This window comes from Marinobacter sp. S6332, assembly GCF_023016045.1.
Classification (GTDB): Bacteria; Pseudomonadota; Gammaproteobacteria; order Pseudomonadales; family Oleiphilaceae; genus Marinobacter.
Genome location: NZ_JALKAP010000001.1, coordinates 473,502 through 588,844, shown reverse-complemented (window position 1 = coordinate 588,844; position 115,343 = coordinate 473,502). Strand labels below are relative to the sequence as shown.

The window sequence follows — 115,343 nt, the reverse complement described above, 5'->3', positions numbered from 1 at the left end:
GTCTTCTGGGTTAGCGGGCCAAAATAGTATAGGGCGACAAGCCTGTATCTTCCTTGATATTTCTGCGCCGGTTAATGGTATAAAGATACAGGATAGCCTTATTCTTTAGTACTGCCAGCTTCGCACCACTCAGCGCGCTCTAAACAGACTCTGAGTGGAAAACAGCCCTGAACCTCCGGTGTTCTTTGAGTACAGCGTCACTCCCTCTTGCAATCAGCCTTACAGGCTCTCTCGGTAAACACTGAGCTAACCGTGAAGCAGACAGCGGCGACAGAGCGCCTAACCGGGGGTAACCGCCAATGGTCTGGCGATCATTCAGCAAGACAATCGGCTGACCATCCGGTGGCACCTGAATGCTGCCGAGACTAATGCCTTCTGAAATAAGCGTGTTGATCTTGCAATTCAGCCGCGGACCTATAAGGCGCACACCCATTCGGTCAGCACGGTCATCCACTTGCCACCAAGTATTAAATGCGTCGAACAGGCTGCGACCAGTGAAAGATGCAATCTGGGCACCCGGCAGAAGATCCAGCACCGCTGGCTGGCTGAAATCTGGCAAAACATTCTTCGGAGCTTCAGTTGGCGCGTTTGCCAGTTGTTGGCCGGAACCTGAACGATTAACCGAAAGCTCATCGCCTGTTGCCAACTTTGCGCCATTGCCTTCAAAACCACCCAACTCTTCACGGGTTACGCAAGCCACGCTGCCCAACACGGGCTCTGCCGCAAAGCCACCACACACAGCAAGATAAGCCCTTAGCCCACTTACAGGCGCAGCGAATGTCAGTGTGTCGCCAGCTTTCCAGCGTGTTCGCTGCCACAGGGCGACGGGTTTGTGCTCAATAGTTGCGCCCAAGTCTGCACCGGTAATCGCGATTTCCAGATCTCTTACCGCGATGAGCTTTAGACCGCCGAAGGTGACCTCCAGATTCGCCGTTCCCCAAGGATTGCCAGTGAGATGGTTGGCCCAGGCCCAAGAGTAAATATCTGCTGGCCCGCCCTGAGTAACACCTAAATGCCGCACCCCAAACCGCCCGCTATCTTGCAGCAAAGCGAGAGGCCCGGCGCGCAACACTCGGATATCCGCCTCAGGCGAGTTATGTTGCGTCACGTTATTGGCTCCAATGGCGTGGTGTTTCCGCCCTCGCGCTCAAATACCTCGCGGCTCACAGGGACAAAACGTACCCGATCACCAACCCTTAGAAGGCTAAACCCCTCACGCTCACGGTCGAATAGACGGGCACTGGTGCGCCCCAACAGATTCCAACCGCCCGGGGTTTCAGTTGGGTATGCCGCTGTTTGGAGCCCCGCAAGAGCAACACTTCCGGCTGGTACCCGCTTACGGGGCGTATCCAGACGCGCGCACTCAAGGCGTGGGTCGACTAACCCCATAAAGGCAAAGCCCGGAGCAAATCCCAAGGCAAAAACCTTATAGGTACGCTGGCTGTGGGCTTCAACCACTTCACTAACCGCCATACCCGCGCCTTCAGCCACCCTTTGTAGTTCTGGGCCTACGCTAATGTCGTACCAGGTGGGCAATTCGTGCACCTCACCTTCATGGGCAGTCTCTTCCGGCTCTAGACCAGCCAACGTCTCGCAAATAATTGCCCGCGCCTGCGAGGGCGAGACATTAAGCGGGTCAAACACAACCAGAAGCGTTGTATAGGAAGGTACGAGATCAACCAACGCATCGCCAAAGGCCTCCTCACACCGGCGCGCCAGCGCAGACAACCAAGACACATTGCGCTCGTCAATCGACGCAAACATCCTGACAATCCAGGCATCCAACCCGGCAGATTCGAGCACCGGCTTCCAACTCACGGTGAGATTGCCTCTTCCACAGCCTGCGCGACGCCAAGCACACTGCGATCGGAGCCATGTCGGCCAACTAACATCAGGGCGCTGGGCAAGTCACCACTTGGATGGTTTGGGAGCGTAATAGCGCAGAGATCAAGAAGGTTCGCGACCGTTGGGTTGCGTAATACAAGTAAGTTCAGGCGCAAGTAATCCGCGTCGCTCTCCAGCTCTGTGAGCAGAGGTGGTGCAATAGCAACCGTGGGTGCAAGAAGTCCGTCGTAGGCACTAAGCCAATGGTCTGCCTGCTTTTTTAGCGCCGCCCGTAGCTGCAGTAGGTCGAGGTAATCTGCAGCGCTGATACCCGCGCCCCGCTCCATGCGCTCCCGCACCCGTGGGTCGTATTCGTTTCCATGTTGCTGCAGCCAATGGCGATGGACATGATAGCTCTCAGCGGCTGCAAGCCCTCCACTCTTCATAAGCTCCGGTAACCTATCCAACACAGGAACCTGTGTTTCCACGATATGGGCCCCACAATCGCGCAGTTTGCGCAGACTGCTGGCGAACGCTTCAGCGACCCCGGAAGACAAGTCATCCAGCATGTAGTTGGTGGGTACCACAAAGCGGCGGCCGCGCAGATCTGCCTGACGGTTCTTCTGCCAAGACTCCCCTGCCATCACGGCATCCAAACGCGCACAGCAATCAACGCTATGAGCGATAGGGCCAATGGAATCGAGGCTGTGAGATAAGGGGAACACACCATCACGTGGTATGCGTTTTTGGGTAGGTTTGAAACCCACCAAACCGCAGAAAGCTGCAGGTATGCGCACCGATCCGCCAGTGTCACTTCCAATGGCTGCTACAGCCATTCCACAAGCGACAGCGGCTGCAGCTCCGGATGATGAGCCTCCGGATATACGGCCTGGTGCTAGCGGGTTGGCAGGCGTGCCGTAGTGCGGGTTAAGCCCAAGGCCTGAGTATGCAAATTCGGTCATGTTGGTATGGCCGGTGATAACCGCTCCAGCCCGGCGCAGGCGCGAAACAATCAGCGCATCGCTTTGTGCTTTCTGGCTCCACCATTTGGAGCCGGAATGGGTCACTTCACCGGCAACATCAAACAGCACTTTTAGTGCAATGGGCAGCCCGGCAAGCTCTCCCATTGGCACACTACTCTGTTGCAGCGTATCAATAGCGGCGGCCTCAGCTCTGGCTGTGCGATCAAAGCGGGCGGTGTAAACCTGATTGGCAGGGTCATCGTAGTGATCGATATTGCTGAGGCAGCTTTCAAGAAGCTGACTGGCAGACAATTTGTTCTGCTGCAGCCTCACCAACAGCGACGATAAGGTTGCCTCATTCAGCGTTAAAGGTGGCTGGCCAGATTGTCGTTTCATATTCCCACTGCGGTCTCATGGTAGATGTTGCTCAAAGTAATTTCTGGCTCCCAGTCTAGTGGATACCTTTGTTAACGCACAGAACGATTGGCAACTGATGAGTTTTCAGATTTTACTGAGGCCCTATCGAGCTTCTTTTACAACTCCTCCGGGCTTCCGAACCCTTGTGACCTACTTTTCTGCCAAGCGCTCAATGCTGGAACAAAGGCCACCAACAAGGCCGCCAGCGGCACAGAAGCCAGCAGAACCCACTCATCCAGGTTCAGGGGGCGCAATTGAATTTGAATGCCGTAATTTGTCAGTAACCAAGGGCCAAGTATTGAGATTGCGAGCGAGCTCAATACAAGCGCGGTCAAACAAGCCACCACTGCAAGCCCCAAGCATTCGATCACATAGAGGCTGGCGATCAGCCCGGGAGATGCCCCGGTCGCGCGCAGGATCGCAATCTCATGTGCGCGCTGGGCTTGCAGTGTGAGCAGTACCGCAATTAAACCGATCAAACTGGTCACCACAACAAAGCCGGTTATGCCAAGCAACGCCCGTTCAAACTGGCTCATCAAGCGCCATAGCTCACTCAAAGCGACACCTGGCAAAATGGCAGAAAGCGGCTCCTCGGCGTACTGATTAATATCGCGCTGCACACGGAACGTCAGAATTTTACGATCCAGGCCGGCAAATACGGCGGTAATCGCGCTAGGCGTGAGATCTCGGGCCTGCGCCCGCTCGGGCGTGAGGGTGCGCCCTGGAATAGCGACTCCCGACTCCCAACCTACGTGTATCGCCTCCATTCCTTGAAGGCTGATATAAACTGCCTGGTCCACCGGTGTGCCCGTGGCCTCAAGAATGCCGGTTACCTTGAAGGGCGTGTCTTTGTGATTGGAGAAGCTGGTACGCCCACCCCCATGGGACAATATGACGTCATCATTGAGATGATGGTTCAGGGTTCTTGCAACGCCTGCGCCCAATACCACATCAAAAATCCCATCAAACCACTGACCACCTGCTAGCTTTAAAGGTTGACCTTGGCCGTACCGGAAGTACTCCTTAAACGCTTTGTCGGTGGCTACAACTCGGAACCCCTTGTAGCTGTCACCCAGTGAAATAGGAATCAGCCAGTCGATACGCGCATCTTTTTCGAGCGCCTGAAAAGTCGACCAGCGGATATTGTTTGTGGCATCTCCCATATGAAACACCGTGTACAGCAATAGGTTAAGCTGGCCACTGCGGGCGCCGATAATCAGATCGGTATCGCTGATGGTGCTGGTAAACGATTGCTTCACCTCAGTACGCAAGTATTGAACGCCAAGTAGCAGGGTGACGCTAAGAGTAAGGGTGAGGCACACCAGCGCCAACACCTTGCGCCTGTACCAAAGGCTTGCTGTTGCAAGAGACAATGCGAGACGAAACTTCATGCTGACACCTGTCCGAGCTCAATCTGATGATGAAAGCACCGGGCAAGCGACCTGTCGTGGCTAACAAACACCACGGATGTGTTGCGCTCGCCTGCCAGTCCTAAGAGCAGGTTGATGAAGCGGTCACGGTTATCGCTATCCAATGCGGATGTAGGCTCGTCAGCCAAAATAATCTCCGGAGCCCCAATGAGCGCCCGTGCAGCGGCAATGCGTTGCTGCTGACCAATGCTGAGCTGGGTGACCTTGCGTTGCCAATGGCTCTGTGGAATCGCCAAGGCGGACAATAGCCGTTGTGCGGCCACTGTTGGGCTTTCCCCTGTAGCGGACTGGCGCCGGGATGAAAGTTTACAAGGTAAAGTTACATTGGCTTCGGCGGTGAGGTAAGGCACAAGGTTGAATTGCTGGAAGATCACACCGATATGATCCGCTCGGAAACGGTCGCGCTTGCCTGCACCTGACGTGTGGAATTCGGTGCCTAACAATTTGACCACGCCACTGGCTGGCGAAAGCATTCCAGCCAAGAGGCTTAGGAGCGTACTTTTACCGGTCCCGCTTGGGCCGTATAAAAAAAGGTGCTCGCCTCGAGGCAGGTTAAGATCAGGGAATCTTAACGTCGGCTGAAGACGATCCCAGCAAAAAGTAAGGTTTGAGGTTTCAAGTGCGGCAGGCTTATCGATAGAGCCATCTGCGCTGGATAATAACTGGCTGTTCATGTTGATCGGTAACGGCTCCGTGTATTATTCCAATATCTTATTCGCAGCCGCTTAAACGGCTGCAAGTTTTTCGGGGAAGTTTGCAGTGCTCCACTCTTTTAATGGCCCTGCAAGGGCGTCCGTATCGGTTTTTCTGTTTTTTCTACTGAGCATGTCGGTGGTGCCCGCACACTCACAGCCACGGGAAATTGATTGGCTTGAACTCATGCCCGCCAAGGATCTGGCATTGCTCGAAAGCATGCCGGAACTGGAGCATGACGGTGATGGGCCTGCACTCTTGCCGGACGAAATTATGACCGGCCGGGTTGTTCCGGAAATGAGCAATATTGAAAGCAGAATCCCCGGTTTTGTCGTGCCTCTGAAAACAACCAAAGACATGCGCATATTAGAGTTTTTTCTGGTTCCCTATTATGGCGCCTGCATACACGTTCCGCCTCCGCCGCCCAACCAAATTATCCACATCAAGTACAAACAGGGGTTTAAGCTTGAAGCTTTGTACGACCCCGTTTGGGTTGAAGGTACTCTGGTGATTGACCGCACCGAAACCGACATTGGCACCTCATCCTACTCCATGGTTGCCGAAGCCGTTGAACCCTATGAAGAGTAACCTCAGCGCCCAAGCTTAAAAGCCTGATTCCCGGGCTCCAATCGGGTTGCGCCCTGCCCATCTGGGCCAACCCATTCGATAGTGAGATGTTCCACGCCCGAAAAGCGAGTGGAAATAGGCGTTACCAAAGACACTGCTTGTTTTAGACCGGAACACACCAGAACCTGAGTAACTTCAATGTCAGCGTGATGCTCCTCCTCGCCATGGGTGTGGGCATGAGCTTGCCCATCATCATGCCCTAGGTGCTGAACGTTAGCAGCCTCCACCGTGCATGTTGATTCGGAAGTATTGATGAGCGGTGTTGCCTTTAGCCAACTAGTGACGCTATCTAACGTTTGTTGTTGTTCCGTTGTACGCGGTTCATGCTCGAACCCCAGCAAGTTACCAGCAGGAGATTCGAACAATAAATCAACCCGATTATCGTTGAAAGCAAGTTGCAGGTTGGCCTGCCCGTGCAGATGTGAAGCGGGGTTGTCTGCGGCCATTAGGGGCGAACCGATGAGTGCTGAGGCGATGGTGATAACCACTCGTTTTCTGGAAAGCATTTCTTTACCTTATTGCAGTTAATACTAGGGAAAGTGTCTATATTCCCCACCCGTTAAACTTCAGATGGGCGGCTGAATATAGACGGTCACAATTTGCTCTTAGTGGGTTCAGCTAAGGCAGCACGAAGCTGCTGATCCAGCTGCTCAGGCTCCAATTTTTGGCTGATAATCTCGAGCCGGGACTCATCGGTCGGCTCCGCGTCTAGCAGCGTTAGAACACCCTCCACGGCATTAAACATCCACCAACCTTCGGTCGTGCGTGCCACCCCTTTGAAGCGCTCAAACTCCGCGTTGGAGGCCAGGCTTTGCAACGCAATCGGATCAAACATCAGGTCTTCATGAACCCGCCAGCCCATGCTGTTATAACCTTCGCCCTGATTGAAGTAAGACTGCCAAGGCTCATCCGCCAGCGAAGGCTTCTCAGCCGAGGTTTTACGGTGGTGATGGTGGTGACTGTCGGGATAATGTGGAGGCAAGTTGCCCGAACTACCTGCTAGCCAATCTAGCGGAAGCTCACCGCCACTGATCTGCCCAATGCGCTGCTTTGCGGGTTGCCAAGTATTTGCCCAGTTATCAAATTGATCTAACTGATGAGCCGTACAAAGATCTGATTTGCTCGCCACCAACACATCGGCCACAGCCACTTGGTCATGAAATTGTCGGCTAGCAAGCACACGTTTGTCTTCCAACCTGCGCGGATCAACCAAGCAAACGGATGTGCAAAGACTCACTACATCTTTGTAAAACTCGCCCGTTAAGGTTTCGATTACCTGTGCCGGGTGGCCCAACCCTGTTGGTTCGATAAACAGCCGGTCCGGACGGGCAAAACTGATTAAGCTGTTAAGCCCAATCTGCATAGGCAGCCCGGAAACACAGCACATACAACCACCAGGCACCTCTTTAACCGCCACACCCTGATTCGACAAAAAGGCTCCGTCAATACCAACCTCGCCGAATTCATTAACCAACACCGCCCACCGCTCCCCTTCCGGCTTCTGCTTCAACAGGTTGAGAATTGCCGTGGTTTTTCCAGCACCGAGAAAACCAAGCACTAAGTGAGTGGGGATGCGTGTCGGATTGCCTGCCATTTGCTGACCCTTCGTTGTCGGATAAACTCTGCTTTACACCGAATATGTTATAACATAACATTTTAAAGCGTTCAGAAACACTCCATTTTGTGACCAAATCCCTCTAAGACGGTCTACGCCCAACAGGATAACACTCCATGTCTTGAATCAGGATTGGCTCGCTTCAATGTCAGAAATGCAATGTTATAACATCTAAAAGGAAGCTTTATGATCTACCACTCTCACCCCCTCCCCTCTATGTTGCGCCTCTTGGCACTGACCACCGCAACGCTCCTAACCGCCTGTGGCGGAAGCAGTTCAGATGAGGCGCACAACAACACAGACATCGATACCGGCGGGCGTCTGGCCCTGTTTGATATGGATGCGTCGGCCCTGAAGTTTTTGAACTTGGACGATGAACAGGTACTTACGTCCATGGCTATGGACGGTGAACCCCCATACCTCTATGCATCACCCGATCATCGGTATGCTGTTGCTATCCAACGTGAAGGCGATCGAGTGTCATTCTTTGATGGCGGGCTCTATACAGAGGATCACGGCGATCATCTACACGACTATGCCGAAGCCCCGGCCATGCTGCCCTTGACGCTGAATGACCACAAGCCCACTCACTACACTTTGGACGAGCCTTACGGTGTCGTCTTCTTTGACGGTGGTTCTGCTGCCCGTTCAAAAGTGACAGTTTTTTCTGACGCGACCTTGGGGAACAGCTCCACTCTCGCCAGTCTCGATCTTGAAAACAACATGCACGGTGTTGCCAAACTGATTGGCGAGCACCTATTCGTGACCTATCGTGATAGTGGCATTACAGATACCACACTCCCAGCGGCAGTCGAGCGTTATCATTTTGACGGCTCCAGCTTCAACTTCGAGACTCGGTACGACGAGGCCTGCCCGAAGCTCCACGGTGCCGTCGCGAACGCGCACAGTCTCGGGTTTGGGTGCGATGACGGCGTGCTGGTGATCGACCTCCACGAAGCTGGCTATCCAGCTACCAAATTGGCTAACCCTGACAGCCTTGAAACAGGCGCACGCATTGGAACCCTTGTCGCCAATCATGACGTTGAAGAGCTGGTAGGTATTGCAGGAGACCAGCTCTTTATCATCGATCCAGAGTCAGAATCGACTATTTACCAAGAGCTGGACCTTGGCCCAGACGTAGCCCCACTCACCCAAGGATTTACGACTCACGGTGAGGTGTTCTATGTACTTGGTAACGACGGCAGCCTACGGCTATTCAACCCCGCCGATAACTGGGCATTGTTCAAAACCGTTCAACTGATGGACGCGCCCAGCGAGGAAGATACCTTGGCGGTTACTGTATCGGCGGCTCAAGAACACGTGTTCGTACTGCACAATCAAACCGTGATCGAGGTGGATATGGCTGATGGTGATGTTGTCCGCAGCATCGACCTAGGCTTTAACGCGTCTTCCGTTGTCTGGCTGGGCCTGACAAATGGGGAGCACAACGAAGAACACTCGCACTAACCCATTCTGAACCTCACAAGGCAGGCCGGTGCTCACTGGTTTGCCTTGTTGCCTTGCCGTTGGAGTATCCATGTTAAATCGCATTGTACCTTTTACCGCCCTATCGCTGGCACTGCTCACAAGCGGTGCCGAGGCAAGCGAACTCAACCCAGACGTAAGCCTTACTCTGGATGGACACTACAAACAAAATGACACCGCACTGTCTCACCGAGAACAAGGATTTGGCCTAGGGCATACAGAACTCTCACTCTCATCTCCCATAGACGATCTATTTTCGGGGCAGTTAACCACCGTTTTCGAAGAACATGATGGCGAGAGCGAGGTTCTGATTGAAGAAGCTTATTTACAAACCAACGGCTTACCTCTTGGGCTGAACGTACGAGCAGGCCGCTTCCTCTCTCAAGTAGGTTACCTCAATGGCCGACATATGCATGAAGATGATTTCGTGGAGCGACCAGCCGCTTACCGGGCGCTGCTGGGAAGCCACTATTACGATACCGGCCTGCGCATAAATGCTCTCCTACACACACCGTTTTACTGGCAAATAGGCGCCGAGGCATTCAATGGCAATCAACTTTCGGAAGGGGCCGAAGATATCGGTGTCTATACCCTCAATACCCGAGTAGGTGGCGATTTTTCTGCCGCCCAGAGCTGGCAGGCAGGGCTGTCCTATCTGCATAACCGTCAGATCAGCACAGACGAAGAAAACCACGACCATGCCCTCGATCATGAACATGGGCACGACCACAGTCATGGCGCATCCTACACCGGTAAAAACCTCTACATTGCCGATGCCATTTGGAAATGGTCCCCAAACGGCAACACCCGCGAACAACAGTTCACACTCAGCGCGGAATACCTCTATGCCGATGACCTAAACACATTCGCGACGTCCGATGACTATCACGAGGGTTGGTACGTATCTGGCGTTCACCAATTCGCCCCACAGTGGTCGGCGGGTATCCGGTATGGCGAAGTGGACTTGCGTGAAGCACATGGTGATCACTTCCACAGCCAACGCCTGAAAGAAACAGATGTCATGCTGGCCTGGTCGCGTTCACATTTTTCGACACTCAGGCTCCAATACACTCATCAGTCGGCAACCGGGTTCAGCAACGCGGATAATACCGTGGCGCTGCAATATGTAGTGTCGCTCGGCGCACACGGGGCTCATGGGTACTGATATGCGCTACTCAATCTGGCTCATCCTCGCTGTATTGACCGGGCTGATTTCTCTGCCCGCCCGAGCAGACTTTCATGTGTTTGCCTGTGAGCCCGAATGGACGGCTCTAGCCCGAGTATTCATACCAGACGCTCACTTCACAACAGCCACAAGCTATCTGCAGGACCCTCACTACATAGAAGCAAGGCCCAGCCTAATCGCAGCCATGAGTCGGGCCGACATTGCTGTGTGTACGGGAGCTTCACTGGAAGCGGGCTGGTTGCCGGCACTGCTTCAGAGAGCCGGCAACCCAGACATTCAGACGGGGCAACCCGGGCTGTTCTTTGCTTCAGATCACGCTCAATTGTTTGCTCCCCATGATCACGTAGATCGCAGCATGGGAGATGTACATCCCGAGGGAAATCCCCATGTGCATCTCTCGCCGGACCAACTACCGAACATCGCCAAGGCGCTGGCTGAGCGCCTTGGCGCAATGAGGCCAGACAACTCGGCAGATATCTTTGCGCGTTATATAAAATGGCGCGTTAACTGGAACTTCCATCGTGCGAATTGGCAAGAAAGAGCAAAAGCCTTGCAGGGGCGCTCCCTTGTCATCCAGCACACCGGGTTCAGCTATCTATTAAGATGGCTTGGCATAGGCGCAACCATGGATCTAGAACCGAAACCCGGTCTGCCGCCAAGCGCCAGCCACCTGAATCAGCTATTAGCAGATCCGAGGTTAGAAGATGCGGCAGCGATTTTGATTGCCAGTCACCAGAACCAAAAGCCTGCGCAATGGCTGTCGGCTCAAATACGAAAACCCATTCTGGTACTACCGGGAACCGTTACTGACGACTCAAAAACGGACACGTTGGCTGAGCTGATTTCTGAAATTATCAACCGCCTTGAAAGTGCCATGCCAGAGGTTGCTAATGGGAGCCTTTGAGTGGATGCTCCTACCGGCGCTCGGTAGCGCGCTTCTCTGCCTGCTACTCGTGCCACTGGGGTATCAGGTGATTGCCCGAGGAGTCATTTTTGCGGATCTTGCGATTGCCCAATGGGCGGCGCTGGGAACTCTGGCGGGATTGTATTTCCTGCCAGACCATACACTTGCAGGGGCGTCGATAAGCAGTTTGCTGTTCGCCCTACTCGCGGCCATAGCCGTACAACTGATTTTCAGGTTTCTCGGCACGGGCAAAGAGGCGTGGATTGGCATTCTCTATGTACTGGGAGCCAGTCTGGCGGTATTGATGGTTAGTGGTGACCCTCACGGCGCTCAAGCACTGCAGAGGGCGGCTGCGGGTGATCTACTATGGGCAAGTTGGGAGCTCATCATAGCAACGGGGATAATGACAGCGTTTGTATGGCTACTCAGCTGGAAGCTACCAGCTTGGTTTTCCGGTGCTGCCTTCATGCCCGTTTTCGCCATTTCAGTCACTTACTCGGTGTCGCTCGCCGGTATTTACGTCGTGTTCGCGACCCTAATCATCACACCGTTGATCGTGGGTTCTGTTCACGATAAACCACCAATTGTCGCAGCGATTTGTGCAATCACCGGCCATTTTGTCGCGATCGCCTATTCCGTGGTTTCCGATGTGCCCGTGGGGCCAGCTATCGTCGTCGCAACACTGCTTACAGCCATGCTTTGGATTGCCGGATATTACTTCAGATTAGAGAGCAAACAGGCCCCAGATACTAATGAGTAAGTAAGGGACGCCCATCAAAAAAAGTAATATGCATAGAGCAGCATGTAGCTTACACATTATGATAGTCGACAACCCCACCGGAAGCGGTTCGTTGAATCCTTTAAAGCGTTTCTTCTTGGCAAAAGTTGGCAATGCAATCAAATAGACCTAATTCAGTGAGCGGAAAAGGCTCAACGGGAAAACCCGGTAATTCAGTAATTCCGAAGATTTAAAAAAAGGCCTTTGAAACAAAATAGGGTCCAGTTTTGACGGCAGGATGTGATGGAGTGCAGCCCAGAGGGGGATTAGTACAAGCATCACCAGTAAGCCAACACCCATGATGCCGAAGTAAATGTAAAAGAGTAAATCAATAACACTCACAGCAATGCTCTCCGGCTCAAAGTATGGACAACGAGGAGTCGGAAAGTAAGGATTTTCGCCCATGTTTTTGTGCAACAGAGCAGAGAGTTCCGACGCCTACTTTCGAAACAATATCGACCTTCGCACCACTGAGATTATAGAGTGCTACACCCGTTCTACCTCCAGCATATCCCGCTGCAACACCGCCAAAACCGATAACCAGACCGCCAACCCAGCCAACAGGAGTAGTCATAGCAAGTAGAACAAGCGACGCACCGAGCGAGAAAACAAGCCCTCCAAATACTCCACCTGCGGTTTCCACCAAGATATCGTTTTTATCCCGCTGTGTTCGGGCGTTGGCAATTTGGTTGCAGGCCAAACCTAGACTTACCCCAGTCAGTAAGATGCCGCCTGTTTTGGCGTGCGACGCCGCGCCTTGCATCTTCTTGATCGACGCTTTGATGTTTATTGTGGGTGTGACACCCTTGCTTCTGGATATACGAAGCACCTCTGTAGGCCTTTGGCTTTCTCACCGGCCTTGTAGTTTTCATGGTTGGTTACCATTTCCCGCATAAGTGGTGCATTGGTAGAGAACGTGGTGTCTATCATCGACATTTTTGCACTTCCCAGACCAATCAAGGCTGGTAGCAGAGTAGACATTAAATCACGTTCTTCGCGGGTACTCCGGTTTCAGGTGCGCTCCAGCTCAGCCACCCAATATTGATTGTCTGTACGCACGGTCAGCAAGTGGTGGTTGGGCCTAGGGGCAGCGCAGTACTGCTGGGGAATTTTCAGGCGGATTAATTGGTCGGGTTTTATCAGGTCAGGATTGATAATCGAAGGATTGTCGGCCTGCACTTGCTGAATCAGTAGTGAAAGCTGGTCGCAAAAGCTGCTGTGCTCATAACAAATCCCTTTTAAAATTCCGTTTTAAATCCCGCCTTTCATCCAAGTTCCGTGGCAGGTCTGTTTTCCATTCAAATGGTAATCATCCTCTGTGGTGATGACAAGTTAAAAGCTGGCCATCCAAAAGACACCAAAACTAATCATGTGTAGCGCTTAAAAAAACTGTCATCAGACGTTAACTAAGCCTAGGCAATATTAGCGCCTGTACAGCCTTAGATTAGCCAATCACCCCATTCTCGCCGACTAACGCGATGCTGGAAAAACCAATATATCCAACAAAAGGCCCGTTATGAAAATCTTGTTTATATTGCCTCTGATCATCGGCGCTCTCGCTATGTTATCCGGCTGCAACGACAGCGATAACAACGCCAGCGCGCCCGAAGCGACCCCCTCTGATGACAGCTCATCGCTGGTTCAGCTTGGTCCCAGACCTTACTTTCTGGTTAACGATATGGATGAGGGTGAACTGAAGAGTACGCTGCAAGCGTGTGAATCTATGACCCCGACCGCAAGCGCTTTCTCTATTGCCCACCGTGGCGCGCCGTTGCAGTTTCCTGAACATACCCGCGAATCCTATGTGGCAGCTGCCAAAATGGGGGCTGGGATTATTGAGTGCGACGTTGCCTTTACCAAGGACCGCCAATTAGTCTGCCGCCACGCTCAGAACGACCTGCACACCACGACCAACATTGTGGCCGTGCCAGAGCTGAACGCCAAATGCACACAGCCATTCGTGCCCGCCAACCCGAGCGCAGGCACTAAGGCTGAGGCTGAATGCCGCACCAGTGACATTACACTAGCTGAGTTTAAGACGCTCCGGGGAAAAATGGATGCGTTTAATGAAGATGCCACTACCCCTCAAGAGTATCTTGGCGGCACCGCCGATTGGCGCACGAATCTGTATGCCACTGAAGGCACCCTGTTAAGCCATCGCGAAAGCATCCAACTGATTAAAGAGCTAGGCCTTAAGTTCACCCCCGAGCTGAAAACACCGGTGGTCGAGATGCCTTTTGAAGGTGACTACACACAAGAAGATTATGCCCGACAGATGATCAACGAATACATCTCTGCTGGCGTGAGCCCCGAGGATGTATGGCCGCAGTCATTCCTATTGGATGATGTCGTATTCTGGGTTAATCAAATGCCTGAGTTTGGACGCCAAGCCGTATTTCTGGATGAGAAAAGTAACGACCCAGAGAACACATCTATGGCGTACATGGAAAGCCTTACCCAGCAAGGGGTTCCTATTCTGGCACCCGCACTTTGGAAAATGCTAACTCTAGACGCTCACCAAAAGATTATTCCGTCTGACTATGCACTCAACGCTAAGGCTGCAGGCCTTGATTTGATTGGCTGGTCATTGGAGCGCAGTGGGCCCTTGAATGAAGGTGGTGGCTGGTATTACCAAAGTATCAGCGATGCCATTAACAACGACGGCGACATTTATGCCGTGATTGATGTGCTGGCTCGGGAGATAGGTGTAATAGGAATCTTTTCAGACTGGCCTGCGACCACCACTCACTACGCCAATTGTATGGGGCTTTAAAAGTCTCATTCAGCCCCATTCACCTGATCAGCCGATCCCTCTAGGTTAAACGAGATTGCGTGATACAGACTTTTGGGTTCAATCCCTTGTCGGTGTCACGTAACCATAACATTACCTGATTAGTATCTGGCTGATGATGGTTTCATTACCCAAGGACACACCTATGAATAAGTTGATGACACTAACATGCGCAGCCCTAATGACCCCAATGCTCGCACAGGGCGCATTCAAACTGGACTCCCGATACAGTGATCAGGACGGTGATCTGATTGCAGACATTCCTGCCAAGTCTGAGCAGGTCGACCCTTCTACGCTGATTTTTGCATACACGCCGGTGGAAGACCCTTCTGTTTACGCTGAAGCCTGGTCCGACTTTTTAGACCATCTGTCTGAGAAAACGGGTAAGAAAATCCAGTTTTTCCCCGTGCAATCCAACGCTGCACAAATCGAAGCCATGCGCGCCGGACGCCTCCATATTGCCGGTTTCAATACTGGCTCCAACCCGATAGCCGTTGCATGCGGTGGTTTCCGCCCTTTCACCATCATGGCTTCTGCTGATGGGTCATTTGGCTACGAAATGGAAATCATCACCCATCCGGATTCCGGCATTACCGATGTAGAAGGACTAAGAGACCGCGAGCTGGCCTTTACCTCCGAAACCTCAAACTCAGGTTTCAAGGCGCCGTCTGCGATTCTGAAAGCCGATTATGACCTTGTACCAAACAGAGATTTCACTCCGGTGTTTTCTGGCAAGCACGACAACTCCATTCTTGGGGTTGCCAATAAAGACTACGACGCTGCAGCCGTTGCCAACTCTGTTATGTCGCGAATGCTGAACCGGGACGTCATCAAAGAAGAGCAGATTGTATCTTTGTATAAGTCCCAGACCTTTCCCACCACTGGATACGGCGTCGCACATAACCTGACACCAGAACTTCAAGACAAGATTCAGCAGGCGTTTTTCTCCTTCAACTGGGAAGGCACCTCTCTGGAAGAGGAATTCTCTAAGTCAGGTGAGGCCCAGTTCATCCCGATTACCTTTCAGGAGCACTGGGAAGTTATTCGTAAGATCGATGATGCCAACGGCGTAGTTTACAACTGCCGCTAAGGGCTCAGACCACAACCTGTCGTCAGTGGGTTGGCCACGTTGCGAGATGTGGCCCACCCACCGTCTTTTATTATCAGCAATGGCAACAAATTGTGCTTGAACTAAAAGCCTTATCAAAAACCTACAAAACCGGCGACCGAGCGCTGAGCGATATCAGTTTCTCCGTACCTGCGGGGCAGGTCGTAGGACTGATTGGTCCCTCTGGCGCCGGCAAATCAAGCCTGATTCGGTGCATCAACCGCTTGGTTGAGCCAACCGCCGGCAGCGTTTGCCTCGGTGAAACCGAGCTGACCACCCTCAACGGCCGGGCTTTGCGTCAGGCTCGCCGACGTATCGGTATGATTTTTCAGGAGTACGCTCTGGTAGAGCGTCTTACGGTGATGGAGAACGTATTGTCTGGACGATTGAGTTATGTCTCCAGTTGGCGATCTTTCCTACGCCGATTCCCTCAGGCTGACATTGATCAGGCCTTCAGTTTACTGAACCGCGTAGGGCTGGGTGATCACTGCAACAAACGGGCTGATGAACTCTCGGGGGGGCAACGGCAACGTGTAGGTATTGCCAGAGCATTGGAGCAGAATCCGGAACTTTTGCTGGCAGACGAACCTACCGCATCACTGGATCCTAAAACCTCCCGCCAAATCATGCGGCTAATTCAGAGCGTTTGTCGGGAAATGAACCTGCCCGCCATCATCAATATTCACGATGTTGTGTTGGCTCAGAATTTTACAGACAGAATCATCGGCTTACGGGCTGGCAAGGTGGTGTTTGACGGCTTGCCATCAACCTTATCTCACGAGGCCCTCACTCGTATCTACGGCGCCGAGGATTGGGGCCAGATGCAGCAGGCCAATGAGCCACAAGACGACGATGTCCTCCTAGATAACACTCTAAATAGCTCTCTAAATAGCTCTCTAGATAGCTCGCCAATGCTGGTGAGCTCGTGAGCAGTATTATCAGCTCTTCGCGAACTTGGAAGCGGCCGCCGGTATTGCTCAAAAGCCAACGCTGGCGCTGGATTATCATGTCAGGCAGCGTGGTCTATCTGATTCTGGCGATCAACTCGGTGGAGGTCGACTGGTTTCGGGTTTATGAAGGGTTAGAACGAGGATGGCGCTTCATTCAGGGGTTTCTAACACCGGATTTCAGCTCTCGCTGGCAGGATATCCAGATTGGACTGATCGAAAGCTTGACCATGACTCTAACCTCTACCGTAGCCGGCGTATTAGTCTCAGTACCAATCGGCATCGGTGCCGCCCGTAATCTAGCCCCAGCGCCGGTGTATATGTTCTGCCGGAGCATCATTACGCTTTCACGCTCATTTCAGGAAATCATTATCGCAATTCTGCTCGTCTCCATGTTCGGGTTCGGACCTTTTGCCGGATTTCTTACGCTGACGTTTGCCTCTATTGGGTTTTTATCCAAGCTGTTGGCGGAAGACATCGAAGATTGTGACAGCGCCCAAATCGACGCCATTCGCGCTAGTGGCGCTCGTTGGTGGCAAGTCGTTAACTATGCCGTTCAGCCTCAGGTGATGCCGCGGCTAATAGGCCTTTCTCTGTATCGTCTGGACATCAATTTCCGGGAGTCATCGGTTATCGGCATCGTCGGCGCTGGCGGTGTAGGAGCCACTCTGAATACAGCCATCGATCGCTACGAATACGATTCGGCTGGCGCCATTTTAATCATCATCATCGCAATAGTGTTGGTGGTGGAATACTCCTCATCCTATATCCGACGGTGGGTTCAATGATATCCGGAGCAGACACGCAGATCTGGCAGTTCCGCACCCCAAAACAACACATTCTGCGATGGCTCGGTTGGTTCTGGTTAGTAGCGTTGACCGTATTTTGTTGGAACCTGATGACCGAAGACACCATCTGGGCTTTTGTAGCAGACGCTCCCCGTCAGGCCTCGGATATTGGTGGTCGCATGCTTCCGCCACGCTGGGGCTACCTCAATCAACTTTGGCAGCCGCTCTGGGATACCCTGAACATTGCGACCCTTGGCACGTTGATTGGTGTGATCATCGCAATACCTGTAGCATTTTTGGCCGCAGGCAACACCACACCGAGCCGCTATTTCGTGCGCCCAGTGGCGTTGCTGATCATCGTAACCTCTCGTTCAATCAACTCCCTTATCTGGGCGTTGCTGCTAGTAGCCATCATAGGCCCGGGGCTTTTGGCGGGAATTATCGCCATCGGTCTTCGCTCCATTGGTTTCGTTGCAAAGCTCTTGTATGAGGCTATCGAAGAGATTGATGAGAAGCAGGTAGAAGCCATACGGGCAACAGGCGCTTCCGGTGCCCAGATTATTGATTACGCGATTATCCCGCAGATCCTCCCGGCATTCTGGGGTATTTCAGTCTTCCGGTGGGACATCAACATTCGCGAGTCAACTATTCTCGGGCTGGTTGGTGCAGGTGGCTTGGGCCTACAACTCCAGTCATCATTGAGCACATTGGCCTGGAACCAAGTAACCGTAATATTTCTCGTTATTCTGGCAACGGTTATTGTTTCAGAATGGGTGTCTGCAAAGGTCCGGCAGGCGGTACTTTAAAGTCGTTCAAAAACTGGCCTTCTGTATAGTGGCAGCGCTCGCGTATCACGCGAGCAGACCGCTCGAACTCCTGCAGGGTACCGAGAGTTTCTTCGTGATACGCTCTAACCTACTCAACCGTAACGCTTTTCGCTAGATTTCTCGGCTGGTCCACATCCGTGCCTTTGAGCACGGCAACGTGGTAAGAAAGCAATTGCAACGGAACGGTATAGACAATTGGAGCGGTTATTTCATGTACTTGCGGTAGCTGCACCACATGGATGTTTTCTTCTGGCTTTATATTCGCTGAGCTATCGGCAAACACAAACAGCTCGCCGCCCCGAGCACGCACTTCTTCCAGATTCGATTTCAGCTTTTCGGCCATGCTGTTGTTGGGTGCCACCGTGATCACCGGCATTTCGCTGTCTACGAGCGCCAGCGGTCCGTGCTTGAGTTCACCTGCAGGGTAGGCTTCAGCGTGAATATAGGAAATCTCTTTCAATTTCAGAGCACCTTCCATGGCCACAGGGAACTGCGAGCCGCGACCTAGGAACAGGGAATGGTTTTTATCCATAAAACGCTTAGATATCTCTGCAATCTCACCCTCCAACGCCAGTACATCGTTTACCTGTCCCGGTACTAGATGAAGCGCTTGAACAATCTCGGTTTCGCGTTCTTCGCTCAAGCCGTTTTTGCGGGCCAGCGCCAGAGTGAAAATAAGCAGTGCGACCAGCTGGGTAGTAAAAGCTTTTGTGGAGGCAACACCAATCTCCGGGCCAGCCTGAGTCATGATGACCAGATCAGATTCTCGCACCAAGGAACTGCCCGGCACGTTGCAGATAGCCAATGCGGCACGGAAGCCCGCTTTTTTGGCCTGACGCAGTGCAGCTAGGGTATCTGCGGTCTCGCCAGACTGGGAAATACACAGAAACAAGGTGTCTTGCTGGATAACGTGTTTGCGATAACGAAACTCAGAGGCTACCTCCACGGAGCAAGGTACACCGGCCAAATCTTCGATCCAGTACCGAGCTACCATTCCAGCGTGGTAACTGGTGCCACAGGCAATAATTTGTACGTGACGAACGTCTTTGAGTAAGTCGCCAGCTTCGGTGCCAAGAGCTTGCTCCAGCACCCGTGAGGCTGTCACACGGCCTTCCATAGTCGCCTTGATCACTCTTGGCTGCTCATGGATTTCCTTGAGCATATAGTGCCGATACTCGCCTTTATCTGCGGAGTCTGAGCTGTGTTCAAAGCGGTTTGTGGGTCGGTCAACCTGCATGCCATCGCGATCGTGAATCTCGATGCGGTCCTTGCGGATATCCGCAAGATCGCCTTCTTCGAGGAACATGAATCGATCGGTTACTGGCAGCAGTGCCAGTTGATCCGAGGCAATAAAGTTTTCACCAATACCCACACCGATCACCAGCGGGCTGCCTTCACGGCAAACAACCATATGGTCAGGCTCATCGGCATGCACCACTGCAAGTGCATAGGCACCACGCAGGCGAGTTACGGAGGTCTTCACCGCATCGTAAAGTTTGCCCAGTTCGCGGAAGTTCTTTTCTATTAAGTGCACAACAACTTCAGTGTCGGTTTGAGACGTAAACTCAAACCCGTCGGCCTTTAGTTCTTCACGCAGTTCTTGATAGTTTTCAATGATGCCGTTATGCACGATTGCTAGGCGATCACCGGACATGTGGGGGTGAGCATTGAGTTGTGACGGCTCGCCGTGGGTTGCCCAACGGGTGTGGGCGATGCCCAGATAGCCGGTAAGCGGGCTGGCTTCAATTGCAGCGGCAAGTGAGGCTACCTTGCCCACTTCTCGAGCACGCTGCACGGCACTCTTTCCATCCAAAACTGCCATACCGGCGGAATCGTACCCCCGGTATTCCAGGCGGCGCAGGCCCTCAAGAAGAATGCCCTGAACGTCCCGTTCTGAAACTGCACCTACAATGCCACACATGTTTCGTATCCTGTTCGTGATAAAAATCGTGGTGAAAAATGTAAAAAACCTGCTCAGTTTTTCTCCGGCTTTTGCCAACCCGAAATATTTCGCTGGCGGCCCCTGGCCACGGCCAGCTCATGCTCCGGCACATCCTTGGTAATGGTTGAGCCAGCGCCGACAGTAGCACCTGCTCTTACAGTAACCGGAGCAACCAACGAACTGTTGGATCCAACAAACACGCCATCCCCCAACACCGTCTGGTATTTATTCACGCCGTCATAGTTGCAGGTAATAGTGCCCGCACCCACGTTTACATTGGTTCCCAGCGTAGCATCACCCACGTAGCTTAGGTGGTTAATTTTGCTGCCTTCGCCAACGATGGTTTTTTTAGTCTCAACAAAATTGCCCACCTTGGTATTGGCCGCCAGTTGCGTGCCGGGGCGCAATCGCGCGAAAGGCCCAACCTGTGCATTAGGGCCAACACTGGCTTGCTCGATAACACTGTGGGCATGAATCTGAGCGCCATCCGCAATGTTGGCATCGGTAATCACACAGCCGGGTCCAATGGATACATGGCTGCCCAAGGTCACTTTGCCATTAAAGACCACATTCACATCAATCAGTACATCGTTTCCGATACAAAGTTCCCCGCGCACATCCACCCGTGCGGGGTCAGCCAGCGTTGCTCCTTCGGTCATCAAACGATCCGCTATTCGGCTTTGGTACCATCGCTCAAGTTCAGCCAACTGCAAACGGTTGTTAACTCCCTGCACTTCGAAGGGGTTGCCCGGCTGAGCAACGTTGACGATCATGCCAGCCTGCACAGCCATGGCGATGATATCCGTAAGGTAGTACTCGCCCTGAGCGTTGCTGCTGGAGAGCCGGGGCAACCAGTCTTTTAAATGGCGGGCGCTAACCGCGAGAATTCCCGTGTTTACTTCTGTAATAGCCAGCTGTTCCGCACTGGCGTCTTTTTGCTCAACGATGGCGATAACCTGCCCTTTCTCGTTTCGCAAAATTCTGCCATACCCTTGTGGGTTATCCAGAGTCACGGTTAGCAACCCCAACGTGGTTTCATCCAAATCCTGAACGAGCCCTTGGAGAGTTTCTGCGGTCGTCAGCGGCACGTCGCCATAAAGCACCAGCACCCGCGCATCGTCCGGGAGTTCCGGTAGCGCCTGCGCAACTGCATGGCCTGTGCCCAATTGCTGTTCCTGCATTACCCAACTAACGCTATAAGCAGTGGAGGCCGCTTTAACCTGATCAGCACCATGGCCAATAACGCCATGAACCTTCTCAGCACCAAGCGTTTGGGCGGTATCAATCACGTGATGAAGCATGGCTCGCCCAGCCACCTTGTGCAGTACCTTTGGCAGCGATGATTTCATCCTTGAGCCCTGACCGGCGGCCAAGATAACAACGTGCAACGGTGACATGGGGCAACAACTCCCTTACGTGGTGGGGTTCTATCAATGGTAGTTCACACAACAAAAAAGCCGCACCTCGTAGTGGAAGCCAGCATCGTAATAGCCTTTTCAGGCCATACAATACCCGCTACCCACGCCGGGATGCGGCTTTATCGGGGCAAGCTCTGCCAGAGCGTTCTAGCGAACGTTCTTGCGCAGCTTTTGCAAAGTACGTAACTGAGCGGCCGCTTCGGCCAGCTCTGTAGCCGCACGGTAATACTCAAACTCACCCGTCTTATTCGCCAGTGCTGCTTCGGCGTCTTTCTGAGCCTGCACAGCGGCAGCCTCATCAACGTCTTTGGCACGCACCGCCGTATCGGCCATCAAGGTTACAAGGTTTGGCTGCACTTCCAGGTAACCCCCGGAAACGTAGAGGATCTCCTCTTCGCCACCTTGTTTGATGATCCGGACTGCCCCCGGTTTAAGGGCGGACAGCAACGGAGCATGGCCAAACTGAATGCCCAACTCACCCTCGGTACCGGTAGCGATAAGCATCTCTACCAAACCGGAGTAAATCTTCTTTTCAGCGCTTACGACGTCGCAATGTACTGTCATAGCCATATCTCTAAGCCTCTTGGGTCAGAAAGTGAAAGAGGATTACTTAGCTTCTTTCGCTTTCATGGCCTTCGCTTTTTCGATGGCTTCGTCCATAGAGCCGACCATGTAGAAAGCCTGTTCAGGCATATCGTCATAGTCGCCATTGAGGATGCCTTCGAAGCTGCTGATGGTGTCTTTCAGAGACACATATTTGCCGGGAGAACCGGTAAATACTTCAGCAACGTGGAACGGCTGAGACAAAAACCGCTCAATCTTACGGGCACGGGATACGATCTGCTTGTCTTCTTCTGACAGCTCATCCATACCCAGAATAGCGATGATGTCTTTCAGTTCCTTGTAGCGCTGCAGAACGTTCTGCACACCACGGGCAACAGCGTAGTGCTGCTCACCAATCACCAACGGATCCAACTGACGGGAGGTGGAGTCGAGCGGGTCGATTGCAGGGTAGATACCCTTGGAAGCAATGTCACGGCTCAGTACCACAGTCGCGTCAAGGTGCGAGAAGGTGGTTGCAGGAGATGGGTCAGTCAAGTCATCCGCAGGTACGTATACCGCTTGGATAGAGGTGATAGAGCCATCTTTAGTGGAAGTAATACGCTCCTGAAGCTCACCCATTTCCTGAGCCAGAGTCGGCTGGTAACCTACTGCTGAAGGCATACGGCCCAACAGTGCAGATACCTCAGTACCAGCCAAGGTGTAACGGTAAATGTTGTCTACAAACAACAGTACGTCACGGCCTTCATCACGGAACTTCTCAGCCATAGTCAGGCCGGTCAGTGCTACACGCAGGCGGTTTCCAGGGGGCTCGTTCATCTGGCCGTAAACCATGGCTACTTTATCAAGAACGTTTGAGTCCTTCATTTCGTAGTAGAAGTCGTTACCTTCACGAGTCCGCTCACCAACACCTGCGAATACGGAAAGACCGGAGTGCTCCTTCGCGATGTTGTTGATCAGTTCCATCATGTTTACGGTTTTACCTACACCGGCACCACCGAACAGACCAACTTTACCACCCTTGGCAAACGGGCAGATCAAGTCGATAACCTTGATGCCGGTTTCCAGAAGGTCAGCGGAAGCTGACTGGTCTGCATAACCTGGTGCTTTGCGGTGAATACCCCAACGCTCTTCTTCACCAATTGGGCCGGCCTCGTCAATGGGGCGTCCCAGAACGTCCATGATACGGCCCAGAGTCTGGGTGCCCACGGGTACGGAAATTGGCTTGTGTGTATTTTCTGCTTTCAGGCCTCGCTTGAGACCCTCGGTGCTGCCCATGGCGATGGTACGAACAACGCCGTCGCCCAGCTGCTGCTGAACTTCCAGAGTTGTCTCGCCACCTTCAAGCAGCAGTGCGTCGTAAACGCCTGGCACGGCGTCACGTGGAAATTCCACGTCGATAACCGCGCCAATGATCTGAACGATGTGTCCGCTACTCATGCTCGGTTCCTCGTTATCTTAATAGTCAATAAAACCAGTAGGATTGTGGCGGATCAGACCGATGCCGCGCCGCTCACAATTTCCGAAATCTCTTGCGTAATGGCTGCCTGACGAGCTTTGTTATAAACCAGCTGCAACTCGTCAATAATGTCACCTGCGTTATCGGTAGCACTCTTCATGGCAATCATCCGTGCCGCCTGTTCGCAGGCAAGATTCTCTACCACGCCCTGATAAACCTGGGACTCAATAAAACGTGGTAGCAGCCCGTCCAGAATCGGACGCGCATCCGGCTCATAGATGTAATCCCACTGGCGACCAATATCTTCTTCCGTGCCTTCCGGCAGTGGCAGAAGCTGCTCAGCTTTCGGCATTTGTGTCATGGTGTTCACAAACTCGTTGCTCACCAGATACAGGCGGTCAATCTTGCCTTCTCTGAATGCATCGAGCATCACCTTAACGTTGCCGATCAGCGTTTCCGCACTGGGGTCATCACCCAAATGCGTTAGCGCAGCAATCACGTTTCCGCCGTAGTTGCGGAAAAACGACGCACCTTTCTGCCCGATAGCACAGAGATCGGTTGCGACACCTTTTTCTTTCCAGTCGCGCATTTCGCGCACAAGCAGTTTGAACACGTTTGCGTTCAAACCACCGCACAAACCGCGATCGGAGGAGACAACGATGTAGCCAACACGTTTCACCTCACGCTCAACCATGAACGGGTGGCGGTAATCTTTATTGGACTTGGCGATGTGTCCAATTACCTGCCGCATCTTTTCTGCATAGGGGCGAGTTGCCTGCATACGCTCCTGAGCTTTACGCATTTTACTCGCAGCTACCATTTCCATGGCGCTGGTGATTTTCTGCGTGCTCTTGATGCTGCCGATCTGGTTACGTATTTCTTTTCCGATGGCCATATGTCACTGCCCTTTCAAGTTAGACACTCTTTGGGACCAACAAACCCGCCGCAGCGGGCATTGGTATTACCAGGTTTGAGTGGTCTTGAATTTCTCCAGAGCAGCTTTCAGGCCAGCGGCAATTTCATCGTTATATTTGCCTTCAGCACCGATTGTTTCGAGCAGTTCTTTTTGCTCTGACCGCATCCAGTCCAACAACTGGGCTTCAAACTTAACAACCTTGTCAACGTCTACATCGTCAAGGAAGCCTTCGTTCGCGGCAAACAGAACAGTACCCATTTCAGCCACAGACATTGGGCTGTACTGGTTCTGCTTCATCAATTCGGTAACACGTTGACCGTGCTCAAGCTGCTTACGCGTGGCTTCATCCAGATCCGATGCGAACTGGGCAAAAGCGGCCAGCTCTCGATACTGAGCCAGAGCCAGACGGATATTGCCGCCCAGTTTCTTCATGATCTTAGTCTGGGCTGCACCACCTACCCGCGATACCGAGATACCTGCGTTCATCGCCGGGCGAATACCGGAGTTAAACAGGTTGGTCTCGAGGAAGATCTGACCATCAGTAATCGAGATTACGTTGGTCGGTACGAATGCAGAAACGTCACCAGCCTGAGTTTCGATGATTGGCAAGGCGGTCAAAGAACCGGTCTTACCTTTCACTTCACCGTTGGTGAACTTCTCAACATAGTCAGCGTTTACGCGGGAGGAGCGTTCCAGAAGACGGGAGTGCAAGTAGAAAACGTCACCTGGGTAAGCTTCACGTCCTGGTGGACGACGCAACAGCAGGGAGATCTGACGGTATGCAACGGCCTGCTTGGAGAGGTCATCGTATACGATCAGGGCGTCTTCGCCACGGTCACGGAAGTATTCACCCATGGTAGTACCGGCGTAAGGTGCCAAGAACTGCATAGATGCAGGATCTGCAGCACCGGCGGCTACCACAATGGTGTGGTCCATCGCGCCATGCTCTTCCAACTTGCGTACAACCGCAGCAATGGAAGACTGCTTCTGGCCAACGGCGACGTATACGCATTTGATACCAGAGTTCTTCTGGTTAATGATCGCATCAATCGCAACAGCAGTTTTACCGATTTGACGGTCACCGATGATCAACTCACGCTGGCCGCGGCCAACGGGAACCATGGTATCGATGGCTTTCATACCAGTTTGTACCGGCTCGTCAACGGACTGACGTTCGATAACACCCGGTGCTACTTTTTCAACTGGATCAGTCTTAGTGGTTCCCAGATCGCCTTTTCCGTCAATCGGGTTGCCCAAGCCATCTACAACACGGCCCAAAAGCTCCGGGCCAACCGGTACTTCCAGAATACGGCCGGTGCAACGTACTTTCTGACCTTCGGCCAGATCTTCGTAGTCACCCAGTACCACGGCGCCAACTGAGTCGCGCTCAAGGTTCAACGCCATACCAAATACGCCATTGGCGAATTCGATCATCTCGCCGTACATAACGTCGGCCAGACCGTGGATTAGCACGATGCCGTCTGCTACAGACAGGATGGTGCCTTCATTTTTTGCTTCAGAAGAGATGTCGAGTTTCTCGATTCTCTTTTTGATGATGTCACTGATCTCGGATGGATTCAGTTGCTGCATGCCTTTGTCCTCAAACCTTTTGCTGAAATCAGGAGCCCAGTGCTTTAGCCATTTTGGCCAGCTTGCCACGGACTGAAGCGTCAATAACCAAATCGCCGGTATTCACCACCACACCGCCGATCAAAGAACGATCAACAGAGGTTTCCAAGGCGACTTTACGCTCCAGTTTTCCGGACAATGCTTCTGCTAGCTTTTGCTGCTCATCGGCGGTCAATTCATACGCAGTGCTTACCTTCATATTAACTGTGCGCTCAAGTTCCGCACGGTAGAAGGTAAACAGCGTTGAAATTTCCGGCAGCAGCGCTAGGCGCTTGCTTTCAGCAAGAATCAACAGGAAGTTTCTGAGTGCTTGAGGCATCTGTTCTTCTGCAGTATCGAAAAACAGCTCTGCCTTGCGTTGCTCAGACAGGCCAGGATTGGCCAGAATTTTCTTCACAGCGTCGTCCGCCGCCAACAAACCAACAAAAGCAAGTGCCTGATCCCAGGAATCAACGGCGTCTTGCTCTTTAGCGGCGTCAAAAACGGCTTTCGCATAGGGCCGGGCTAACGTAATCAGTTCTGCCATGGGACCCTCGCTTAGAGTTGTGCGGCCAGCTTGTCCAGCATCTCGCTGTGAGCTTTGGCATCGACAGAGGTTTCCAGGATCTTCTCGGCACCGGCAATGGCAAGCAATGCCACTTCTGTCCTGAGTGCGTCGCGAGCCTGAACACGCTCCTGCTGAATTTCCGCCCGGGCCTGCTCAATGAGCTTTTCACCTTCTTTGCGAGCATCGTCTTTTGATGCTTCTACAATCTGGGCGGCGCGCTTGTTGGCCTGATCAATAAGAACAGCAGCTTCTTCTTTGGCTTGCTGCATTTGCTGGGCCGCCTTTTCCTGAGCTAGCTCAAGATCCAGTGAAGCCCGGTCAGCAGCAGAAAGACCATCAGCAATTTTCTTCTGGCGCGCTTCCATGGCTGCCGTAATTGGCGGCCATACATACTTCACGCAGAACCAGACGAAAATAGCGAAGGCAATCGATTGCCCTATTAACGTAAGGTTTATATTCACGGCAATATACCTCTTGCTATTCGTTGCGTGCTGGAAACCGAAAAACCAGGCGCCAGCCTCTGATTATCAGGGTAGCGCCCGCATCTCTGGTCTGTGTTAGCCAGCAACAACGAAGATCAGGTACATCGCGATACCAACACCGATCATCGGAACGGCGTCCAGAAGACCAGCCATGATGAAGGTCTTAACCTGCAGTTGGTTAGCCATTTCTGGCTGACGAGCGGTTGCTTCAAGCAGTTTGCCGCCCAGAATACCAAAGCCAATACCGGTGGCCAGTGCGCCCATACCGATGATGATCGCTGCTGCAATAAATACCATTTCCATTGAGAACTCCTCAGTTTTTCAGATAGTTAAGGGTTTGCTTTTTAACGGGTAAATCAGTGATCTTCGTGCGCCGCCGCAAGATAAACTATTGTCAGCATGGTGAAAATAAACGCCTGCAGCGGAATTACCAGAATATGGAAAATGGCCCAGGGCACGTTCAGAGTCCACTGCGCCCACAATGGCAGCAGTGCAATCAGAATAAACACAACTTCACCGGCGTACATGTTACCGAACAGACGCAACGCCAGGCTGATGGGCTTAACGATGAGTACCAGAATTTCCAGTACAAGGTTCACCGGGATCAACGCCCAATGGTTGAACGGTTGCATGCCAAGTTCTTTAGCAAAACCGGTAACACCTTTTATTTTCAGGCTGTAGAAGATAATCAGCAGGAACACGCCAATAGACATACCAAAGGTCGCATTGGGGTCTGTGGTAGGTACGATCTTGAAGTACTCAAGCCCCATAGCGTGTGCAATCGTTGGAATGTAGTCCACTGGAATCAGCTTAAGCACGTTCATTAGCAGTATCCACACGAAGATGGTCAATGCCAATGGTGCAATCAGCGGGTTACGGGCATGAAAGCCGTCTTTTACCAGATTTTCAATGAACTCTACGGTGACCTCTACCAGGTTTTGCAAGCCACCAGGCACACCTGTAGTCACTCGCTTGGCCACGAAACGGAAAAGCCCCAAAAACAGGACACCCATTGCGATCGACCAACCTAAGGTATCTACGTGGATAGCCATGAAGCCCATATCTGCAGCTTCTTGCGCAGTACGAGCGAAGGTCCAGCCAGACTCACTCATCACACTGCCGTCAAAACGCTCATAGCCAGCATCAAGCTTGCCATAGGTCAGATTTTGGAGGTGGTGCTTTATATACTCTACTGGGGTATCAGCCATTCTGCTCTCGTCCCATCATCGCCGTGGTTGCGGCCGTATCAGCCAGCGCAACGCGCCACCTGCTAAGACCATCACAGCAAAAGTGAATAACAGAGCCGGAACGTATACCGGCTCCATTAAAGTGAAAACGGCCGCGAAAAAAATTGCGGTAAGGGCGATTTTGGTGGTTTCCGCCCTGAACAAATTCCCCACCATCAGGTGCGCATTACGGGCGCCCTGGTAACGATAAACCCGATTTACAAACCAGGCATTTGGCACTATAAAGATAAGACCGCCGATAAATGCGGAATAACCGGCCAAAACACTGTGAAGCGACCATAGCAGGCTGATAATGAACAAGCCTGTAAACTCTATAATCAGCCAACGGGCCAAAGGAACGTGGGTGATTCGAGATTGCCGAGATTTCATATCACCGCCATCATTCCAATCGCGCGAAATTATATGTTTTAAGCACTTGTTGTTCAACCAGACTCTGCACGAAATCTGGCCAAAACATACTCAAACTAGCGCTAAGAATCACCATTTACCACACAATTTGTGGTTAGCGGCTGTTGTGGTCACGACATCTGGTGGTTATGGGACTTTCAGCCGACATGCTGATTTTAATGTCCAATTAGCGGATATGACCAAGAATACCGTCTAACTCGTCCAGTGAACTGTACTCAATCACTAACTTACCCTTGCCGCGCTGACCGTGTGCAATCGATACTTTTGCCCCCAAACGCTCGGCAAGGTCATCCTGCAAAGCACGAATATTGGGATCTATGGCACCGGTTTTTGCGGGTGTTCCGGCTTCTGCGTTTTGCTGAATCCGACGCACCAGATCTTCAGTCTGGCGCACAGACATGGATTTTGCGACAACCTGCTTCGCCACCTGCACCTGCTGCTTCGGTGAGAGCGTCAACATGGCCCGGCCATGACCCATTTCCAAGTCGCCGTGTTCAAGCATTAACCGTACATCTTCGGTCAAGCCAATCAGGCGTAGTAGATTGGTAATAGTGGTGCGGGACTTCCCAACGGCTTCGGCTACCTGAGCTTGGGTTAAACCAAACTCTTCTTGCAATCGTTGGAGTGCGAAGGCCTCTTCAATGGGGTTGAGGTTTTCCCGCTGGATATTTTCAATAAGCGCCATGGCAATGGCAGCTTCGTCTGGCACATCGCGAATGATGGCAGGAATACTGTCCAACTCCGCCATCTGGGTAGCGCGCCACCGGCGCTCACCGGCAATCAGCTCGTAACGGCCTTCGGCAATTGGGCGAACCACAACAGGCTGCATCACGCCCTGCTGGCGAATGGAATCTGCCAGCTCCTGAAGAGCAGCAGGGTCCATATCACGCCGGGGCTGAAAACGACCGCGCTGGATCAGATCGATGGGAACCTGTCGCAACTCACCGTCGTGATCTTTCAGTTCCTGATCCAGATTAACTCTGGAACCGGCTAGCAGGGCTCCCAGCCCACGCTCGCCCAATCCTCGTTTCTTCGCCGCCATGGTATCAGTCATTCTTCCCGTTGATGGTGGTTGTGTATCTATAAAACCTAGCGAGGGGGTATGTTACACCGCAACCTGAGCCGGTGTCTTTTTTGCCCCGTGGCGACGCACCATTTCTCCAGCTAATGCAAGATAGGCAATAGCCCCTTTGGATGCTTTATCGTACTTTAAGGCTGGCATGCCATAGCTCGGCGCTTCTGCAAGGCGTACGTTACGTGGAATAACCGCACGATAGACCTTATCACCAAAATACTCGTTGAGCTGACTGGACACATCCAATGTGAGGCTGTTCCGAGGGTCATACATGGTTCTTAAGATGCCCTCTAGCTCAAGGTTTGGGTTCACGGATTCCTTAATTTGCTCCACGGTATTCATCAGTGCCGCCAAACCCTCTAGCGCGTAGTACTCGCACTGCATGGGTATAAGCACCGAGTCCGCTGCTGAGAGCGCGTTAACGGTTAGTAAACTTAGTGACGGCGGGCAATCGATCAAAATATAGTCGTAGTGGTCACGAACGCCGTTAAGAGCAAGCCTAAGCCGGTGTTCCCGGCCAATTTCGTTCATCAGCTCCACTTCCGCAGCGGTCAAGTCGCCGTTGGACGGCATAATGTCAAAGCCGGAAGCTTCTGCCGGGATAATAACTTCAGCAGCGGAGGCTCGTTTGGTCAGCAGGTCGTAGCCGGAAAGCTGCAGAACGTTTTTGTCCACGCCACTGCCCATAGTGGCGTTGCCCTGAGGATCCATGTCCACCAACAGAACCCGGCGCTTGGTGGCGGCCAACGAGGCAGCAAGGTTGACGCAGGTGGTGGTTTTGCCCACACCGCCTTTCTGATTGGTCACTGCAATCACGCGCGCCATGTCTTGCCTCCTTGTTCGTAAATACTGTTACTGAAGACCGCTGCCGAATACAGTTGCGGGTTACCGGGGCTAATCTCTAACTGGACTCTGACCGGGTTACCACCAGCAGGTGTCTCTCACCGCCAGCACCGGGTACTTCCAGAGAATGACTGGATGATACCTGCCAGCCTGCAGGAAGGGCAGCTATCTCATCATCCGGATACTGACCTTTCATGGCAAGGAAGCTTCCGTCACGCGCTAACAAATCACCACACCAAGCTACCAGATTATCCAAAGCGGTAAACGCCCGACTGCTGATTTGGCTATATGGGTGCTCGGGGTTGCAGTCTTCGGCGCGGCCGTGAATCACTTCCACGTTTTTCAGGCCGAGCTCCAGAACACACTGCTGCAGGAAGCGGGTTTTCTTACCATTGCTGTCCAACAATGTGAAACGCTTTTCAGGCAACACAATAGCCAGCGGGATACCGGGCAAGCCGCCGCCAGCACCCACATCTAACAAGTGCTCTGTGGTTACCCAGGGAAGGATGCTAAGGCTGTCGAGCAATTGCCGGGAAACCATTTCGCTTTCGTCCCGCACCGCGGTGAGGTTATAGGCCCGGTTCCATTTATTGAGCAGAGCCAAAAACGCCAGCAGTTGTTGTTGCTGGTCTTCGTTGAGGGAAAGTTGCATTTGCGCCAGCCCCTCAGAGAGCTGGCGCTGCCAGAGCGATTGAGTCATAGCCGCGTTCAGGCGCTCTGTTTGCGCAAAAGCTCGCGCTTCTTCAGGTGCACTAGAACCTGCGAGATTGCTGCTGGTGTAACGCCCTGAATGCGGGATGCCTGAGCAACCGTCTCAGGACGTACCTCTTTGAGCTTTTGTTTGATCTCGTTAGACAGGCCACCGATCACATCGTAATCCATGTCGATAGGCAGTGCGGTATTCTCATTCCGGCGCAAACGCTCAATTTCATCTGTCTGGCGCGAAATATAGCCTTCGTATTTGATTTCGATTTCCACTTGCTCTGCCACTACCGGGTCATCTGCCTGGGCAGCACCGATTTCAGCAACATGGCTGTAAACAATTTCCGGCCGACGCAGTAACTCTGCCAGAGTGTGATCCCGAGTCATGGGTTGCTTGAGGAAAGCATTGGCGCGTTCGCCTGCTTCGGTTGCAGGATGAATGCGGGTAGACTCCAGACGTTTGCGCTCAGTGGCTATGGCTTCACACTTTTCACTGAACTTCTGCCAACGCTCGTCATTGACCAGACCTAGCTTGCGACCAGTCTCTGTGAGGCGCAAATCGGCGTTGTCTTCACGCAGAATGAGACGGTACTCGGCGCGGCTGGTGAACATACGATAAGGCTCTTTGGTGCCCATGGTGATCAGATCGTCCACCAGCACCCCAAGGTAGGCTTCATCCCGGCGTGGATACCACTCGCTCTTTTCCTGAGCGCGCAAAGCCGCGTTGATGCCCGCCAACAAGCCCTGTGCACCCGCTTCTTCATAACCCGTGGTGCCGTTAATTTGGCCAGCGAAATACAGACCCTGAATAAACTTGGTTTCGAGCGTGTGGCGCAAATCCTGAGGGTTCAGGTAATCATACTCAATGGCGTAGCCCGGCCGCGTGATATGGGCGTTTTCAAAACCCGGAATAGAACGCACCGCCGCAAGCTGGATATCAAACGGTAGGCTCGTGGAAATGCCATTGGGGTAAAGTTCATGGGTGGTTAAGCCTTCAGGCTCTACAAAAATCTGGTGCGAATCCTTGTCGGCAAAACGGTTAACCTTGTCTTCAATAGACGGGCAATAGCGCGGCCCAACACCTTCTATATTCCCCGCGAACATGGGCGAACGGTCAAAGCCGCTACGAATAATGTCGTGAGTCTGCTCGGTGGTGCGGGTTACATAGCAGCACACCTGTTCCGGGTGCTGATCTCGGCTGCCGACAAAGGACATAACCGGTGCCGGGTTGTCTCCCCACTGCTCCTGCATCACAGAGAAGTCGACAGTGCGGGCATCGATACGCGGTGGTGTACCGGTTTTCAGGCGGCCTACATTAAAGGGCAACTCTCGTAACCGCTGCGCCAGCGCGTTGGCGGGTGCATCGCCTGCGCGCCCCCCGGAATGCTGCTGCATGCCAATGTGAATAACCCCGCCAAGGAAAGTGCCGGTAGTCAGTACCACTGTTTTAGCATTGAACCGGATGCCGGTCTGGGACACCACACCGATCACCTGATCGTTTTCCACAATCAGATCGTCTGCCGCCTGCTGGAACAGGGTGAGGTTTGGCTCGTTTTCGAGCGTATGACGAATCGCTGCCTTGTACAGAACCCGATCTGCCTGAGCGCGGGTAGCCCGCACGGCCGGACCTTTGCGGCTGTTGAGCACGCGGAACTGTATACCTGCAAGATCCGTTGCCCGAGCCATGGCGCCGCCAAGGGCATCGATTTCCTTTACCAGATGGCTTTTGCCTATGCCTCCGATGGCCGGATTGCAGGACATTTGGCCCAGCGTTTCAATGTTGTGGGTCAACAGCAGGGTTTGAGAGCCCATGCGTGCCGCCGCAAGCGCGGCTTCGGTACCGGCATGGCCACCACCAATGACAATAACATCGAAACGGGTTGGAAAATCCACAGCTCACCTCGGAAATCGGGGGATAAAATCAGGGCGGGGAGTATAACGTTTCACTTAAGAAATTGCAGTCAGAATGTGCAATTTTTAACCAGGAGTAACGACGGATTGCTCTCGTTAAACATTGAACCTCGGGACAAAGGTCTGGTTCTTGCCGTTTTTCGCACTGTGGAAAACCGAAATGACCGGCTTTTCATAGGCTTGGACGGCTCTCCTAACAAAAGTTTTCAATAAAGTTATCCACAAAAACTACCACTTACCACGAAGCCTTTATTGACAATCAAACCTTTGTTTTAATTGAATTTATCAAAACCTATTCAGAGCTTGTCCGCAGCTTATCCCAACAATTATCCACAGACTCTCACCCGGCTTTACGCCTCAGGCGCCACACGGCTATGAGCATAATCCCGTTAACCAACGACAACAGCAGGAAGAAGCCCGGAATAGCTACTTCGAGAACGCCAAGCACCACTATGCCCGTAAGCGCACTCACCACCATGAACAGCGCGTTGATCACATTCAGTGCTGCAATAATGCGTGCCCGTTTGTTTGGCGGGGTTTCATGCTGGATAAAAGCATAAAGTGGCACGATGAACAAACCACCACAAACCCCAATGCCCACCAAATCAAGCAATACCCGAATGTAAACGGGGTCGGTAATCAGCGTCCACCATGTTGAAGGTTGCGGGTTCCCCGGCACCGCAAAAAACAAATCTACCCCTAGCAGAGTTAGGCCAAGGGCTCCCCATGGCACAGGCGCAAGAGTGATGCGGTGTTTGGTAAGCCGTTCGCACATCATGGAGCCGATGGAGATACCCACAATAAACATAGACAACAATAGAGTGACCACGGTTTCATCACCCTGAAGGTTGCTGTAGGCAAAGCTGGGGAACTGGGTGAGATAGGCGGCACCCAGAAACCAAAACCAGGATATCGCCAAAATGGCCCAGAGCACAGGTTTACGCTCAGCGGCGACACTCATCAGATGCCAGGTTTCCAGAATCGGGCGGAACGGGATCACTTGCTCGCTACTAGCCATGCCAGTTTGTGGCACTTTTCGAGCCGCGAGATAGCCTACAACCGCCATTGCCACCACACCGACTGCTGTAAGTTTGGCCGCCGCCTCAAGACCCATCAGTACACCAGCGGCTATGGTTCCAAGCAAAATGGCCACGAACGTGCCCATGCTCACTAGGCCATTACCGCCCACCAGCTCGCCGTCACTCAGCACCTGCGGCAAAATGGCGTACTTTACCGGCCCGAAGAAAGTGGATTGGGTGCCCATCAGGAATAGCAGTATCAATAAGCCTTCGTACCAACCAAACCAGAGCGCCAGAGCCGCCATGGCCATAATGCCTATTTCGGCCAGCTTAACCTTGCGAATTATGGCCGACTTCTCGTAACGGTCTGCCATCTGGCCTGCAATGCCGGAAAACAGGAAAAACGGCAGGATGAACAAAAAAGCTGCCAAATTAATCACTGTGTTAACCGAAAGCCCCATCAAACCGGTGGTCTGATAGGCAATCAGGAGCAGCAGCGCGTTTTTATAAAGATTGTCGTTGAAGGCCCCGGAAAACTGGGTGAGATAAAACGGCAAAAAACGCCGCTGTCCCAGTAAACGGAACTGACTGTGTATGGCCATGTAAGCATCCGGGTTGCTAGGTTTCGCTTCAGTCTAACGAGTTTGCTTGAGGCAGAGATGCCTGGCGTTCCAGCTCATGCTCTACTGCATTTGCCGATTTGGCAAAGCCAGCCAGTAGATTGTAGAGCACCGGAATGATAAACAAAGTAAGCGTGGTCGCAAAGATTAGCCCACCCAGAATCACCATGCCAATCGCCGCCCGGCTTTCCGCGCCGGCTCCCGTCGCTATAACCAGAGGTACAGCGCCAAAGACGGTGGATATGGTGGTCATCAGCACGGGTCGGAAGCGCAAGGAGGCGCCCTCCAGAATTGCATCCTTCACCGCGTATCCTTCATCCCGCAGCTGGTTGGCAAACTCCACAATCAATATGCCGTTTTTCGACATAAGCCCTAACAGCATGATGATTCCTATCTGGCTGTATATGTTCAGGCTTATGCCGCTCCACCATAGCGCCAACAGTGCTCCGGTTACCGCCAATGGCACCGGGAGCATGATGATCAGCGGGTGAATCCAGCTTTCAAATTGGGCTGCCAGAACCAAAAACACGATAATAAAGGCCAAACCAAAGGTGACATAAATCGCCGAGGACGATTCTTGGAATTCCCGGGACATGCCCCGGTAGCTCACCCTTGCTTCGGGCGGCAGGTTATCCACAGCCAGATTGTTCAGGTAAGTCAGTGCCGAGCCCAAATCGTAGCCATCTCCTAACGACGCGCTGACTACCACAACCGGCAGCCGGTCGATACGGCGCAGATCGGGGTTTGCGCCAAGTTCGTCAACCGTTACCAGAGCCTGCAGGGGTATGAGTGTGCCGCCCTCTCTAGGCCGCAGAAAAATCTGCCCTAAATCCGCTGGCGTAGCGCGGTCGGCGTCCGCCGCCTGCACGATCACATCGTATTCACGGCCACGATCCTGATAGGTAGTCACCTGACGGGATGCCAGCATGGTTTGCAGGGTTAAGCCAACATCCTCAATGGTAATATCCAGATCGGCCGCCCGCTCGCGATCAATTTTCAGGAGCAACTCTGGACGGGTGAGTTCAAAGTCCGTTTGCACATTCAACAAGTCCGGGTTTTCCTTGGCCAAGGCAACAATTTCCTCACCCCAGACTCGGGCGGATTCGTAATCCGGGCCAGCAATAACAAATTCCACGGGTTGGCTAAAGCCTCTCTGGCCCAGCCCCGGTGGGTCTATGGCTACAATCCGAACCCCCGCAACCTCACGCAGCTTGTTGCGTATTTCACTGGTAATCTGTTGCTGTTTTATGTCCCGCTCTTCCCATGGCGCAAGGCCCATGATCATGAAGGCGCTGTCTTCCTCGTTCCGGAAGCCAACGATGGAAAGCAGGCGACTGGCAACACCGGATTCAAGATAAGGCAAAAGCTTTTCTTCGGCCTTGCGTGCGTAATGGTCAGTAAACTCCACCGTGGAACCCCGAGGGGCATTGGCGGGCATGATGATAACGCCCCGGTCTTCCGTAGGCGCCAGTTCCTGAGGCAGCTGCGGGTAGATAACAACAGCAACTACCAGCCCCACAAGCCCCAAACCCAGCACTAACCCCGCCTGATTGAGGGAAAATCGCAGCAGCCGTTCATAGCCGTTGGTGAGGCCGTTCAGCACTTTCTCACTAGCGGCCCAAAAACGATGCCCTTCCGCGCTCTCGGGACTGTGTCTGAGCCATTTTGAACAAAGCATGGGAGCAAGGGTAAGCGCCACCAGGCTGGACACCACCACCGCTGCTGCCAGCGTAAAACCAAACTCCGCAAACAGTCGCCCGATGTTGCCTCCCATGAATGAAATGGGCACAAACACGGCCACCAACGTAAGCGTGGTAGCAATAACCGCAAAGGCCACCTGCTTGGCGCCGCGATAAGCCGCTAGCAACGGCGGTTCGCCTCCATCGATACGTCGCTGGATGTTTTCCAGCATCACAATGGCATCGTCCACCACCAGACCAATGGCGAGAATCACCGCCAGCAAGGTGAGCACGTTAACGGAAAAGCCCAGAAATCCGAGGCCAATAAAGGCACCGATCACCGCTACCGGAATGGTAACGGCCGGAATCAGCGTTGCGCGCCAGGAACGCAGGAACAGGAAGATAACGAGAATGACCAGAGACACAGCAATGGCCAGAGTGATCATTACCTCGCGAATGGAAGCGCGAATAAAAATGGACTCGTCGTAGCTTTCGGTAATAGAGATTTCCGGAGGCAGGGTTTCCCGTATTTTGTCCAGCTCAGCTCGGACAGCATCGGATACCGCCACAGTATTCGCCTTGGACTGGCGGATAATACCCATGCCGATGGCGGTTTGGCCGTTGGCCCGCAAACGCCCGATATCGGACTCCACGCCCATGTGCACATCCGCTACTTCTCCAAGACGCAGTAACTGATTGCCATCCCGGCGAATCACAAGTTCACGGAATTCTTCAACTTTGGTCAGGCGGCCTTCTGTGCGAACGGAAAAATTGCGAGTAGAGGAATCGACCGAGCCCGCCGGTAATTCCACATTGTTGGCACGTAAGGCCCGCTCCACCTCGGCCACAGTAATGTCCCGGGCGGCTAGGCGTTCCCGGTCGAGCCACACGCGAATGGCATAGCGGCGCTCACCACCAATGCGCACATCGGCAACGCCGTCCACCACGGCCAATCTATCCGCCAGAACCCGGTCCGCATAATCACTCAGTTCGGCACTGTCCCAGACCTCGCTGCGTAAAGTTACCCACATCATCGGGCGGGCATCGGAATCCGCTTTGCGGATAATGGGTGGATCCGCTTCGTCCGGTAGCTGGTTGGCAACTCGGGACACCGCATCGCGCACATCGTTGGCGGCGATATCGACATCCCGGGAGGTGGAAAACTCGATACTGGTGCGGGAATCCCCTTGTTCGGTAGACGACTCAATGGTGCGAATCCCTTCGATACCACTGATCGCTCCTTCAATGACCTGAGTAATCTGGGTGTCCACCACATCGGCGGCAGCACCGGTGTAATTTGTAGAAATCGACACTATGGGCGGATCAATGTCTGGGTATTCGCGCACCGGCAAACCCATCAGGGCTGTGAGCCCAAACACCACAATCAACAAGCTGAGAACCGTGGCAAAAACCGGGCGTTTGATGGAAATATCGGAAAGAATCACCGCTTACGACCCCACAACACTGGTGAACCGATTATCGGGAATGGCGGTTTCATCATCCACCACCCGAATACGTTCACCACTGCTCAGCCGATCCTGACCACTTACAATCACTTGATCATCGGCGGTCAGGCCTTCGGCGACCTCTACGCTCCCGGGCATGCGCGCGCCCAAGGTGACGCTCACACGTCGGGCGATCCCGTCCTCCGCGACAAACACGTATTTATTGGCACCACGTAGCATCACCGCCTGCTCCGGAATAACCAAAGCCTGCCGTTCACGCAAGGTCAGGTTCACAGACATGAATTGCTCGGGGCGCAAGCGGCCCTCAGTGTTATCGATCAGGGCGCGGACCGGCAGGGAGCGGCTTAGCTCGTCAATTCGGCTACCCAATTCAACCAGTTCGCCACTGAACGTTAACTCGGGATAGGCGGGGGATCTGCCCTGAACTTTCTGGCCGGGGCTGATCTGGCCAAGAAAGCGCTCGGGAACGGAAAAATTGAGTTCCATGCGGGAGGTGGCATCCAGTGTGGTTACCCGTGTACCCGCCGTTAAGTATGCACCAATGCTAATATCACTGAGGCCTGTTACACCGGCAAACGGCGCTTCTATAAGATGGTTTTCAAGCCGGACACGGGCCGCGGTGTGTTGGGCTTCAGACACTTCTACGGCTGTTCGGAGTTCATCCACCAAAGACTGGGAAATGCTGTTCTTGTCTCTCAAGCTTCGGGCGCGCTCGTACTGGCGCCGGGCGTCTGCCAGCTGCGCTTCGATAACACCCAGATCTGCCCTCGCCTGCCGGTCATCCAGCCGCAGCAGCACATCGCCCTGCTTCACCTGTCGGCCGGATTTTAGGTTGATCTCCATCACACGGCCGCTTGTTTCTGCGGTTAACTCAACGGCATTCACCGCTTTCAGGTTACCAACCGCCGCCACCTGATCGCGCACGGTATCGGTTATTGGCAGTACCGTATTTACCACACTGGCTGGCCGTTCTCGGGCAGCTTGCTCCTGCACGGGGCCAACGAAGTTGCGATAAGCCAGAGCACCACCAACTGCCAAAACCACCAGCAGCAAACCGATCAACCATTGCTTCAACATACAATTTCCCAGCAGACAGACCGGCTAGCGCCGGGTGTTATTTTTTCTGAATCACAAGTACAAGCTCGCCCACATCAACCCCCCATTTGCTCATAGTGGTTTGATTGATCAAGGTATCGGGCGTTACAAGATACATCCAGTCGTCCATTCGCACATCCACAGTTCCATCACCATAGGCTATACGAAGCACGTAATTCATGTGAATGGTATTACCACTCCAGCGCATGGTGCCGGGCTCTACCACATCACCCGCCTCGGCATGATAGCTATCGGCAGTCTCCGAAGGCGTTAGGGTCCAAATCCGGGTTTGGACTTCGCCGTCATCAAAACGGAATTCTTCATCCAGCGTCCCCACCCCGGTGTTGTCCCAAGATGCGGAAATATCCGCATCGAATGTGCGAATCACTTCACCAGACATGTCCTTGACCACACCACGGGCACTAAGTTCACCGCTAAAAAAGTTTTCCGGAACAAGCTTGGGGCCACGCTCTGCGTAGTCGGTTAATGCTGGCCCGGAACACCCACTCAACAACCCCAAAACTGTTATAAAAACGAGTATAGAGCGCTTACCTGTTTTGGGAATCATGGAAGGCGGGTTTTGCATCTTTTTTACACTATTCATAGGGCTCTCCAGGGGAGGTTGAGTCAGAAACTCCATCAAAATTCACAGTTCAACGCGTGTTGAATGCATACGCCCAGAGGCAGGTCTTCGATCAGCAGATACTTAAGGCAGAGCCCATTGACTGTCTTTATTGACATTGCGTTGGGCGCTTTTCGTCAATGGAAGCCGGAGCGGAATGCCGTAAAACAACAACCAACTTTGCAATAAATAGCCCTACTTTCAGATTTTCAGACCTTTACAGAGGATTGATTATGCCGGTATACAAGGCGCCTTTGCGTGACATGAAGTTTCTGCTTAACGAAGTGTTTGATTACCCGAAACACTACGCCTCACTAGCCAGTGGCGAGAACGCAACCCCGGATATTGTTGACGCTATCCTCTCCGAGTGCGCTCGCTTCTGTGAAGAACAGCTGAGCCCCCTTTACCAGCCCGGTGATGAAGAAGGCTGTACGCTGAAAGATGGCGAAGTAACCACACCGAAAGGCTACAAAGAAGCCTATAACCAATATGTGATGGGTGGCTGGCAAGGGCTTTCTGCCCCGGAAGAATTCGGCGGTCAAGGTCTACCTGCCTCCATGGGCCTTCTAAAGCAAGAAATGATGGGCACCGCGAACTGGTCTTTCTCCATGTACCCGGGCTTGTCCATGGGTGCCATGAACACCATCTTTTTGCATGGTACTGACGACCAGAAAGATACCTATCTTACTCCGATGACCGAGGGCCGCTGGGCCGGTACCATGTGCCTGACCGAGCCCCAGTGCGGCACCGATCTGGGTCAGGTAAAAACCAAAGCCGAACCACAGGCAGATGGCACCTATAAGGTTACCGGCACCAAAATTTTTATCTCCTCCGGCGACCACGATCTTACCGAGAACATTATCCACATTGTGTTGGCTCGCCTGCCGAACGCACCCAAGGGCACCCGCGGCATTAGCCTGTTCATTGTGCCTAAGTTTATAACCGCAGCCGAAGGTGGCGTAGGTGAGCGTAATGCCGTGGTATGTGGCAGCCTCGAAAAGAAAATGGGCATTAAGGCGTCTGCTACTTGCGTAATGAATTTCGATGGCGCAACCGGTTATCTGATCGGCCCTGAAAACGAAGGCTTGGAGTGCATGTTCACGTTTATGAATACAGCTCGTATCGGCACTGCAATTCAGGGTGTAGGCCCGGCTGAACTTTCTTACCAGTGGGCTTTGGACTACGCCAAAGAACGCCGCTCCATGCGCGCACTTTCGGGTAAGAAAGAACCGGATCAGATTGCCGACAGCCTGATTCACCATGCCGATGTGCGCCGTATGCTGCTCACCCAGAAAGCGATCGCCGAAGGTGGCCGCGCCATGCTCTATGATGCCGCCCGCCTAGCCGACCACATGGTTGAGGGTCATACCGCCGGTGATGCTGAAAAAGCGGATAAGTACGATGACAAGCTTGGCTTCCTGACACCCATCCTGAAAGGGTTCCTTACTGAACTGGGCAATGAAGCCGCTAACCTAGGTATGCAGGTTTTTGGTGGACACGGCTACATCCGTGAACACGGCATGGAGCAGATCGCCCGGGATACCCGTATTGCCACACTGTACGAAGGCACCACCGGTATTCAGGCACTGGATCTACTTGGCCGCAAAGTATTACTAACCACCAAAGGTGGCGCAGTTCGTGATTTTACGGCCCGAATTGCCAATTTTGCCCGCAAGCACCTAACCGACAGCCGGGTACGCCCCTTCGCTCTGGAACTGCTTAAACTCACTGCTCAATGGAATCTGCTTACCATGCGGATTATGTTTGCAGCGCGCAAAGATCGTGACGTGGTAAGTTCCGCTTCGTACGATTTCCTGATGTATAGCGGCTACGTGACCATGGCTTACATGTGGGCTCGACAAGCTGCAGCGGCAACTAATTGTCTGGATAACGGGGGCGATGAATCAGAGGCTTTCTATAACGCTAAGCTGGCAACTGCAGACTTTTACTATGAGCGTTTACTTCCCAGGGCTCAGGCACACGCAAGCAGTATGCTGAGCTCTAGTAAAAACCTAATGCAAATAAGTGCGGACGATATGGCCTTCACTGGATAAGTTATCCGGTGATTTTTGTCCCGGGTAGTTTCTACCCGGGAATTTTTCGCAGTGCGAACTCGTGTTTACAGGCCGTATTTAGTCCCGATAGCGTCAAAAGTTCCATCTTTCTTCGTTGCTTCAAGAGCCTTGTTGAGCTCTTCGATAACCTCATCGGGTGTTTCCGGACTCATTGCCAGATATAGATCAACGTCGTTAAACGAGAACACCGGAACCAAACCTTCAACATCCTGTTGCGAGGCCAGATAAGGCCCTGCAAGACGCTCTGCAATCCAAAGATCAATCTGGCCTAACGCCAAACGCTTTGGGTTGAGATCGTCACTCTCGATTACAGACACATCATATCCACGTTTCAGAAGATATTCGCTACGGACATCGTTGCGATAGCCTCCAATGGTTTTGCCTTTTGCATCCTCAAGCGTCTCCATTGTGAACGTGCTTCCCGGAGGAGCAAAAACCGTCCATAGATTCTGCGCCAATGGCCCCACCCACTTAAACAAGGGTGCACGCTCTTCCGTGTAAGTTGTGCAGAAAATGCCGTGGTTGGCTTTAGACAAGGCCCGGTTGTAGCCATAATTCCAGTTACGTAGTTTGATCCGGTAATCGAGGCCAGACTTATCCAGAACCGCTTTCGCCCTTTCCGTGCATATGCCATCAATATTATCGGCGCTATGTTCGAACGCGCGGCCTTGGGTGCTCATGTTGTAGGGCGGAAAATTCTCGGTATAGATATACAGCCTTTCAGCCGCAAACACTTGCTCGGTGCTAAAAAATGCGAGCATTGCCAAAAAAATCAGAGAAATGAATTGCATGGAAAGGTCTCCTTTAACCCACGTTCCGACGCACAGAGATACAATCAATTAAAAATATTGTTAAACCGGAGTGTAGTTGAAGGCGCTTAGAGTTTGTATTTAATGGTGTATCGTTATGTAAAGCAAAATTCGGATGTGTGGATATGGCTACGTTAGAATGGCTCTGTCACCCCGAATAAGCGGAGTTCGGAATAACAGAGCCAAACAAGTTTTAACTCACTGCAAAGATCACTGCGGCACGACCATGGATTCCGGTTTCGGGGTATCGTCGGTGCTTGGTGGCAACTCGGGATACCGTACCTCCGGAATTTTTCCGGTCAGGGTTTTCAAGAAGGCTGTGATGGACTTAACTTCCCCATCGTTCAGTTCCGCACCCAACTGGGCGGTACCCATAACAGCAACGGCTTCTTCCAGACTCCAAACCGCACCTGAGTGGAAATAAGGCGCTGTCAGCTCGATGTTCCGCAGGGGTGATGCCCTAAATACATATTCATCAGAAGCGGTGGAAGTTACTGCAAAACGGCCTTTGTCGCCGGTAGGCAGAATATCGGCGCCAGGCTTGGTCACCAGACCAAACGGATAGTACGCCTGACCGCCCAGATTTACGCCAGCATGGCAGGCCACACAGCCCTTATCCATAAACAGAGCCAAGCCTTCCTGTTCCTGCTCGTTCAAGGCTGTTTTATCGCCGCGCAGGAATTTGTCAAAATCGGCATCGGGCGTAATCAGCGTAGCTTCATAGGCCTCAATCGCAACAGCCATATTGTTAAAGGTTACTGGATCATCCTCACCGGGAAAGGCTTGGCCAAACTTTTCAACATAAGCTGGCATGCTGGATAAGGTCTTTACAACACGCTCCGGCGTGCTGCTCATCTCTACGCCCGCCTGAACTGGCCCTTTCGCCTGTTCCGCAAGATCCGCCGCCCTGCCGTCCCAGAACTGCGCGGCGTTAAAAACAGCGTTGAACACGGTAGGAGAGTTTCGTGGCCCTTTCTGCCAACCGTGGCCAATAGAAACTGGAAGGTAGTCGTGCCCACCCATGCCTACGTTATGGCAGGTATTGCAGGAAATCAGGTGGCTTGCAGACAAGCGCGGCTCAAAAAATAGCATTTTCCCAAGCTCGACCTTTGCTTCGGTCAGCTCATTGCCATCAATAACCGGTGGGTACTGGGGAATCGCCGAAAACATGTCCCGCGCACGATCCTGCAAGTCTGCCGCTATTGCGGTCCCTGCAGTAATACCCAGGCTCACAGCGATAGCCACTTTAAGTGTTTGCCGTTTCATTTTTCTGCTCTCTCATTTGCGGGTAGTTACTAAATCTCAAACTAGCAGAAGGTTAACGTTTGTAAATGAAAGGAGCGCTGCAGGCGACATTACCTGCAGTAAAATTGACGACCGTCAAATTCAAGAATTCAACGCTTGGTTTTATTAACTCAAGCCCCGCGCGGGTTATTCACGAAACCGCTGTATAAATGTTTCAGATTCCGCGATGGATGCTTCCATGTCACGAACAAGGCTATCTACATCCTGTTGAATCTGCCCCAATTCGTCTTCAAGGGAACCTATCGCCTGAGCATTAAGGTTATGCTTCAGAAAAAGTACCTGATCTTCAAATGCTTCGAGCACAGGGTCCATACGCTTTTCAACCTGATGCATTCGGGTAATCAAGCTGCTGTATAACTCGCGGGTTTCATCTAGTTTGCGCTTGCTCGTTTTCCTAAGTGAAGCACTTTCGTAAAGATCCAGTTCATCTTCCCACTCGTCAAACAAGGCTTCGGATACATCCTCAACCGCCTCGATACGATCCCGTACCTTATTTGCCGATTTGAGGCTGTCATCATAAGCGTCACTGATGACATTATATTTGTCCTGAAGCGTGGTTTCTGGCGTGTCCACCACGCTCTGAAACTGCTCTAAAGACGAGCGGAAGGTTTCGCGGGCATCACTCTGGGAATCTCTAGCATCCCCCACTCTATCCACCAGAATATCGCGTTTTTCAACACCGAATTTTTCCATCGTGCTGTAATACATTGAACTGCAACCACTGAGTACCAGCATCAGACAAAATAATCCGGTTAGCCGGGTGAATACAGAAGCTTTAGTGGTTTCGGTAAACATGGTTTGAATCAATCCTTTGGTGAATGGGCGCGGTTGTTATACTGCAAGCTTAATCCTTGACGCAAATGCTACAAAATAATGACAGAGCAAACTACTATCCCACACTGCCCCTGTGGCAACCAGAGCCCATACGCAGACTGCTGCCAGCGCTACCACCAAGGCGCAATTGTTCCAACTCCCGAGGCCCTGATGCGTTCACGCTTTAGCGCATTTGTGCTGAAGTTGGAGGACTACCTCCGTGTAAGCTGGCACTCCAGTACCCAGCCAACCGTTCTGGATCTGGACAAATCACCAGACTGGGCATCGCTGCGTATTCTGGAAAGCAGCGAAAGTGGCGATAGGGGTCGCGTACACTTTCAAGCCATTTACCGACTCAACCCCGGCTGGGGCTTTCTACAAGAGGATTCGGAGTTTGTGCGGGAAAATGAGCGCTGGGTTTACCTAAAGGGTGAACCGCAAGAAGGTATTTTAAAGCCCGGACGCAATGACCCCTGCGCATGTGGTAGCGGCAGGAAGTTTAAGGCGTGTTGTTTGTGAGGTTTTTGGTTTTACTTTCCGATACAAAACGACCCAAAAATCTTCCCAAGCAGTTCATCCGGCGTAATCTGCCCAGTAATTTCACCAAGCGCATCCTGAGCCGCACGTAAATCTTCGGCCAACAGCTCGCCAGCGCCATAGCCCTCAAGCTGAGCCTGACCTTGAAGTAGGGATTTACGAGCGCGCTCCAATGCATCCAAATGCCGCCGCCGAGCTAGAAAGCCACCTTCGGTTGTACTGGCAAAACCCATACAGTGTTTAAGGTGATCCCTAAGTACCTCAAGGCCCTCTGTGGATTTGGCAGCGAGGCGTATCACCGGAGTTGCTTCTCCGGATGGCTCTGAAATCCCGACGCTCTCTCCGCTCAAATCTACTTTGTTACGAATGACGGTAACCGGCGCCGAAGCGGGTAGTTGGTCGATAAAATCCGGCCAGATTTCGTGGGGTGTGGTTTTATCTGTGGTGGTAGCATCCACCATCAGCAGAATGCGATCGGCTTGGCGAATTTCATCCCAAGCCCGGGCAATGCCGATCTGTTCCACTTCATCGGGGCTGTCGCGTAGGCCTGCTGTATCAATGATGTGCAGGGGCATGCCATCAATGTGAATATGTTCCCGCAGAACATCCCGGGTGGTGCCTTCAATGGCCGTTACTATGGCCGCTTCTCGACCGGCCAAGGCATTAAGAAGGCTGGACTTTCCCGCATTGGGGCGGCCGGCAATCACTACCTTCATGCCGTCCCGTAGAATTGTACCCTGTTGGGCCTCGCCCAAAATGCCTTCGAGTTGTTCCAGCAGTGTCTGAAGATCTGTTGCAACCTTGCCATCAGCCAGAAAATCGATTTCCTCTTCGGGAAAATCAATGGCTGCTTCTACATAAATCCGCAAGTGCGTCACTGCTTCAACTAGAGTTTCTATCCGCCGGGAAAACACGCCTTGCATGGATCGGACGGCGCAGCGCGCGGCTTGCTCTGAACTGCTTTCTATAAGATCGGCAATGGCTTCGGCTTGGGCCAAATCCAATTTATCGTTCAGAAATGCCCGCTCCGAGAATTCACCGGGGCGAGCTAACCTAGCTCCAAGTTGGCAAACTTCCCGCAACAGTAGATCCAGAATGATGGTGCCCCCGTGCCCCTGCAATTCGAAAACATCTTCGCCGGTAAACGAATGGGGGTTCGGGAAAAATAGACCAATGCCTTCGTCAATAAGCTCTCCGCTCTGATCCAAAAAGGCACCGTAATGGGCGTATCTGGGCTTTGGTGTATACCCAAGCATTGCCGTGGCAATGTTTTTCGCCAGCGGGCCGGATACCCGAACAATACCCACCCCGGCCTGACCAGGTGCCGTGGCTATGGCTGTTATGGTTTCAGGCGTATTGGAGATAACAGAGTTCTGGCTCATGAAGTTTGCCTCTTACACTACAGTTTAGTGCATTCCTTAAACAGTAAAGGCCCCTTCACGGAGCCTTTACTGTTTAATCAATTAGCCACTGAATCAGTGTTTTTTAGCGGCCATTTCTGCTTCGATTTTCCGGGTAATGTACCATTGCTGGCTGATCGACAGAATGTTGTTTACCAGCCAGTAAAGTACCAAACCAGCCGGGAACCAGAGGAAGAAGATGGTAAATACGACAGGCATCAGCTTCATGATTTTCGCTTGCATCGGGTCTGGAGGTGTTGGGTTCAAGCTCATTTGCAACATCATGCTGGCACCCATCAGGATCGGCAAAATGAAGTAAGGATCCATTACAGAAAGATCCTGAATCCACAGCATGAAGGGCGCATGGCGCAGTTGTACGCTTTCGAAAAGCACCCAGTACAAGGAGATGAACACCGGCATCTGGACCAGAATAGGCAAACACCCACCCAGCGGATTGATTTTTTCTTTCTTGTAAAGCGCCATCATTTCCTGCGACATACGCTGGCGATCATCACCGTACAGCTCTTTGAGTCTGGTGAGCTGAGGTGCAACAGCACGCATGCGGCCCATGGAGCGATAGCTGGTTGCGGAAAGTTTGAAAAATACCGCCTTAACCAGAACTGTAAGCAGGATAATGGAAACACCCCAGTTGCCTACTAGGCTGTGGAACCATTCCATAATAATGAACAAGGGTAATGAGATAAAAAATAGCCAGCCGAAATCCACAGTGCGATCTAGGTTGGGCGCAACGGCTTCAAGACGGTCGATAATCTTCGGACCAATATAAGCACGGGCACCGATGTCTGTGGTTTCTCCCGGCGCTACGGTTGTTGCAGAGTAAACAAAGCCCATGACATGCAGTGGCCCGCGGCGGGTAGTTTGGAACTGTGCCGGTTGATCTCTCTCTGGTACCCAGGCTGCTAAGAAGTAGTGTTGTAGAAACGCCATCCAGCCGTTGGTAACGGTTTCATTGATGCGCTTATCTTCTAAATCACCAAAATCGAACTTTTCATAAGGGTCTTCCGGGGAACTTGTTACTAACCCGAGAAACGCTTTAATACCCATGCTCGGTCCGGAGGTAGGATCCGGTGACTGGTCACGAACGATTTTACCGGTAAAGTTTGCCTGCCAGTTTTCACTGGATTGGTTATTGATCAGATAGCGAACATCAATTTCGTAGCTGTCACGGGCAAATTGGTAACGCTTCGTGATTTGAACGCCATTTTCCATGGTGTGTACCAGGTTAACGGTCAGCTCGTTTTCACCCTCAGCGAGTTCATAGCTAGTTGCGTCGGTGGTATAGACAGGTGCAGGACCATTCTTTGCGCTATCTGGTCCGTTTTGGCCTATAAGACCACTTTCAAGTACATAAAACCGGTTTTCTGTATTGTTCAGAAGCTTGAGCGGCTCCTTACTATTTAACGTTTTGTTATAAGTGAGTAGCGAACTTCTAACGAGATTCCCGCTAACACGATCAATTTCTAGATCGAGTACGTCAGTGCGAACTTTTATATATTGATCGCTAACTGTGACGTCAGAATTAGCTGAATTGGATACGGTTTGATCGCTTTCAGGGGTTGCGAACTCTTCGTCTGCAGAATTTCTGGTGTTATTAGTCGATGTTGTCGCTTCACCTGGAAGCACCATGGCATCGCTGCCTACAGAACTGTTATCTGTCTGGATGCGCCCAGTTTCTGCCACCTGCTCAGCAGGAACCGGCTGGTGATAGTCTTCATTCCAGGCAAGCACCATCAGATAACTGACAATAGCCAGGCCGGCAAATAATACGATGCGTTGAATATCCATAGAGTTACTGTCTGGTCTGGGTTGTTATAGATGGGTTGTCAGCCTGAGGGCAACAGGATGTTGTATCGTCTGGTACAGAGTGCACCATATCAGGAACCGGGTCATAGCCGCCTTCTGCCCACGGATGGCATCTCAACAAGCGTTTTACGGAAAGATAAAGGCCTTTCAGTGTACCGTGATGAGAGATAGCTTCCACTGCATATTGTGAGCAGGTTGGGTAGTGACGGCAATGACTAGCCATGAACGGGCTGATGGCATATTGGTAAAAACGGATGGGAAAGAGAAGCAACTTACGCATTAACCTTTTCCCTCACCGGTAGAAGGGGAATCCACTGGTCGAGATGGCGGTAACTGATGATATTTTTTCGCCAGCCGTTGCCAAAGGCCATTCAATGAGGCTTGGACGGTTTGATTGTCCAAAACTGCAAGCCCCTGGCGTCCAAGAACAATGATGTCCATTCCCGGAAGTTCAGGTTGATGACGGAACGTTTCCCGTACCTGACGTTTAATTCGGTTTCGCTGAACGGACAGTTTCAGATTCTTTTTCGCAAACACAAGGCCGATTCTGGCATGTCCGAGATTATTCGGAGTAGCCAGAATCAGAAAATTCCTGTGCGGAACCTTCAGCTGTACGTCGTTGAAGACTTTGCCGTAATCAGCAGGCCGCAATAAGCGATGCGATTTCGGGAAATTCAAAGCCTTCACAAGGCGTACGACAGATTACGCAGACAGACGTGCACGGCCTTTGGCGCGGCGACGGGAAATTACCTTGCGGCCGTTAGCAGTTGCCATACGGGCGCGGAAACCGTGAACGCGCTTACGCTTCAGTACGCTTGGTTGAAACGTTCTTTTCATGGTGACTATCTCACAATTCGTGTATTGGACATTCGCGTGTATTAAACATTCGAGAGTTGGCTGAAAAAATTAATAGCCAAAACAGGAGCGGCATTCTATTCAAATTCTCGGTCGGGTTCAACGTTTATTGGTAGTGGCTTATGCCGATGGTGGGTTATTCGGTGGGATTAGGAATTGAGCGGCGCCAGATGGTTTTTGGGACTGGGCAGAACAATAGTAACTATAGGTCTTTTTAATATTCTTTAAAGAATTTTATTATTACTGTTATTACACAGACAGTTTTCTGTGGAAAAGCTGTATTTTCTATTAATATTCAAGAATTTGAAGCCTTCATAAGGCACCGGAAAACCCCACTTGAGCCCTGTGGATGAGCCCATTAAGGATTGTGGATAAGTTCAAGTGCAATGAGTTTCTTTAGTTATCCACCTGAAGGCAAGGTAGTTGCACACAGAGCTGAAGGTCGGTTGTACACACAGGGTTGTGCGTAACTTTCAGGAATGATTTTTCTGTACACAAGGCTGTACATAAGTTCGTAAGATAATGATAAAAAACACTATTAATTTCCACAGGCTGTTTATGATAAGGCATTTGCTCTTTCACTGAAGGGGCTGGCAGGTTAGAATTCGTGGTCATCTTTCGGGATCGGACAGTCTTTGTTCGGTTCGAGAAACTTATGGGTTATCGGGAGCGGACTGTCGTGCCGAACAGATTGTGGCATCAATGTCTTGAAGTACTCCGGGACGAGTTTCCCGCACAACAGTTTAATACCTGGCTCAGACCCCTGCAGTCTGACCACCGGGAAGGGCAACTGATGTTATTCGCACCTAACCGGTTTGTGATGGATTGGGTTAGCGAGAAGTATCTGCGGCGTATAGAGGAGGTACTTAAAGATCTGAACGGAGGACAAGCACCCAGAGTCGGGATGAAAGTCGGTTCTGCTCCCCGTGAAAGTGAGCCGGTAGTGCGCTCGGAACTGGTCCAGCAGGAGACGACCAAGCAAACTCAGGATGAATCCGGTGGTAAGGTTACGGAGGAGGAACGGGGTGTCGCAGCTACGTCCGGGGGTAGTCGTCAGGCCCAGCTTAATGAATATAGGTCCAACGGTGGACGCCGCCCGGTTCAGGTAGAAGGCGATATCAAACATCAGAGCTTTCTAAATGAAGGCTTCACATTCGATACCTTTGTAGAAGGTAAGTCGAACCAACTTGCCCGAGCCGCTTCCATGCAAGTTGCAGAAAACCCCGGTGGTGCCTACAACCCACTGTTTTTATATGGGGGTGTGGGTCTCGGTAAAACCCACCTTATGCACGCGATCGGAAATGATATCGTGCGGCGTAATCCCAACGCCAAGGTGGCCTACCTGCGATCGGAGCGGTTTGTTGCCGATATGGTAAAGGCACTGCAACTGAACGCTATTAATGAATTCAAGCGATACTACCGGTCCGTTGATGCTCTATTAATTGACGATATCCAGTTTTTTGCCCGTAAAGAGCGGTCTCAGGAAGAGTTTTTCCATACCTTTAACGCGCTTCTGGAAGGCGGTCAACAGGTCATCGTAACCTGTGATCGGTTTCCGAAAGAAATTGTAGATATGGAAGAGCGCCTTAAATCCCGATTTGGTTGGGGACTGACGGTAATGGTAGAGCCGCCTGAATTGGAAACGCGGGTAGCGATTCTGATGAAAAAGGCCGAGCAGACCAATGTTAAATTGAGCAGTGAAGCCGCTTTTTTTATAGCTCAAAAAATCCGTTCAAACGTAAGAGAGCTCGAAGGGGCGCTGCGTTTGGTGATAGCGAATGCTCACTTTACCGGCTCTGAAATTACCCCACCGTTTATTAGGGAAAGCTTGAAAGATTTGCTTGCCCTGCACGAGAAGCAGGTGAGCATAGATAATATTCAACGCACGGTGGCTGAGTATTACAAAATCAAGGTTGCGGACTTACACTCCAAACGCCGAACCCGCGTAGTTACCCGGCCCCGGCAAGTTGCTATGTCGCTCTCCAAAGAGTTGACTAACCATAGCTTGCCGGAGATTGGAGATGCGTTTGGTGGCCGAGATCACACCACTGTTTTACACGCGTGTAAGAAAATCGTGGAACTTCAGGAAACGGATCCCGGTATCCGCGAGGACTATCAGAACTTTATGAGATTGCTGACTACCTGAATTGTGATCCAACGATTAAATTGGTTCAGTGAGGCGGGCGAGTTGCCCAAGCAAATAACATTCATCCTTCCAACAATAGAAAGCTGAGTGACATGAAACTGACGATCAGCCGTGAATCCCTGCTCATACCCTTGCAAAGCATTGCCGGTGTTGTAGAGAAAAAACAGACCATGCCGGTACTGTCTAACGTGCTACTGGTGGCCGAAGACAATACTTTGGTTTTGACCGGTACAAACATGGAAGTCGAGCTGGTGGGGCGGGTTACGCCTGTCCATGTCGACCAGCCGGGGAGAATTACCGTTCCTGCCCGTAAGCTCTCGGATATTTGCCGGGCACTGGGTGATGAAGCGCCCATCGAGCTGGTGTTGGAAGGCGATCGCTTGCATGTGCGCTGTGGTGCCAGCCATTTTACCTTGTCGACGTTACCTGCAGAGCATTTTCCCAACGTGGAAGATGAGCCCGAGAGCTTCCGCCTAGAGTTGCCACAAAAGGAACTCAGACGCATGTTCGACGCTACGGCTTTCGCCATGGCGCAACAGGATGTTCGTTATTACTTGAACGGTTTGCTGTTTGAAGTGGATAAGGATCACGTTCGCACGGTTGCAACCGATGGCCACCGTTTGGCGATGGCGCACGTGGAACTGAGCACGGGGTGTGCAGAGCCGCGCCAAGTAATCGTGCCGCGTAAAGGTGTTCTAGAGTTGTCTCGTCTTTTGGATGATGTAGAAACGCCGGTTACGCTGGTTATTGGAGACAACCACCTGCGCGCTACGGTTGGATCTTATACCTTTACTTCAAAGCTTATTGAAGGCAAGTTTCCTGACTACAATCGTGTGATTCCGCGGGGCGGCGACAAGGTGGTCTTAGCGGATCGTGCGACCCTCAAGAATACCCTTCAACGTGCGGGCATTCTCTCCCATGAGAATATTCGTGGTGTTCGTCTCAACCTCGCCTCGAACGAACTCCAAGTGTTTGCCAACAACCCAGATCAGGAACAGGCCGAAGACGCGCTACCAGTTGACTACCAGGGCGAATCCCTGCAAATCGGTTTTAATGTAGGCTATTTGATAGACGTTATGAACGCGCTGGATGAAGATCAGGTCAGGATTACCTTGTCTAACCCCAACAGCAGCGCTCTGATCGAATCGTACAATGATAACCGCTGTCTTTATGTGGTTATGCCGATGAGGCTATAGGAGAGAATTGATGGGCACCGTATCGAACGGAATCAAAGGCGTTTTCAGGATTGGGCAAACACTATCAGTATTGGGCCGAACCGGTGTCAAATGGGTTGGTGGGGAACGGCCCCCTGCCCCGCGCTTGCTGCGTGAGACATTTGAATCGTTGGGTGCCACTTACATCAAGTTAGGTCAGTTTATAGCCAGTTCACCGACCTTTTTCCCGAAAGAGTACGTTGAAGAGTTTCAGCATTGCCTTGATCGAACGCCTAATCTGCCGTTTGGTGTTATTAAGCGGATCATTAGCCAAGAGCTGGACCGCCCTATTGACCAAGTGTTTTCCGAGATAGATCCAGTAGCCCTCGCCTCTGCCTCTATTGCGCAAGTTCACGCTGCTCGATTGATCACCGGTGAAGATGTTGTGATCAAAGTTCAGAAGCCGGGCGTTGAGAATATCTTGCTCACCGATTTGAACTTCCTGTATCTCTCAGCTCGTGTTCTCGAAACCTTGGCACCGAAGCTATCTTGGACATCCTTATCCGGGATTGTGGAGGAAATTCAGCGCACCATGATGGAAGAATGCGATTTCATCAAAGAAGCGAACAACCTAAAAGTGTTCCGAAACTTCCTTCATGATACTCACAACGAAGACGCCACTGTTCCTGTTGTTTATGAACATTGCAGTACTCGACGCATTCTGACGATGGAGCGTTTCTACGGTGTTCCCCTTACCGACTTGGAGAGCATTCGAGGTTATGCAAAGGATCCTGAACGCACTCTAATTACAGCGATGAACACGTGGTTTTCCAGTTTAACCCAGTGTGAGTTCTTTCATGCCGATGTGCATGCGGGCAACTTAATGGTGCTGAAAGACGGGCGTGTAGGTTTTATCGATTTTGGTATTGTTGGCCGCATCCGACCAGACACTTGGCAGGCAGTGAGTGACTTTATTTCGGCCGTTATGGTTGGCAATTTTGATGGTATGGCCGAGGCGATGATTCGTATAGGTATCACTAACCAGACTGTGAAAGCTTCTGATTTGGCGGCCGATTTACGTAAGTTGTACCAACAGATGGATAAAATGGTGCCTGACCATGTGCCTTACCAAGCCGATCAGGCGGAAGATGACGTGAACAGCATTCTTATGGATATGGTGAAAGTGGGTGAAAGCCATGGCCTCCACTTTCCACGGGAGTTTGCATTGCTTCTGAAACAGTTCCTGTATTTTGACCGCTACGTACACATTCTTGCGCCGGAAATGGATGTATTCATGGATGACCGTCTAAACATGCTCCATTAAAGGCGGTCGCCTTCACCATCCCGGTTTTGTACACTAAGGCAGCGTTTCACCTAATTCGTGAAACGCTGCCTTTTTTCATGGATGCGTTCCATTCCTCTTGCTGCCGCGACGAGCTGTGCTTTTTATGGCGCTGGTAAAACTTCATACCGAGTTTTTTCGCAACCTATCCCCTACCGAAGCTATTTCGTTTTCACCGTCTTTTAATTTGTTGTACGGCGAAAATGGCAGTGGCAAGACGAGCGTACTTGAAGCTATTGGCTACCTTGGGCTTGGGCGATCTTTTCGGGTAAACAGGCACCAAGCCGTTGTGCAGCATGGACAGCGACGATTCACAGTATTTGGAGGGCTGGACCATGGATTTGATAGTGAGCGTAATGAAGTAACCGGAAATGCGCTCGCTCATCGGCTCGGCATTTCACGCGACGTATCTCAGAAGGAAACCACGCTTCGGGTAGATGGTGAAAGCGTAAGAAGTCTTTCTTCTCTTGCCATGCATTTGCCTGTGTCTGTTATTGATCCCGGCGTTTTCGACATCGTAGCAGGTGGTCCTGGAAAGCGTCGGCAATTTTTGGATTGGGCAGTGTTCCACGTGGAACCTTCCTTTGCATCAAGCTGGCAACAGTGCCAGAGAGTTACATCACAGCGGAATCAAACGCTGAGAAATGGTAGACTAGACGAATCCATGTTGCGTATCTGGGATGCCCAATACGTAGCACTGAGCGAACGAATAAGCGATGCTCGCAAACAGGCCTTTGATAAATTCAAAAGGGCGTTCGACAGTCTTGTTCACGAAGTTGATGTGAGCTGGACTAAGGGGCTAAAGCTAGAGTTCTATCCCGGATGGGACACAAGCCAGTCGCTTTCAGATGTGCTTGTCCGTCATAGGGAGCAGGAAGCACGCATGGGGCATACCCTATATGGGCCAAACCGTGCGGATATCCGCATCAAGTTCCAAGGACGACCGGTAGCGGAGACTTTTTCCCGAGGCCAGCAAAAGACCCTCGTTATCTTGATGAAGATTGCCCAGAGTATGGTGTTAAATGATCTCGGAAAGCAGGTCAGCTTTTTGGTTGATGATATTAACGCCGAGCTGGATGAGAGTCACAAAAGCATGTTGGCTCGAAAGTTACAGGAATTACGCTGTCAGGTATTTATTACTGCTATTGAGCATCCCGACCCGGAGTCTTTGTGGCAGGGTAACCAGATACCCGATTATCGAATGTTCCACGTGGAACATGGCAAATTGAAGGAAGAATAAAACCGGCCTATCTACCTTTTGCACCGCAAACATGCGGCTTTAGGAACGCGCTGGCCCTTACGCTTCAGGAGTTACCTAATGAGTGAATCGAGCTACAATTCAGCCAGTATCAAAGTCCTGAAGGGGCTTGATGCAGTGCGAAAAAGGCCAGGTATGTACATTGGCGACACGGATGATGGCACCGGCCTGCATCACATGGTGTTCGAATTGGTGGATAACTCCATCGATGAAGCTCTGGCCGGTCACTGTTCCGAAATTGGTATTATCATCCACCCAGACGAGTCCGTGAGTGTTCACGACAATGGTCGCGGTATACCGGTGGATCTCCACGAAGAAGAGGGTGTATCAGCAGCTGAAGTTATCATGACAGTGCTGCACGCCGGAGGTAAATTTGATGATAACTCCTACAAGGTTTCCGGTGGTCTTCACGGTGTAGGTGTTTCCGTTGTAAACGCCCTGTCCTCTACCCTCACCTTGACCATTCGTCGTGATGGTAAGGTATACGAGCAGACTTATACCCACGGTGTGCCAAATGCGCCTTTGGCGCCGGTTGGCGATACCGATGCGTCTGGCACTCGGGTACATTTTATTCCGTCTCCCGAAACCTTTACCCACATTGAGTTCCACTACGACATCCTGGCGAAACGCATCAGAGAACTGGCGTTCCTAAACAGTGGTGTTCGCATCCGCTTAACAGATGAACGCAGTGGCAAGGAAGAGGTGTTCGAGTACGAAGGTGGCCTACGAGCATTCGTTGAACATCTTAATACCAACAAAACGCCTATAAACCGGGTTTTCCACTTCAACCGGGAACGCGAAGACGGAATCGCGGTTGAAGTTTCCATGCAATGGAACGATGCCTTTCAGGAAAATATTTACTGCTTTACAAACAACATCCCCCAGCGGGATGGTGGTACCCACCTTGCTGGCTTCCGCGCAGCCCTTACTCGCTCCCTGAATAATTACATTGAACAGGAAGGTTTGGGCAAAAAGGCCAAGGTAAGCACCTCCGGCGATGACGCCCGTGAAGGCCTAACGGCGATCATCAGTGTAAAAGTCCCTGATCCGAAGTTTTCTTCCCAAACCAAAGATAAGTTGGTGTCTTCGGAGGTAAAAACCGCTGTTGAGCAAGAGCTCTACCAAAGCTTTGCAGAATACCTACAAGAGCAGCCTAGCGAAGCCAAACTCATCGTAAACAAGATGATTGAAGCGGCGCGTGCCCGTGAAGCGGCTCGCAAAGCGCGGGATATGACTCGACGTAAAGGCGCGTTGGATATTGCCGGGTTGCCCGGCAAGCTGGCTGATTGCCAAGAGAAAGACCCTGCCCTTTCCGAACTGTTCATAGTGGAGGGTGACTCGGCCGGCGGCAGCGCCAAACAGGGCCGAGACCGTAAAACACAAGCTATTCTGCCGTTGAAGGGTAAGATCCTGAACGTGGAAAAAGCGCGCTTTGATAAGATGTTGTCCTCTGCTGAGGTGGGTACGCTCATTACGGCATTGGGTTGTGGCATTGGGCGGGAAGAGTTCAATCCAGACAAGCTCCGTTATCACTCCATCATTATCATGACGGACGCCGACGTGGATGGTTCCCACATCCGCACCCTGCTGTTGACCTTCCTGTTCCGCCAGATGCGCGAAATCATCGAGCGCGGCCACGTGTTCATTGCTATGCCCCCGCTGTATAAAGTGAAACGTGGCAAGCAGGAGCAGTATCTGAAAGATGAAAAGGCAAAAGAGGCTTACCTCACCCAAACCTCTCTTGAAGGTGCACAGCTGTATGTGAATCCGGAAGCGCCTCCTATCAAGGATTCTGCGCTTGAAACCATGGTTAAGGATTATCAAACCGTTATGGCCATGATTGAGCGCTTGTCCCGCGCTTATCCGGCGAAGGTGTTGGAGCAAATGCTGCACAATGACACCCTGAAAGCGGAACATCTCAAAGACGAGCAAACGGTTTCTGCATGGGCTAGCCGTCTTGGCGACAAGCTGGATGTGGATACGCGCACCGGCACCAAATACACCTTCTCTGTGGCCAAAGATAGCGAACGGGAGCTTTATCTACCTAAAGTGACTATTTATGTGCACGGTATTCCCCACGAGCATGTATTTGGACACGACTTCTTTGATTCACCCTCGTATGGCGCTATAGCTCGCCTTGGCGAGACTCTTAACGGGCTCATCGAGGAAGGAGCATACATACAGCGTGGTGAGCGTAAACAGGCTGTACTATCGTTTGAGGGCGCACTCGACTGGCTGATGAAAGAAGCCCAACGTGGCTTGAACATTCAGCGCTACAAGGGTTTGGGTGAGATGAACCCGGATCAGCTTTGGGAGACCACCATGGACCCAGAAAGCCGCCGTATGATGAAAGTGAAGATTGAAGACGCTATAGCGGCAGATCAGATCTTTACGACTCTCATGGGTGACGATGTAGAGCCGCGTCGTGACTTTATCCAGACTCATGCTCTGGAAGTAAGTAACCTCGACATCTGATCGTATTCGGATAGCTAATAAAAAAGCGGCCAGAGTATCACTACTCTGGCCGCTTTTTTTGTTGCTGAAAAACAACGAAGGTTATTGAATTAAAGCGCTATTTACCGGAAGAAGAGCCGGAGGATTTAGCCTTTTCCTTCTCCGCCAAGTGGGGCGCCATCACTTCTTCTAGTGTATAACCCGTAAGGCGACGGATGGTTCTCCATAGGTAATAGAAGATAAGCATCATCATCACCATCGACGGGATAGCAATCATTGGATAACTCACCAGAGTCATCCTGCCAAGCTCTTCATTAAAAGCCTGTGTACCGGAAGGGCTGACCACAATCCAGCGGGCTACCAAGTAATTCATGATGGATGAGAACAAAAAAGTGCCAGCGAAAAAGTAACTAGCATTCAGTAGCCGCGCTTCAAACTCTTCTACACGCTCTTTTTCTTCAAGAGTTTCCTGAATTTTGTCCACATCGAGTACGTTCGGGTTATACAGAAGCGTACGTACCAACGGGTACTTGGTGCGGGTGGAAGCTAGAACCGCAAGGCCAATAATCGCCGGAACCGCTGCTTCTTTTATTGCGAGCCAACCAGCATCGAGCTCTAGCAAGCCTATACCGCCTGTTAGCCCGACACTGATTAAGCCCAACAAGGCGATGAAGTTTTTCTTGTTGTAGCGAATTAGTTCAAACAAGCCCCAGCCAAGCGGGAAGGCTAAGCCAAGAATAAGGGCGTTAACGCTACCAAGATGCTGGTCACCACTGAACTTCATTAGGATGACAGAGGGAATAATAATGCTGACCAGCAGATCAACCCACGGTCTGGGCTTGTGATCGGGCGCGGACGTGGTGTTTGGTGTCGTCATGGTTCTGCCTGATTGGTGAAACTACTCAGGGCAGTATACGACGAACATCATAAAAAAGCCGAACCCGGAGGTTCGGCTTTGGTCACAAATGGCTCAAATTATTGAGTCAGGCGCCGACTTCCTTCAGGCACTCTTCAACAATCGCCAAGCCTTCCTCAAGGATACTATCCTCAATGGTTACCGGCATCAGGAAGCGCAGAGTATTACCAAACATGCCGCAGCTCAGAAGGATCAGTCCCTTCTCTTTGGCCTTTTTGGTGATCTCCGCCGCCAGATCTGGTCTAGGTGTGCGGCTTTCCTTGCTTTCAACCATCTCGAAGGCTGCCATGGGGCCTAAACCACGAACGTTATCCACATGGGTGAACTTTTCCTGCCATTGGCTGAAGCGCTGATTCAGCTTTTCGCCCAAGCTGATGCTTTTACCAAGAATATCCTCGTCTTTGAATACCTCGAATACCGCAAGGGCAGCCGCACAAGCTGTAGGGCTACCGGTATAGGTGCCGCCCAGCGAGTTGGGCCCGGACGAGTCCATAACCTTGTCAGTACCAACAATGGCTGAGATTGGCATACCATCCGCCATACTCTTGGCCATGGTAATAATGTCGGCTTCAACACCGCTGTGCTCAAGGGCAAACATCTTGCCTGTGCGGCCAAAGCCACTTTGAACTTCGTCCACAATCAGCAGAATGCCGTTATCGTCGCAAATCTTACGGAGTGCTTTCAGGAAGTTGGTTGGCGCAGCGTAAAAACCACCCTCGCCCAGAACCGGCTCGAGCACAATGGCGGCCGTCTGGTTAGCGGGTGAATCGGCTTTCATGGTCATTTCCAGGCCACGCAGAGCGTCTTCTTCCGTCACACCGTGATAGGGCACAGGATAAGGGGCGCGGTATACGCTGCCCGGCATGGGGCCGAAGTCTGTCTGGTAAGGCGCTGCCTTGCCATTCATCGCCATGGTCATGAAGGTACGGCCGTGGTAGCCGCCGTTAAAGCAGATTACGTTGGTACGGCCAGTGGCTGCCCGGGCAATCTTGAGGGCGTTTTCCAAGGCTTCAGCACCGGAGTTGGCCAGCATAACCTTGGCGTGGCCTTTTACCGGTGTGACTTCGCTCAGCTTCTGTGCCAGACGAACGTAGCCCTCATAGGGCATAACGGTCTGGCAAGTATGCATCAGCTTGTCCAGCTGGGCTTTAATAGCCTCAACCACCTTCGGGTGCCGGTGACCTATGTTGAGCACACCTATACCGCCGGCAAAATCGATCATGCGCTTGCCGTCTGCGTCCCATAGTTCTGCGTTGGTTGCATGGTCGGCAAATTGTTCATTGGGACTCGCCACGCCCGCTGCAACATAGCGTTCTTTGAGGGCCTGCAATTCTTTATTGCTCACTTTGCCATTCTCCCTGTGTCTCTGATTAATCAATCTCGTTTAACAGTGTAGGGAGTAGTGAGGCCTGACACAAATTGACAATGTTCATTATTATGCCGTTTGCTCCCGAAACTGCAGCGCCGCCAGGCGTCTGTATAGCTCGTTTTCTTTTATGAGTTCTTCATGGGTGCCGACCGCTAAGAGCCGCCCCTGATCCAGAACAGCAATGCGGTCAGCATCTCTTACAGTTGCAAGCCTGTGGGCGATTACCAGCGTGGTCCTGCCAGAGGTAAGTGCCGGCATGGCCCGCTGAATCAGGCTTTCACTCTCTGCGTCCAGCGCGCTGGTGGCCTCATCCAGTAGAAGTATAGGTGCGTCTGCCAGCAATGCACGGGCAATTGCCAGCCGTTGCTTTTGGCCACCTGAGAGCCCTAGCCCAGCATCACCCAGTTGCGTGTTATAGCCATCTGGTAACTTCTCGATGAACTCGTGGGCGTGGGCAATGCGTGCCGCTTCTTTTACCTCTGACTGACTGGCATCGGGACGGGCGTAACGGATGTTGTCGGCAACGGTGCCATGGAACAGAGCGGGGTTCTGCGGCACCAACGAAAAGCACGCCCGGAGCCCTTCAAGGGAAACGGTTGCGCTGTCTGTGCCATCAATGTGAATGGTGCCGCTGTCGGGCTGATAGAAGTGCAGCAGCAAATCAAACAAAGTGGATTTCCCCGCCCCGGAAGGCCCTACCAACGCCAAGGTTTCACCGGCCCGAACCTGCAGGCAGATATCGGTGAGTGCCGGGTGCTCCCTTCGATTGGGGTAACTGAAGTTAAGGTCGTTGATGGCGATTTCTCCGGTAACGACCCCCGGGAATTTGTTTGCCTGTTCTGTCGGCCGCTCAAACGCCGGCTTCGTCTGAAGCAGCTCAAAAAGCCGCGCAGCCGACCCAGCCGCCCGCTGCAGTTCACCGATAACTTCGCTAATCGCGCCTGCGGCTACGCCTACCAGCAAACTGTAAAACAGAAACGCTGCCAGCTCCCCCGGGGTAATGCGGCCGTGGATAACATCCAGGCCACCAATCCAGATCACTATGCCCACTGCGCCCATGACGAGGGTTATGGCCAGAGTCGTTAACCAGGCCCGCTGTTTTATACGGGCCCGGGCAATGTCAAAAGCTCGCTCGGATACCTCTGAAAAGAAATGCCGGTCGTGGGGTTGATGATTAAACGCCTGCACGGTTTTGATCTGCGTGAGGTTTTCCCCCACGTAACTACCTACATCTGCGACCCTGTCCTGGCTGAGCCGGGAAAGCTGCCGAACCCGCCGCCCGAAAAACAGGATAGGCGCAATCACCAGGGGGAAACCCAGCAAAATAATGCCGGCCAGCTTGGCGTTGGTGATGAACAGTAATAATAGTCCACCCACCAGCATCAGTGCGTTGCGCAAGGCGATGGACACGGTGGAGCCAATCACTGATTGCAGCACCGTGGTGTCGGCGGTAAACCGGGATTGTATTTCCAGCGCCCGGTTCTGCTCGAAAAAGCCCGGATGCAGATCAATCAAATGATTGAACACCTGCTTGCGGATATCCGCCACCACGCGTTCGCCAATCCAGGACACCAGATAGAAGCGGGCAAAAGAACCAAAGGCCAGCCCGATCACCAGTATGAAAAACAAGCCAACAGCCCGGGCCAGGTTCTCCGGAGATTGGGTAGCCAGGCCCTGATCCACCAGAATTCTAAGTCCCTGCCCCAACCCGAGAGTGATACCTGCAGTGATGACCAGTGCCACCAAAGCGCCTGCGACGGCTTTGCGGTAAGGGTGTATAAACCCTATAACGAGTTTCAGGGCCTGCCGGTGACGAGTGTTGATGGTGTGCCTCCTGGGTTCTGGCTAAGGTAAACTTAGCCAGCTATACGATTATGCTTTGAGTAGAGACTTATCATACAGTCAGATAAGAGCATGTGGGCAGGTGCCTTCGGCCAGAACCGTCAAAAGCCAAGGATGGCTTTTGTCGAGCGTACAGGGAAGTATTTACAGCGTGTTCTGGCCGAAGGCACCTGCCCACATGCTCGTTAACTCCGCCGTAAAAAGGATCTCGAGTGCGAGCCTACGCAGACAGTGATTACCCCGCCAACCATAAACCGAACTGGAAGGTGATTGCCGGGCTTTGGCCCTATCTCACAGAGTTCCGTGGGCGAGTAGCCCTGTCGATCAGCTTCCTGATACTGGCAAAGCTAGCCACAGTCGCAACCCCGGTGGCTCTGAAATACATCGTCGACTACCTCGACCAAGGCCGGGAAGGCGAACTTCTTTTGTGGATTCCCGTTGTGTTGGTGGTGGCCTATGGCACCTTACGATTTGGCAGCACCTTGTTCGGCGAACTGCGGGATGCGGTGTTTGCGAGGGTTGCCGAGCGCGCCATGCGGCGGGTATCACTCAGGGTATTTCGCCATCTCCACGAACGGGAACTGGCGTTTCACCTGGATCGCAAAACCGGCGGGCTGGCCCGGGATATTGAGCGGGGCACCACCGGTATCAGCTTTCTGCTGCGCTTTACCCTGTTCAATATAGTGCCCACCCTGCTGGAAATCCTGATGGTGGCAGGGATTTTGTTCGTAGCGTTTAACGCCAGCTATGTGTTGGCCATCCTCATTTCAGTGGTGGTGTATGTGGTTTTCTCCATCAAAGTTACCGAGTGGCGAACGAAATTCGTACGCGAGGCCAACGCTCGGGACAACCAATCCAACTCCCGCGCCATCGACAGCCTACTAAACTACGAAACCGTTAAATACTTCAATAACGAAACCTTTGAAGCAGAGCTGTACGACGAGAATCTGGAAGGCTGGGAAAAAGCACGCCTGAAAAACCGCTTGTCCCTCGCGGCTCTTAACTCCGGCCAGGCTCTCATCATCGGGTTGGCCATGATCACCATGATGGTGATGGCCGTCAGGGAAGTGGCCAGTGACGCTATAACCCTCGGTGACTTCACCATGATCAACGCCTACCTGCTGCAATTGTTTATTCCTCTGAATGCTCTGGGCTTTGTCTATCGGGAAATTCGTCAGTCTCTGGTAAATGTGGAACGCCTGTTTGGCTTGCTTGGGGAAACGCCAGCAATAACAGACGCACCCGAGGCCTCTGCGCTCACAGTGGATAAGGGCGAGGTAGGCTTTCATAACGTACATTTCGCCTATCGAGCAGACCGGCCGATTTTGCAGGATGTAGACTTCACCATACCTGCTGGACACACAGTGGCTGTTGTGGGTGCCAGCGGTGCCGGTAAATCCACCCTCGCCCGCCTGTTGTTCCGGTTTTTTGAAGTGGATAAAGGCAGCATTACCATTGATGGTCAGGATATTCGTGAGGTCAGCCAAGACAGCCTACGCTCTATGATTGGAGTGGTTCCGCAAGACACTGTGCTGTTCAACGACACCCTGTACCGAAATCTGGCTTACGGCCGCCCCGATGCCACCGAAGCCGAGGTGCATCATGCTGCGAAGCAGGCACACCTGGATGACTTCATCCGCAGCCTCCCCGAGGGCTACAACACGAAAGTGGGCGAGCGCGGCCTGAAACTCTCCGGTGGTGAAAAACAGCGGGTGGCCATTGCCCGTGTACTGCTGAAAAACCCGCCGTTGTTGATCCTCGACGAAGCGACTTCCTCATTGGATTCCATTTCCGAGCAGGCGATTCTGGAAGCCCTTAATGAAGTCAGCCGTCAACGCACCACCCTTGTTATCGCCCACCGCTTATCCACAGTGCGCGATGCCGACAAGATTCTGGTCATGGATCAGGGGCAGATTGTAGAAAGCGGCAGCCACAGTGAGTTGCTGGCACAGAATGGCTATTACGCCCGGTTGTGGTTGCAGCAGCATAGTGAGAGCGATGTATCTGGCTGAGGTGCGTGACATAGTTGAGTGCAAGCTTGTCTCCGGTGGCAGGGCTTCCGAAAAACGCCCGTGAATACGTCCCAGTAGGGCTCCGTCGCGCCATCCTTGGCGCTCCAGGTTTTCGGAAGCCCTGCCACCGGAGACAAGCCCTAACAATAGTGTTATGCCGCTTTTCTTGAAGTGATTGAACCTTAAAAGCATCTGGTTTTTAGCTGTACTTGCAGAAAATGAATGGGTTTACTTGAAAAGTTCCGGGCTTGGCAAAGAGCCGGATTGCGTTGCTGGGGAAGAGCCTCCCAAAAACGTCTGCAGCCAAGGATGGCTGCAGTCGAGCCCTACAGGGACGTATTCACGGGCGCTTTTTGGGAGGCTCTTCCCCAGTAACGCAAAACTCCCAAGCTAACCGACGCCAGACCCAGCAAGAACCAAAGCCAACCCCGAGGCCCGAACCACACGCTGCTCTACACTCTCACTGAACACACTGGCATCACCGGTAATCAGGCTGAACCAGTTCTTTGCACGGGTAATGCCGGTGTACACCAGCTCCCGCGTGAGCACCGGGCTGAGGCGATCCGGCAGCACCAGGCAGGTGTGATTGAACTCTGAGCCTTGGGATTTATGCACCGTCATGGCATACACGGTTTCCAGTTGCTGCAGCCGGCTGGGTGATATCCAGCGGATATCGCCGCTGCCATCACTGGCGGGAAAGGCCACGCGCAGCAAGGGTTTCGGTTGTTCGTCGCTGGCTTGTGCGTCAGTGGCTTGGGGCAAACTGAAGGTAATGCCCACATCGCCGTTCATCAGGCCCAGATTGTAATCGTTTCCGGTAATCAGAACTGGCCGTCCGGCGTACCAGCCTTCGGCTCGAGGAATGAGCTTTTGTGCCAGCAAGTGGTGGGCGATCAGCTCGTTCAGGCCTTCTACACCCCAAGGGCCGCGGCGCAGGGCGCAGAGCACCTGAAAATCACTGAAGGCCTCCAATACGGATCTTGCCAACTCGTCCCACTGCTCTGTTGTGCTGTTAGCATCCAGACTGTGGCTCTGCATCAGCGACAAGTAGTGACGATAGCCTACGGGTGGCGGCAGGGGCTGGCTGTTGCCACCGATTCGCCCTTCCCCGTTATTGTGGAATGCTTCTGGGCTGCCACTGACCGCATGGCGGCAGATCAGCGTCTGGGTGTCTTCCAGCGAGGGTTTGTTGGTACTGCTATTGAGCCACACCACATCCTCAAAACTGGCGCTGCAGGCCTGCTGAAGCATGCTGTCGTTCAAAGTATTGGTGTTAACGGCCTCGGCCAGTTGGCGAATGCCACTGCCTTCGGCAAAGCGGTAGCTCTTGCGCAACATGGCTACGGCCTGATCCAGCGGCTGGCCTTTGGCGTTTTGCAGGCTTGCAGGAATCTCGGTGCCGGTTATGGCTTTCAACCATTGCACAGTTTCTGGCAGATAGTGGCCGTCTGGCGCGCGTTGGCAGAGTTCACCCAACACAGCACCGGCGTCTACCGAGGCCAGTTGGTCTTTGTCGCCCAACAGAATTAGTTGGGCGTTGGCGGGCAGGGCGTCGAACACCGACGCCATCATATCCAGATCCACCATGGACGCTTCGTCGATCACCAGAATATCCACCAGCAGCGGATTATCGCGGTTGTGGCGGAATATGCGGGTATCCGGGCGACTGCCCAGAAGCCTGTGAAGCGTGGTTACTTTGGTGGGAATGTCTGCCAGAGATACCTGTCCTGGTAACTGCTCGAGAGGTAGACGGCTGACGGCACCACCGATGGATTCGTTCAGCCGGGCGGCGGCTTTGCCTGTGGGGGCTGCCAGGCGGATACGGTATTTGCGTCCATCGCGCTCGGTGGATTCTCCCGCGACGGATTGCAGGGCAGCCAACAGGTTCACCACGGTGGTGGTCTTGCCGGTGCCGGGGCCACCGGTAATCACGGCAAAACGGTTGCGGGCGGCCAGGGCACAGGCGAGCTTCTGGTAATCCGCAGCGGGACTCGCAGAACCCTGAGGTTTAAACAGAACGTCCAGAGATTTGCTGAGCGTTGAGGCCGCATCTGAAGACGGGTCAGCCAGGGTAGATGGCAGCGCCAGACGCTGCAGAATACCTGCAGCAATCTGCTGTTCGTAACGCCAGAATCGGCGCAGGTAGAGCCGAGTACCACTCAATACCAGTGGCGTAGTATGTGAGCCATCACTTACTGCAAGGGCGTTGTCCAGAGCGGCCATGCATTGCTGGGTGGATACTCGGGCCAGAACATGTCCGGGGCTATTGAAGTTGCCATCAGCGTTTTCCTGCTCTGCCAATGAGCCAGGCAGAACGCCCCTGGTTTGTGCGGAGAGAGCACCGCCGGATTCCTCCGGTGGCAGTGAAAGCGTATTATCTGCATCGGCCAGTAGAGTGGCCAGATCCACACACACATGGCCGCGGCCGACCTGGTGAGACGTCAGGGCCGCGAGTAACAAAACCAGCGGTTGCGGTGCTTCGCCCTGCTCTTCCGAAAGATCCTGAATCAGCCGCGCAAAGCGCACATCCAGCGGTCGAATCCAGCCAGCCATCTGCCAGCTATTTAGGAGCGCCAGAACCGTTTCGGTCTTATCCAAGGTCAGGCCAGAGTCTTGGCTGGAAGATGCAGAAGATGTTTTATCCACATCAGCGGCTTCATCCAGATCAAAGGCAAACTGGTTGTCGGTATTCCGGTTTTTGCTCATGCCGCCACCTCCCCGGAGACTGTCTTGCCATCGAACATGGCATCCAGTTGTTCAATCAACTCTCTGGGTGGTTTGTCGGTAAACGCCCCTGCCCCCGGCGCGTTCACGCCCCGCAAAAAAAGATACACCGCGCCACCTATGTGCTGCTCGTAGTCGTAATCTGGCAGACGGGCTTTCAGTAAACGGTGCAGAGCCAGCAGGTAGAGGATGTACTGCAGGTCGTAGCGCTTCTCCAGAATTGCCTCGCCCATGGCCTGATCGGTATAGGCGCTGTCGTTATCGCCAAGGTAGTTGGATTTGTAGTCCAGAACGTAATATTGCCCGTTGTGTTCAAACACCAGATCGATAAAGCCTTTCAGCATGCCGTTGAAGCGCCCGGCATCCACTTGCGGCCGGTCCGCTCCGTTTAAGGTGTGTTGAGTCACCAGTTTGTCCATGGCTCGGGTGCTTACGTTACGGCTCTCAAACCAGAACTCCAGTTCCGGGCGCAGGGTGCTCAGGCTCGCCAGGCTGGCGCTTTCAGCGCCGTTACGGTTTAACGGCAGCGGCTGGCGAATGAGCGCAAGTATCCAGTGTTCAAGCGTATCTACCCAGTCGCTCCAGCCCCGTGTGCTACAGCGGCGGGTGAGCTGCTCACGCAAGTGTTCCGGGTTATCCACAACCTGTTGCAGGCCTTGTTGCTGTACGCACCACTCCAGAAGATCGTGCAGGAAGGTTCCTGGCGCTGCACCTTTTGGGAAGCTGTGCAGGCTGTGGCTGAGCAGAGTCGCTGTGTCTTCGTCTTCCGGGTTGTGGGCGCCCTCTTCCAGAAGGTTCTGGGTTTCGGCGTCTTCCACTTCTCCGGTGAAGGCTATGCCTGTTCCAGAAAGCCCGGTGTATTCCAGTGAGGAGTAGCTGGCAATCCACCAGTCTTCCCGTGCCTCCCGGCTGGAAGCCAGTGCGGGTCCAAGAGCTTCAGGGGCTTGTGGGGTATAGAGCGTATCTTCCGGTTCCGGCAGGGGCGTAACCGAAATCTCCGGCTTGCCTTCAGCCAAGGCATCCAGGCACTGGCTGATGTTGTCAGCCCCGTTCCCGGAAATCAGATAACCCAGCCCGCTTTGCTGCCAGTTATCGAGGGCGGCGGCGCCCACCCAGGTGGCGAACCTTGCCCGGGTCAGGGCCACGTAGATTTTGCGGATGTCTTCGCCCAGGCGTTCCTGATCGGCTTTGGCAACGTCGTCGGCATCGGGGTCGAACACGGTAATCAGTTTGTTGTTGCAGTCGTGGTAGCTGACAAACGACTGCTTCTCGCTTTGGGCCCGGTAGGCGGTGCCAAACGGCAGGAACACCAGAGGGTATTCCAGGCCTTTGGATTTGTGCACAGTAATGACTTTCACCAGAGCCGCATCGCTTTCGAGGCGTAGGGTGCGATGTTCGTCCTCCTCGTCTGCGGCGCGCAGGATCTGGGTGAAGTGATGCACCAGGGCGTGTTCGCCATCCAGTTGCAGACTGTCTTGTTGCAGCAGCTCGGCAATGTGCAATATGTCGGTTAACCGGCGCTCGCCATCGGGCCGTCGTAGCAGGCGCCCGGGCACCTCAAAATCCATCAGGAAGCTACGCAGCATGGGCAGCACGCCCTGGTTGTGCCACTGCTGTTGATAACCGATAAACCGTTCTATTTCCCGCTCCAACGCAAGTTCGTCGCTGAGCAGTTGGTTCATTGCCTGCCAGGACTGGCTCAGTGTCGGAGTCGCCAGCGCAGCCCGGATGTAAGCCAGTTGCCGGGGTTCGGCAAAGGCTCGCAGCCAGGACAAGACTTCTTTTGCTTCCGGCGACGTCAGTACCGAGCCCCGGTCAGACAGGTACACACTTTTGATGCGCCGGCGGCCTAACGCATCGCGAACGGCAGCGGCTTCATCCCGGTTGTTGACCAGCACGGCAATGTCTTGTGGGCTAACCGGTTCCAGATCCTTCGGGTTGTCCAGCAACACAAATCCGGCTTTCCCGGCCTGCCCCAGCGTGAGTAAACGGGCAATTTCACTGGCGCAGGTTTCGGCGATATCGGTGGTGGCGGTGCCTTTTGCGATGGCTTTGGGGCTGCCGTCTTTGTGGGTATCGCCGGATTCGTGAGTCCAGAAAATCAAGCTTGGTTGTGGCTCTTGGTCTATTGACCACACCCGCTTGGTGCCGTTGGCAGCGACACCCTGAAACGGCAGTGGTGAGGTATCACCCTGCCCAAACAGGAAGGCACCGTCCTGGCTGTGTTGGTCACTGTATTCGAACACCCGGTTGACGGCAGACACCATGGTTTGTGCAGAGCGGAAGTTTTTCCCCAGGGTATAGGTGCGGTCTTGCACCCCCAGGCGGGCTTGCAGATAGGTGTAGATATCCGCACCCCGGAAACCGTAAATGGCCTGTTTCGGGTCGCCGATCATCAGCAGGCAGGTGTCCGGATGGTTCTCTTCAACCCGGTAGATGCGGTCGAAAATCCGGTACTGCACCGGGTCGGTGTCCTGAAATTCATCAATCAGCGCCACCGGAAACTGGCGGCGTATGGTGGCGGCCAGTTGCTCGCCCCGGGGGCCTTGCAGCGCGTCGTCGAGCCGGGTCAGCAGGTCGTCGAAGCCCATTTCCGAGCGTTTCTGCTTTTCATCTTCCAGCCGCTGGGCAATCCAGTGGCTGGCATGGCGCAGAATGTCGGATTTCGCGCTGGGCTGATTCTGGCCGAATTCGATCAGCTCCTCGATGGCATCGAACGCCGGATGGTGAGGGGCCGGGTCGTCACCTTTCAGGATGTTATCCAGCCCTTCGGGGGTCTGGTTTTTGAAGCCTGCGGCGGAATCCAGTTTTTCTGGCAACAAATCGTTGGAGCTGGCCCAATCCACCAAGGTGTCCCACACTTTCAGCATGGCGTTCTTGCTGCCACCGTGCAGCCGTTTGCTCTTGTTGAGATCGTTCAGCAGGTCAGTGACTTCACCTTGCCATTTGGCCCAGTCGTAGCGTTTCAGCGCGTTGGATTGGTTCTCTCTTTCGGTGACCACCTGATCAATAGCGTTGTGAACATCCGCAGGCGGCGTACCCAGACTTTCGGGATCGCCAATCAGGTTGCGCACGGCGGCACGCAGATCCGTTGGGGTTTTCCAGTGACTCAGCGCTTCATCCATCAGCGCTGGCGGCAGCGGATACACAAAGGTGCGCCAGTAATCCCGGGCGACGTCATCCAGCAACTCGCTCTGATCGGTTTCCAGCGTGAGTTTAAACAGGCTGCCACTGTCGAAGGCGTGCTCGCTCAACATGCGGTTGCAGAAGCCATGGATGGTGGACACCGCGGCTTCGTCCATCCACTCGGCGGCGAGTAGCAGTTTTTTGCGGCAATCGGGCCAGCTGGCAGGGTCTGGATAGCTGTCGTCCCGCAGCTTGTGGATAAGTGCCGTTTCCGGTGCTGGCTCAAGGTCGGCGGCGTGCTCGGAGAATACCTCGGCGGCCTGGGTGAGCCGGGTGCGGATACGGTCCCGAAGTTCTTTGGTGGCGGCTTCGGTGAAAGTCACCACCAGCAGATTTGGCGGCAGCAGGTCTTGCAACGGGCTTGGGTCTGTCTGGCCGTGGCCGAGCACCAAGCGCACATACAAGATGGCGATGGTGAAGGTTTTGCCGGTACCCGCACTGGCTTCAATCAGCGCACTGCCGTTCAGGGGCAGCGTTAACGGGTCGAGATTCGGGTTTCGGTTGCCTGATTGCTCTGTCATGCCATCTTCTCAATCTGTTCTGCCGCGGACTTGTCCTGCTCTGCTTCCCACAGGGGTACATACAGATCGTGCAGGAGCGCTTCAAATTCGCCACTGGCCATGAGTGATTCGGGGGTTTCGAAGGCACCGCGCAGGTAGCCGGTGTCCCGGCTCAGGGCGGTGTTATAAACCGTTTCCGCTTCTTCTATGGCGCGCTCGTGATTGCTCAGGTATTTCTTGCCACCATAGTAACTGGTGACCCACGCAAAACCGGCGTCGCAGTGAATCGGCAAGGCCCGGGTGGTGGCTTCCATCCAGCGTTTCAAAACTGTGTCGAAGTGTTGTTTGGCCGTTTCGGTGGCCATGGGGGCGAAGGTGAATTTTCGGTCTTCTTCCTTGCCCAGAATCAGCGTTGAAAACGGTTGCCCGCTAAGTTGCCCGGCCAGGTGAATCAACCAGTCCCGAATCAGGTTGGCGTAGCGCACTTTTCTGCTAGAGCCGGAGCCGGTCAGTAAACCTGAGCTGGCCACCACCAGCCGACACAGATCGCCATTGGCATTGCGGCGCAGGCCATCAATCAGGTCGGCGACTTCCAGGGTTCTGCTGGCATTTTCATAGGTGTAGTTGAAGACCAAAGGCTCAGTCACCGCTTCCGGCCATTCTGCCAAGGCGCTTTGGTAGCGCCCGAACAGGTTAGGCAAGCGCCCGGACAATTCAGTGCGCAGGCGGTGTTCGGTAACACCCATACCCAGGTCGCCGCGCCGGGCCATGCTGTCCAGCGTGGTTTCCAATCGTTCGTGCAGTTCTTCTTCGGTGCTGGCTTTGAGCAGGCTTTGCTGAATGAGTTCGTTATCCAGCCGCCAGCGGTCCAGCCCGTTCAGGTCGAAGTTTTCGTTGTCGGTGTCTTCGTCTTCCACCTCATCAAAGCGCACTTGCAGGCGGCGTTGATAGAAGGTGTCGATGGGCTTTTTCAGAAAGCCGGCCAGATCGTTCAGGCTGATGGGCTCTTCCGGTGCTTGATAGGGCAATGGGGTTTGAGCGAGTTCGTCGGCTTCAACGCCATGGGCGCTGCGCCACTCCCGCTCGTAGGTGAACAGGCTTCGGCTTTGCAGTACCTCAATCAGTGGCTTGGCGGTTTCTTCCGGGCTGTTTTCTGACCCATTGGATTTAGGGAAATAATCCCGACTGAACGGCTGCAACGGGTGTTGAGTGGTCAGCACTTTCGTCACCTCTTTATTTGGCTGCCCCGCCACTGCCCACAGGCTGTCGAGATGATCCTGAAGCTGGGCTACCAATACCGAGGGCGGCCGTTCTGAGTCGTCTTTGATGCTGCGCCCTACCCAACTGATATAAAGCTGTTCGCGGGCAGAAAGCATGGCTTCGAGAAACAGGTAGCGGTCGTCTTCCCGGCGGGAACGATCCCCGGGGCGGTAATCCTGAGCCATCAGATCAAAATCCACCGGCGGCCGAGAGCGTGGATAGTCACCATCGTTCATGCCCAGCAGGCACACCTTGCGGAAGGGAATCGCACGCATGGGCATCAATGTGGCGAAATTTACCTTGCCCGCCAGAAAGCGCTGATTCAGACCGCCCTCATCCAGGCCTTGCAGCAATACGTCCTTCACAATATTCAAGGGTAAGTATTGCTTGTCCAACCCGGCGGCCAGTGTGTCTTCCAGCCACTGCTCCAGCTGCCGGCGAAAGCGGTTCAGCAGCAACAAATCATGCCCTTCCACCTTGTGGAAAAACTGCTCCAGCATGGCCGAGAAAAGCTCTTCCCATTGTTGCGGTGTGCGTTGTTCCTGCAGCTCCTGCCATAAGGTTTCCAGGCGGAACACAAACTCCCCAAGGCGCCCTGCCAAACTGGCTTGCAGGCCGCCTATTTCGCCGTAGGGCTGAACACCGGCCCAAGGCTCGTCGTCGCCCATGCCGTAACCTAAAAGCATGGAGCGCAGGCCAGCTTGCCAGGTGTTGCGCTCCAGACCGGAAGGCAGCTCCAGGCTTTCCCGGTGCGCACCGTGCAGACCCCAGCGGATGTTGGCGCCTTCTACCCAGCGCCGCGCCAAAGGGATTTCTTCTTCGGCAATCTCGAAACGATCGCGAACCCCGGGCACTTCCAGCAAGCTGACGATTTCACTCACCCCGAAGCGGCTGCGGGGCAGAGACATAAGCGTTTCCAGGGCAATCAGAACCGGCTCATGGTGGCGCTGGCCCTGATCGGAAATGGTGAACGGAATGTGGCGCTTGAGACCTGATGTATAGCGACCAAACACTGCCTGAATGTGGGGCGCGTAGACGTTGATATCCGGCACCATCACCATCACATCCCGGGGGCGCAGTGTGGTATCTGCGTTGAGCGCCGCCAAAAGCTGGTCGTGCAGAATCTCCACTTCCCGTTGTGGGCTGTGGGCATCGTGGAAGGCTATGGAGTGGTCGTGAGCCAGATCGAGTTCACGCTGTTCATCCCGGATTTCCTGAAGCGGCGTCAGGTTGTAAATGTCGTTCTGGAGCTGGTGTAGCAAACACGGTGCCTGATCAGAGCCATGTTCGGAGAAGATATCGATCTTCTGATCCGGGGTCTGGAAACTGGCGCGGTACTCATCGGGATTATCGAACTCATCCAGCAGGCGAATGTAATCCCGGCCCTGTTTACCCCAGGCGGCCAGCAGAGGATTGGCGTGCTGGTGCAGCTGATCGGGATCTTCAATTTTCGACAGTGTTTGGTGGACTTTGCCGCGCTTACGTTCGGCTTTCAGCAGTTCCCGGTCACTGATAATATCGGCCCAGTAAAACTGCGACGGGTTGTGAACGCAGAGCACCACCTGACTGAATCGACTGAGAACGTATAGAGCCTCTAGCGCTTGACGTGGCAGCGAGGAAACCCCGAACACCACAATGCGTTTGGGCAAACGGCTGGGGTGAGCAGGCGCAGTGATACGCTGGCCTTCGGCCATAAACCGCGTGTGAATCTGCGATCGGCTGGTGTGGGCTTCCGCGCCTGTGTTTTCCACCAGCTTGCGCCAGAGCAATGGCTGCCAAAGCGTTTCCTTCTCAACCGGCTTTTCCTCGCCGCGAGCGGTGATCACCACATCCCGGCCCTGTTCCCAAGCAGCCAGCCAGTCGGCGCGGAACACCTGATACTGGTCAAACAGATCCGCTACTTTTTCCGCCAGCTGAAACGCCCGCAAATCCGTGTCGCTACCCTCCAGAAAGCGCGCCAGCGGGTTGAATACTTCGTCTGTATGCACCAGTTCCGGCAGCAGTCGATAAAGCCGCCACACCAGCCTGCGCTTATCAAACGGGGATTGCTCCGGCACCTCGCCATCCGGCAGTACGGCCCGGTAGGCTTGCCAGATAAACCGCGCCGGGAACAAAAAATCCATACCGGCGGCGATGCCCAACCCGCCTTCACTGCCGTCTTCCGAACGCTTTTCTGCCAGCGCCAGCTTCAGCCACTGGGCAATGCCATTACTCTGCACCAGAAAGGTTTCGCTTTGCAGCGGTGGCAACGGGTTCTGCTGGCAGATAAACACCACCGCCCGGCGCAGGTCTTCCAGATGGTTGGCGTGAACGGCGTGAAAGCCGGGGGTTATGGCAGCGTGTTCGGGCATGGGCTTCCCTGTTTGGTATCTGAGGCAATTCCGATGCTACAGGTTACCGCATGTGGTTAGAGAAACAGATAGCGCAAACCTATGGTGCTTAAAATTCTGGAACGGCTGGTTGTGAGTGTTTAATCCCCTGTAGGGGGTTAAATTGACTTTATCCCCTATAGGGTATATATCTCAATTAATCCTCTAGTGGGTATAGTTATGAAAGTTACATCTTCTGAAGCGCTGGCTACGGTAATAAAAAATGCCAGAAGTCGCCAAAGGCTCAGTCAGCGAGCCACTGCGGACAAGGTGGGGGTAAAGCAGGCCACTGTTTCAGGTTTCGAGAATCATCCGGATAAAAGCCGAATCGAGACCCTGTTCAAGCTTCTTTCCGCCCTTGATCTTGAGCTGCGTGTGGTGGAGCGTGGGGCCCCGGATCCGGCGAGCGGCTGGAATGAAGAATGGTGAGTGTGCATGTCTGACTTGAGCGTGGCCCTGAACGGTATTGAGGTAGGGAGGCTAACGCTGGAAAGCTCCGGTGCCATGGCTTTTCAGTACTATCCCGTCTGGCTGAATCAACCTGGCGCCCGAGCCATTTCACTTTCATTACCGCTATCGCCAAAGACCTATCGAGGGGCGTTGGTTTTTAATTTTTTTGACAACTTGCTGCCGGATTCCGAAGCCATTAGATCTCGAATGCAGGCGCGTTTCAAAGCGGCTACGCGCCATCCGTTCGATCTGTTGGCAAGCGTTGGCCGTGACTGTATTGGTGCTATTCAGCTGTATCCGCAGAATTCGGTGGTGCCAGATGTTCGGACTGTGACGGCGGAACCCTTGGGCGCCACGGAAATTGAACAGCTTCTGGGCGACTATCAGAATTCACCTTTGGGAATGGCGCGGAACAATGATTTTCGCATCTCTTTGGCCGGTGCCCAGGAAAAAACCGCGCTGTTATGGCATCAAGACAATTGGCAACTCCCTACAAATAGCACGCCCACCAGTCACATATTCAAACTGCCTATTGGCTTTCTCGAGCACAGCAATATCGACCTTCGGGAAAGTGGTGAGAACGAGTGGCTTTGCCTGCAGCTCCTGAAAGCCTTTGGCTTGCCAACAGCTAACGCAGAACTTGGTCAGTTTGGGCATCAGAAGGTATTGATTGTAGAGCGCTTTGATCGTCGCTGGTCAAAAGATTCCAGCTGGCTCATGCGGTTGCCACAGGAAGACTTCTGCCAAGCGCTAGGGGTGGCTCCCGCCATCAAGTACGAAAGTGATGGCGGGCCGGGGATTCATGATGGAATGAAACTTCTTCTTGGCTCACAGGAAGCCAACAAGGACCGTAAAGCCTTCTTCAAGGCACAAATAGTGTTTTGGTTGCTTGCTGCAATTGATGGTCATGCCAAGAACTTCAGCCTGTTTATTGAGCCTCACTCAGCCTACCGTATGACACCTCTCTACGACGTGATTTCAGCATATCCGCTCATGAAAAAAGGCAGCCTGGCGCCACAAAGAGCGAAAATGGCGATGTCAGTAAAGGGGCGAAATCGCCATTACCATTGGGATCGTATTGAGCCCAGGCATTTCATAAGTACCGCGAAGCAAGTGGGGTATTCCAGCGAAAGGGCGAGCGAATTGCTTGAAGAAACCTTGGAGCAGATGCCCTCGGCTATAAGTCTTGTGGAGGCCTTGTTACCAAACGATTTTCCATCTCGTATCAGTGAGTCAATTCTTGAGGGCGTTAAGCTTCAAGCTGGAAAATTAGCGCAATTTCACGGGAACGTTCACTAAACTCCAGTTGCTAAAGCCCGGCAACAAGGTCTTACAGTGCCATTATGAGCAAGAATGTTCGGGTTTCTCTGCCCGCCTCGGCAGATCTCGAAAACCCCATGTACTACCTGCAAAACATGGAAACGGTCGTCTCATGGGTGGCTAACCACCACTCGGATTTACTGATCGAAGCAGAACGTGCCTGCATGCGCGGTTTTTTTGAGTTGCCTCGCGCTGCCCGCGCTTTGCTGACCCGCATGGTGATGCGCACAGGGGACCTGTTTCGCACCGACAAGCTAAATTACCCGGAATTGGGATGCCCGGAAGCGGAGGCGCTTGACGAGCTGATTTCCGATGGCTGGCTGGATGCTGATCCTCTGCTGACTCTGGATGACATTTTCCGTCTGTTCACTTTGGCTGAACTGCGCACGGCTTTTTCACCAATGCTGGAGCAAGCTGGTCTAGCCAAAAGCCTGCCAAAGGCACGGATGAAGGAAGCCCTGCAGAAAACCTTTACCGATACTCGCAGGCTGGCGGATTGGTTTGATGACGTGTTTTCCCCGGTGGTGCGGGTCAGCCACATGGCGTTGTTCGATCGCATTCGCCTGATGTTCTTCGGCAACTTACGCCAGAGTTGGTCGGATTTTGTGCTGGTGGAGTTGGGTCATCATCGCTATGAGCAGGTGGAGTTTACCCCTGAATCACGGGCGTTCTCTCAGCGCAGCGAGGTGGATAGTTACTTGGCCATGCACCACTGTCGCGAGAGTCTGGATGCAGGCGTGCCCGCTGCTGAGGTTTGGGCCAATACTCCCGCAGCCACGAACAACCCTTGGCTAACCAGTCGCCGTGATCGCCTACTGCTAGAGCTGGGGCGGCAGGCGGAACGTCAGGGTGATCGGGAACTGGCACTGCAAGCGCTGGCGGCCAGTGGTCATCGCGAGGCGAGATTAAAACAGCTGCGGCTACTAGAGCGGTTGAAACGTTTTGAGGAAGCCTGGGCTATCGCTGCTCGTTGGGGAAATGAAGAACTAAACGATGCCGAAGCTCAGGGCTTAGCTCGAATTGTTAAGCGGCTGGCGAAAAAGGTAGGCGAGCCGGGTCCGCCCGCCTCGGTGCCTCCTGCTATCCGGGAGTTCACATTGACCCTGCCACAAACCGGTGACTCGGTTGAGATGGTAGTTCGGGATCACCTTTCTACGCCTGAGGCACCGGTGCTCTATGTAGAAAACACGCTGATCAATGGCCTTTTCGGCTTGCTGTTCTGGCCCGCAATATTCAAAGCGGTTCCCGGTGCCTTTTTTCATCCTTTTCATACCGGCCCCGCAGACTTGGTTCGGGAGGATTTTGTAAGTCGTCGGCAAGCGTCATTTGATGAGTGCTTCGTTGCGCAAAAGAACGGCAGTTATCGCCAGAAAATCCTGGATACCTACGCAGCCAAACAGGGCATCACCAATCCTTTTGTTATATGGCCCGCAATGGATGAAGAATTGCTGAAGCTGGCACTGGATAGAATTCCCGCCGTAGATTTGCAGGTAATGTTTGAGCGGATCTTATTGAATATCCGAGAAAATCGCAGCGGTTTTCCTGATCTTGTTAGGTTTTCGGCACAAATAGGCGAAGATCGCCACAGTTATGAAATGATCGAAGTAAAAGGGCCGGGTGACCGACTACAGGATCATCAAATCCGCTGGCTGCACTTTTTTGCCCACAAGGGAATTGCCGCCAGCGTGTGTTATCTGCGCTGGCAAGACAGCGAGGTAAGAACATGAGGGTGGCGGTCCGAACCCTTTGCGAGTTTGCTGCTCGGGAAGGTGATCTGGACTTTCGTTACACCCCGGCTCCCAGCGCTGAAGAGGGTATTCTTGCCCATCAGGCCATTCAGGGTAAACGCGGGTATGGTTACAAAAGCGAGTATTCACTTACCGGTGAATGCATGGGGCTGGAGCTCTATGGCCGGGCCGATGTGTATAACCCCCACTCCGGCCTGCTGGAGGAAATTAAAACCCACCGGGGCGATCTTTCTCGAATCCGGCCACACCAACGGGCGTTGCACCGGGCCCAACTAAGAGCTTACGGTGCCCTGCTCTGTAAGCAGGAAAACCGTAAAAACCTGAAGCTATCGCTGGTGTATTTCAACATTGGCAACAACCGAGAAACACCGGTGACTGAAACCGCCACTGCCAAGGAGTTGTGGCAGGAGCTGGAAATCCTGTGCGGGCGTTATCGGTTATGGGCAGAGCAGGAAACCCATCACCGGGAGCAGAGGGATAGTCGCCTTGCGGGTCTGCGCTTTCCGTTTGAACAATTTCGTCCCCGCCAGCGGCAGCTTGCCGAAACCGTGTATAAAAACGCCGTAAAAGGCGAAACCCTGCTGCTAGAAGCACCCACAGGTCTGGGTAAAACTCTGGGCACCTTGTTCCCGGCCCTTATGGCCATGCCCGCCGCAAAACACGACCGACTGGCATACCTCACTTGCCGAAACACCGCTCGCCAACTGGCGGTGGATGCAGTAAAACGGTTGCGAGCCGCGCAGGAGGAACCGCACATCTGGCCCTTGCGCACACTGGAGTTGGTGGCCAAGTCCGATGCCTGCGAACACCCCGACAAAGCCTGCCATGGGGATTCCTGCCCTCTGGCCAAAGGCTTCTTTGATCGCTTGCCAGACGCCCGTGCCGAAGCCGCGCAGATGGACATAACGCTCACTCAGGAAGCGCTGGCAAAAATCGCCGCAGGCCATGACATCTGCCCCTATTTTCTGGCCCAGGAAATGGCGCGCTGGTGTGATGTCATCATTGGTGATGTGAATCGGATGTTTGATCAGTCTGCCCTGCTCCATGGCCTCACGCGGCAGAACAATTGGAAAACCGCCGTTCTGGTGGATGAAGCCCACAATATGGTGGATCGCGGCCGTGGCATGTATTCGGTACAACTTGATCAACAGCGGCTTCTAAACGTCCGAAAAACAGCACCCAAGGCTTTGAAGCAGCATCTCGATCGCACAGCCCGAGCTTGGCAGGGAGTTATTCGTGATCATTCCCACAAAGGCGACACGCCAGTATTTCTCGATGAGCTTCCCGCTGCACTGATCGGCAGCCTGCAAGGGTTGGTATCCGGGTTGTCTGATTACCTTGCAGACAATCCGCCAGATTTGGCGCTGCAGGAAGTGTTGTTCGAATCCGTCGCCTTCATGAAGCTGGCGGACTCCTTTGGTGATCATTCCCTGTGCGAATTTCGCCGCGCAGGTCGGGGCCGAGCCAGCATCACCATCCAGAATCTGATCCCGGCAGACTTCCTGCGAGAACGCTTCCACGCCGCCGCTTCCGTCTTGCTGTTCTCCGCCACATTAAGCCCCGGCATCTATTACCGGGATCTGCTGGGCTTGCCGGAGGACAGCCGGTTCATCTCGCTGCCCAGCCCCTTCAGTGCTGATCAGTTGCAGGTGCAATTCACACCAAAGATCAGCACCCGACAGGCGCACCGCGAAGCATCGGTAAAGCCAATTTCTGAACTGATCGCGAATCAATACCGGGAGCGCCCCGGGCACTACTTGGCTTTTTTCAGTAGCTTTAAATATCTGAATGAAGTGAGTGCAGCTTTGGCCAGTAATGCCCCCGATGTACCTCAGCGTTCACAGCATTCGGGAATGAATCCGCAGCAGCGCAGTGAGTTTCTGGCAGGCTTCCGGGAAGAATCCGGCAGTGTGGCGTTTGCAGTGTTGGGAGGCGTGTTCAGTGAAGGTATCGATTTACCAGGCGAGCAGTTGATTGGCGCGTTTGTGGCTACTTTGGGCCTACCGCCGTTTGATGCCTGGCATGAGATTCTCAAACATCGGCTGCATCTGCGGTTCGGCGCAGGATATGACTATACGTATTTAATTCCGGGCTTGCAGAAAGTGGCGCAAGCTGCCGGACGGGTTATTCGCACGCCGGAGGATCGTGGGGTGATCTGGCTTATAGACGACCGCTTTACGCAGCCACAGATTCGGGGGTTATTGCCTGAGTGGTGGTTGAAAACAGAGACCGCCGAATAGAACGGTCTCTGTTTTGCGGCGTTCCGGATTAACCGAAGTGGAAGAACGCCATTTTGTTGCCGTCCTGATCTTTCAGGTAGGCACCGTAAAACTGGTCTGGGATACGCTGCCCGGGTTCACCATCACAGGTTGCACCCAACTCTATGGCTTTCTTGTAGTAAGCATCAACCGCCTCTTTAGAGCCCGGCCAGAATGCCAGCATATTGCCGTTACCGGGATGGTTAGGTTGCCCGTCGAAGGGTGTGCAAACAGCTAACGAGGGGCCTTTCATGCTTTCACCAATAAACGCAATGCGCCCCATGTCCACAAGAAGCTTTGCACCCATACCGCTAAGAAGCTCAACGTAGAACTTCTTGGCTCTTTCCATATCGCTGACACCAATGGTGACGTATCCAATCATGTTTTATTCTCCTTTATCGCGTTTTCTACGCGGTTGGCATTAAGCCGTAAATCTGTTTTCCCACCTGAAATTCTCTGCCCAACGCAGGGCTTCCGGAAGTGGCAGGGGTTTGCTATAGAAAAAACCCTGACCCAAATCACAGCCAAGCTCTATTAATTTGCTTTCAACCTCTGCACTTTCAATGCCTTCGGCAACGAGCCGTCGATTAAAGCTTTTTGACAGGCTAACGATAGCACTGACAATCATGCTGTCGTCTGTGTCTACCAGCATGTCCATTACGAACGAGCGGTCAATTTTTATTTCTTGTGCAGGCAGCCGACGGAAATAATCCAGCGATGAATACCCGGTTCCGAAGTCATCCAGAGAAATATCCACTCCCTGTTCGCGACAGGCTTTCAAGTTTCTCAGAGCGGCTTCCGTATCGTCCATCGCAGTGGTTTCAAGAATCTCCAGAATGAGGCGGGCGCGCAATTCGTCTGGGCAGTCCTCCAGCGCACTGGACAAATCGTTCTCGAACTCTTGGCTTAAGAAGTGGCATGGGCTTAGATTGATACTCACAGTGTAAGGAAGATCCTGCTTGGAAAATTCCAGAAGCTGTTTTACCGCTTCCCGAATCACAAAGTTGCCCAAGGTGCGCGCATACTCTGTGTACTCAATATGCTCTAGAAAGTGCGCCGGGCTGAGAACGCCTTCGCTTGGGTGGTTCCACCGGATAAGCACTTCAAAGCCGTTCACGCAGTGATGTTGGTAGCAGATCTTGGGTTGGTAGTACAACTCCATCTGTTGTTCGCGCAGGGCCGTATCCATCTGTTCCAACACTCTAACCCGTTCTTTGCGGGACGAATGTGATCGAAGGTCGAATACCTTGAAACAATTCTTACCGATTTCTTTGGCCGCATACATGGCCTGATCTGCATGGCGAAGCAGCAAATCGGAATCAGCGTCATCGTCCGGGAACACGGTAACGCCCATACTGCCGGACACCTGAAGTACATGGTGCTTGAAATTAATAGGATGCCGGATGGCATCAAGAAGGCGTGCGTATACCCTTTCATCGCCTACATCCCGCAGGATAGCCACAAACTCATCACCGCCTAAACGGGCTACGATATCGTGACTGCGCACAGTGGCCTGTAGCTTTGCAGCCACGGATTTCAGAACAGCATCACCTACGGCATGGCCGTGCTCATCGTTGATGCTCTTGAAACCATCAAGATCGATAAAGCACACAGACACTTGGCCATTTCTTTGTCTGGCTTCGTAAAGTTCCTGTTCAAACAGTTCAGTAAGCCGTTGGCGGTTGGGTAGGCCTGTTAGCGCGTCGTAATTCGCTGCCAACTCAAGATCTTTCTTATGGGTTCCCTTTTCTGCATACAGGCGCTTGCGTTCAATAAGATGGCCGAGGGTTTGTGAGAGCGGTGCCAGCTCGTCTGCCAGTTGTTGAGTGTAGCCTTCGGGCCGGTTAGCCAGACCAATCAACCCAAGATGGGTCTTGCCGGAAAATACCGGGATACCTATGTAAGTATCGATAGCGGGGTGCCCGGCAGGCAGGCCACCGCGTCTTGGGTCCTGCGATAAATCGTTGGAGATAACGATCTCACCGGACACCATAGGTAACCCGAGAATATTGTCCAGACGATCAAAAACCATGCCCCGACGCTCCAAACCCTGATATAGAGCTTGGGTTTCCGGGTTCCATGCGATGTTGGTAATGGCACCAACCTTGAGAAAGGGTGTGCCGTTGCTCTTATGCAGTACTTCGCCAATAAGCCCGAACTGACTGCCCGTTAAGGTGAGCAGATCGTTGAGCATCTGGCTGAACGCCGAGCTTTCGTTGTCGCTTGTGAGGAATACATTCTGGGCATTGTGGATAGCGCGGTTGAGTTGGGATACAGGCACATATTTGCTTTTATCCGACTCAATATACGAGCGCTCTAACTCTTCCTCCACTATGCTTGCCAGAATGCGGAGCACATCCAAGTCTTTCTCGGAGAACTGTCGAGGCCTGTCGTCAATGATGCACAAGGTCCCGATTTTGAAGCCGCTAGGTTCGCGCACCGGTACGCCAGCATAGAAGCGGATATTTGGGTCATCCAGTACGAGAGGGTTGTTGCAAAAGCGCGGATCCTGAGCGGCATTTTCCACAATAAAAACATGATCCTGCCGTATGGCATGATCACAAAATGCTATCGATCGTGGCGTTTCAATATCCTCAAGCCCCTGACGGGATTTGAACCACTGGCGGTCGCTATCCAGTACGGAAAACAAAGCGACTTTGACCCGGTAGTGCTGGCGAGCGATACGGGTAAGGCGCTCAAACCGTTCTTCTGGCTGGGTGTCGAGAATCCCGAGCCGAATGACTGCCGCGAGTCGTCTTTTCTCATTTTCCGTCACACTCATTCGGGATCCTTGGAGAAGCCTGCAAATGAAATGTTAGCAGATCGCGATTTAATATTTTGTGACATTTGGTGAACCGGGCAAGTGTGTACAACGGCGTGTTCGACAGGCCAGCCAGAATTGAGTTTCTTGATATAAGATAATAGCAGTGATCGGCCGCAGCGCTAGAGAATCTCTGATTAACTCAGGGCAGTCTTTGGTTAATAGAGCAGCTCAGGCAACAGCCCTATTGCCGAAGCAACGGAGCTGTTGCCGGTTGGGTCTAGCGGCGTGCGGGCTTAGCCAGCCACTCATGGCCCTTGAGCATAACGTGCCAATATAATGCCGGTAGCTGCTTGGCTTTCAAATACCAGGCGGCTTTTGTGGCTTTGGTGCCGTCGTTTATCCAGCTTGGAAACGTGGGCTGCAGCGTTCCGTTGTAGCCAAACTCCGCCAGAACGATACGGCCGTTTTCTACGGTTAGTGGGCAGGAGCCATAACCCAGATAGGCCGCTTTCATGGGCTGATTACGCAGGTTTGCGAGTAGGTTTTCGGCAACGACCGGAGCCTGTTTGCGAATGGCAGCGGCTGTTTTTGCATTACCTGTGCCGCTCACATCCCCCAAGCCGAAAATATTGGTATGCCGCTTATGGCGAAGGGTGTCGTCTTCCAAATCCAACCAGCCGCCTTCATTGGCAAGCTTGGAATCCCGGATGAATTCCGGGGCACGTTGGGGTGGCACGGCGTGCAGCATATCAAAGCCAATTTCCCGGTCTTCGGTGTTGCCGTTCGGGTCTGTTCGGCGGAAAGTTGCTTTGTGGGCCGGACCATTCACGGCCACCAAAGTGCTTTGGTAATTCAGCTCAATACCGTACTTCTCTATGTAGTCCTCTAGCGCTGGAACGTAATCGGGAACACCAAAGAGCACAGCGCCTGCGTTGTGGAACTGAATGTCTATATTGTTCAGGACGCTGTTCCGGAGCCAGTAATCAGAAGACAGATACATGGCTTTCTGCGGTGCTCCGGCGCACTTGATGGGTATGGGTGGTTGGCTGAAAAGAGCTCGGCCGCTTTTCAGGTTCTGCACGGTTGCCCATGTGTAACTGGCCATGCCTTCTTGATAGTTTGAGGAGACACCGTTCGAGCCCAGTGACTCTTTTAAACCGTCAATACCGCTCCAGTTCAATTCCAGCCCGGGAGCTAGAACAAGAGCTTGGTAGCCGATTTTTGACCCATCTGCCAGCACTACCTGATTGTGCTCTTCACCAATGGAGAGCACAGACTGTTTGTACCAGGAGGCGAAGCCGGGCATAACGGCAGCCATAGGTTTGGAAGTTGCTTCCGGCTTGAATATACCTCCGCCGACCATAGTCCATCCCGGTTGGTAGTGGTGTGTTTGAGACGGTTCGATAATGGCTATGTCCAGACTACTGTCTCTTTTGTGAAGGCTGGATGCTACGGAAATACCCGCGGCTCCGCCTCCGACAATAACCACGGTGTGCTGCTTTTCTTTGCTTGCTTCTGCAGTGGCGTTATTCATACCTCAAAACCTCTTGTCATTATTTGGAAGCTTGGCTTTCTCTTGAGATGCGTCAAATACTAACAAACTATTTGTTCTATGGTTATATTTATTGGGAATATGGGGCGGCTGCTCATTCGGTGATATGGATGAACTGTACTTGGTGGGAGTTAATCACCCGCGAGGGTGACTTTGTCACTGACCCTGGTTAGGTGAGCACCTACTCTGTGGCTATACCGACGATAAAACCGATAAAGGAGCACTTACTAATGATGAAATCACTCAAAGCACTTGTCGCAGCGGCCGTGGTTGCTGTTGCCCCTATCAGCGCTCAGGCAGGAGATCAGAAAATGGTTGAGGAAGTACTGGTGATTCTTTCAAGCGAATCCCTGCAAACTCAGGGCATGGCGATGGTGCTTTCCAACACCATGGCGCAACAGGGTGCCAAGGTGAATGTACTCTTGTGTGACAAAGCTGGTGATCTGGCTCTGAAAAGCTATGAAGCCCCGGCTCTAAAGCCGAAAGACGTAACCCCCGGACAGATGCTGCGTGGTTTGTTAAAGCAAGGCGGCGTTGCCAACGTTTGCGCTCTTTACCTGCCTAACAGTGAATACAGCAAGAGCGATCTCCTTGATGGTGTAGGCGTTGCTACACCACCGGAAATGGCTGGCCAGATGCTGAACCCGGCCATGCGTACCTTTACCTTCTAAGCCCTTTTTGGCTTTTGGTAAGACGAGAAAAAGCCGACCCTGCTTAACGCAAGGGTCGGCTTTTTTGTGGCTGCTTAGTCAGCGAAGAGGCAGTTTGTCAGGGCTTTTCCGCAGGCTCGTCTAGCTCCTCATAGCCGGTCACCATAGGTTTGATGTGGCTGGTGAGAGTGTGTCCCATCGTTGTCATATATACGTGGGCAATAATGAATACCAGCATGGCAAAGGCGGCTGCGGTGTGGACCAGTGCTACGGTTTCAAGGTTGAGCGCTCCTGCCAGCACGGCGGGCCAATCGTTGTAAAAAAGATACAACAGACCACTGACCCAGATGACGGGTGAGATCACCAATTTGAAGAACAGGTATGCCAAACGCTGCAACGGGTTGTGTTTGGCCTTGCTGGTTTTTCGGTATGGATGCTCGGCACCGGTAAAGGTGCCAATCAAGTAGTAGTGCATTACCGCAAACAACCCGTCGCGTGTGGGCACGTACTGGCGCCATTCACCGGTAGTGATGTGCCAGAAGATGGCAAACAGCCAAAGCACAATCAGTGACCAGGCGGCGATGGTGTGCAGTCGTGTGGCATCACCAAAGCCCAGCAGTGAATAGCTGCCGTGTATCTCGAAGCCAGTAATCAGCAGACTAAAAATCAGCAAGGCCTGAAACCAGTGCCAGAAGCGTTCAAAGCGTTTGAAGATCATTACCCGGCTCATGACTGCTTCCTCCTTCTGAATACCACGCGGGCAAGGGCATGAATCACAACCCCGGCAAGGGTTAGAGACACGACCAGCCAACCGATTCGATTGAGCCATGGATTGGCGCTGTGCCCTGGCATATAGATACCGCCAATACCTGCTAAGCGGCTTTCTGCTGTATGGCAGGAACCACAGCGCAGAGCTTGATCGGCGGTGGGCACCATGTGGGTAATGGGCCAGTACATTCGAGTTTCTATAAAATCGAAGTTGCCACTGAACGGCAGCCCCGACTTTTCACTGGCAAACTTCAGGGCTTTTGGCCAGTCGTAATTGCTCCAGAGAGAGGAATCATCAGCGCCGAATACGTGGGTGGCCAACAGGGTTTTGTATTCGGTGTCGAAAGGCTGCTTGCCCTGCATTAGCTTGAATGGCCAGATGCGGGAGCCGGGGTCGTTTGGTTCGCCGTCCAGTCGATTGATTTCAAGCGGCGGGTTATCAATATCAAACTGATCTTCCACCATGGTGTATTCAACGGTGCCATCAAACCAGGCGTAATAAGGCACCACGTTCTCACCGTGGCGGAAGTCACCCTTCTCGCTTAGATAGCTCACATGGCCATCTGCATCGTAGGTGACAATGGGTTTACTGTTTTCGTCGAGTTCACCAGCAGTGGACCAGTCCCACCACATTTTGGTTGGTACACCTCCACGAGCAAAGGCGGGTACGTGACAAGTCTGGCATGCAACTTTGTTCACATGATCGTTCAGTTTCTCTTTCTCATGGGGGGCAGGGCCATGGCAGGATTCACAGCTCGCCCGGCTGAGGTCTGTGTGCCCGGGGATATCAATGCCCAAGGTATCTTTGGCATTCACCTGATAGCGGCTGCCAGAAACACTGTGACCCCAGGTTGAGTGGCAATCAGAACAACTGAAATTGGCGCCATCCGGTGACATGTGTACGTCGAGTGAGCGATCAGGCGATATTAAAGAAGAGTCGAGGTCGCCGTGTTTTACACCATCGCCACCGCCTCCATAGAAGTGGCAGCTACCGCAGTTTTCGCGGCCTGTAGCACCAACGTTCTGGGCGATGTTGGGTAGGTCTGGCGGCTGAACTATTTTACCGCTGCCTTTGGGCCATTCTCTGGGTACATAGGTTGGGTCGCCAGCGAGAGTCGGGAATTTCCAGTAATCGCCGGTGGTGTCGTGGCACACCAGACAATCCACGGCGGAGTCCGCCTCTGGTGGGGGCTCGTTCATATCCTTCCAGCCATAGCCTACGTGGCAGGAAGTACACCGAGGCTCATTGGTAACAGCCATACCGCAAAAGCTGTTGATAACCTTGTTTTTACCCAAGGTTTGCCCGGTCTCTTCATGCTGGTAGAGCCAGGTCCAGTGGGTGGTTTCTTTAATTTGCCCGGCTGCCTCGGTGTGGCACTCGAGACAGGCTTCAGTTACCTGACTGGCGGTTTCAAACGGGCCTTTGAGGGATTTGAACTTGCTATGATCGGCAGTGGCAGGGCTACGCTCGATCGCAGCCCAACCGGGGGTGCCTGCAAACATCAGCAGGGCGGCCAGCCCGCTTACCACAAGGTATTTAGCTGGGTAAGCCATGATTAGCTTGGCCATGACGTCCTCCATATTTTTATCAGATTAAGGAATCGCCTGTGCCCTGTGAGTATAGCTATTGTCAGGGCTGGTATATCTTTTCCGGGTTAAGCTTCATGGACCAGGGCAAACCATCGTTCTGCCAGCCGTTTACAATTCTCATGCCGGACTTTTCACCTTCTTTTGAACCGCTGCCCTGAAAGCCGTGATCGATGTACTTTACGTTGGTGAAACCGCGCTCCAGCAGGTAGTCCGCACTGGGCTTGCCACGGGTGGAGCCTGAGCGGCACATGGTTACGATTAATGCATCTTTGTTAAGCCCTTTATCCTTCAATGCCTGCTCAACACTGGCAGCAAAATCCGGATTGGGGGTCATGGCAAACCGGCCTTTATCAGCAAGAAACGTGCTGCGATCGGCCAACATGAAGGGAATGTTCTTGTCCACAACGTCGGTGAAACCGATAAACATGATTTCGACCGGGTCCCGCACATCAACGAACAACATCTGATCGCCTTGCTTTTGAACCAGATCGTAGGTTTCTTGCGGGGTTAGGGATAGAGCTTCTTCCGCTGAAGCGTGAAAGCTCAACCCGAAGGTTATGAGAAGTGCAGCCAGTAACAGCCTCATCGCGTTTTCTCCTGAAGTCGCAATACGGTAAGGGGGCAGCCTTAACCATACTCTTAACAGGTCGAAAGGTTAAACGATGGAATAAGCTTATAACTATAGATTTGACCAAGGTCAAAATAACTGGAGAAGAGCTGGTTCGCTTATCCTCTAGTCAGGAGGCGTGGGCTGTTGTTGAACCAGCTCATTCTGTACATGCTATTTGTCGAGAAGCACCTGTATAAGCTTTCCAGGCAACGCATTCAGTATCTGACTATCGGTTTTTTGTATGCCTTCCCACCGTTGGTTACCGCTGCTGTGGCAGCCCCACATCAGCACACGGTCTTGTGAATAATCGTAGTCCAGGCACTTTCCGTTACCTGCATTTCTCAGTCTGTCATTGTCATCGTAATTCCAGCTTTGATTGTTATTGTCAGAATCACACAATGCGAGACTTAGGTGCCCCTCGTATGGAATCAGGCAGTTCCAGGGTTGATCAAGCGGGTGTGCCCTACAACTGCCACGGGGGGCAGTTCAGGAATTTGGCCGTCAAAGGTTGTTTGAGTTAGCTCAATATCCACACCGTCGCGTCGGCACGTCAAGGTTGCCTCGGTGGGACGGAACATCGCCTCTACGTTGAAGTGCAGTTGGTTGACGCTGCTGCTGCTGTAAAGGGTTCCAATACCATTGCCGCCACTGAGCCCGTGCCCTTGGCGCCCGTTTTGATCTCGGTCTCGCCTCCGCTCTCGGTCCCGCCTCCGCTCTCGGTCTCGCCTCCGCTCTCGGTCTCGCCTCCGCTCTCGGTCTCGCCTCCGCTTTCGATCTGGCTTCCGCTTTCGACCTCATTGCTGCTGTCACTTCCACCACAGCCTGCCATAATCAGTGCAGCCAATACGCCTATCAGATTGTTTCTGAGCATTTCGAAATAGTCCTTAACTTTCGATGAATGCTGGGGAGTCTACGGCCCAGCACAAAATGCCCAACTGGTATTGCGTTACTTTTTGTACGCTGTGACGGTGGCCACTAAATTCGTTGTAGATGAAGGAGGTTGCCAAGATATTTATGCACTACGCATCGACGCATAGGATAGAAAAGAGCGGCTGCGTTTTGGGTAGAGACTTGATCAAAAAGGAGTCATTCAATTGATAAACCGACCCGGAAAGTATTTTCCGAGAGTGGTGGCTGTTCTGGCTATACTGTTGGCCATTGGCGGGTGCGCTCTACCTCCCATGACCGATCGCACTGAAAGCCACTCGGTACCCAGTGAACAAACCGCAGATACCCGGCTGGGACGTGCAATTGCTCCTTTGGCGCAGGCACACCCGGGAGACAGCGGAATAGTGTTGCTGGAAAACGCCCACGATGCGTTTGTTGCCCGTGCCCTACTGGCCGAAGGTGCAGAAGCGACTCTGGATGTGCAGTATTACATCTGGCAATACGATATCACCGGAACCATGTTGCTTGATGCGCTCTACCGGGCTGCTGAGAGAGGTGTGCGGGTTCGCCTTTTGCTAGACGACAACGGCATTACCGGGCTGGATTCCGCTTTGGCCGCATTGAACACCCATCCGAATTTTGAGGTGCGGCTGTTTAATCCATTTGTGGTGCGCAACCCCAAGTGGATAGGCTTCCTTACCAGTTTTCCGCGCCTGAACCACCGCATGCACAACAAATCGTTCACAGCAGACAATCAGGCCACCATCATCGGCGGGCGCAACATTGCGGACGAGTATTTTGGTGCAGGCTCGGGCGCCCTGTTTGCTGACCTTGATGTGTTAGCTATAGGCCCCGTAGTCAGTGAGCTTTCTGATGATTTTGACCGCTATTGGTCAAGTGCTTCTGCCTATCCGGCAGCACTCATTCTGCCGGAAGCCGCAGAGGGTGACATGGCCAGAGTTGTGGGAACCGCTAGGGAGTGTAGTGCCAGCTCCGAGGCTAGCCGATACGTGTGTGCGGTGGCGGAATCTGCGTTACTGAAGAACTTGTTACAGGGCAACTTAGGGTTTATATGGGCGCCGGTTTCCATGGTCAGCGACGATCCGGCCAAAGTACTCGGAAAAAAGCCAAAGAACGGGTCCATGAGCCGACAGTTAGCCGAAGCTATGGGCAGCCCCGAACACTCGATAACACTGGTTTCGCCTTACTTTATCCCCACCAAGGCCGGGGTAGAGATATTCCGACGTCTGGAGCGCAAAGGCGTTCACGTGCGCATACTCACCAACTCTCTGGAAGCCAACGACGTAGCCATGGTTCACGCCGGTTATGCCAAGTACCGCAAGCCGCTGCTGGAAGCCGGCGTGCAACTTTTTGAGTTACGCAAAGTGCCGGGCGAAGAGTCGGTGGAACGTAAACTGCAAGACAACCTGATGGGCAGCTCCTCATCAAGCCTACACGCCAAAACCTTTGCGGTGGATGGCAAAAGGCTGTTTGTGGGTTCATTCAATTTTGACCCCCGCTCGGTTCATATCAACACTGAGCTAGGCTTTGTGATTGAGAGCCCGGAACTGACCCAGATGATGGAAGGCCACTTTGAAGAACAGGCCCGGATAACCGCTTACGAAGTGGTGCTGGATGGCTCGGACGATTTGCAGTGGATTGAACGCAATGGTGACGAAGAGGTTCGTTACAGCCATGATCCGGGAACCGGTTTGTTCAAGCGGATGCTGGTTTCGATTTTTTCGTTTTTGCCGATTGAGCATTTGTTGTAGGGGTGGCTTGGTTAAACCGTTTTTTTATTCGGCCTGCGTCGCCTTTAGTATCCGCTCTAGCTACTTGCGACATATGCTGAAGACTATAGAAAAGAGGCCTTACGCTTTGACGCGTGTCAGTTTGGCGCAGAAGTTTTTTTGTTACACTGATAGCAACCTAATTTTAACTGCAACAACTCATGCCTGCGCCAGGGAAGAACAATGTCCGGTTCAAAGTCCAAAGTTTGCCAGAAGCTTCTCATTACTCTTGCTGTGATCGCTGCTATTGCCATAGTCGCCTGGCAATTCTTGCCGGATAGCGACATGCTTCCAGAACACATTGCCTCCGGAAATGGCCGCATAGAGGCTACTCAGGTGGACATTGCCACCCGTATACCGGGCCGGTTGCAGAGCTTTTTTGTAGCTGAGGGCGACCTAATTGACGCCGGGAGTGCAGTGGCTGAAATGGACACTGATGAACTACTGGCAACCATGGCTGCCGCTCAGGCTACCCTGAATCAGGCAATAGAGGCCCGGAAGCTGGCCGAAGCCGTGGTGGTCCAGCGTGAAAGCGAACTCCGGCTGGCCCGAGCTGAGCTGGGCCGGATAGAGTCTTTGGTCGATAAAGGCCATGTCTCCCGCGAGCAGCTTGACCGTGCCCGCACCACTGCAGAAACTGCTGAAGCTGCATTGCAGGCATCGAAGGTTCAGGTAGCCTCTGCCGGTGCCGGTATTGAAGCAGCGAGAGCCAGCATTCGTAAGGTTCAAACCACGATTGACGACAGCCACCTTGTCAGCCCGATTGGCGGGCGCGTACTTTACCGTTTGGCTGAACCAGGCGAGGTGTTGGCGGCCGGAGGCAAGGTTGCAACGGTGATCGATGTTACAGATGTGTACCTCACCATTTTTCTGCCCACCGCCCAGGCCGGTAAGGTTCGGGTTGGTTCCGAAGCCCGTATTGTTCTGGATGCTCTGCCCGATTACGTAGTGCCGGCGGAGGTGAGTTTTGTGGCGGCCGAGGCCCAGTTCACGCCCAAGGCGGTGGAAACCCGCAGCGAGCGTGAGAAGTTGATGTTCCGGGTGCGCATAAGAATCAATGCGGAGTTGCTCGAAGCCTACCGCGATCGGGTTAAAACCGGTGTGCCGGGGGACGCCTATGTGCGCCTGGATGAAAGCCAGTCCTGGCCGGAGCAACTGGAAGTGAATCTGCCCAATGGTTGATCAGTGTAACGCCGACGCCATGGAGACAGAACCGGTTGCCCGGCTGGAGTCAATAAGCCACTACTACGGCAGCCGCACTGCCCTGCAAAACGTCAGCCTTGATGTACCCGCTGGCTGCATGGTGGGCCTGATTGGTCCCGATGGCGTGGGCAAGTCTACCTTGATGGGGTTGGTAGCCGGCGCCCGCGAGTTGCAACAGGGCCGTTTACAGGTGCTGGGTGGCGACATGGCCGATTCACGCTTTCGTAGCCAAGCCGCGCCGCGCATTGCCTTTATGCCTCAGGGCCTTGGCGGCAACCTCTATCACACCCTGACAATCGATGAGAACATCGGCTTTTTTGCCGACTTGTTCGGTTTGCGAGGAAAAAATCGCGCCAACCAAATTGACCGACTGCTTTCGGCCACCGGCCTGCTGGAGTTCCGCGACCGGCCCGCCGGCAAGCTTTCCGGCGGTATGAAGCAGAAGCTGGGGCTGTGCTGCGCCCTGATCCACAATCCGGAACTGTTGATTCTGGACGAGCCCACCACCGGCGTAGATCCACTTGCCCGTAAACAATTCTGGGATCTGATCGACTCTATCCGCGCCCAGCAACCCATCATGAGCGTGCTGGTGGCCACCGCCTATATGGAAGAGGCCGAGCGCTTCGACTGGCTGGTTGCCATGGACGGGGCCGCCATACTGGATACCGGGTCCCCTCAGGAGCTGAAGCAGAAAACCGGCACAGACACTCTTGACGAGGCCTTTATTGCCTTGCTGCCGGACGACCGGCAGGAAACCGCCGGCACAAACCCGAAAACCGCAGCGCCGACCGTAGTTTCAGCCGATGACATCCCGGCCATAGAAGCCCACAACCTCACCCTGCGCTTTGGTGACTTTACCGCAGTGAAAGACGTCAGCTTCACCATTCCCAAGGGCGAAATATTCGGTTTTCTGGGTTCCAACGGCTGTGGTAAAACAACCACCATGAAAATGCTGACGGGCCTGCTAACCCCAACCGAGGGCGAGGTCTCGCTGTTTGGTGCGCCTCTGGACTCCCGTGATCTGAGCACTCGCCAGCGCGTGGGTTACATGTCCCAGTCGTTCTCGCTCTATAGTGAGTTGACGGTGCGTCAGAATCTGGTGCTGCACGCCAAGTTGTTCCATATAGCGCCGGAGCGTATACAGCCCAGGATAGATGAGCTGGTTGACGAGTTTGATTTGGCCGATGTGATGGACGAGCTTGCCGGCGATTTGCCGCTGGGTGTTCGCCAGCGGTTGTCATTGGCGGTTGCGGTGGTGCACTCGCCGGAGCTGTTGATTCTCGATGAGCCTACTTCCGGAGTGGATCCAGCTGCTCGCAACAGTTTCTGGCGCCTGCTGCTGCGGTTATCCCGCGAAGACGGTGTCACCATTTTTATTTCCACCCACTTCATGAATGAAGGTGAACGTTGCGACCGGATTTCTCTGATGCACGCCGGCGAAGTGGTGGCCTGCGACACCCCTGCTGCACTGATTGAGCAGGCCGGGGCAGAGAATCTGGAAGGCGCCTTTATGCAAACGCTTGAGGCAGCCATCGATCCGTCCACAAGTCAGGGCGACGGTAAGGTACTGGGCTCCGACAGCGCCTCTCAGCCTCGTCACCGGCGTTTCAGCTGGCAAAGGTTGCTGGCATACGCCCGGCGCGAAACCCGCGAGCTGCTGCGCGACCCTATTCGCATGTCGTTTGCGTTCATCGGTTCAGCCTTGTTGATGATGATTCTGGGCTACGGCATTACGCTGGATGTGGAAGATCTGCCCTTTGCGGTTCTGGATCAGGACCAGAGCCCCCAAAGCCGCGACTACATAACCGCTGTCTCCGGCTCCCGGTATTTCATTGAGCAACCCGCGCTATCCAATGTGGAAGAGTTGGAACGGCGAATGCAGTCCGGCGAGCTCAGTTTGGCGCTGGCCATACCGCCGGGCTTCGGTAAGGATATCAAGCGCGGCCAGTCCGCTGATATTGCCGTGTGGGTAGATGGCGCTATGCCGTTTCGTGGCGAAACCATTCAAGGATATATCCAGGGGCTCCACTTCAGCTATCTGAAAGACCTGGCGCTTCGCACCTATGGCGCCGTGCCAACGCTGAGCTTGGTGACCATCGAATCCCGCTACCGCTACAATCAGGACTTCCGGAGCCTCGACGCCATGGTGCCAGCGGTTATCCCGATTTTGCTGGTGTTCATTCCGGCCATCCTGATGGCGCTGGGTATTGTGCGGGAGAAGGAGCTGGGCTCGATCACCAATTTGTATGTAACACCGGTGAACCGGCTGGAGTTCCTGCTGGGTAAACAGCTGCCTTATATCGGGTTCAGCATGTTGAGCTATGCCAGCCTAGTGCTGCTGGCGATTTTCCTGTTCGATGTGCCCGTGAAAGGCGGTGTGCTGACACTGACCCTGGGCGCTCTGCTGTTCGTAACGGCCACCACCGGTCTGGGTCAGGTTATCTCGGCCTTTGCCTCTACTCAGGTAGCCGCGCTGGCAGCCACCGCCATCGTTACCATACTGCCCACCATTCAGTTCTCCGGCATGACAGAGCCGGTGTCGTCACTGGAGGGTGCCGGTGCGGTTATCGGCCAGTTCTGGCCCGCCACCTGGTTTTTGCAGATCAGCCGTGGTGTGTTTACCAAGGGGCTTACGTTTGCTGATCTGCAGTATTCTTTCCTGATCCTGGCGGCGTTTATTCCGATGCTTACGCTGATGTCTGTGTTCCTACTTCGTAAACAGGGGCGTTGATGATGGAATCAATCGTCAATATCTGGAATCTGGGAATGAAAGAACTGCGCAGCATCTGGAGCGATAAGGTGCTGCTGGTGTTTGTCGTACTGGCATTTACCCTGATGGTCTATACCGCTGGCTCTGCTGGTTCCATGGAGCTGAACAACACGCCCGTTGCAGTTGTGGATGAAGACCAGACCGCGTTGTCTGGCCACATTATCGATTCCTTGCAGCAGCCTTGGTTTCTTGAGCCCGATCACATCAGCTTTGGCCAGATAGATACCGTGCTGGACAGCGGCAGCCACACCTTCGCACTGGTGATTCCCGAGGGCTTTGAGCGCGATATGCGCACCGGGCGTGTAACCAGCCTTCAGCTGAATATTGATGCCACGCGCATGACCCAGGCCTTCATCGGTTCCCGTTACATCGAGCAAATGGTCACCATGGAGGTGGCGGAATTCTTGCGCCGTGATAGTGCCAGTGCCGCCTTGCCAATCAATCTAGTGGTTCATGCCAGCTTCAATCCGAATCTGGAAGGCACCTGGTTTGGTGGGGTGATGGAACTGATCACCATGATCACCATGATCAGTATTATTCTGTCGGGAGCGGCGCTGATTCGGGAGCGCGAACACGGCACGGTGGAGCACCTGATGGTCATGCCCATCCGGCCTTTTGAAATCATGGCGGCAAAAGTGTGGGCCAACGGGCTTATTGTGATGCTGGCGGCGATTTTTTCCGTGATGGTGATTGTCCAGCAAGTACTCGGGGTGCCAATACAGGGCTCGCTGCTGCTGTTTTTCTTCGGTGCCTTGATTCACCTGTTCTCCACCACCGCCATTGGCATTTTGATTGGCACTGTGGCGCGCACCATGCCCCAGTTCGGCCTGTTGTTGATACTCACCATCATCCCCCTGCAGTTGCTCTCAGGCGGCATAACACCTAGGGAAAGCATGCCCGATCTGGTGCAGAACATCATGCTTGCAGCGCCCACCACCCACTTCGTCAGCATGGCGCAAGCCATCCTGTACCGTGGCGCGGGGCTGGAGGTGATATGGCCACAAATGCTGGCGCTGGCGGGTATAGGTGTGGTGTTTTTCAGTGCTGCGTTGGCGCTGTTCAGGCGGCATTTGTCGGTCTAGAAGTCAGTAGCCTGCGGATTGCGTTGGTAAGGGTTCGGGCGAATAAACAGGGAGGAGGATAGCTGGGGAAAGCGACAAAATGGTCGGCGTGGCAGGATTCGAACCTGCGACCCCTTCGTCCCGAAGGCAGTAGTCTAGTGTTTCATTTCGGTTCATTTAGGTTCATTTCGTTTCCGTTAATTCGTAACAACTATATGATTTATATAGTTTTTTATAGAATTATTGTGTGTTGAGTTGATTCAGGTTGTGGCAAGACGTTTTACAGGTACCCAGCATGTACCCAAGCCAGAATCTGTCCCCAGCCAGTACCCAAAATTCTTTAAAATTAGTTTTAACGGAGTCAGACAATGGCAGTAAAAAACAGGGAGCTCATTCCGAAGAGCGCCGATTCAGCGGATAAATTGATCCGGACACTGACACCCAGTCAGAAAGACACATACATTCAGGATTCGACTATCACCGGCTTGGTGTTGCGTGTAACGCCAAGCGGAAAAAAACTCTGGCATCTGAGGTATACCGTTCAGATTGGTTCCGGTCAGTGGGTCGGGCGAAAGTATTCACTTGGTGCTTTTTGCGAAGGACTGAAAACGCGTTCTGCGAGGGAGCAGGCCGAGACATGGCGGGTCCGTATTCGACAGGGAGAAGACCCCCAAGAGGAGAAAAAGAAGCAAGCGGAACAGCGAAAGGCTGAGCATTTGCTGGAAATAGAACGGAAGCAGGCATTGCGGACTTTGAACGATGTGGCCGTTGTTTATGCCGCCAAGCTAGCTAACAAAAAGAAAGGCCATAAGGATGGTGGGACGCATGCAATGACGATCTTGCACAATCACCTGCTCGATCGTTTCGGGACGATACCCATTCAGGAATTTACGCGCCAAGATTTCTTTTCTGCGATTGATCCGATTTTAGCGGCTGGGCACAACTCAATGGCCAACACTGTACTGTCATACACGAAGGCGATGTTTCGGTTGGCCGTCAAAAGGGAGTTCATTGAGTATTCAGTTTTAGATTGCCTCGACAAAACAGACGTGGGCGGGAAAGACAAGATAAGAAGCAGAGTCCTCTGTGCGACCAGGACAAAAGCGGATGAGTTAGAAGATCTATACAGAATATTGCCAGATTCCGGTCTATCACTGAATCTGCAATGCGTTGTTCACATCCTTCTTGGAACGGGTTGTCGGGGTATTGAGCTATTCAAAGGAAGGTGGGATCACCTGAATTTTGACAACAACATGTGGCTGATTCCCGGTGAACATTCAAAAAATGAAGATCCGATCATCATTTATTTATCTGAGTATTCAAAGAAATGGTTCTCCGAGCTTTACAAGCTTACCGGTCACACGAACTGGATGATGCCCGGAAAATCGAAAAAACGGCCTCATATGATTCCAAAAGTATTGAGTAAGGCAATATGTGAGCGGCAACGTGCTCCAGAGGCACCACAAAAAAAAGGCCGGACAAGAAATCACTCAACTTTGATCCTTCCTGATGGCCATTGGACAGTGCATGATCTGAGACGCACGGCGGCAACTCAAATGCAAATGCTCGAAGTGACACCGGATATCATTGATGCTTGCCAAAACCACCGTCCTCTGGGTGTCCGTCGTCGATATCAACATGGTCATAGCATGGATCAGATGCGAGCTGCGTGGGATTTGCTGGGGCGTTCTCTTGCGGCTAAAGCTGATGTTCATCCGCCAACAAATTGATTGTATTAGATAATTTTTTACGCATAGGAGAGGGGCCCGATTTCGCGCGAAAGAAGGCTCCGAGCGGACTTTTTGGCTGCGTTCTACCAAGCCTCCTTCATTAACTGTCCGTCAGAGGGGCTCTGAGGCGGTGGCGGGCTGTTTCGCTCCAACAGCGTTCTGTGGACACGAAAACGAGAATCGACTGCGGGATTGGTGAGCCAAATGCTCCTGAGCAACGAGTTATCGCAGCTTAGGTATCGGTCAATACCACAGAGATTGCCGAGGGATCGATCAATGAAAATGCAGCGCGCAAAAGGCGCTTGGGTGAGATTTTCCGGATTCGTTTGAAAGATCATAACCTGAGAAGTAAATGAGTTTTGAGCGCTTCGATGTTTGCCCACTAAACAAAAGCGAACATTCGAGTCAGAGTTTTGCTCTAGAGCTTTCAAGCTAATCACAGCCATTGCACCCAGTATGATTGGCGGAGCAGATTGTAGACACTAAATGATTACATGGCAGATAGAACCATGCTCGGCTAAGCTATTGTTTTTTTAGCTTTATGTGCAGCGCTATTGATGGTTCAAAGTCAGTAATAATGTCGCAGTCAGATTTCTGCAATGACTAAGCGTGCTGCCCAATTACTTTCAGGCCTCGGACCCAAAATCAATGAAAGACCTAAGCCACCACGCTGAAATGTTTTCTTTCGATGCTGAGATGACGGATTCAGATGGCAGAAAACTATCTATTGACTGCAAGGTTGTGCTGCCAACGATATGGGGAGATAACGCTGATATTGAAGTAGCCGTTCCTCATTCCGTGATGCCAATCAGAGGTTTTGAGAACCCCTGCGAATTGAACCTAGTCTGCAGTGATCCTGTGTTCCGAGTCGAACTCAATGATCTCTGGTTTCGGAATTTACCCACTTCGGTATATCCCTCAAGGCTTCACGGGGCAGCGCCAATCAAACTGACGCATATTTCGAGCATGCGGGTTGTGAAAGAATTGTCACAACCCACGAACCTCTTCAACATTTACATCTCTAGTCCGGACATGTTGAAAAATGTAGGTAGTTGGAAGCCCAGTGAGAAAATGCTCGAAGAATTGGCGGCTTTTCGTTGCCCGAAGCTTGGGCATATCCGATTAAAACGCTATTGGGTGACAGCCGGTCTTAACGGCACAGAAGGCTTATTATCGAGAACGGGGTTTTTGCTTGAGGCCACGCCGTCAAATGGCAAGTTAGCTCCGCAGGATATCTTGGGAGGCATCGATTCCGTCTTGAAATTGATGTCCGTGTTTTTCCGTCAGAAAATCATGGTTCTTGGGTGGGAAGTCCTCCACGAGGGGGCGCATGAGCGATTTTGGCAATATCCATTGGAGCCGCCTCGAACGACTTACGTGAGCGTCGAGCCAAAGCGTTACTTGGTTAGCATCCGCTCACTGTCCGAGCGGATGGAGGCTGCGCTCGCTGCGTACCACGACCTAGATGATCTGGAGCGGAAATTTGTCGATGATTTGAGCTATAGCCTTCGTCCAGTCGCCAAAATCGGTGATGGTGAGTGGTTTATGGCGATGTTCAGAGACCTCGAATCGATCGCTGGTAAATCCGCATCCTCGCAACCACTTAGTGAGGGCGAAGCTAGAGCGGTAGATGAGTTGCGCAGCCTGGCAGACTCTTTTAGTGAGGATTGTTCCGAGATGTCGAAGCGTATCAACGGCTTTGCTAAAAAAATGGAAGGAGGAGTCCCACCTGTAACCGAGAGCATTTCCAGCTTGTTTCAAAGATATGCTGTTTATAGCTCTGATCTTTGGGAGGTCAGCGGAAGCAAAGGTCTCGTAAATATCAGAAACAAGTTAGCCCACCGAGGCCCCGGGCGGGTCCATCACCAAGGGCTAGCCGTTGCGACCCTCCACTTATCGTTGTTAAACGAGCGACTCGTGCACTGTATTCTTGGACTCGAAATTTCCGGCGACGAATTGCACTCTGGAAGGGACGAGTGGTTGCAAGGTGCTTACGTAGAGAACGTCAAAAAATATGTATTTGATGTAGCGCGCTAAATTAGGCGCATATGGCGCAACGGGGCAATACAAGGCGCAGCAGTTCGCGGGGATTTTGCCCCATTACTACAGATTGTTCTAATAAAGGAGTGGAATATCTCCCGGAGGAAGCGTTGGTCTATCCGCTTGAACGTTCGCTTTGCGACCGTCCCAGGCCTCTCCAACTCTTAACAGAAGCGAACATTCGCCGTACCCCAGTGCTGGCTTGTATCTCCACTAGAGTTCATAAAAATCTAGGTCGGGGTCATGAGTCGGATTTTTCCAACTCTGGGTGGACCTAACACGGGGTCAGGGGCACGGCCCATCAGGCAATCGCTTTGATCTTTTTGGTTGTGTGCTAGGTTGTCGGGAAGTGACTCAATTCAAGAATCTGGATGATGCCGTTATGTTCAAAACCCTGAAATCCCTATTCTCCAAAACCGATGAACTCAAGCCTGACGAATACACCGTTTACACCGTCCACGGGGGTAGGGAGTACGTCAGCCATGACGGGCTGGGACTGAAGACGCCTCAGCCAGAATCGGAGCCCGAGCCAGTTCCAGAAACAATGGTGACATTCCCCGACTGGCAAGATATCAGCCAGGCGGGCGGTTTTTTCGAAGATTCAGAGACGGAGTCTGTGATCGATGATGAAAGCCTGTTCACAGGCGGCTTGCTTAATGATTACTCCGGCCTATTAGGCAATGACGGCAGTATCGCAAGCGGTGGCATCAACCCCGCGACCGGGCTGCCTATGGCCGGCAGTATGATTGATGTCGGCGGTAACGTTTACGGAATGAGCGACGACAGTATGAGCATCGGGACTGGGATGGATAGCGACTTTGGCATAGACACCTTTGGTAGCTCCGATGATGGTTTCTTGTAGCCTTCCCTAAATTCCGGCCTGCCGTTCAATCTTCGCCGCGTTCGGTACTTACATAACGCCTGAACCACTCCATCTGGCGTCGGTTCCACTGAGCGTGGCCGGCGCCGAACACCTCATCTGGACTTATCTTTTTTCCGAAACACTCTGCGCACCTTTTTCTCAATAGAATCCGAGAAGTACAGGCTGGTGAGAAACACTAAGGTGACGGAGAGGAAAAAGGCTGAAAAAAGCGTAAAACGCCAGTTCCATACCCACGGTTGCCCTTGCCAGAAAGTAAGGAGATGTCAGATAAAAGAAAACCCCGGGCAGCCAGGCTACGCGGGGTTTGATCTTTTGCCTATGCCGTAGGCTTTCGGTCGACCCCCGGAGAGGAGGCGGTGCGGTTTGGATGCACCTTGACCCCGTGATCGACTGCCGGTGTTTAAGCCATCGCCGGCTGAGCTGCCCCTCGATTAACCTCGGAGCCGGGTTGCTTTTTCGTTTGAGCATTGCAAATGCGTTCGTTGCGTTTTGCTGCTTGATGGTCGCCATCATTGCACAGGTTTTCAGAGATGCAACACTGAAACTTAACGCTGCAGCATTCGGCTGCTTTCGAGTCTTTCCCGGAGTTGTTCATGATTGATCGCGTTCCCAGTTTCCTTGAATCTCGTTTTTTCGAAATTTCCGCATCTTACTTTCGCGGGCTGGTGATCCTTTCTGCAGTGGCGCTTGGGGCTGCATTCACTTACAGAGCCCTCTCTTCAATCTTTGCATCCTACGCCGGTGTCGATCTGGCTCAGCAGGCGCCATGGTTCGAGCCGGTCTTCCAGGTAGTGGCCACGGCGCTTGTGTGCGTCTTCTCGACTTACACGGTGAACAAAATGCTCGGCAAGGAAAAACAATTTCTCTGGTACTGGCCAGCCGTTGTGGTTTGCTTTTCGCTCATTTTAACCGCGTTCATGGGCTCGGAATGGTCGTTTTCGGAGGACGCGCAGCGCACAGGCGCGGTGGTCTTGGGTGTGGTCGTCATGCTCCGACTCAGCGACGAAAAATGAGGCTGAGCTGCTCCCAGGGCAATCGCTATGATCTCCGGCGCTTTGTGTTACTTTCCCAAAATGTAACGAAACAAACTATTCAACCAATCGTTGAGCGTGGATGACCTGAAGCGATTCCGCGCCGACAATTCCGAAAAGGAGCCGACTCATGAAAGTAACTTTTGACGTTGAGTGGTGGTCAAAGTGCACCACATCGGACACAGGCGAAGGACCGGTCGCAGACCGTCACAGAGAAGCGCTGGCGAAAACTGCCGCTCGGGTGATCGCTGATCAGGTAGCGCAGGGCGCTACTGAAGGAGACCTACACGAGGTCGTCTTCGATACCCCGGATAAAACGGATAGGGGTTCGCACTACAGCGGTATGTGGTTCCTGGTCAGGGCCGCCTGGTGAGAACCAGTACGTTATTAGACGCCAATGGCACGTTCACCGTGCCTTTCTTTCACGGCACCAGCTCCCTGTTTCTCCCCGATATCTATCGATTCGGTCTGGGCGGTCAGGATGTTGTGAAGGAAAACGGTTGGGTTCAGGCGTTTGTCGATCTGTTCGAGTTCGCCGACCGGCAATTGCACGATCAGCCGCTCTGGATCGATAACCGTCACAACCTGCTGCCTGTCGTCGAACAAGGACTCACTTGCGACGGTAATCGGCACAATTATCAACACGGAGAGACCTACATCTGCCCCGAAGAGAGGGTCGCGGCACGTTACGGGTTCTCTGAAGGCTGTGAGCTGCTTCACTATATAAAGAATCTCATTCACCTTCTTCAGTTAAAAACAGGCTCGCTTGATTGCTTGGATGTGCTGCCCGGGCCATTGGTCTCGATACTCAAGAGCGAATATCAGCCACTGCTCTTCCAGATCGATGGGTTAAGTTTTCACGAAATCGCCACCGAAAACGGTGACGATAAGATGGAAACGCTTGATCGCTACGAGAAGATCCGCGGTACCGGCCAAACCGCCGTCGACCTGATCAACTGGAAACTGTTGAAGCCGATTTCGGTTGAGCGATTGAGCGTTCGGCAGCTTTAATTGGGTTTTTTATTCCAACTGAGCAAATCGATGCGACGCCAGAATGGAATCCGGATGATGGTGAGCCGCCATTGAGCGTTTCAGAGGCCTATCGCCTGCTCAATGGTTGGGGCTCCCTCGCATAGAGCCCGGCGTCAAAGCCGTTGTTTGCTCAATTGCAGTTTTCAATTGATTAATCAAAGAGAGAGCAGCCTTTGCGTCCCGCTCTGCTTTCTACAAGAATTGGATTCAGTGGCAATCGACTAGGATACCGCTCCTTCTTTTCATTTTTTGATGAGACTCCGCAGTGTTTGAAGTCCCTCTTTGGTCTCCCACTTCAAAGCAGGAGGATGGTTATCTAACACCTTGATCGGCGATGAAAGCCAGCGATCCGCTGTAATCTGATCGCCCTCGAAGAGCTTCAGAATATCATGACAAACCCGCTCCCCTAGCCAGTTGCTTGGTCAAACCGCGACTTCATGTATTGTGGAATTCGACAGGTCAAAAATCTAATTTCACAGGAGTTTCATTATGAGAAATGCACTCAACGAAATCAGCTCATTGCTGAGAGAAGCACTTGCGGTTGCGGAAACCATTGATCCCTTCAAAGGTGCTACGGCGTCACTGACGCTGTCTTGTTTCGACGGCAGCACCGCCACTATTACAGAGACACTCGACAACTCCGGCGATGACACAGACAACATCGGATCTTCAACCACGCAAACGCCGCCCCAAAAGTCATTGGTGGATCAGTTGGGCGACATTAAAAAGAACAACTGGTTCTGAGGAGAGCTAACTATGAAATCAATGTTCGAAGCAAAGCGTTTGGCCGCCGCACTTGCGGCGGAATTCGGCTGCGGCGACTTGCATATCAATGTCCAAATGGAATGTGGTGAAGATTGGCTAAACATCGATATGTACCAGAACGCCAGCGAACCGGGTCGCCTATTGGCGCCTGTCAATTGCGGTGCTGAAGTGGGTTTGATGAACGAATCAACCACACTGCACTGAGCGCCGATATACAGCCCCGATCACATTCTAGTGGTCGGGGCAGTTTTTCTCTCGCCAATACTTTTTGGACCGTTTGATTCCGACCTCTCCGGGGCGACCGCCTCGTTCCGTCGCGGGTTTGATTCCAAGAGCGCCCAACCAGGTTCCGGGTCGGCCCAGCGCTCGAACAATTAGTCCAAGTGCCCGCATATATTCCCGTTGAGTCGATGTTGACTTCGAACGGTCTGGCAACCAGACATTCCGGAAATACTGGCAGTGTTTCAACTTAATCTGTTCTGGTCGGGTTACGTGAGGGAATTGCTCCTCAATAACCGCGAAAATTCGATTTATCCGATTGATATACCGCCTCCGCTCCGTTTCGCCGAGTGAGCTGAAATCCAACCGCTTAAACAGATAGTCAAGCTGCATTGCGCATGCCTCCCACGTATGCACTTGCGACTGATACGCGGTTGTGGCCCAGCTGCCGTGCGACTTCTTCTCTGGCTATCCGGTCCATAACTTTATCGCGGATCGGTCCTTTCAACGGTGACGGCCCACCCATCACCTCTTCATAGATATCCTGGGCAAAACCTGCCCTGAGCTCCATAAATTGAGGAATTCCGGATGATCGCAAAAATTGCCGGCACGGATTGATTTCTGTCCTCAAAAAAGACTTTACCGTGTCGGTTTCCGACAATAAATTCCTAGATCCTTCCGGTCGAACTTCGATGGCGTAATTCAGTGCTTCCATACGAAATTCATTCACTTTGATGGAGCGGTCTTTCGCTTTTCTGCCGCCTTTGCAACCCTCAAGAATGGCTGCCTCTTCAGTAACTTCGATTTCGCGCTTCATACGATCAAGATCCTGAAGGATGCATTCCCTGACCCGCATACCCCAGGCACGAGCCAACAGAATCAAAGCAGCGCCACGCTCAAATCCAGCAGCGATTGCCACGTTGGCTGCGTACCTTGCATCCACCACATCTACCTTAATTTCTTTGGTCCGAACCGATTTCCTGCAAACCCCCAGAACTTCCCGGGCCGATACTTTCAGAGTGTCATCACCACGAAATGCGCGCATGACGGTGTTAACCGTGCTGATGGCATTGTGCGCGTATGCGACACTGATTTGCTCATCAACCTCCCCATCAGACCACTCGTAATCAGAACTCAGTCTGGCTTTGATGTAGGCCCCGAATTGAAGAGTGAATTCCCGATCGATTTTTCGAGCGTCGTTCATACCATGGCGTTTGCAATAGCTCACGAACACACCCGCCCGACGCTTGTGAGTCGCTCTCGTGTTGAAGTGGCTGTCCCGACCGTAGTGCTGATCTAGGGCCTGATGAATAGCCTCGCTCAGTTTTTTGCCATAGCCGTAGTTTCGCCGGTAATCCGGCCTCCTCCGCTTTGCAGAGCGGCAACCTCGTTTAACAGATTTATTACTCATACCTTCCTCCTTTCTGTTGAAAACTCATGAATACAGGGTGCGTGGCAAACCATGCGGAATCTGGGGCAAAGAGCCGGTTCCCACGCTGATGCTCCGCCCCGTAGTCCGCATTAAGTGTGACTGTGCCAAGGTCCAGAGGGCCCTGACGGTGGGAGCATCCATCGTGCTGCTGTATCAGCACTGTTTCGTCTCGATTGCGAGCCGTGAACACGAGGTCGAGAATCGACAGGGTGTACGGGGAGCGGCATCTCGTCATCAGCGAGATATCACAACGGAGGATTTGCCAAACGGCGGAGGGATGACCGGAGAGGTGAGCAGCCAACGATGATGCGCTGGTAACGTTCCCTGTTGCTCAATTGCGGAGTTAACGTAAACCTTTTCCGCAATTTTCGGTCATTGGTTAGGCCTGCAACTTACTGATATTAGTATTTTTGCAAGCCTCTTTCCTATTTCCATCTCACTATGTAAACAGCAGCACTGCTGAGTGGTCAGTGATCGGGTTTTGGTCGGGCGCCAGGTAAAAAACGCACATAGGAAGTAAGGTGGCGTGGCCACCATTTGTAGATAATGGATCGTGAATGATCCGTTGGAAGGGGTGATCACGAGGATCGTTTTTGAGTCCGGCAAAGCCGGGAACAATTGCTGATTGTTTTGAATGCCCAGCTAGCAACCCCCTATCCGAAAAATGGAAGGGAGGAATTAAGAGTAAGTCTGGCAAAACGTTCTGCAGATCTCAACGCGAGAAAACACGAATTTTCCGCGTTAACTCAGGATTGCTGTGAAAAATTCATCCAACAAAATCCCACGTGGCGAACTTGCCCATGCAAAAACAGCAACCTACACTGCATGCATTGTATGCATAGGAGGCCAATGCAATGGCGATGCTCACGGTTCGCAATCTACCCGACGAAGTTCACCAAGCCCTGCGTGTGAAAGCAGCCATCAACGGCCGCAGCATGGAAGCAGAAGCCCGAGCGATTCTAAAGAGTGCTGTGCTGGCCGGTGATCCGAGCCAACCTACGAAGCCAGTCACCAGCGAAATGGTCAAAGCTCAGTAGAATTACTCTTGTCGGTCCAAAGAAATGGGTCGCCTAAGCAGACAACAGTATATGGGGCGGGCATGCCCACAGGAGTGGCAAGTTTTGGAAATGATCGACAACATCAACCGCCTGCTGGGCGATGATTTAAAAGAAACCATCATCCCAGGTGCCCGCCTGAAAATTGCGGCTTCTTGCTTCTCTATCTATGCCTTCGAAGCGCTGAAAGCCGAGCTGTCTGATGTGGAAAGCCTGCAGTTCGTGTTCACCGCCCCCACGTTTGTACCCACCGAAGTGACCGACCGCCTGAAAAAGGAGCGCCGGGAATTCTTTATCCCCAAATCTCAGCGTGAAAGCGGACTTTACGGCACCGAGTTTGAAATTCAGCTGCGCAACAAGCTCACCCAGCGTGCGGTGGCTCGGGAATGCGCCCAATGGATACGCGAAAAAGCGAGGTTCCGCTCCAATAAAACGAAGGCTCCAATGCAGTCCTTTGTCCACGTGGCCGGGGGCGATAGCCGTGTTGCGTACATGCCGGTCAACGGCTTTACCACCGTGGACTTGGGTTATCAGCAGGGCAATGCCGTCTCCAACTTCGTTACCCGCATGGACGAGCCGGCCCACGCTCTAATGTACCTGCAACTGTTCGACCAAATCTGGAACGATCCCGATAAGGTGGAAGATGTTACTAGCGCCATTTGCGACCACATTGAATCCGTCTATCAGGAGAATGGCCCCGAGCGCATCTACTTCATTATGCTCTACAACATCTTCCACGACTTCCTGGAGGATGTAGATGAAGATGTATTGCCCAACGACCTCACGGGATACCGCGAGAGCCTGGTCTGGAACAAACTGTTCAACTACCAGAAAGATGCCGCAACCGGGATTATTAACAAGCTGGAAACCTATAGCGGTTGCATCCTGGCGGACAGCGTCGGCTTGGGTAAAACCTTTACTGCGCTGGCGGTGGTCAAATACTACGAGCTGCGCAACAAGTCGGTATTGGTGCTGTGCCCAAAGAAGCTCGCGGACAACTGGCGCAACTTCAACAGCAACCTCACAACGAACATCTTCGCCAAAGACCGCTTTAACTACGATGTGCTTTGCCATACCGATCTGTCGCGCACTGGCGGGGAATCCTTTGGCATTCCCCTGAACCGAGTCAACTGGGGCAACTACGACCTGGTCGTCATCGACGAGTCCCATAACTTCCGCAATAACGATGTTTATAAAGACCGGGAAACGCGATACCAGAAGCTGATGAATAAGGTCATCCGCGCCGGTGTAAAAACCAAAGTGCTGATGCTGTCAGCCACTCCGGTCAACAATCGCTTCAACGACCTGCGTAATCAACTGGCTTTGGCTTACGAGGGACAGTCAGAAGCACTTGGCAAACACCTAAAAACTGAAACCAGCGTAGAAGAGATCTTCCGTCAGGCTCAAAAGGCCTTTAACGAGTGGTCGGCACTGCCACCAGAAGAGCGCACAGCGGCCTCAATTCTCCGGGCGCTGGATTTCGACTTTTTCGAGCTCCTGGATAGCGTAACGATTGCGCGATCACGCAAGCATATCCAGACCTTCTACGACACCACGGATATCGGGCCGTTTCCGGAACGGCGCAAGCCATTATCGTTCCATTGCCCGATTACTGAGCGGTCGGATGTCGCCGACCTGAACCATATTTTCACCGAGCTATCCCTGCTCAAGCTGGCCGTGTATGCGCCCATCAGCTACATCCTGCCAAGCCGTATCCGCAAATACGAAGAACTGTACGACACCCAGGTCGAGGGCGGTAAAGGCAAGCTGCGCCAGGCTGACCGCGAACACAGTCTGCAGGCGTTGATGACAACCAATTTGCTCAAGCGGTTGGAAAGCTCCGTCGCAGCTTTCCGGCTAACGCTAGCAGCCCTCAGGGCCAATATCACCCGCACCCTGGACGCTATCGAGGGATTTGAATCCAGAGGTCAGGCGATTCAGATTGGTGACTACCTGGATAATCCGGGCGGCTTTGATAGTGATGATGAAGATCTGACCGGGCTGGACGAATTCACTGTCGGCAAAAAGGTACAGATCAGCCTCGCCGACATGGATCTTCCCTCATGGCGCCATGACCTCGATTCCGACCTGCTACTCATCGACGGGCTGTTAGAAGCCATGCGCAAAGTGACGCCGGCCGATGATGCCAAGCTCCAACACCTGCTACAACTGATCAACGGTAAGCTCGAAAATCCACTCAACCCCGGCAACCGCAAAGTTCTGATCTTCACCGCCTTTGCCGATACCGCCGACTACCTCTACGACAACCTGGCCCCCATGGCGCGGAAATTGGGGCTTCACGTCGGTAAAGTGACCGGATCGGCCGCGCCCAAGTCAACGCTGCACAAGGCCTACGACTTCCAGAGCCTGCTCACCCTGTTCTCCCCCCGCTCCAAAGAAAAGGCCATCGCACTCCCGAATGAGCCGAGTGAGTTGGACATTCTGATTGGTACCGACTGCATTTCCGAAGGCCAGAACCTTCAGGACTGCGATTACCTGATCAACTACGACATTCACTGGAATCCCGTGCGCATTATCCAGCGCTTCGGCCGGATCGACCGTATCGGCTCGCCCAACCAACAGATACAGCTGGTCAATTATTGGCCGGACATCAGCCTGGACGAGTACATCAACCTGAAGGAGCGGGTGGAAAACCGCATGGTGATTGCGGACGTGACCGCCACCGGCGATGACAACGTGCTCACCGCCAAATCCAGTGAAATTGCTTACCGGAAAGATCAGCTCAAACGCATGCAGGAGGAGGTGATCGAACTGGAAGACGTCAAAGCCGGTGTGTCGATTACCGACCTGGGCCTTAATGACTTCCGCATGGACCTACTCAACTACGTGAAAGAGCACGGCGAGCTGGAAAACGTGCCCTTTGGTATGCACGCTCTCGTGCCAGCCCAACCGCAACTGGGCATAGAGCCGGGCGTGATCTTCGCACTGAAAAACATCCACGACAGTGTGAACGTCAACCAGCAGAATCGCCTGCACCCCTATTACCTAGTGTATATTGGCGACGACGGTGAGGTGGTCGCAGACCACACCGAAGTCAAACGCTTGCTCGACCTCGTCCGTAGCAGCTGCAAAGGCAAAATGGAACCGATTCCCGACCTGTGCCACAAGTTCAATGCACACACGGATGACGGACGCAACATGAAGCGCTACTCAGATCTGCTCAGCCAGGCCATCCGCAGCATGATTGACGTTAAAGACGAAAAAGACATCGACAGCCTGTTCGGTGGTGGCCGCACCACTGCGCTGACCAATACCATTAAAGGTCTGGATGACTTCGAACTCATTGCCTTCCTGGTCGTCGAAAGGCAAGGTACATGACCCTGTTTGCCTGGCCTAGGACAGCTGCCTTTGACCGGGTGGTACCCAAGCGCAAGATATACGAATATGGGGCCGTCGGTAGTGCCCTGAAGGAGCGTTTTGTACAACAGGTGGAGCAGATTACCTGGGCCTACAAACTGGCCCCGGAGACGGTCAACCTGCCCGCCACTAAGACAGTGAAGGAGATTCAGGTATTCCGCATCACGCTCAAGGGCACCGAACTGGATCGGGACGTGCTCAAGGCAATTGACCGGGCGATTCCTTTTCCACTAATTTTCGAGTTAATACAAGGCGCGCGGATTAAGGTAGCAGCCACCTATAAGCGACCAGCCCAGAACCCGAAGAATGAGGCGGACAGCAGCCACTCAGTGACGGGCAATTACTTCGAGACACACTGGTGGCCGAGGGACATTCTACGTCAGACCTTACCGGTGGCGCTGGATATGAACGGGCTTTACGAACAACTGTTGCACCACTTGATTCCCATACCTTCACGGCCAGAGGAGTCATTAGCTGACGCGGTGGACCGTGTAGAGCAACTACAGGCCAGGCAACGGCAAATAGACAAGATCACAGCTCGGTTGAAGCGCGAAAAACAGTTTAATCGCAAGATTGAAATCAATGCAGAATTGCGGCGAATGAAAGCTGAGCTTGAAGGGTTAAAATAACCAAGAGTTGTTGATCACTTTCGAAATAATCCTGTAGGGGAAACACTATGGCCACCGGCAAACTTCTCCGGCAGCTTGTAAAAACGGGAACAGAAGGCAACCACGAAGCCTTCAAGCGGGTTTCTGAACAACTGATTCAGGAAGAACGTGCCAGAAAGCATCATCTACTGGCAAACGACCTGGAAAGAATTCTCTATGGTCGCCGTAACACCGCTGGGGCGACAAATACGCTCTTGAGTGATCGCGTCCCAAAAGATAAAGAACGCAACCTTCCACTTTTGCAGATCAACGAACCCGTCCGTCGCATCGAAGATGCTGTGTTATCCGATGAAAACGCTTCTTTACTGAACGAGCTATTACAGGAACACCATCGAGCTGAAGCTCTGCATAGCTATGGCTTGCATCCAGCTGACCGCCTGTTGTTCTGCGGCCCACCGGGGTGTGGGAAGACGCTGACAGCAGAAGTTCTGGCCAGCGAGCTGGGACTACCGCTAGCAATCGTTCGCATTGATAGCGTGGTGTCTTCTCTGTTGGGAGAAACCGCCTCCAATTTGCGGCAGGTCTTTGATTTCATAGCCACCACACCGATGGTTGTTTTGTTTGATGAGTTCGATGCGTTGGCCAAAGAACGCGCGGATACGGCTGAGCATGGCGAACTGAAGCGTGTTGTCAACGCCTTCCTGCAAATGCTGGATGCCTACGAGGGAAAGAGCATTCTGGTCGCGGCCACTAACCATGAACGTATCCTAGATGCTGCAATCTGGCGCCGATTTGACGAAGTGCTGGTCTTCGAATCTCCGAACCTGGAGCAATTGCGGCGATTATTGTCTATCAAGCTTCGCGGGTTGCGTCGCGAGTTTGACATTGACGATGCACGTATAACCAGTCTTTTCAAGGGCATGAGCCATGCCGATGTGGAGCGCGTCTTGCGTCGGGCAGCAAAAGACATGGTGCTAACAGGTAAAGAATTTCTCAGCGAACGACACCTTCAATCGGCCATTCGTCGTGAAGACGCCCGAAGGGCTCGCATACAAGGAAACTAAGCCGTCATGGAAGAAACCTTTCCGCATCTGAATATTCAACGAGAAGCGCCGGTCAACCAAAAGCGCTCAGGTAGTGGCCCGCGCACCGAGATCCCGGACGATGTGCCCTCTCATGGAAGAGGGCTTCTCGGAAAACTCGCTAACGCAACGAGGGAAGCCTGTGAAGATGTCGGTGGTTTTGATGAGCGTAAGCTCTTTCGGTTCACAGTTCAGAAAGGTTTTAACCCTGACGACCTGAGAAAAATTTCCACTGAGATAGAAGTTGTCAGCCAGGAAGACGAAACCGTCGTCATCGGCTTCGCTACGAATGCCGCAATGGCACAATTTGAAGCTCGGCTTGCCAGCATGGCTTCGGGGAAATATGTCACCAACAAAGAAGTTATCTACGCATTACAAAGCGTGGATGGTTGGAGCTCGGCAGACCGTAAAGGTTGGGCACTGAAGCAGCATGGCTTTCCCGATAATGAAGATTTTCTTTTGGACGTCGAGATCTGGCCTTTAGAAGATAAGCCTGATGCCAGACAACAAGCCTGGACTAAGTTTGAAAGCTGGCTGTCAGAACAAAGTATTGAGAAGCTCGACCAGGTCAAAAAGCCAGAGCTGACACTCTACCGTGTGCGCTGTACAGCCGCTCAGGCTAAATCATTGCTCCACCATAGGGATATTCGATCAATCGACCTTCCACCAAGCTTTGCGCTGGAGCGCTCGGTAGTATTCCAAGATATTCAGCAATTCCCAGAAATTCAGGCACCTTCAGCCCAAGCGCCGGGTGTTGTAGTGCTGGATAGTGGCATTGCCGATGGGCATCCGTTGTTGAAAGCTGCCGTAGCTAAAACAGCGAGTTTTCTGCCGGGCGAAGGCCCGCATGACGAAAATGGGCACGGCACCCACGTAGCGGGCCTGGCACTCTATGGCGATTTTGAAAAACATCTTCGCGCTGGAGCCTTTGCGCCAACCTTGCGCTTGTACAGTGGTCGGATTCTCGACAGAAACAATGAAAACACTACAGGCTTTGTAGAGAACCACATAGAAGAGGCCGTTCGATACTTCGTTACCGAGCATGGTTGCAAAGTGTTCAACTTGTCCTTTGGAGATTCCAACAAGCCTTACGTTGGAGGACACCTGAAAGGATTTTCGGTGACGTTGGACACCCTTTCTCGTGAGCTCGGCGTGCTGTTTGTAGTGTCATCAGGAAACCATCGGATCAATGCAGACTCTCCAGATGGTCTGGAATGGCGGGATCAATACCCAAACTATCTACTGAATGAAAGTTGGCGGATCATTGAGCCCGCACCCGCATTAAACGCGCTTACCGTAGGCAGCCTGGCGCGACACAACCAAACTTATAACAGTCAGCGTTATCCGCTCGACCCGGCAGAAATACCAATTGCAGGGGCGGACCAGCCATCCCCTTTTACCCGTAACGGCCACTCTGTCGATGGAGCCATCAAACCAGAACTGGTAGCACATGGCGGAAACTGGGCGATACACGCGCGCGCTAACTACGCATTATTGGACGGGCTAACCGGCCTTGGGGTTGTATCCACACACCATCAGTTTGCAAGCGGCCATCCTTTTTTAGTGGATGGAGGGACCAGCATGGCAGCTCCCCAGGTGGCTCATCTGGCAGCATCCATATTCCACGAACACCCGGATGCCACAGCCAATTTCATCCGCGCGCAACTCTGCCTGAACGCAGCTATACCACAGGCCAGTCAGCACCTCTTTGAACAAAACAAAGCGCTTAGCCGGGTTTGTGGCTATGGTGAGGTGGATGAAACTGCGCTGAAGCGGTCCAGTGAAAATGCTGTCACCCTCATTACGGAGAGCAGGATCGAAAACAAGCGGCACCATTTTTATGAAATCCCGGTGCCGCCTGACTTCACCAGCGGCGGAAAGAAGCGACTTCGGGAAATTGCGGTCGCTTTGGCCTACGCGCCGCCTGTTCGCTCAACACGAATAAAGTATCGAGCCACACGCATTGATTTTAAATTGGTTGCAGCGCGAGACCTTGAGCATGTCACTACTATGTTTAATAAGGCCACGAAGAAGGATGACTATCAAAGCATCAAGGAACTGGCCGGGGCGACTATTGGGCAGACTGCCCGAAGCAAGGGAACAGTCCAAGCTGAATCCTGGAAATTTGTTCAATTCAATTCCAACTCCGCATTACGCAATAAAAAACTATTTGTTGTAGTCACGCGCAATGATTTTCCATGGGGCGAAAGTCTATGTGATAGCGAAGAAAGCTACTCACTTCTGGTAAGTCTCCGCGATAAGCAGAATTTATCCGCGCAACTTTATACACAAATCAAGGCTCGCTTGGATACCAGGGTACCGGTACGTATTCGCGTATAGCCATATCAGAGCCTGAGAAAAGAATTCAAGAGGTATATTTCCGTGGACAAACTCAAAATGCACAGCCCTGATCTGAGCCAGGACAACATTGCAAAGATTCGTGAGCTGTTTCCAGGATGCGTGACCGAAACTCGGGATGAAACAACCGGAAAATTGCGCCTATCCGTGGATTTTGATCAACTGAAGCAGGAGCTGAGTAATGACATAGTCGAGGGACCACAGGAGCGGTATCGACTTGACTGGCCAGGGAAGCGAGAGGCGCTGGCGACCGCAAATGCACCAATTGGCAAGACACTTCGCCCGGTTCGCGATCAAAGCGTCGACTTTGATACTTCAGACAACCTTCTGATCGAGGGTGACAACCTTGAGGTGCTCAAGGTATTGCAAGAATCCTACCTTGGCCGGGTCAAGTTGATCTACATAGACCCGCCTTATAATACCGGCCGGGATTTCATCTATGACGACGATTATTCAACTGAGACGGGAGACTATTTAAGGCAGTCCGGCCAAGCGGAGGAGCTTGGTAATCGGCTTATTGCCAATACTGAGGCGAATGGTCGGTTTCATTCGGATTGGCTTTCAATGATGTATCCCCGGCTGCGGCTGGCCAAAAATCTGCTTGCCGATGATGGGGTTCTCTTCATCTCCATTGACGATAACGAAGTCGATAGTTTGAGAAAAATTGGTTGCGAGGTTTTTGGAGATATGAACTTCGTGGCCACGATCATTTGGCAAAAGGTTTATGCACCTAAAAACTCAGCCAAATGGTTTTCAGAAGACCATGATTTTGTCCTGGTTTTTGCCAAGAACCGGCAGGCGTGGTTTCCAAACCAGCTTCCCCGCACAGAAGAGATGGCGGCTCGATACAAGAACCTAGACGATGATCCGCGCGGACCATGGAAAGCCGAGAACATGACCGCGCGCAACCCCTACGATGCGGGTGTTTATCCTGTCGAAACACCTTCCGGCAGAAGAATTTCTGGTCCACCAACCGGCACATATTGGCGGATCAGCAAGGAAAAATTTCTTGCACTCGAAGCTGACAATCGAATCTGGTGGGGAAAGGATGGAAACAACACACCTGCTGTTAAAAAATTTCTTTCTGAAGTTTCTTCTGGCCGGACGCCACAAACACTTTGGTCTTATAAAGAGGTTGGCCACACTCAGGATGCAAAGAAGACGCTTCTTAAATACGTTCCATTCGAAAATACCGAAAACGTACTGAACTCAGTCAAACCCGTGGAGCTAGTTCAGCGAATCGTTCAGCTAGCAACCAAGCCAGACGAAAATGCGATCGTCATGGACTTCTTTTCCGGTAGCGCTCCAACTGCCCACGCTGTTCTGGAGCAGAATCGAATAGACGGTGGAAACCGGCGCTTTATCGGAGTTCAAATTGCTGAGCCGCTCCCCATTCCCGAAGACCGCATGAAGACCATTTTCGACATGGGTAGGATGCGCTTGCTCAGCGTCATCGAAGAGTTTAAGGCTCAAGGCAAGAATACAAAGGGATTCCGGGTGTTCAAGCTCGACAACTCGAACATGAAGGACATCTACTACCGTCCCGATGAGCTATCTCAAGGCGATCTGCTAGAAGCGGTGGATAACGTTAAATCCGACCGCACTCCAGAAGATCTTTTGTTCCAGGTGCTGGTGGACTGGGGTGTAGATCTGACTCTGCCGATTCGTCGCGAAACCCTGCAAGACAAAACCGTATTTTTCGTCGATGACAATGCGCTGGTCGCTTGTTTTGACAGTGGTGTTACGGAGGATCTGGTCAAAGAGCTGGCCAAGCATGAGCCCTTGCGCGTAGTTTTCCGCGACAATGGGTTCGTCTCTGATGCGGTGAAAATAAACGTCGAGCAGATTTTCCGCCAGCTTTCACCCAGCACCGAAGTCAGAAGCCTCTAAGGAATCACGGCATGGACCAACTGGCCCTGAACACGCTGCTTGAAGGCTTGATCCGCACTTGGGAAAACGAGGTGGCGGAGTTCAAAGAGGCGGGCAATGACTACGACACCAACAAGATTGGTGCGTATTTCTCTGCCCTCAGCAACGAAGCCAATTTGCGAGGGCTGGAGCGTGCCTGGCTGGTGTTTGGCGTGAGCAATAAAACCCGGGAGGTGGTGGGAACAAACTACCGCAGCGAATCCGAG

Annotated in this window: 92 protein-coding genes (1 of these 92 only partly in view); 42 read left to right on the top strand and 50 right to left on the bottom strand. The window is 52.9% G+C overall.

From position 1 onward, the window contains the following. Positions 1 to 139: 139 nt before the first annotated feature. The 5 genes from MWU62_RS02610 to MWU62_RS02590 form a co-directional block, all read right to left on the bottom strand. Complete coding sequence (locus MWU62_RS02610; RefSeq protein WP_247113272.1) at positions 140 to 1,108, bottom strand: biotin-dependent carboxyltransferase family protein; 969 nt, start codon at positions 1,106 to 1,108, stop codon at positions 140 to 142. Then, on the bottom strand, positions 1,105 to 1,818 hold the full coding sequence (locus tag MWU62_RS02605; protein WP_320159684.1) for an allophanate hydrolase subunit 1: 714 nt from the start codon (positions 1,816 to 1,818) through the stop codon (positions 1,105 to 1,107). The genes MWU62_RS02610 and MWU62_RS02605 overlap by 4 nt, the downstream gene beginning before the upstream one ends. Next, positions 1,815 to 3,182: an amidase gene (locus tag MWU62_RS02600; RefSeq protein ID WP_247113271.1), complete on the bottom strand. Its 1,368-nt coding sequence runs from the start codon at positions 3,180 to 3,182 to the stop codon at positions 1,815 to 1,817. Before MWU62_RS02600 ends, MWU62_RS02605 begins: the two co-directional genes overlap by 4 nt. A gap of 137 nt (positions 3,183 to 3,319) precedes the next feature. Further along, a complete protein-coding gene (locus MWU62_RS02595) occupies positions 3,320 to 4,594 on the bottom strand; it encodes an ABC transporter permease (protein WP_247113270.1) in 1,275 nt (424 codons plus the stop codon). Further along, positions 4,591 to 5,307, bottom strand: a complete 717-nt coding sequence (locus MWU62_RS02590) for an ABC transporter ATP-binding protein (protein WP_200363895.1) — start codon at positions 5,305 to 5,307, stop codon at positions 4,591 to 4,593. Before MWU62_RS02590 ends, MWU62_RS02595 begins: the two co-directional genes overlap by 4 nt. A gap of 151 nt (positions 5,308 to 5,458) precedes the next feature. On the opposite strand from MWU62_RS02590, the gene MWU62_RS02585 reads away from it, so the two are divergent. Beyond that, complete coding sequence (locus MWU62_RS02585; protein WP_247113311.1) at positions 5,459 to 5,914, top strand: DUF3299 domain-containing protein; 456 nt, start codon at positions 5,459 to 5,461, stop codon at positions 5,912 to 5,914. 2 nt (positions 5,915 to 5,916) lie between these two features. On the opposite strand, the gene MWU62_RS02580 is transcribed toward MWU62_RS02585, so the two are convergent. Then, a complete protein-coding gene (locus MWU62_RS02580) occupies positions 5,917 to 6,459 on the bottom strand; it encodes a DUF2796 domain-containing protein (protein WP_200363893.1) in 543 nt (180 codons plus the stop codon). An 86-nt stretch (positions 6,460 to 6,545) separates the two neighbouring features. Further along, positions 6,546 to 7,547 (bottom strand): GTP-binding protein, encoded by a 1,002-nt coding sequence (locus MWU62_RS02575; RefSeq protein WP_247113269.1) that lies wholly within the window; start codon positions 7,545 to 7,547, stop codon positions 6,546 to 6,548. 207 nt (positions 7,548 to 7,754) lie between these two features. Here MWU62_RS02575 and MWU62_RS02570 point away from each other — a divergent pair, with 207 nt between their 5' ends. The 4 genes from MWU62_RS02570 to MWU62_RS02555 all read left to right on the top strand — a co-directional run bounded on the left by MWU62_RS02570 (position 7,755) and on the right by MWU62_RS02555 (position 11,903). Beyond that, positions 7,755 to 9,035 carry a hypothetical protein gene (locus tag MWU62_RS02570; RefSeq protein WP_247113268.1) on the top strand — a complete coding sequence of 427 codons (1,281 nt, stop codon included), beginning with the start codon at positions 7,755 to 7,757 and terminating at the stop codon, positions 9,033 to 9,035. Positions 9,036 to 9,105: 70 nt separating this feature from the next. Continuing rightward, a complete protein-coding gene (locus MWU62_RS02565) occupies positions 9,106 to 10,218 on the top strand; it encodes a hypothetical protein (protein WP_247113267.1) in 1,113 nt (370 codons plus the stop codon). Beyond that, complete coding sequence (locus tag MWU62_RS02560; protein WP_247113266.1) at positions 10,208 to 11,143, top strand: zinc ABC transporter substrate-binding protein; 936 nt, start codon at positions 10,208 to 10,210, stop codon at positions 11,141 to 11,143. Before MWU62_RS02565 ends, MWU62_RS02560 begins: the two co-directional genes overlap by 11 nt. After that, complete coding sequence (locus MWU62_RS02555; protein WP_247113265.1) at positions 11,130 to 11,903, top strand: metal ABC transporter permease; 774 nt, start codon at positions 11,130 to 11,132, stop codon at positions 11,901 to 11,903. Before MWU62_RS02560 ends, MWU62_RS02555 begins: the two co-directional genes overlap by 14 nt. A gap of 376 nt (positions 11,904 to 12,279) precedes the next feature. Here the strand turns inward: MWU62_RS02555 and MWU62_RS02550 are convergent, their stop codons facing one another. Together MWU62_RS02550 and MWU62_RS02545 are read right to left on the bottom strand one after the other, a co-directional pair. After that, the gene (locus MWU62_RS02550) at positions 12,280 to 12,621 is read right to left on the bottom strand and encodes a hypothetical protein (protein WP_247113264.1); all 342 of its coding nucleotides are present in this window, start codon (positions 12,619 to 12,621) and stop codon (positions 12,280 to 12,282) included. An 86-nt stretch (positions 12,622 to 12,707) separates the two neighbouring features. Next, positions 12,708 to 12,902, bottom strand: a complete 195-nt coding sequence (locus tag MWU62_RS02545; RefSeq protein WP_247113263.1) for a hypothetical protein — start codon at positions 12,900 to 12,902, stop codon at positions 12,708 to 12,710. Positions 12,903 to 13,437: 535 nt separating this feature from the next. Here MWU62_RS02545 and MWU62_RS02540 point away from each other — a divergent pair. The 5 genes from MWU62_RS02540 to phnE (MWU62_RS02520) all read left to right on the top strand — a co-directional run bounded on the left by MWU62_RS02540 (position 13,438) and on the right by phnE (MWU62_RS02520) (position 18,361). Further along, positions 13,438 to 14,694, top strand: coding sequence for a glycerophosphodiester phosphodiesterase family protein (locus MWU62_RS02540; protein ID WP_247113262.1), 1,257 nt, complete (start codon positions 13,438 to 13,440; stop codon positions 14,692 to 14,694). A gap of 163 nt (positions 14,695 to 14,857) precedes the next feature. Next, positions 14,858 to 15,802: a phosphate/phosphite/phosphonate ABC transporter substrate-binding protein gene (phnD, locus tag MWU62_RS02535; protein ID WP_200363878.1), complete on the top strand. Its 945-nt coding sequence runs from the start codon at positions 14,858 to 14,860 to the stop codon at positions 15,800 to 15,802. A gap of 92 nt (positions 15,803 to 15,894) precedes the next feature. Continuing rightward, the gene (phnC, locus tag MWU62_RS02530; protein WP_247113261.1) at positions 15,895 to 16,749 is read left to right on the top strand and encodes a phosphonate ABC transporter ATP-binding protein; all 855 of its coding nucleotides are present in this window, start codon (positions 15,895 to 15,897) and stop codon (positions 16,747 to 16,749) included. Continuing rightward, positions 16,746 to 17,555 carry a phosphonate ABC transporter, permease protein PhnE gene (gene phnE / locus MWU62_RS02525; RefSeq protein WP_247113260.1) on the top strand — a complete coding sequence of 270 codons (810 nt, stop codon included), beginning with the start codon at positions 16,746 to 16,748 and terminating at the stop codon, positions 17,553 to 17,555. The genes phnC and phnE (MWU62_RS02525) overlap by 4 nt, the downstream gene beginning before the upstream one ends. Continuing rightward, positions 17,552 to 18,361, top strand: a complete 810-nt coding sequence (gene phnE, locus MWU62_RS02520; protein ID WP_247113259.1) for a phosphonate ABC transporter, permease protein PhnE — start codon at positions 17,552 to 17,554, stop codon at positions 18,359 to 18,361. The genes phnE (MWU62_RS02525) and phnE (MWU62_RS02520) overlap by 4 nt, the downstream gene beginning before the upstream one ends. A gap of 109 nt (positions 18,362 to 18,470) precedes the next feature. On the opposite strand, the gene glmS is transcribed toward phnE (MWU62_RS02520), so the two are convergent. From glmS to MWU62_RS02425, 19 genes are all read right to left on the bottom strand, one after another. Beyond that, positions 18,471 to 20,303, bottom strand: a complete 1,833-nt coding sequence (glmS, locus tag MWU62_RS02515) for a glutamine--fructose-6-phosphate transaminase (isomerizing) (RefSeq protein ID WP_247113258.1) — start codon at positions 20,301 to 20,303, stop codon at positions 18,471 to 18,473. 53 nt (positions 20,304 to 20,356) lie between these two features. Continuing rightward, positions 20,357 to 21,721: a bifunctional UDP-N-acetylglucosamine diphosphorylase/glucosamine-1-phosphate N-acetyltransferase GlmU gene (glmU, locus tag MWU62_RS02510; RefSeq protein ID WP_247113257.1), complete on the bottom strand. Its 1,365-nt coding sequence runs from the start codon at positions 21,719 to 21,721 to the stop codon at positions 20,357 to 20,359. Positions 21,722 to 21,889: 168 nt separating this feature from the next. Continuing rightward, the gene (locus MWU62_RS02505) at positions 21,890 to 22,312 is read right to left on the bottom strand and encodes a F0F1 ATP synthase subunit epsilon (protein ID WP_216006813.1); all 423 of its coding nucleotides are present in this window, start codon (positions 22,310 to 22,312) and stop codon (positions 21,890 to 21,892) included. A 36-nt stretch (positions 22,313 to 22,348) separates the two neighbouring features. Further along, a complete protein-coding gene (gene atpD, locus MWU62_RS02500; RefSeq protein ID WP_247113256.1) occupies positions 22,349 to 23,743 on the bottom strand; it encodes a F0F1 ATP synthase subunit beta in 1,395 nt (464 codons plus the stop codon). 53 nt (positions 23,744 to 23,796) lie between these two features. Further along, a complete protein-coding gene (atpG, locus tag MWU62_RS02495; protein ID WP_200363853.1) occupies positions 23,797 to 24,657 on the bottom strand; it encodes a F0F1 ATP synthase subunit gamma in 861 nt (286 codons plus the stop codon). Between the two features lie 66 nt (positions 24,658 to 24,723). Continuing rightward, positions 24,724 to 26,268 carry a F0F1 ATP synthase subunit alpha gene (atpA, locus tag MWU62_RS02490; RefSeq protein WP_200363851.1) on the bottom strand — a complete coding sequence of 515 codons (1,545 nt, stop codon included), beginning with the start codon at positions 26,266 to 26,268 and terminating at the stop codon, positions 24,724 to 24,726. A 28-nt stretch (positions 26,269 to 26,296) separates the two neighbouring features. After that, positions 26,297 to 26,833 (bottom strand): F0F1 ATP synthase subunit delta, encoded by a 537-nt coding sequence (locus MWU62_RS02485; protein ID WP_247113255.1) that lies wholly within the window; start codon positions 26,831 to 26,833, stop codon positions 26,297 to 26,299. A gap of 11 nt (positions 26,834 to 26,844) precedes the next feature. Then, positions 26,845 to 27,315, bottom strand: a complete 471-nt coding sequence (locus MWU62_RS02480; RefSeq protein WP_200363847.1) for a F0F1 ATP synthase subunit B — start codon at positions 27,313 to 27,315, stop codon at positions 26,845 to 26,847. A gap of 96 nt (positions 27,316 to 27,411) precedes the next feature. Continuing rightward, positions 27,412 to 27,639 (bottom strand): F0F1 ATP synthase subunit C, encoded by a 228-nt coding sequence (atpE, locus tag MWU62_RS02475; RefSeq protein ID WP_014873137.1) that lies wholly within the window; start codon positions 27,637 to 27,639, stop codon positions 27,412 to 27,414. Positions 27,640 to 27,692: 53 nt separating this feature from the next. After that, positions 27,693 to 28,544, bottom strand: a complete 852-nt coding sequence (gene atpB / locus MWU62_RS02470; protein WP_247113254.1) for a F0F1 ATP synthase subunit A — start codon at positions 28,542 to 28,544, stop codon at positions 27,693 to 27,695. 15 nt (positions 28,545 to 28,559) lie between these two features. Continuing rightward, positions 28,560 to 28,952 carry an ATP synthase subunit I gene (locus MWU62_RS02465; protein ID WP_200363843.1) on the bottom strand — a complete coding sequence of 131 codons (393 nt, stop codon included), beginning with the start codon at positions 28,950 to 28,952 and terminating at the stop codon, positions 28,560 to 28,562. 205 nt (positions 28,953 to 29,157) lie between these two features. After that, entirely contained in the window at positions 29,158 to 30,033 is an 876-nt protein-coding gene (locus MWU62_RS02460) for a ParB/RepB/Spo0J family partition protein (RefSeq protein ID WP_216007312.1), read from the bottom strand. 63 nt (positions 30,034 to 30,096) lie between these two features. After that, a complete protein-coding gene (locus MWU62_RS02455; RefSeq protein WP_247113253.1) occupies positions 30,097 to 30,891 on the bottom strand; it encodes a ParA family protein in 795 nt (264 codons plus the stop codon). 76 nt (positions 30,892 to 30,967) lie between these two features. Then, positions 30,968 to 31,609 (bottom strand): 16S rRNA (guanine(527)-N(7))-methyltransferase RsmG, encoded by a 642-nt coding sequence (gene rsmG, locus MWU62_RS02450; protein ID WP_247113252.1) that lies wholly within the window; start codon positions 31,607 to 31,609, stop codon positions 30,968 to 30,970. 8 nt (positions 31,610 to 31,617) lie between these two features. Then, entirely contained in the window at positions 31,618 to 33,504 is a 1,887-nt protein-coding gene (gene mnmG, locus MWU62_RS02445) for a tRNA uridine-5-carboxymethylaminomethyl(34) synthesis enzyme MnmG (protein ID WP_247113251.1), read from the bottom strand. 358 nt (positions 33,505 to 33,862) lie between these two features. After that, complete coding sequence (locus MWU62_RS02440) at positions 33,863 to 35,143, bottom strand: MFS transporter (RefSeq protein WP_247113250.1); 1,281 nt, start codon at positions 35,141 to 35,143, stop codon at positions 33,863 to 33,865. 28 nt (positions 35,144 to 35,171) lie between these two features. Continuing rightward, a complete protein-coding gene (locus MWU62_RS02435; protein WP_247113249.1) occupies positions 35,172 to 38,285 on the bottom strand; it encodes an efflux RND transporter permease subunit in 3,114 nt (1,037 codons plus the stop codon). A gap of 3 nt (positions 38,286 to 38,288) precedes the next feature. Continuing rightward, positions 38,289 to 39,383: an efflux RND transporter periplasmic adaptor subunit gene (locus tag MWU62_RS02430; RefSeq protein WP_247113248.1), complete on the bottom strand. Its 1,095-nt coding sequence runs from the start codon at positions 39,381 to 39,383 to the stop codon at positions 38,289 to 38,291. Between the two features lie 37 nt (positions 39,384 to 39,420). After that, on the bottom strand, positions 39,421 to 39,969 hold the full coding sequence (locus tag MWU62_RS02425) for a DUF3833 domain-containing protein (RefSeq protein ID WP_247113310.1): 549 nt from the start codon (positions 39,967 to 39,969) through the stop codon (positions 39,421 to 39,423). A 287-nt stretch (positions 39,970 to 40,256) separates the two neighbouring features. On the opposite strand from MWU62_RS02425, the gene MWU62_RS02420 reads away from it, so the two are divergent. Further along, complete coding sequence (locus MWU62_RS02420; protein ID WP_247113247.1) at positions 40,257 to 42,077, top strand: acyl-CoA dehydrogenase C-terminal domain-containing protein; 1,821 nt, start codon at positions 40,257 to 40,259, stop codon at positions 42,075 to 42,077. A 65-nt stretch (positions 42,078 to 42,142) separates the two neighbouring features. Here MWU62_RS02420 and MWU62_RS02415 read toward each other — a convergent pair whose 3' ends face one another. From MWU62_RS02415 to MWU62_RS02405, 3 genes are all read right to left on the bottom strand, one after another. Further along, positions 42,143 to 42,889 carry a transporter substrate-binding domain-containing protein gene (locus MWU62_RS02415; RefSeq protein ID WP_247113246.1) on the bottom strand — a complete coding sequence of 249 codons (747 nt, stop codon included), beginning with the start codon at positions 42,887 to 42,889 and terminating at the stop codon, positions 42,143 to 42,145. A gap of 228 nt (positions 42,890 to 43,117) precedes the next feature. Beyond that, a complete protein-coding gene (locus MWU62_RS02410) occupies positions 43,118 to 44,173 on the bottom strand; it encodes a cytochrome-c peroxidase (RefSeq protein ID WP_281494739.1) in 1,056 nt (351 codons plus the stop codon). Positions 44,174 to 44,338: 165 nt separating this feature from the next. After that, on the bottom strand, positions 44,339 to 45,007 hold the full coding sequence (locus tag MWU62_RS02405) for a DUF2959 domain-containing protein (RefSeq protein ID WP_247113245.1): 669 nt from the start codon (positions 45,005 to 45,007) through the stop codon (positions 44,339 to 44,341). Between the two features lie 78 nt (positions 45,008 to 45,085). On the opposite strand from MWU62_RS02405, the gene MWU62_RS02400 reads away from it, so the two are divergent. Then, positions 45,086 to 45,544, top strand: a complete 459-nt coding sequence (locus tag MWU62_RS02400; protein ID WP_247113244.1) for a YchJ family protein — start codon at positions 45,086 to 45,088, stop codon at positions 45,542 to 45,544. Between the two features lie 11 nt (positions 45,545 to 45,555). On the opposite strand, the gene mnmE is transcribed toward MWU62_RS02400, so the two are convergent. From mnmE to rpmH, 5 genes are all read right to left on the bottom strand, one after another. Beyond that, positions 45,556 to 46,944: a tRNA uridine-5-carboxymethylaminomethyl(34) synthesis GTPase MnmE gene (mnmE, locus tag MWU62_RS02395; protein WP_247113243.1), complete on the bottom strand. Its 1,389-nt coding sequence runs from the start codon at positions 46,942 to 46,944 to the stop codon at positions 45,556 to 45,558. Between the two features lie 93 nt (positions 46,945 to 47,037). Beyond that, positions 47,038 to 48,768: a membrane protein insertase YidC gene (gene yidC / locus MWU62_RS02390; protein ID WP_247113242.1), complete on the bottom strand. Its 1,731-nt coding sequence runs from the start codon at positions 48,766 to 48,768 to the stop codon at positions 47,038 to 47,040. A 4-nt stretch (positions 48,769 to 48,772) separates the two neighbouring features. After that, the gene (gene yidD / locus MWU62_RS02385) at positions 48,773 to 49,066 is read right to left on the bottom strand and encodes a membrane protein insertion efficiency factor YidD (protein WP_247113241.1); all 294 of its coding nucleotides are present in this window, start codon (positions 49,064 to 49,066) and stop codon (positions 48,773 to 48,775) included. Beyond that, positions 49,066 to 49,473, bottom strand: a complete 408-nt coding sequence (rnpA, locus tag MWU62_RS02380) for a ribonuclease P protein component (RefSeq protein ID WP_200363763.1) — start codon at positions 49,471 to 49,473, stop codon at positions 49,066 to 49,068. Before rnpA ends, yidD begins: the two co-directional genes overlap by 1 nt. Positions 49,474 to 49,488: 15 nt before the next feature. After that, positions 49,489 to 49,623: a 50S ribosomal protein L34 gene (gene rpmH, locus MWU62_RS02375; protein WP_008172542.1), complete on the bottom strand. Its 135-nt coding sequence runs from the start codon at positions 49,621 to 49,623 to the stop codon at positions 49,489 to 49,491. A 697-nt stretch (positions 49,624 to 50,320) separates the two neighbouring features. On the opposite strand from rpmH, the gene dnaA reads away from it, so the two are divergent. From dnaA to gyrB, 5 genes are all read left to right on the top strand, one after another. Beyond that, complete coding sequence (gene dnaA, locus MWU62_RS02370; protein WP_247113240.1) at positions 50,321 to 51,787, top strand: chromosomal replication initiator protein DnaA; 1,467 nt, start codon at positions 50,321 to 50,323, stop codon at positions 51,785 to 51,787. Positions 51,788 to 51,879: 92 nt separating this feature from the next. Then, the gene (gene dnaN / locus MWU62_RS02365) at positions 51,880 to 52,983 is read left to right on the top strand and encodes a DNA polymerase III subunit beta (protein ID WP_200363758.1); all 1,104 of its coding nucleotides are present in this window, start codon (positions 51,880 to 51,882) and stop codon (positions 52,981 to 52,983) included. 10 nt (positions 52,984 to 52,993) lie between these two features. Next, a complete protein-coding gene (locus tag MWU62_RS02360) occupies positions 52,994 to 54,265 on the top strand; it encodes an AarF/ABC1/UbiB kinase family protein (RefSeq protein WP_247113239.1) in 1,272 nt (423 codons plus the stop codon). 124 nt (positions 54,266 to 54,389) lie between these two features. Then, positions 54,390 to 55,523, top strand: a complete 1,134-nt coding sequence (recF, locus tag MWU62_RS02355; protein ID WP_247113238.1) for a DNA replication/repair protein RecF — start codon at positions 54,390 to 54,392, stop codon at positions 55,521 to 55,523. A 78-nt stretch (positions 55,524 to 55,601) separates the two neighbouring features. After that, the gene (gyrB, locus tag MWU62_RS02350; protein ID WP_247113237.1) at positions 55,602 to 58,016 is read left to right on the top strand and encodes a DNA topoisomerase (ATP-hydrolyzing) subunit B; all 2,415 of its coding nucleotides are present in this window, start codon (positions 55,602 to 55,604) and stop codon (positions 58,014 to 58,016) included. Positions 58,017 to 58,113: 97 nt separating this feature from the next. On the opposite strand, the gene MWU62_RS02345 is transcribed toward gyrB, so the two are convergent. The 3 genes from MWU62_RS02345 to MWU62_RS02335 form a co-directional block, all read right to left on the bottom strand. Further along, positions 58,114 to 58,872 carry a VC0807 family protein gene (locus MWU62_RS02345; protein WP_247113236.1) on the bottom strand — a complete coding sequence of 253 codons (759 nt, stop codon included), beginning with the start codon at positions 58,870 to 58,872 and terminating at the stop codon, positions 58,114 to 58,116. Between the two features lie 106 nt (positions 58,873 to 58,978). Then, positions 58,979 to 60,256 carry a 4-aminobutyrate--2-oxoglutarate transaminase gene (gene gabT, locus MWU62_RS02340; protein ID WP_247113235.1) on the bottom strand — a complete coding sequence of 426 codons (1,278 nt, stop codon included), beginning with the start codon at positions 60,254 to 60,256 and terminating at the stop codon, positions 58,979 to 58,981. Positions 60,257 to 60,346: 90 nt separating this feature from the next. Continuing rightward, positions 60,347 to 62,080, bottom strand: coding sequence for an ABC transporter transmembrane domain-containing protein (locus MWU62_RS02335; protein WP_247113308.1), 1,734 nt, complete (start codon positions 62,078 to 62,080; stop codon positions 60,347 to 60,349). A 254-nt stretch (positions 62,081 to 62,334) separates the two neighbouring features. On the opposite strand from MWU62_RS02335, the gene MWU62_RS02330 reads away from it, so the two are divergent. Further along, the gene (locus tag MWU62_RS02330; protein WP_247113234.1) at positions 62,335 to 64,134 is read left to right on the top strand and encodes an ABC transporter ATP-binding protein/permease; all 1,800 of its coding nucleotides are present in this window, start codon (positions 62,335 to 62,337) and stop codon (positions 64,132 to 64,134) included. Positions 64,135 to 64,524: 390 nt separating this feature from the next. Here the strand turns inward: MWU62_RS02330 and recD are convergent, their stop codons facing one another. The 3 genes from recD to recC are packed head-to-tail and all read right to left on the bottom strand — an operon-like array spanning position 64,525 to position 74,155. After that, a complete protein-coding gene (gene recD / locus MWU62_RS02325; protein WP_247113233.1) occupies positions 64,525 to 66,840 on the bottom strand; it encodes an exodeoxyribonuclease V subunit alpha in 2,316 nt (771 codons plus the stop codon). Continuing rightward, positions 66,837 to 70,565 carry an exodeoxyribonuclease V subunit beta gene (recB, locus tag MWU62_RS02320; protein WP_247113232.1) on the bottom strand — a complete coding sequence of 1,243 codons (3,729 nt, stop codon included), beginning with the start codon at positions 70,563 to 70,565 and terminating at the stop codon, positions 66,837 to 66,839. The genes recD and recB overlap by 4 nt, the downstream gene beginning before the upstream one ends. Further along, positions 70,562 to 74,155: an exodeoxyribonuclease V subunit gamma gene (gene recC, locus MWU62_RS02315; RefSeq protein ID WP_247113231.1), complete on the bottom strand. Its 3,594-nt coding sequence runs from the start codon at positions 74,153 to 74,155 to the stop codon at positions 70,562 to 70,564. The genes recB and recC overlap by 4 nt, the downstream gene beginning before the upstream one ends. Positions 74,156 to 74,353: 198 nt before the next feature. Between recC and MWU62_RS02310 the strand changes: the two genes are divergently transcribed. Genes MWU62_RS02310 through MWU62_RS02295 form a run of 4 tightly spaced genes read left to right on the top strand, consistent with a single transcriptional unit; the run spans position 74,354 to position 79,931 of the window. Then, positions 74,354 to 74,602 (top strand): helix-turn-helix domain-containing protein, encoded by a 249-nt coding sequence (locus tag MWU62_RS02310; protein ID WP_247113230.1) that lies wholly within the window; start codon positions 74,354 to 74,356, stop codon positions 74,600 to 74,602. A 6-nt stretch (positions 74,603 to 74,608) separates the two neighbouring features. Continuing rightward, entirely contained in the window at positions 74,609 to 75,922 is a 1,314-nt protein-coding gene (locus tag MWU62_RS02305) for a type II toxin-antitoxin system HipA family toxin (protein WP_247113229.1), read from the top strand. A 44-nt stretch (positions 75,923 to 75,966) separates the two neighbouring features. Continuing rightward, positions 75,967 to 77,670: a VRR-NUC domain-containing protein gene (locus MWU62_RS02300; RefSeq protein WP_247113228.1), complete on the top strand. Its 1,704-nt coding sequence runs from the start codon at positions 75,967 to 75,969 to the stop codon at positions 77,668 to 77,670. Further along, positions 77,667 to 79,931: an ATP-dependent DNA helicase gene (locus MWU62_RS02295; RefSeq protein ID WP_247113227.1), complete on the top strand. Its 2,265-nt coding sequence runs from the start codon at positions 77,667 to 77,669 to the stop codon at positions 79,929 to 79,931. Before MWU62_RS02300 ends, MWU62_RS02295 begins: the two co-directional genes overlap by 4 nt. Positions 79,932 to 79,959: 28 nt before the next feature. Here MWU62_RS02295 and MWU62_RS02290 read toward each other — a convergent pair whose 3' ends face one another. The 3 genes from MWU62_RS02290 to MWU62_RS02280 form a co-directional block, all read right to left on the bottom strand. Then, positions 79,960 to 80,331, bottom strand: a complete 372-nt coding sequence (locus tag MWU62_RS02290; protein WP_200363729.1) for a VOC family protein — start codon at positions 80,329 to 80,331, stop codon at positions 79,960 to 79,962. Positions 80,332 to 80,370: 39 nt separating this feature from the next. Next, on the bottom strand, positions 80,371 to 82,731 hold the full coding sequence (locus tag MWU62_RS02285; RefSeq protein WP_247113226.1) for a GGDEF and EAL domain-containing protein: 2,361 nt from the start codon (positions 82,729 to 82,731) through the stop codon (positions 80,371 to 80,373). 259 nt (positions 82,732 to 82,990) lie between these two features. Then, on the bottom strand, positions 82,991 to 84,247 hold the full coding sequence (locus MWU62_RS02280; protein WP_247113225.1) for an FAD/NAD(P)-binding oxidoreductase: 1,257 nt from the start codon (positions 84,245 to 84,247) through the stop codon (positions 82,991 to 82,993). 248 nt (positions 84,248 to 84,495) lie between these two features. Between MWU62_RS02280 and MWU62_RS02275 the strand changes: the two genes are divergently transcribed. Next, on the top strand, positions 84,496 to 84,936 hold the full coding sequence (locus tag MWU62_RS02275) for a hypothetical protein (protein ID WP_247113224.1): 441 nt from the start codon (positions 84,496 to 84,498) through the stop codon (positions 84,934 to 84,936). Positions 84,937 to 85,033: 97 nt separating this feature from the next. On the opposite strand, the gene MWU62_RS02270 is transcribed toward MWU62_RS02275, so the two are convergent. From MWU62_RS02270 to MWU62_RS02255, 4 genes are all read right to left on the bottom strand, one after another. Beyond that, positions 85,034 to 85,645 carry a cytochrome b/b6 domain-containing protein gene (locus MWU62_RS02270; RefSeq protein ID WP_247113223.1) on the bottom strand — a complete coding sequence of 204 codons (612 nt, stop codon included), beginning with the start codon at positions 85,643 to 85,645 and terminating at the stop codon, positions 85,034 to 85,036. Further along, a complete protein-coding gene (locus MWU62_RS02265) occupies positions 85,642 to 87,252 on the bottom strand; it encodes a tetrathionate reductase family octaheme c-type cytochrome (RefSeq protein ID WP_247113222.1) in 1,611 nt (536 codons plus the stop codon). The genes MWU62_RS02270 and MWU62_RS02265 overlap by 4 nt, the downstream gene beginning before the upstream one ends. A gap of 61 nt (positions 87,253 to 87,313) precedes the next feature. Further along, a complete protein-coding gene (locus MWU62_RS02260; protein WP_200363719.1) occupies positions 87,314 to 87,859 on the bottom strand; it encodes a rhodanese-like domain-containing protein in 546 nt (181 codons plus the stop codon). 607 nt (positions 87,860 to 88,466) lie between these two features. Further along, positions 88,467 to 88,754 carry a hypothetical protein gene (locus MWU62_RS02255; RefSeq protein WP_247113221.1) on the bottom strand — a complete coding sequence of 96 codons (288 nt, stop codon included), beginning with the start codon at positions 88,752 to 88,754 and terminating at the stop codon, positions 88,467 to 88,469. Positions 88,755 to 88,980: 226 nt separating this feature from the next. Here MWU62_RS02255 and MWU62_RS02250 point away from each other — a divergent pair, with 226 nt between their 5' ends. The 12 genes from MWU62_RS02250 (at position 88,981) to MWU62_RS02195 (ending at position 103,280) form a co-directional block, all read left to right on the top strand. After that, positions 88,981 to 90,543, top strand: coding sequence for a phospholipase D family protein (locus MWU62_RS02250; protein ID WP_247113306.1), 1,563 nt, complete (start codon positions 88,981 to 88,983; stop codon positions 90,541 to 90,543). Between the two features lie 201 nt (positions 90,544 to 90,744). Further along, on the top strand, positions 90,745 to 91,743 hold the full coding sequence (locus tag MWU62_RS02245; protein WP_247113220.1) for an HlyD family efflux transporter periplasmic adaptor subunit: 999 nt from the start codon (positions 90,745 to 90,747) through the stop codon (positions 91,741 to 91,743). Then, positions 91,736 to 94,495 carry a ribosome-associated ATPase/putative transporter RbbA gene (gene rbbA / locus MWU62_RS02240; RefSeq protein ID WP_227714200.1) on the top strand — a complete coding sequence of 920 codons (2,760 nt, stop codon included), beginning with the start codon at positions 91,736 to 91,738 and terminating at the stop codon, positions 94,493 to 94,495. Before MWU62_RS02245 ends, rbbA begins: the two co-directional genes overlap by 8 nt. 2 nt (positions 94,496 to 94,497) lie before the next feature. Further along, positions 94,498 to 95,616, top strand: a complete 1,119-nt coding sequence (locus MWU62_RS02235) for an ABC transporter permease (RefSeq protein ID WP_247113304.1) — start codon at positions 94,498 to 94,500, stop codon at positions 95,614 to 95,616. A 347-nt stretch (positions 95,617 to 95,963) separates the two neighbouring features. After that, on the top strand, positions 95,964 to 97,325 hold the full coding sequence (locus tag MWU62_RS02230; RefSeq protein WP_247113219.1) for a tyrosine-type recombinase/integrase: 1,362 nt from the start codon (positions 95,964 to 95,966) through the stop codon (positions 97,323 to 97,325). 648 nt (positions 97,326 to 97,973) lie between these two features. Further along, the gene (locus tag MWU62_RS02225; RefSeq protein ID WP_247113218.1) at positions 97,974 to 99,362 is read left to right on the top strand and encodes a hypothetical protein; all 1,389 of its coding nucleotides are present in this window, start codon (positions 97,974 to 97,976) and stop codon (positions 99,360 to 99,362) included. A gap of 352 nt (positions 99,363 to 99,714) precedes the next feature. Next, positions 99,715 to 100,227, top strand: a complete 513-nt coding sequence (locus MWU62_RS02220; protein ID WP_247113217.1) for a hypothetical protein — start codon at positions 99,715 to 99,717, stop codon at positions 100,225 to 100,227. A gap of 614 nt (positions 100,228 to 100,841) precedes the next feature. Then, a complete protein-coding gene (locus MWU62_RS02215; protein ID WP_247113216.1) occupies positions 100,842 to 101,261 on the top strand; it encodes a hypothetical protein in 420 nt (139 codons plus the stop codon). 148 nt (positions 101,262 to 101,409) lie between these two features. Beyond that, the gene (locus tag MWU62_RS02210) at positions 101,410 to 101,652 is read left to right on the top strand and encodes a hypothetical protein (RefSeq protein ID WP_247113215.1); all 243 of its coding nucleotides are present in this window, start codon (positions 101,410 to 101,412) and stop codon (positions 101,650 to 101,652) included. Further along, complete coding sequence (locus tag MWU62_RS02205; RefSeq protein ID WP_247113214.1) at positions 101,649 to 102,290, top strand: hypothetical protein; 642 nt, start codon at positions 101,649 to 101,651, stop codon at positions 102,288 to 102,290. Before MWU62_RS02210 ends, MWU62_RS02205 begins: the two co-directional genes overlap by 4 nt. 510 nt (positions 102,291 to 102,800) lie before the next feature. Continuing rightward, entirely contained in the window at positions 102,801 to 103,055 is a 255-nt protein-coding gene (locus tag MWU62_RS02200; RefSeq protein ID WP_247113213.1) for a hypothetical protein, read from the top strand. A gap of 12 nt (positions 103,056 to 103,067) precedes the next feature. Then, entirely contained in the window at positions 103,068 to 103,280 is a 213-nt protein-coding gene (locus MWU62_RS02195; protein ID WP_247113212.1) for a hypothetical protein, read from the top strand. 397 nt (positions 103,281 to 103,677) lie between these two features. Here the strand turns inward: MWU62_RS02195 and MWU62_RS02190 are convergent, their stop codons facing one another. Next, positions 103,678 to 104,706, bottom strand: a complete 1,029-nt coding sequence (locus tag MWU62_RS02190) for an integrase domain-containing protein (RefSeq protein ID WP_247113211.1) — start codon at positions 104,704 to 104,706, stop codon at positions 103,678 to 103,680. An 875-nt stretch (positions 104,707 to 105,581) separates the two neighbouring features. Here MWU62_RS02190 and MWU62_RS02185 point away from each other — a divergent pair. The 7 genes from MWU62_RS02185 to MWU62_RS02155 all read left to right on the top strand — a co-directional run. After that, a complete protein-coding gene (locus tag MWU62_RS02185) occupies positions 105,582 to 105,764 on the top strand; it encodes an Arc family DNA-binding protein (RefSeq protein WP_247113210.1) in 183 nt (60 codons plus the stop codon). 84 nt (positions 105,765 to 105,848) lie between these two features. Continuing rightward, complete coding sequence (locus MWU62_RS02180; RefSeq protein WP_247113209.1) at positions 105,849 to 109,121, top strand: helicase-related protein; 3,273 nt, start codon at positions 105,849 to 105,851, stop codon at positions 109,119 to 109,121. Next, complete coding sequence (locus MWU62_RS02175; protein WP_247113208.1) at positions 109,118 to 109,789, top strand: DUF4391 domain-containing protein; 672 nt, start codon at positions 109,118 to 109,120, stop codon at positions 109,787 to 109,789. Before MWU62_RS02180 ends, MWU62_RS02175 begins: the two co-directional genes overlap by 4 nt. Positions 109,790 to 109,836: 47 nt before the next feature. Continuing rightward, positions 109,837 to 110,832: an ATP-binding protein gene (locus MWU62_RS02170; protein ID WP_247113207.1), complete on the top strand. Its 996-nt coding sequence runs from the start codon at positions 109,837 to 109,839 to the stop codon at positions 110,830 to 110,832. Positions 110,833 to 110,838: 6 nt separating this feature from the next. Beyond that, positions 110,839 to 113,190, top strand: a complete 2,352-nt coding sequence (locus MWU62_RS02165; protein ID WP_247113206.1) for a S8 family peptidase — start codon at positions 110,839 to 110,841, stop codon at positions 113,188 to 113,190. 42 nt (positions 113,191 to 113,232) lie between these two features. Further along, a complete protein-coding gene (locus tag MWU62_RS02160) occupies positions 113,233 to 115,098 on the top strand; it encodes a site-specific DNA-methyltransferase (RefSeq protein ID WP_247113205.1) in 1,866 nt (621 codons plus the stop codon). 11 nt (positions 115,099 to 115,109) lie between these two features. Continuing rightward, a protein-coding gene (locus MWU62_RS02155; RefSeq protein WP_247113204.1) for an RNA-binding domain-containing protein crosses the window boundary here: on the top strand, positions 115,110 to 115,343 show its beginning. 960 nt of this gene lie beyond the right edge of the window; only the first 234 of its 1,194 coding nucleotides appear in the window; the start codon lies at positions 115,110 to 115,112; its stop codon lies beyond the right edge, outside the window.

Bases quoted from the DNA above. Each gene is read 5' to 3' on its own strand.
- MWU62_RS02200 (WP_247113213.1), top strand. From the start codon at position 102,801: ATGAGAAATGCACTCAACGAAATCAGCTCATTGCTGAGAGAAGCACTT.
- MWU62_RS02280 (WP_247113225.1), bottom strand. From the start codon at position 84,247: ATGAATAACGCCACTGCAGAAGCAAGCAAAGAAAAGCAGCACACCGTG.
- MWU62_RS02415 (WP_247113246.1), bottom strand. From the start codon at position 42,889: ATGCAATTCATTTCTCTGATTTTTTTGGCAATGCTCGCATTTTTTAGC.
- rbbA (WP_227714200.1), top strand. From the start codon at position 91,736: ATGGTTGATCAGTGTAACGCCGACGCCATGGAGACAGAACCGGTTGCC.
- MWU62_RS02595 (WP_247113270.1), bottom strand. From the start codon at position 4,594: ATGAAGTTTCGTCTCGCATTGTCTCTTGCAACAGCAAGCCTTTGGTAC.
- MWU62_RS02430 (WP_247113248.1), bottom strand. From the start codon at position 39,383: ATGTTGAAGCAATGGTTGATCGGTTTGCTGCTGGTGGTTTTGGCAGTT.
- dnaN (WP_200363758.1), top strand. From the start codon at position 51,880: ATGAAACTGACGATCAGCCGTGAATCCCTGCTCATACCCTTGCAAAGC.
- MWU62_RS02600 (WP_247113271.1), bottom strand. From the start codon at position 3,182: ATGAAACGACAATCTGGCCAGCCACCTTTAACGCTGAATGAGGCAACC.
- MWU62_RS02410 (WP_281494739.1), bottom strand. From the start codon at position 44,173: ATGAAACGGCAAACACTTAAAGTGGCTATCGCTGTGAGCCTGGGTATT.
- yidC (WP_247113242.1), bottom strand. From the start codon at position 48,768: ATGGATATTCAACGCATCGTATTATTTGCCGGCCTGGCTATTGTCAGT.
- MWU62_RS02165 (WP_247113206.1), top strand. From the start codon at position 110,839: ATGGAAGAAACCTTTCCGCATCTGAATATTCAACGAGAAGCGCCGGTC.
- MWU62_RS02555 (WP_247113265.1), top strand. From the start codon at position 11,130: ATGGGAGCCTTTGAGTGGATGCTCCTACCGGCGCTCGGTAGCGCGCTT.
- MWU62_RS02195 (WP_247113212.1), top strand. From the start codon at position 103,068: ATGAAATCAATGTTCGAAGCAAAGCGTTTGGCCGCCGCACTTGCGGCG.
- MWU62_RS02460 (WP_216007312.1), bottom strand. From the start codon at position 30,033: ATGGCGGCGAAGAAACGAGGATTGGGCGAGCGTGGGCTGGGAGCCCTG.
- MWU62_RS02230 (WP_247113219.1), top strand. From the start codon at position 95,964: ATGGCAGTAAAAAACAGGGAGCTCATTCCGAAGAGCGCCGATTCAGCG.
- MWU62_RS02580 (WP_200363893.1), bottom strand. From the start codon at position 6,459: ATGCTTTCCAGAAAACGAGTGGTTATCACCATCGCCTCAGCACTCATC.
- MWU62_RS02265 (WP_247113222.1), bottom strand. From the start codon at position 87,252: ATGGCCAAGCTAATCATGGCTTACCCAGCTAAATACCTTGTGGTAAGC.
- atpD (WP_247113256.1), bottom strand. From the start codon at position 23,743: ATGAGTAGCGGACACATCGTTCAGATCATTGGCGCGGTTATCGACGTG.
- MWU62_RS02565 (WP_247113267.1), top strand. From the start codon at position 9,106: ATGTTAAATCGCATTGTACCTTTTACCGCCCTATCGCTGGCACTGCTC.
- MWU62_RS02585 (WP_247113311.1), top strand. From the start codon at position 5,459: ATGTCGGTGGTGCCCGCACACTCACAGCCACGGGAAATTGATTGGCTT.
- MWU62_RS02190 (WP_247113211.1), bottom strand. From the start codon at position 104,706: ATGAGTAATAAATCTGTTAAACGAGGTTGCCGCTCTGCAAAGCGGAGG.
- MWU62_RS02575 (WP_247113269.1), bottom strand. From the start codon at position 7,547: ATGGCAGGCAATCCGACACGCATCCCCACTCACTTAGTGCTTGGTTTT.
- recF (WP_247113238.1), top strand. From the start codon at position 54,390: ATGGCGCTGGTAAAACTTCATACCGAGTTTTTTCGCAACCTATCCCCT.
- recB (WP_247113232.1), bottom strand. From the start codon at position 70,565: ATGACAGAGCAATCAGGCAACCGAAACCCGAATCTCGACCCGTTAACG.
- MWU62_RS02505 (WP_216006813.1), bottom strand. From the start codon at position 22,312: ATGGCTATGACAGTACATTGCGACGTCGTAAGCGCTGAAAAGAAGATT.
- rpmH (WP_008172542.1), bottom strand. From the start codon at position 49,623: ATGAAAAGAACGTTTCAACCAAGCGTACTGAAGCGTAAGCGCGTTCAC.
- MWU62_RS02560 (WP_247113266.1), top strand. From the start codon at position 10,208: ATGGGTACTGATATGCGCTACTCAATCTGGCTCATCCTCGCTGTATTG.
- MWU62_RS02545 (WP_247113263.1), bottom strand. From the start codon at position 12,902: ATGTCTACTCTGCTACCAGCCTTGATTGGTCTGGGAAGTGCAAAAATG.
- MWU62_RS02310 (WP_247113230.1), top strand. From the start codon at position 74,354: ATGAAAGTTACATCTTCTGAAGCGCTGGCTACGGTAATAAAAAATGCC.
- MWU62_RS02245 (WP_247113220.1), top strand. From the start codon at position 90,745: ATGTCCGGTTCAAAGTCCAAAGTTTGCCAGAAGCTTCTCATTACTCTT.
- MWU62_RS02275 (WP_247113224.1), top strand. From the start codon at position 84,496: ATGATGAAATCACTCAAAGCACTTGTCGCAGCGGCCGTGGTTGCTGTT.
- yidD (WP_247113241.1), bottom strand. From the start codon at position 49,066: ATGCGTAAGTTGCTTCTCTTTCCCATCCGTTTTTACCAATATGCCATC.
- MWU62_RS02260 (WP_200363719.1), bottom strand. From the start codon at position 87,859: ATGAGGCTGTTACTGGCTGCACTTCTCATAACCTTCGGGTTGAGCTTT.
- MWU62_RS02270 (WP_247113223.1), bottom strand. From the start codon at position 85,645: ATGAGCCGGGTAATGATCTTCAAACGCTTTGAACGCTTCTGGCACTGG.
- MWU62_RS02400 (WP_247113244.1), top strand. From the start codon at position 45,086: ATGACAGAGCAAACTACTATCCCACACTGCCCCTGTGGCAACCAGAGC.
- phnE (WP_247113259.1), top strand. From the start codon at position 17,552: ATGATATCCGGAGCAGACACGCAGATCTGGCAGTTCCGCACCCCAAAA.
- MWU62_RS02235 (WP_247113304.1), top strand. From the start codon at position 94,498: ATGGAATCAATCGTCAATATCTGGAATCTGGGAATGAAAGAACTGCGC.
- MWU62_RS02285 (WP_247113226.1), bottom strand. From the start codon at position 82,731: ATGAGTGTGACGGAAAATGAGAAAAGACGACTCGCGGCAGTCATTCGG.
- MWU62_RS02255 (WP_247113221.1), bottom strand. From the start codon at position 88,754: ATGCTCAGAAACAATCTGATAGGCGTATTGGCTGCACTGATTATGGCA.
- MWU62_RS02405 (WP_247113245.1), bottom strand. From the start codon at position 45,007: ATGTTTACCGAAACCACTAAAGCTTCTGTATTCACCCGGCTAACCGGA.
- recD (WP_247113233.1), bottom strand. From the start codon at position 66,840: ATGAGCAAAAACCGGAATACCGACAACCAGTTTGCCTTTGATCTGGAT.
- MWU62_RS02290 (WP_200363729.1), bottom strand. From the start codon at position 80,331: ATGATTGGATACGTCACCATTGGTGTCAGCGATATGGAAAGAGCCAAG.
- MWU62_RS02345 (WP_247113236.1), bottom strand. From the start codon at position 58,872: ATGACGACACCAAACACCACGTCCGCGCCCGATCACAAGCCCAGACCG.
- mnmE (WP_247113243.1), bottom strand. From the start codon at position 46,944: ATGAGCCAGAACTCTGTTATCTCCAATACGCCTGAAACCATAACAGCC.
- MWU62_RS02295 (WP_247113227.1), top strand. From the start codon at position 77,667: ATGAGGGTGGCGGTCCGAACCCTTTGCGAGTTTGCTGCTCGGGAAGGT.
- MWU62_RS02300 (WP_247113228.1), top strand. From the start codon at position 75,967: ATGAGCAAGAATGTTCGGGTTTCTCTGCCCGCCTCGGCAGATCTCGAA.
- MWU62_RS02185 (WP_247113210.1), top strand. From the start codon at position 105,582: ATGGCGATGCTCACGGTTCGCAATCTACCCGACGAAGTTCACCAAGCC.
- MWU62_RS02455 (WP_247113253.1), bottom strand. From the start codon at position 30,891: ATGGCGCGCGTGATTGCAGTGACCAATCAGAAAGGCGGTGTGGGCAAA.
- MWU62_RS02465 (WP_200363843.1), bottom strand. From the start codon at position 28,952: ATGAAATCTCGGCAATCTCGAATCACCCACGTTCCTTTGGCCCGTTGG.
- MWU62_RS02225 (WP_247113218.1), top strand. From the start codon at position 97,974: ATGAAAGACCTAAGCCACCACGCTGAAATGTTTTCTTTCGATGCTGAG.
- atpG (WP_200363853.1), bottom strand. From the start codon at position 24,657: ATGGCCATCGGAAAAGAAATACGTAACCAGATCGGCAGCATCAAGAGC.
- recC (WP_247113231.1), bottom strand. From the start codon at position 74,155: ATGCCCGAACACGCTGCCATAACCCCCGGCTTTCACGCCGTTCACGCC.
- MWU62_RS02170 (WP_247113207.1), top strand. From the start codon at position 109,837: ATGGCCACCGGCAAACTTCTCCGGCAGCTTGTAAAAACGGGAACAGAA.
- MWU62_RS02590 (WP_200363895.1), bottom strand. From the start codon at position 5,307: ATGAACAGCCAGTTATTATCCAGCGCAGATGGCTCTATCGATAAGCCT.
- atpA (WP_200363851.1), bottom strand. From the start codon at position 26,268: ATGCAGCAACTGAATCCATCCGAGATCAGTGACATCATCAAAAAGAGA.
- glmS (WP_247113258.1), bottom strand. From the start codon at position 20,303: ATGTGTGGCATTGTAGGTGCAGTTTCAGAACGGGACGTTCAGGGCATT.
- MWU62_RS02210 (WP_247113215.1), top strand. From the start codon at position 101,410: ATGAAAGTAACTTTTGACGTTGAGTGGTGGTCAAAGTGCACCACATCG.
- gyrB (WP_247113237.1), top strand. From the start codon at position 55,602: ATGAGTGAATCGAGCTACAATTCAGCCAGTATCAAAGTCCTGAAGGGG.
- MWU62_RS02305 (WP_247113229.1), top strand. From the start codon at position 74,609: ATGTCTGACTTGAGCGTGGCCCTGAACGGTATTGAGGTAGGGAGGCTA.
- MWU62_RS02360 (WP_247113239.1), top strand. From the start codon at position 52,994: ATGGGCACCGTATCGAACGGAATCAAAGGCGTTTTCAGGATTGGGCAA.
- MWU62_RS02540 (WP_247113262.1), top strand. From the start codon at position 13,438: ATGAAAATCTTGTTTATATTGCCTCTGATCATCGGCGCTCTCGCTATG.
- MWU62_RS02440 (WP_247113250.1), bottom strand. From the start codon at position 35,143: ATGGCCATACACAGTCAGTTCCGTTTACTGGGACAGCGGCGTTTTTTG.
- atpB (WP_247113254.1), bottom strand. From the start codon at position 28,544: ATGGCTGATACCCCAGTAGAGTATATAAAGCACCACCTCCAAAATCTG.
- MWU62_RS02570 (WP_247113268.1), top strand. From the start codon at position 7,755: ATGATCTACCACTCTCACCCCCTCCCCTCTATGTTGCGCCTCTTGGCA.
- rsmG (WP_247113252.1), bottom strand. From the start codon at position 31,609: ATGACTCAATCGCTCTGGCAGCGCCAGCTCTCTGAGGGGCTGGCGCAA.
- phnD (WP_200363878.1), top strand. From the start codon at position 14,858: ATGAATAAGTTGATGACACTAACATGCGCAGCCCTAATGACCCCAATG.
- glmU (WP_247113257.1), bottom strand. From the start codon at position 21,721: ATGTCACCGTTGCACGTTGTTATCTTGGCCGCCGGTCAGGGCTCAAGG.
- MWU62_RS02420 (WP_247113247.1), top strand. From the start codon at position 40,257: ATGCCGGTATACAAGGCGCCTTTGCGTGACATGAAGTTTCTGCTTAAC.
- MWU62_RS02485 (WP_247113255.1), bottom strand. From the start codon at position 26,833: ATGGCAGAACTGATTACGTTAGCCCGGCCCTATGCGAAAGCCGTTTTT.
- MWU62_RS02175 (WP_247113208.1), top strand. From the start codon at position 109,118: ATGACCCTGTTTGCCTGGCCTAGGACAGCTGCCTTTGACCGGGTGGTA.
- MWU62_RS02215 (WP_247113216.1), top strand. From the start codon at position 100,842: ATGATTGATCGCGTTCCCAGTTTCCTTGAATCTCGTTTTTTCGAAATT.
- atpE (WP_014873137.1), bottom strand. From the start codon at position 27,639: ATGGAAATGGTATTTATTGCAGCAGCGATCATCATCGGTATGGGCGCA.
- MWU62_RS02425 (WP_247113310.1), bottom strand. From the start codon at position 39,969: ATGATTCCCAAAACAGGTAAGCGCTCTATACTCGTTTTTATAACAGTT.